The organism is Pseudoclavibacter sp. AY1H1 (genome assembly GCF_002931055.1).
Classification (GTDB): domain Bacteria; phylum Actinomycetota; class Actinomycetes; order Actinomycetales; family Microbacteriaceae; genus Pseudoclavibacter.
The window spans coordinates 219,413-334,755 of sequence record NZ_PSXX01000002.1; the positions used below are offsets into that span (position 1 = coordinate 219,413).

Genomic DNA, 115,343 nt, shown 5'->3' on the forward strand with positions numbered 1-115,343 from the left:
CGCGAACCTGGGCCTCACGCCGGCGAGGCCGCTGCACGACGCGCTGCACAACCACGTGCTCACTGCGCAGGCGATCGCGGACGGCGACCCCCTCGCCGCCGAGAGGCACTCGAAGGGCTACCTCGACACGATCCTGGGCGAGGTGCTCATCATCCACGACGCAGCCATCGGCGAGACCCCAGAGCTCGAGTCGGAGACAGCCGACACGCCCTAGACGCGATGCACGCTGGGCCGTCCGGAGAGCTCCTCGACGAGGTTCTGGATGGCCCCGCTCGCCATTCTGGCGACCGCCTCGGCCGTGTGCGCCCCGCTGTGCGGCGTCGCGACGACCCTCGGGTGGCCGAGCAGCGGCGAGTCCTGCGGCGGCTCCGTCTCGTAGGCGTCGAGGCCGACCCCGAAGAGGTGCCCGGCGTCGAGCGCCTCGCGGGCAGCCGCCTCGTCGATGAGGCCACCGCGCGAGGTGTTGAGCAGGATCGCCCCTGGCTTCATGGCCGCGATGCGTGCGGCGTCGGCGACGTGGCGGGTGCTCTCGAGGAGCGGAACGTGCAGGCTGACGACGTCGGCCGCTCGGAAGAGCTCGTCGAGGCTGGCTGGCGCAGCTCCGGTCTCTGCGATGGCGGCGGCCGGCACGAAGGGGTCGTAGGCGAGCACGTGCATCCCGATGCCGCGGGCTCGTTCGGCGACGATCCGACCGATCGCGCCGAAGCCGACGACCCCGAAGGTGCGCCCGCCGAGCTCGATGCCGCTGCCTCGCGGCCAGCCGCCGTCTGCGACCTCCGCGTGCAGCCTGGGGATCTCTCTGGCGACGGCGAAGGCGAGGCCGATCGCGAGCTCGGCGACCGCGGAGGCGTTGGCCCCGGGCGTCCTGGTGACGTGGATGCCCTTCCCCGCTGCGGCCGCCAGGTCGACGTTGTTGACGCCGACACCGTACCTGGAGATCACCCGGAGGCGGTCGGCTCCCGCGAGCGCTGCCGCGTCGTAGGTGTCGAGGCCGGCGATGACGCCGTCGATCCCGGGCAGGGCCTCAGCGAGCTCCTCGGAGGTGAGCGGGCGCCCGAGCGTGTTGAAGATCAGCTCGTCGGCCATGTCCCGCAGCGGGGCGAGCACTTCGGCGTCCGGAGTTCGGCTCAGCGAGGTGGGGGTGATCAGGATGCGCATCAGGCGTTGCCTCCGGTGAGGGACTCAGCACGCGCATCCGGTGCGGTGCTCGTACGGTCGTAGGCGTCGAGGTACTTTGCGAAGGCGCGGTCGTAGTAGTCCCGCATGGCGGGGTTCGGGATGACGCGCTGCGTCTCCGTGTTCCGGAACGCCGGCTGGTCCTCGCTGAGTCCGGCGGCGCGGAGCCCGAGGCGAACGGCGCCGACCACCGAGCTGTGCTGCAGCGACGACACCTCCATCTCGACCCCGAAGGCGTCTGCCGTCATCTGGGTCCAGAACGGCGAGGAGAGGACTCCGCCGGAGAGGAGGACGCGGGTCGGCATGCCGTTGATCGCGGTGAGCTCGCGGAAGCAGTGGTAGAGCGAGAGCACAACTCCCTGCAGCACGGCCTGGTACATGTCGACGCGCCCGTGCCGGGGCTCGAGGCCGACGAACCCGCCGAGCCGCTGGTCCTGCCAGCCTGGGCACCGTTCGCCGTAGAGGAAGGGCAGGAAGGTCGGCAGCTCGTCCCGTCCCTGAACGAGCTGGGGTTCGATCTCGGAGAACTGGGCGTCCGAGCCGAAGAACCTGTCCTTCGCCCAGTCGACGCAGTTCGTGCATCCGCTCGTGGCGGCGCCGCTGAGCCAGCCGAGCGGGGAGCGGTAGGCCCAGGTGCTGAGCCGCGGGGAGAGGGACGGCTCGAGGGTCGCGAACCGCATGGCGCCGCTGGTTCCCATGGAGAACGTCATGTCGCCGGGGAGCCCGGCGAGGTCGCCGACCTGGCTGAGGCCGCCATCCGGTCCGGGGACGAGGACGGGGATTCCGGGGCGGATGCCGAGGTAGGTCGCGACGTCGGCGAGCAGCGGGGCGGATTCCTCGCTGTCGTGCAGTTCGGGGAAGTCGACGCCGGCGACGCCGAGGGTCTCGAGGATCTCGAGGTCCCAGTCGGAGGTGCGGACGTTGAGCAGGCCGGTTCCCGAGGCGAGAGAGTAGCTCGTCCACGGGAGGCCGGTGAGCCTCAGGAAGTTGAAGCTCCCCTGGTCCATGACCTTGCGCCCGGCGATCTCCACGCCCTGGCGGGCCAGGTAGGCGAGCTTGAAGGCGGGGTAGCTGGCGTTCACCATGCACCCCGTGCGCTCGTAGAACCAGGTGGTGAGCTCGGCATCGCCGCGCAGTTCGGCGCAGAGCCCCTGGGCTCCCGTGAAGGGCCACTCGTAGACGGGCGTGGCCGCTTGGAGGTCCTGGGTCACGAGCCCGAGGCCGTGGTACGTGTTCGACAGCACCAGGGCGTCGACGTCGTGCCCGCGGACGGATTCACGGGCGAGGGCGATGAGCTGGGTGAAGATGCCCTCCGCGTCGCGGACGGCAGGGTCGGGCCCGGCGACTTCGAATCGCCGAGTCCGCACCTGCACCTCCTGGGTGTCGGAGTCGAAGATCAGCGTCTTCGCTGACGTGGTGCTGGACTCGAGGGCGAGGATCTTCATGGTTCTGCTCCACTCGTGGGCGTCGTTGCCGATCGGGGCCGTGCGCGGTGGCGACTCTCGGTAGGATCTCCAATAATATGATCATTGGGTTCCACTTGGAACACAAGGCAGCCAACGGAGGTTCTCTTGCACGAAATCCTTGCTCGTCTCGCCGAGCACTCGATCGTTCCCGTGGTCTCCGCGAAGACCACCGCCGAGGGCCTCGGCATCGCGGAGGCACTCGCCGACGGTGGGCTCCCGGTCGCCGAGGTGACCTTCCGGACGAGCGCCGCCGCCTCGACGATCGCCGCTCTCGCCGCCCGCGGCGGAGTGCTCGTCGGCGCCGGAACGGTGCTCACCCCAGCACAGGTCGACATCGCCGTGGATGCGGGAGCCTCGTTCATCGTCTCCCCCGGCCTGAGCCGTGCCGTCGTCGAGCGGTGCAGGGCCCACGACATCCCGGTCCTCCCTGGCGCAACCTCCGCGACCGAGGTGCAGGCCGCCCTGGAGCTGGGCATCGAGACGGTGAAGTTCTTCCCCGCAGAGACGAATGGGGGCGCCAAGGCGATCGCCGCCCTCTCCGCGCCGTTCGGCGACGTGAGATTCGTGCCCACCGGCGGAGTGAACGCCGCGAACCTCGGCGACTACCTCGCCATCCCGGCGGTGCTCGCCGTGGGCGGCTCGTGGATGCTCCCACCGTCTGCCGTCGACCAGCAGGACTGGGCCGAGGTGACGAGACTCACCGCTGCCGCCGTCGAGCTCGCGCGCGGACTCCGCTCGGGCAACCGCGCAGAACGTCAGGCGGTCACGCTGAGCCGAGAGTCCTAGCCGCGACGAGGCGCCTCGGCCGATCGTTCAGTCGAGCGCGTCGATGCGCCAGAGACCCGCGGAGGCGTGCAGGTCGTCGCCCATCTCCAGGTACCGGATGGCACGTCGCGTCGACTGGCGCGCCCTGGCTGGCACGACGCTCTCCTCGTCCTTCGCGAGGCTCGTCGCCCCCTGCGACATGACGCGGCAGAACGCGGCGGCTCGCTCGAGGGCGATGGCGAAGTCACCGGAGAAGGCGCCATGCAGGATGACGTCGGCGAGGGCGACGACCTCCTCCGGCCCGGTGGGGGTCGCGGCACCGGCGACCACGGAGCTGATGGAGCGGTCGACCTCGTAGCCTCGGCGGAAGAGGTAGCTCGCTTCGGCCGGATTGGCGCGCACGGCCTGCCGCAGCAGGTAGAGGCGCCAGAGCGCGCCTGGCAGGGAACGCGAGGTGGCACCGGCCCAGAGCTCGGCGATCTCGTCGATGCCGTTCTCGTCGGCGTAGGCCACGAGGCGCGCGACGACCGCCTGGTCGCCCTCGCCACGGGCTCGCTGCAGGAGCGCCCGGGCCGTGTCGTGCGCGACGCGGCTCACCGCTGCTGGGTCGTCGGCGCCGACGAGCGCCTCGAACGCCTGCGATGGCACGCGGACGGGCCTGTGGTGTCGTTGCGTCATGCTGCCCCTCTCGCCGACTGCGCCTTGCTGGCCCGTGCGGACCGCATCCAGTCTGCGCGTTCGGAGCCACGATTGCGAACCTGCCTCGTAGGCTGGGGGCATGGCTACTGCGCACGAGGACGATTCGCTGGTCGAGGACACGGCGGCGATGTCGTCGTACCCGGCCTACCGCCCGAAGCAGATCGCCTTCGGCGTACTGGCGGTCCTGCTGGTCGTGACGATGTTCTTCCCATGGTGGAACTCCGAGATCCCCCTCAACCGCATCGCGCCGACCCTGAACGGCTGGCAGCTCCTGGTCGCCGGCACGGGACTGAGCCAGATGGATGAGGCGCTCGGCTACAACTGGTTCGGCACGTTCCTCTTCGGCCTCGTGCCGACGCTGCCGCTGATCGGGCTCGTCGTCGTCCTGATCCTCCGCATCTCCGGGGTCGCGGTCATCTCCGCGAAGATCCTCCAGCTCTACGCCGCCTTCGCGACACTCGGGATCCTGTTCCTCTTCGCCTTCGCGACCCTCCGCGTGGATGCTGCGAACGGCCAGTACCCGATCGCCTACGGCGCGTGGCTTGCGCTCCTGCCGAGCGTCGCGACGCTGGTGCTCGCGACGCTGTGGTGGCGGCGCGAGAAGCTCCACTACCCGACACGCAAGTGGCTCGGATTCGGACCCCAGCGCGAGAAGAAGCACGACCTGGCGGCGAACGCCGCAAGTGCTGCGATGTTCGACGACCTCGTCGACCCGGACGACGACGAAGAGATCTCGCTCGGCTCCGACACCGCCGTCGACGAGAACACGAGCCCAGGCAAGCGGCCGCGCCAGTGAGCGCCGCTGATTTCTTCGCCTCCCTGACCCTCGGGGGCGACACATCGAGCCCTCCAGGACGGCAGCTGCGAGAGGCCATCATCGACGCCGTCGAGCGAGGCGACCTGCTCGCCGGCGAGCGGCTGCCGCCGGTGCGTGCACTGGCGGAGACGCTCGGCGTCGCGCCTGGAACCGTGGCGAAGTGCTACACGGCCCTCGAGGAGCAGGGCGTCGTCGTCGGCCGCGGCCGCGCTGGCACGTTCGTGACCGCGGACGGCAGGAACGGCGATGTGCGACTGACGGCGGCCGCGAGGGCCTTCGCCGTCGAGGCGCGTGAGCTGGGGGTGAGCGACGACGAGGCGGTCGCCGCCGTGTTCGAGGCCCTGTCGATCACCGCGGATCGGCACGCGCAGCCTTGAGCCCCACTCCGCCACAGGCGGCGTCCAAGTTCGCCTGAGAGCATCCCCTCATGGGAATCGACGATCGTATTCAGAACAAGTCAGAAGACCTCGGCGGACGCGCGAAGGAGGCCGCTGGCGCGGTCACCGGAGACGAGTCGCTGAAGGCTGAGGGCCGCTCCGACCAGACGAAGGCGGGCTTCAAGGAGAAGATCGAGGACGTCAAGGACGCCGCCAAGGAGGGCCTCGACAACCTCAAGCGCAAGATCGACTAGCAGTACCCCTCGAGACGCCACGTTCCGGCGTCTCGAGCATGCAGCAAAGGGCCCCGTTCGCGGGGCCCTTTCTGGTAGTTGACGACGGTCAACCATCTGAGTATGGTTGACCGTTGTCAACTACCAGGAGGCCCCGCGTCGATGTCGTCCAGCAAGAACCCCAGATCCAGCTCCAAACCAGCCGCTGAGCTCACCGAATCCGGAATGAGCCACCGTCAGGTGCTGCAGGCCCTCTCCGGCCTCATGCTCGGCATGTTCGTGTCGATGCTCGCGTCGACCGTCGTGAGCACCTCGCTGCCGCTCATCATCAGCGACCTCAAGGGCGACCAGAGCGCGTTCACCTGGGTCGTCACGGCAACCCTGCTCGCGACCACCGTCTCCACCCCGATCTGGGGCAAGCTCGCCGACCTCACGAACCGCAAGCTCCTCCTGCAGATCGCACTCGTCATCTTCGTCGTGAGCTCGGCGATCGCCGGCTTCGCGCAGGATCCCGCGATGCTCATCACCATGCGCGTCTTCCAGGGCCTCGGCGCCGGCGGCCTCGGCGCGCTCAGCCAGATCGTCATGGCGGATATCCTCAGCCCCCGCGAGCGCGGCCGCTACGCCGGCTTCTTCGGCGCCGTCATGGCGCTGGCCACCGTCGGCGGCCCCCTCCTCGGCGGCGTCATCACCGACGCCTTCGGGTGGCGCTGGAACTTCTTCGTCGGCCTCCCCTTCGCAGTGATCGCGCTCATCCTGCTGCAGGTCACCCTGCACCTGCCGAAGCCGAAGAAGCGCAAGGTGAGCATCGACTACTACGGCATCGTGCTCATCTCGAGCGGTGTGTCCCTGCTCCTCATCTGGGTGACCCTCGCGGGCACGCAGTTCGAGTGGAACTCCCTGCCCTCGTACCTCATGGTCGGCGGCGGCGTCCTCCTCCTGGTCATCGCGATCCTCGTCGAGCTCCGCGTCAAGGAGCCGCTCATCCCGCTCACGCTCTTCCGCGACCGCACGTTCACGCTCGCCGTCATCGCGAGCGTCTCCGTCGGCGTCGCCATGTTCGGCACGAGCGTCTTCCTGAGCCAGTACATGCAGCTCGCTCGCGGTGCGACCCCGACCGAGTCCGGCATCCTCACGATCCCGATGATGGCGGGTCTCCTCGTCGCGTCCACCATCGTGGGCAACCTCATCAGCCGCCGCGGCAAGTGGAAGGCGTTCGTCGTCACGGGCAGCGCGCTCATGGTCGTCGGGCTCTTCCTGCTGAGCCGCCTCCACTACGACACGCCATACCTGTACGTGGGCGTCTCGATGTTCGCGCTCGGCGCCGGCGTCGGCATGGTCATGCAGAACCTGGTCCTCGTCGTCCAGAACAAGGCAGAGGTCAAGAACATGGGCGTCGCGACGAGCGCCGTCACCTTCTTCCGCAGCCTGGGCGGCACGATCGGCGTCTCCGTCATGGGCTCGATCCTGGGAACCGTCGTGGCCGACACGATCTCCACGAGCGTCCGCGCTCTGCCGCCGGAGCAGCAGGCCGCGGCCGCGCAGTCGCTCGCGGGTGGCAGCATCCCGCAGCTCGCGACGCTGCCCGACTGGCTGCGGGTCCTCGTCGAGGACGCCTACGGGACCTCGGTCGGCGCGATCTTCCTGGCAGCCCTGCCGCTCGCGATCGTCACGCTCATCGCCGTCTCCTTCCTGCCGAACGCCCAGCTCGGCACGCAGAACGCCGTGCAGCGGGCCAAGGGCGAGGAGACCTCCCCTTCCGGCAGCGAGGCGGACGCGTCGCCGCAGACCCGCGAGAAGGCCGCGGAGTCGACCTCCGAGGATCTCGTCGAGGTCGCTGAGGCGATGGTCGGCATCCCGCGCACCGGCGCCATCCCGATCCTCGGGGACTCGGGACGGCAGGCAGACCGCACCTAGGATGGCCATCATGCCTGAGTCACCCGACGACGCCGACTTCGCCGAGGCGATCGCCTCGGTGGAGTCGGAGCTCGGCACGTTCTACCGGCGCGTTCGCACCACGTGGAGCGAGTCCGCGGTCGCCGTGCATCCTTCGCTGCAGCCCATCGGCTACAAGATCCTCTCGGCGCTCGTGCAGCACGAGACCGCGCACGTCGGCACCCTCGGCGAGCAGCTCGCGATCGACAAGAGCGTCATGAGCCGCCAGGTTCGGATGCTCGAGGAGTTCGAGCTGCTCACCGTCGGGGCGGACCCGAACGACGGGCGCGCGCGCATCCTCACCCCAACCGCCTTCGCGGTCGAGCGGGTCACCGAGGTGCGGGCCCGCAACCGGCACCGGCTGCACGCCGTGCTGCGCGACTGGACGCCGGACGAGCTGCGCGTGTTCTCCGGGCTTCTTGGCCGGTTCGGCGCCGTGGCCGAGGCCGTGAACCCCGAACGCTGATCTGACGCCTCCCGCCTCGAACGACGAAACCGCCGCCCTCGAACGAGGGCGGCGGTTTCGTGTCTCTGCGGAGCGGGAGGCTACTGGGTGTCGAACCGTGCGCCCTCTGGACGCGAGTCGCCGATCAGGAACACGAGCATGATGATCGGACCGGCCAGCGGCACGAGCAGGATCAGCCACCACCAGCCGGAGCGGTTCGTGTCGTGCAGGCGGCGAAAGAGCAGGGCGAGGCCAGGGACGAGGATCGCGAGGCCCCAGATCGACTGGATGACCGTGACAACGGGGTTGCCGAGGGTCGCCGCCGAGAATCCTTCTGTGGTGTCGACCGAGGTCGTGCCGGTGAGCGAGCCGATGAGGAAGAACACGGCGTTGACGATGACGCCGAAGAGCCACCACCACCAGTACTCGCTGCGGCTCGCGCGGCCGGAGAAGACGGCGTACTTCTTGAAGAAGCGCTTCACCGCCTGCCCGAAGCTGGCTCCGTAGAGCGGTGGGTAGAGCGGGGCGTCGAGCTGAGGGGTAGACATCACGGACTCCAATCAGGCACTGCCGATACATAGGAACTTCACTGAGCGTAGCGGCGGAGCGATGAACGCCAGGTTTCGATTTGGCAAAGCCCGGAATCAGCTTCATACAACGAATCAGAATGCAATACTCCGAGCACACCCAAGTGGGGCTGGGAGACTCAGAAAATTACGCACGCCCGCGACCGTCTGGGGGAACGATGGATCAGCTTCACTACGCAGGTGGTGTCTACTTCACGAGCACGAAGATCGCGCGAGAGCTCGTGGGATACGCGGCGGCACTCGCCGAGGTGCACCAGGCCGGCATCGTCGAGATCCCCGTGCGGCACGCGGACGGCACCTCGAACATGCTCTCCGTGCTCGTCGGTCCGTCGAGCCAGATCGCCACCGAGACGGTCGACACCGAGGTCCCGGAGTTCGACGACAGCCAGGCCCTCGCCACCTTCACGAAGCTGCGCGCCGAGCTCGAGAACAAGAGCTACGCGCCAGAGGGGCTCGTCGAGGAAGGCTCCTCGAACGACCCGCGCGTGCCCCATCCGGATTGGCTCGACGAACTCTGATCGGGCGCCCTGGCCACAGGTCGGCGCTCTGCGAGTGATAATGGACGGCGCACACCATGTGCCAGTGACAAGAAAGCAGGATCCAGCGTGGGGAAGTTCATCTACAACTCCGAGGTCACCGTCGACTTCGAGGACCGCCTGCTGGCACACCTCCAGCTCGCGATCGGCACGAAGCTGCGCCGCGGAGAGTCGTTCTTCTTCAGCTGGAAGGACAACAACGCCGGCGGGGACGGTCGAAGCACCGTATGGATGCACCCGGCCGTGCCCATCCGCTTCAAGTTCCTCGGCAGCAGGCAGGTGCACATCAACCGCTCGTGGGTCGAGGCGCTCGTGCAGGGCGCCAACTCGCAGGCGGGCCTAGCCGTCATCGCCGAACCCGCAGAGAGGACCTCATGAACATGAGCACGTCAACCAGGATCGAGCTGCTCTACCAGGGTGAGACGTTCTCGAAGCTCGTCGCCGACGTCGACGCCTTCCGCGAGGATATCCTCGCCCGAGTGGCCGCCGGCGAATGGTTCTGGGTGCGCGGCGACCGCGGCGAGGGACGCCTCGAGCCCGCGAATCTGCTGGTCGGACCCGGGGTCGGCATCGTGGTCGTGGAGCCGTACCCGGGCGACTGACCCGTCAGCGACACGAAGCCGCCGACGCATGCACGGAGGCCGAGGACTGTCAAGAGTCGCACGCTCCTCCGCTTGTCCTGGTTATGTGGATAAGTGGCATCCCTCAGCACTTCAGAACTCCTCGGCGACACGAGCCGAACCATCCGGGTTGCGAGCGTCCCCTCGGGACACGTCTACGTCAGGCACCTCGCTCCCGTCTCCTCCGCGCCCTCCTCACATCGGGTGGTCCGCCTTGCAGACCCGCACCCTGATGGGTCCGGCCGAGCCGCCACGGATCGCTGGTGGCCACCGGTCATGCTCGACTCGAACTGGATCGACGAGCACGCCGCGGAGTTCGACGTGTTCCACGTGCACTTCGGCTTCGACGCCCTCTCCCCCGCCTCCCTCCGGTCGATCGTGGAGACCCTGCTCAGGCACGGCAAGCCGCTCGTCTACACGGTGCACGACCTCACGAACCCGCACCACGACACCCCGGACGCGCACACCGCCCACCTGGACATCCTGATCCCGGCCGCGGATGGGCTCATCACGCTCACGGCAGGCGCCGCCGATGAGATCGAGCGCCGCTGGGGGCGCCGCCCGGTCGTCGTGCCGCACCCGCACATCGTGGAGCCGGACGAAGCGAAGGCCGCAATCGACGGGCGCGCCGCATCCGCCGGACGGTTCCGCGTCGGCGTGCACGCGAAGAGCCTGCGCGCGAGCCTGGATCCGCTGCCCGTCATCGAGGCGCTCGTCGACCTCAGCGCGCGGGAGGAGACCCTCGATGTGCTCGTCAACGGGCACCGCGAGCTCCTCGACCCCACCGGCGCGAAGTTCGAGCCGGAGCTCTCGGCCCGGCTCCGCGAGCTCGCCGACGCTGGGCGCATCGAGCTGCGCATCCACGACTACCTGAGCGACACAGAGCTGTGGCACTACCTGGCGTCGCTCGACGCCTCGGTGCTCCCCTATCGCTTCGGCACGCATTCCGGCTGGATGGAGGCATGCCGAGACCTCGGCACGGCCGTCATCGCGCCCGACGTGGGCTACTTCGCCGACCAGGGGCCCGTCTTCGAGTACCACCGAGACCCCACCGGGGCCCTCGACGTCGGCTCGCTGCAGGCCGCGGTGCTCGCAGCAGCCCGCGCGCAGACTCGACGCCCCGACCCCGAGGCGCGTGCCGCCGAACGCAGCCGGATCGCGGCCGCGCACCACGACGTGTACACGTCCGTCCTGAGCCTGGAGCGTGTGGCGAGTTGAGAATCTGTGTCATCGGCCCCTCCCGCTTCCCCATCAGCGAGCCCTTCGCCGGCGGGCTCGAGTCGCACACCCATGCCCTGATCCTGGCGCTCAAGCGTCGCGGCCACCAGGTGACGCTCTTCGCGGCCCCCGGCTCGGACCCCGCCCTGGGCGTCGAGCACCTCGCCGTCGAGAGCTTCACGATGAGCGAGACGGCACGCCAGGACGTGGGCGCGATGCCCGTGGAGTGGATGCACGAGCACCACGCCTACCTGGCGCTCATGCTCGACCTCGCCCAGACCGCGACGGCGCGCTTCGACGCGGTGCTCAACGTCAGCATCCACCACCTTCCCGTCGCCATGTCCGGACTGCTCGGGGTGCCCTTCTTCACGACGCTGCACACGCCGCCCGTCGGGTGGATCGAGTCGGCCGTCCGCATCAGCGGGTCCACGGGAACCTTCATCGCCGTCAGCTCGCACATGCGGGACGCCTGGGCCGACAGCGTCGAGAGCACCGTGATCCTCAACGGCGTCGACACCGACCGTCTCCTGCCTGGGCCGGGCGGCGGCGCCGCGTTCTGGTCCGGCCGCATCGTGCCGGAGAAGGGACTGGATCTGGCGATCGCGGCCGCCGAGCTCGCGCAGGTCGACCTCGACATCGCCGGGCCGATCTTCGACCCCGAGTACTTCGAGCGCAGCATCCGCCCCCGACTCGGTGGGCGCATCCGGTACCTCGGGCACCTCGAGCAGGCCACCCTCTTCGAGCATCTCGGGCGGGCGAGCGTGACGCTCGTGACGCCGAGGTGGGACGAGCCGTACGGCCTCGTCGCGGCCGAGTCGCTCGCCGCCGGCACGCCCGTCGCCGCCTTCGATCGGGGCGCGCTGCCGCAGATCATCGACGAGCGCAGCGGCAGGCTCGCGGCCCGCGACGACGTGCCGGCTCTCGCCGCCGCGCTGCTCGAGGCCGCGAGGCTGCCCCGCGAGGGTGCGCGGGAGCGCGCGGTCGCCTTCTGCTCCCTCGAGCGGATGGTCGACGAGTACGAGGCGCTGCTCGGCGGCGCACAGAGTGAGAGGCAGGAAGCGGCATGAGCGACACAGGCTCGTCCGAGACGGGAAGCATCGGCTACTACGTGCACCACCGAGGCGGCGGGCACGCGCGACGTGCGCTCGCCATCGCACGCGAGTGCACGACCCCGGTGACGGGGCTCTCGACGCTGCCGAAACCCGAGGCCTGGCTCGGCCCCTGGATCCGGCTCGAGCGCGACGATCTCGCTGTCTCGCCGCTCGAGCCCACGGCGAACGGCGCACTGCACTGGGCCCCCGTCGATGACGAGGGCATGCGGCGGCGCATGGCTCGCATCTCCGCCTGGATCGCCGACGCCGCGCCCACCCTCTTCGTCTCCGACGTGTCGGTGGAGGTCGCGGCACTCGCCCGCCTGCACGGCGTCCCCGTGGTCTCGGTCGCGCTGCCCGGCGTGCGCACCGACGCGCCGCACACCCTCGGATTCGGGCTGTCGGATGCCGTCCTCGCCGCCTGGCCCGCGAGCGCGGAGGGCATGCTGCCCGGCGCATCCGCTCGGGTGCTGGCTCGCCTGCACGCGGTCGGCGCGATCTCCGCAGCCGAGCGCTCGACGGGCCGCGGGCCCGGCCCCATCACGCGAGTCCTGGTGCTCGCGGGAAGCGGCGGCGGCGGCATGAGCTCCGCGCAGATCCGTGAGGCCAAGCGGCAGACGCCCGGCGTCGAATGGGACGAGATCGGCACGACTCCCGGGAACCGGGTCGCCGACCCCGGCCCGCGCATCCGCGAAGCCTCGCTTGTCCTCACGCACGCGGGGCAGGGCGCGATCGCCGACGTCGCCGCCGCCCAGGTTCCCGCCGTCGTCGTCCCGCAGGATCGACCGCACGACGAGCAGGCGGCCGCAGCCAGGGTCCTCGCTGCCACCCCCGGCCTGCCCGTCATCGTCACGAACAGCTTCGAGCGCGACGACTGGGCCGCACTGCTCGACGAGGCGGCACGTCTCGACGGACGCAACTGGGCGAGCTGGAACGACGGGGCCGGCGCGCTGCGCGCCGCGGCCCTGCTCGACCGGATGGCGAGCAGATGAGAACCGCGGTGATCACGATCGCGCACGGGAGGCACTCGCACCTCAGGGCGCTGCGGGCCGGCCTGCTCCGCCAGTCCCACCCCGCGGACGACACGGTCGTGGTGGCCATGGACGATCCCGAGCTGGGACGGCTCGCCGCCGCCGATCGCCTCGCCGGCATCGTCGTGGATGTCGCCGCGGACACGAGCGCCCTCCCGCTCGCCGCCGCCCGCAACGAGGGCGCTCGAGTCGCCCTCGCGCGCGGCGCCGAGCTGCTGATCTTCCTCGACGTCGACTGCATCCCCGGCCGTGGTCTCGTCGCCTCGTATCACGCTGCTGCGGCTGATGCGCGCTGGTCTGGGGCACTGCTGAGCGGGCCGGTCACCTACCTCGAGCAGCCGGGACCTGTCGGCTACGACGGCGAGCGCATCGAGCTGCTCGATGCCCCGCACCCGGCCCGGCCCGCCCCGTCTCCAGGAGCGGTGGTCGGTGGCGAGGACAGGAACCTGTTCTGGTCGCTGTCGTTCGCAACGACCGCAGCGACCTGGCAGCGGATCGGCGGGTTCTTCGAGGGGTACGACGGGTACGGCGGGGAGGACACCGACTTCGCGCGACTCGCGGAAGACGCCGGGGTTGGGCTCGCCTGGGTGGGTGGCGCCCGCGCCTACCACCAGTGGCATCCGACGTCCTCGCCTCCCGTGCAGCACGTCGCCGACATCGCGCGCAACGCGAACGTGTTCCGCGAGCGCTGGGGCGAGTGGCCCATGGTCGGCTGGCTGCAGGCGTTCCGCGAGCGCGGCCTCATCGTGGGCGGCGTCGGCGATGAGGTCTGCGCGGTGGCCGCGGGCTCTTAGGCTGGAAGCCTCGTCCTCTCCCCCGAAACCTCTGGAGCACGCGTGAGCTACTTCGCCTTCCTCGCCATCGGCCTTCTCCTGGGGGTGCTGGCCAAGCGCTTCCTGCCCACCCGCAGGCGCGACGACTGGATCGCGCCGCTCTTCGTGGGCGCGCTCGGCGCGCTCTTCGGCGGCTGGCTCAGCAGCGTCCTGTTCTGGAGCAGCACGAGCGACCCGTTCTCGCTGCCGAACTGGACCTCGGCGATCGTGGGCGCCGTCGTCTCCCTCGCGGTCTACCTCGTGATCGTTCGGATCACGGCGCCCCGCAACGATTGAGCGCGGGCCGCGCATCGGGCCGCGCATCCACCGAGAGCTGAGTTGTGGTCGCCATTCGTCGCCCGAGACGACCACAACTCAGCTCTCGGTGGATGGGCGACGCGGTCGGACGACGAAGCGCACGACGAGGCCCGCGAGCAGTGCCCAGAAGGCGGCGCTGACCCCGCCGATCGCGATGCCGGATGCGGCGGTCGCGAAGGTCACGACGGCTGGCACGAGCTCGCCCGTCTCGGCGAGCGCCGCCTTGAGCGAGCCGGCGAGCGTGCCGATGAGCGCGAGCCCCGCCACTGCGGCGATGACGCCGGCCGGGGCGAGCAGCACCAGCGTTCCGAACGCGGCCGATGCCACGCCGAGGACGATGACGACGACTCCGTTGGTGACGCTCGCCACCCAGCGCCGTGAACGGTCCTCGCCCGCTTCCGGCCCCGCGGCGAGGGCCGCGCTGATCGCGGCGAGGTTGATGGCGTGGCCTCCGGCGGGGGCGCCGACGACGGTGCCGATGCCGGTCGCGATGAGCGACCGCCGCCACGGCACCTCGAAGCCGAGGCCCTTCATGACGGCCACCCCCGGCACGTTCTGAGATGCCATGGTGACGAGGTAGAGGGGCAGTGCGATGCCGATCATGCCGGCGATCGAGAACTCCGGAGCGGTGAACTCCAGGCGCGGGGCGAGGTCGGCGGCCTGGATCGAGGCGCCGGAGGCGACGATGTGCACGCCGATGACGATCGCCGCGACGAGGAACGCGATCGGCGCGGCCCATCGAGGCAGGAAGCGCAGCGCGAGCAGCCAGGCGATGACGACGGGCGCGACGGCGAGCGGGTTCTCCGCCATGCCGGTGATCGGGCCGAGGCAGAGCTGGAAGAGCACGCCCGCGAGCATCGCCTGGGCGACGGAGACGGGAATGCGAGCGACGAGCGCTCCGAGCTGCGGGATGAGCCCCGTGACGATGATGAGGAGTCCCGTGATGAGGAACGCGCCGACCGCGACCGGCCAGCCGCCATCGATGGTGCCCGTCGCCGCGAGCAGGGCCGCGCCCGGTGTCGACCAGGCGACGGTGATGGGCAGGCGAGTCCATCCCGCCAGCAGGATGCACCCGAGGCCCATGGTGACGCTCACGGCGAGGAGGCCGCTCGACGCCTGATCTGCACTCGCCCCCACGGCGGTCAGGCCCGTCAGCACGACGATGAACGAGCTCGTGAACGCCACGAGCGCCGAGACCACGCCCGCCGAGATGGGGCGCAGGATGCCCTCGCGCGGCTCGAGAGTGCTGCTCATCGTCGGGGTCCTCGTCTCGTCCGCTCGCGCATCCCGCGATCTGCAGTTCAGCGTAGAGGCAGGGTACCGGGCAGACGAAACCGCGGGGCGGGATCGTCAGAAGAGCGTCGGCTGCACCATCTCGACCGGAACCAGCCCGGTGAGCGTCACGCTCGCGGACTCGAGCTCCGAGGTGCTCGAGTCGACGAGCAGCTTCTTCGCGACGGGCATCCACACGTCGAAGGACGCGCTCGAGTCGATGCCCTGGTACTTCTCCCTGACCGGGCCGAGCCCGACGGGGCGCAGCTCGAGCTTGATGCCCGTGGCGCTGAGCCCCGCTCGAGTCGCCCGGTGGCAGACGCGCTCGACGCAGCCCTCGACGACCTCCTCCGGCGTGCGGTCGGCCCGCGCGTACCCCGAGGTCGACGATTCCGAGGTGAGGCTCGTGCGGTGCCGGATGGGCGAGATCATCGCATCGTCGGTTCCGGCGCGGATGCGCCACAGCCGCCTGGCCATCCCCGTGCCGCAGACCCGCAGCAGCTCGTCGCGCGGGATGACGTCGACATCGCCGATGCGGGCGACGCCGAGCTTGATGAGCCGCGCCTCGGTGCGTGCCCCGATGCCCCACACCTCGCCGATGGGCAGCTCGGTGCGCAGCTCCAGCTCGCGCGCCTCGTCGATGACGTGCACGCCGTCGGGCTTCGCTGCTCTCGAGGCGAGCTTCGCCATGAGCTTCGTGCGGCCGATGCCGACGCTGACGGGGATGCGCAGCTCGGTCGCCGCGCGGCGACGGAGCTCACGGGCGACACTCTGCGCCTCCTCCGGCGTGCGCGCCCCGACGTCGAGGAACGCCTCCTCGATCGAGCCGGGCTCGATTCCCCGCGCGACCGAGTCGAAGAGCGCGTAGAGCGCATCCCCGACCGCTTCGATCTCCTGGCGGTAGGCCTCGACGAGCAGGATGCGTGGGCACAGCTCACGCGCCTCGGTGACGAGCATGCCGGCGTGGATGCCGAACTCCCGAGCCGGGTAGTTGGCGCTGGCGATGAACAGGTGCGCCACGGCGGCGACGGGCTTGGCTGCGAGCTCCGGCCGGTCACGCAGGGCGACCGATGCGAAGAAGGAGTCGGCGTCGGCATGGAGCAGGTACGAGTTCATGACCCCGCCATCGTACCTATGTTCTAGGCAGGGTTCGAGTGGCGCGCGAGTCGCGTGTCTCACCCCCACCCTGTCGGTCGCGCGCGCCGTGCCCTAGTGTGATTGCAATTGCAATCTCTCTGGAGGCTTCATGCGCGAGCGCTACACGACGATCGACTACCACACGGCCGGCGAGCCGTTCCGCATCGTGCCGGAGCTCGGGATCCCGATCGAGGGCGCAGACGTGGCCAGCAAGCGCGTCTTCGCCATGGCCTCCCCCGCCATCGACCGAGTCCGCCAACTGCTCTGCTTCGAGCCGCGCGGGCACGCCGACATGTACGGCGGCTTCATCGTCGAGCCGAACGACGACGGCGCCCACCTCGGGGTGCTCTTCTGGCACAAGGATGGGTTCTCGACGGCGTGCGGGCACGGCACGATCGCGCTCGGCGTGTGGGCCATCGAGAGCGGCCTCGTCGCCGCCGAGACCAGCGGCACGACGGACGTCATCATCGACGTCCCCTCCGGGCGCGTGACCGCGAGGGTCCACACCGACCCAGATGGCACCGTCACGGGGGCCGACTTCATCAACGTTCCGGGCTACGTGCTCGCGCGGCAGGTCCCCGTCTCGACATCCAGGGGCGCGGTGCTCGCCGACCTCACCTTCGCCGGGGCCATCTACGCGCAGGTCGACGCGAGCGCCGTTGGGCTGTCGATCGAGCCGGAGGACGTGAGCGAGATCATCGCGTTCGGGCGGGAGGTGAAGTGGCTCCTGAACGATTCGCCGCACGCCCAGCATCCGAACGACGGACGACTGAGCGGGGTCTACGGCACGATCCTCTTCTCCGACCACAGCGCCGACGGCGTCGTCCGCCAGCGCAACGCCACGGTGTTCGCCGACGGTGAGCTCGACCGCTCCCCCTGCGGTTCCGGCACGTGCGCCCGGGTCGCGACGCTGACCGAGCAGGGCGCGCTGCCCGTCGGGTCCGAGCTCGTGCACGACTCCATCGTCGGCTCCCGCTTCCTCGCCCGCGTCGTCGCGGAGGGCGTCGAGGCTGGGCGTCGCGCGACGACGGCGCAGGTCTCGGGCATGGCGCACAAGACCGGCGAGCACGTCTTCGAGGTCGACCCTCGTGACGAGATGACGCCCGGGTTCGTGCTGCGATGAGCGCGCGCATCCCCTATCTCGGCGCCGATGACGTCGCGGCGCTCCTCTCCCCGACGGCGGCTGTGGATGCGCTCCGGCGCGCCCTCGCCGACGGGTTCCGTCCCGAGACCGACCACGCGCGCATCTTCGAGTCGCTCGAGCACGGCGAGTTCCTCCTCATGCCGGCCGAGACCGCGGACAGCGCCGGCATCAAACTGCTGACGATCGCACCGGACAACCCGGCGCGGGGACTCGCCCGCATCCAGGGCCTCTACGTGCTGTTCGACGCGGACACGCTCACGCCTCGCGCCCTCATCGACGGGCCGGCCCTCACCGATATTCGTACCTCGGCTGTCTCAGTGGCGGCGGTCAAGGATGCGCTCGAGCGAGACTCCGGCCCGCTGGAGGTCGTCGCCTATGGCGCCGGCCCGCAGGCGAGAGCACACGTGCGCACGGTCAGGGCCGTGCTCGAGGGCACACGGCAGATCGGCCGAGTCACGTCGGTGGTCCGCTCACCCGCGCGCGTCCCCGCGAGCGAGGACTTCGACGCCGTGGTCGCGGCGGGCAGCCAGGAGGCCGAGGCTGCAACCCGCGCGGCTGGGCTCATCCTGTGCACGACGACAGCCTCGGCCCCGCTCTTCCCCGACGAGCTCGTGCGCGACGACGCCGTGGTCGTGGCGGTCGGCTCGCATTCGCCGGATGCACGCGAGCTGCCGGGTGCGCTGCTCGGCCGAGCCGACGTGATCGTCGAGGACGTCGCGGCGGCGCTTCGCGAGTGCGGCGACGTCATCATGGCCATCGACGAGGACGCCCTCGACGCGCGGGACCTGATCCCGATGGCCGATCTCGTGCAGGGCACCCGCCGGCCGCTCCGCGGGCGACCCGTGGTGTTCAAGAGCGCCGGAATGTCGTGGGAGGACCTCGTGCTGGCCCGGGCGATCGCCGACGCAGACGGGCGTCGCCGATGAGCACCCCCGCCGGCGCGCAGCCCAGCCCGGGCCGTCGCGACTCCGTGCGCCAGCGCGTGGCCGCGGAACTGCGAGCCGCACTCATCGGCGGCGAGCTCACCCCTGGGCAGGTCTACTCGGCGCCTGCGCTCGCCGCCCGCTTCGCCTCCTCGGCGACCCCGGTCCGGGAGGCGATGCTCGAGCTGTCGCGTGATGGGATGGTCGAGGTACTGCCGAACACGGGGTTCCGCGTGACGGAGGTCACGCGCGCCGAGCTCGACAACCTCGCCGAAGTGCGCCGGCTGCTCGAGGTACCCGTCATGGGCGACATCGCCGAGCGGCACAGCGACGAGGACGCGGCGCGCATCCGCTCGCTGAGCCCCGTCGTCGAGGCGATGCAGCGAGCTGAGGCGGCGAACGACATGGTCGCCTACCTGACGGCCGACACCGAGTTCCACACCTCGTTCCTGTCTCTCCACGGCAACCCGGAGCTCGTCCAGATCGTGCGGCGTGCCCGCGAGCGTAGCCGCCTCCACAACCTGCTGCCGCTCGCCGAAGCCGGCCAGCTCACCGCGTCCACGCTCGAGCACGGCCAGATGATCGAGGCGGCGCTCGACCGCGACCGAGCGCGGATGCAGGAGCTGGTGACACAGCACATCGGCCACGTGCGCGGCGAGTGGGCCGGTCGCTGACTGCTGCTGGCGCTGAGGCTGTCGACCTCCGACATTCAGGCTCGTGGCGGGGAGGTCGACGGTGGCGCCAACCGCACCATGCCGCGTCACCTCTGTTACCGTCTAATCCGACTAGACAGTAACAACAAAGGGAGACAAATGAGCGATTGGGCGCTTCCCGAGCGGTTCGAGGTCGGCGACGGCACGGTGCGATGGGGTTCGTTCGGCGACGGGCCCCCGCTCGTCCTGCTGCACGGCACGCCATTCTCGTCATTCATCTGGCGCGACGTCGTTCCGGTGCTGGCTCGCGATCACCGGGTCCACGTCTGGGACATGCTCGGATTCGGGCAGTCGACCCGCACCGCACCCGACGTGAGCCTTCGGCAGCAAGCGGTGATCTTCGTCGACCTTCTCGAACACTGGGGCGTCTCCGCACCTCAGGTTGTGGCACTCGATGTCGGCGGCGCGGTCGCACTGCGCGCCGCACTTCTCCACAACGTGACCTTCGAGTCACTCACGCTCATCGATGCCGCCACGGTGAGCGGCTGGGGCTCCGGGGGATTCTTCCAGACCATCCACCAGCACCCCGCGGCCTTCGAGGCGCTTCCAGCCTGGGCCAGCGCTGCCCTCATCGACGCCAAGATCCGGTCCGGCAGCCACACGGGTCTCCGCGCGGAGGCGCTGGCTTCGTACACGGACCAGTGGGCAGGGACAGAAGGTGCACGGGCGTTCTACCAGCAGTACGCGCAGGGTGGCGAGGACAACACCGACGAGCTCCAGGGGCTACTCCACCTGCTGGACATCCCGGTCCACGTGATCTGGGGTGCGGACGACTCGTGGCTCGATGTCGACTACGCCCAGCGACTCATGACGGCACTTCCGGATCACGCGCGGTTCTCTCTCGTCGACGGAGCCGGACACATGGTCCCGGAGGACCAGCCGGGCGAACTCCTCAGACTGTTGAGCACGTGAGCACCGTGCAGTCAGTTGTGCCTGAGGAGCTGCGCGTCGTTGAAGAGTTCTGCAACAGCGCGACGCTGCTGCACGGCACAGATGCCCTGGCGACCCTGCGTGGCGGGCAGGAGTGGATGGTCCAGCACGGATGGAACGGGGACTGCACGCTCGAGCACCTCACCTCATTGCGCGGCGCGCGCGAGGTCATCCGCGCGTTCCTCGCCGACCGGAGCGACGCGTCAGCGCGATCGGCCCTGAACCGGCTCGCTCAGGAGCACTGGGCAAGCCCTCACGTCGACGATGACGGTCGACTTTCGCTGACCCCGTCGAGCGCACGGACGGCGTCGCCAGCAGGCGCGGCGGTCCGAGCACTGCTGCTCTCCGGCTTGACCGGCTCGGGGCTGCGGCTCAGGACTTGCGCGTCGGACACGTGCCGGTGGGTGTTCTTCGACAGTTCTCGATCCAGGACGCGCACCTGGTGCGACATGAACACGTGCGGTGCGCGGAGCAAGATGCGGCAGTACCGCGGTCGCATCGCCTGAACCTCCCGGGCGCCGGCTCGATACTCGTGGACCTGGCGTTCGGGACATGTGAAACAGGTCACTCTTCGCTGTATAGTCACTCCATGCTGACTCTTGCTTCGAGGCTCGACGTGATGAACAGGCTCGGTCGGGCGATGGCGGATCCCACCCGATCGAGGATCCTGCTTGCGCTCCTCTCCGGCCCCGGGTACCCCGCGCGTCTCTCCGAGTCGCTGGGGCTCACTCGCACGAACGTCTCGAACCACCTCGCCTGCCTGCGGGGGTGCGGCATCGTCGTCGCGAGCCCCGAGGGCAGGCAGACGCGGTACGAGATCGCCGACTCGCACATCACCCGCGCGCTCGGCATGCTGATCGAGACCGTCCTGGCCGTCGACGAGGGCGTCCCGTGCGGGTCCGACTGCGACAGCTGCGCGGCGTGCGCCTCGGAAGCGGCTGGTCCCGCGTGAGCGAGGAATGCTGCGGCCCGGCCGAACCCCCGCGAGGAGGCGCCCCGCGTCGGCCGCTGCTGCTCCGCTCGGGGCCGTCACCCGCCTCCGACAACCTTCCTCCGTCGCCGGTCGTCGCTGCGGGATGCGGAGACGACGACGGGGATGCCTGCTGCGGACCTCGGCTGGCGTCGGCGGCCACACTGGCTTCGGCGACCTCACCGGCCTCCGCAGCCGAGCCGACGGGCGGACCGCCCGTCGCCGCGCCCTGGTGGCGGGATCGGGCGCTCCTGCCGTCCGCGGTGTCGGGCGTCGCGCTGATCGTCGGCTACGGGTTCGAATGGGGCGGGACGCCCGCCGCCGCGGTCGCCTTCCATGCCATCGCCCTGCTGGCCGGGGCCTCGACCTTCGTCCCCGACACGCTCCGTCGCCTCGCGCGGGGCCGCCTCGGGGTCGGGCTGCTTATGACGATCGCCGCGATCGGTGCCGTGCTCCTCGGGCACGTGGGCGAGGCCGCAGCACTCGCGTTCCTCTTCTCCCTCGCGGAGACGCTCGAGGGCCGCGCGATGTCGCGGGCCAAGGATGGGCTGCGCGCGCTCCTCGCGCTGCTCCCGGAGACGGCGATCGTGGTCCGCACCGGCGGCACCGCGACCGTTCCGGCCAGCGAGGTGCGTCGCGGAGATGTGCTGCAGCTCGGCGCCGGTGACCGCGCCGCCACGGATGGCATCGTGCGGGAGGGCCGATCGAACGTCGACACGTCGGCGGTCACGGGCGAGTCCATCCCCGTGCAGCTCGAACCGGGAGACGCGATCGCGGCCGGGACCATCGCCATCTCCGGCGCTCTGCGCATCGAGGCCACGGCCGACGGTCGGGACAACTCGCTGACCCAGATCGTCGAGCTGGTCCGGCAAGCCCACGCCAAGAAGGGGAACCGCGCGCGGTTGGCGGACCGCATCGCCCGCCCGCTCGTGCCGACGGTGCTCGTGCTGGCGCTGCTCATCGTGGCGTTCGGGTTCCTCGTCGGAGATCCGGCGCTCTGGACCGAGCGTGCCCTGGTCGTGCTCGTCGCCGCCTCTCCCTGCGCCCTCGCGATCGCCGTCCCGGTGACCGTGATCAGCGCGATCGGCTCCGCCTCGAAGCTCGGTGTGGTCATCACATCCGGTGCTGCGTTCGAGCAGTTCGGAACGATCCGAACCATCGCGTTCGACAAGACGGGCACGCTGACCATGAACGACCCGCGCGTCGTCGAGGTCGTTCCGGGGGCCGCTTGGACCGGGCAGGGTGTCGTCGACCTCGCGGCTGCCCTCGAGGCCGTCAGCGGGCATCCGCTCGCCAGCGCGATCACTGCGGCGGGTGAGGCCCCCTTGACCGCCACCGACGTCGAGGAGCTCGCAGGACTCGGCATAGCCGGCCAGGTGGATGGCGCGGCCGTGCGAGTGGGCAACACGAGGTGGCTCCCGCCGCTCGGCATGGAGGTCGCGGCCGAGACGCTGGCGGGCAATGGCATGACGGTCGTCGTGGTCGAGGTCGATGGCAGCATCGCAGGCCTGATCGGCGTCCGCGACGAGCTGCGCCCGGATGCTGCGGACGCCATCGATCAGCTCTCCCGGCTCGGCATCCGCTCCCTCATGCTGACCGGCGACAACACGCAGACCGCGCAGGCACTCGCATCGCAGGCGGGGATCGCCGAGGTGCACGCCGAGCAGCTTCCGGCGGACAAGGCCCGCGTCATCGAACGGCTGGCGTCCAAGACGCCGACCGCGATGGTCGGCGACGGCATCAACGACGCCCCGGCGCTCGCCACGGCAACCGTCGGGATCGCCATGGGGACCCATGGGTCCGCCGCGGCGATCGAGTCCGCGGACATCGCCTTCACGGGAAGCGACCTCAGGCTGCTTCCGAGCGCGTTCGCGCACGCCAGACGCGGACGTCGCATCATGACCGTCAACATCGCGCTTGCGCTCGCCATCATCGTGGTCCTGTTCCCGCTCGCGCTGTTCGGCGTGCTTGGCCTCGCCGGGGTCGTGCTCGTGCACGAAGCCGCGGAGCTGCTCGTCATCCTGAACGGCGTCCGAGCCGCGCGCCGACGCTGACCGGCGGCGCCCCGGGCCGACGAGACCTAGTCGCGGCGCTTCTTGCCCGACACCTCGAAGTTCGTCTCGCGCGTGGTCTGGAACTCGACGTTCTTCGGTCGGTACGAGCGCACCCGTCCGACGATGGTGAAAGCGACGACCCCGGCCAGCACGACGTAGAGCGCCACGGCGATCGGGCTCGCGAAGAACACCGAGTAGTCACCGCCCGAGCTCAGCAGGGCGTCACGGACGTTGGTCTCCATGAGGGGCCCGAGCACCATGCCGATCATGAGCGGAGCGAGCGGGATCCCGAAACGGCGCATGGCGAACCCGAGCAGGGCGAGGAGCAGCAGCATCCACAGGTCGAAGATCGAGGCGGACGTCGCGAAGATGCCCATCGCGCAGAACACGGCGATGCCCGGGTAGAGGTACTGCTTCGGGATGTCTGCGAGCTTCGCCCAGAGCGGGGCGAGCGGCAGGTTGAGCAGCAGCAGCACGACCATGGCGATGAAGAAGCTCGCGAGCAGGCCCCAGACGAGGTCGGGCGCACGCTCGAAGAGCAGCGGCCCAGGCTGGATGCCGTACTGCTGGAAGGCGGCGAGCATGATCGCGGCAGTCGAGGACACCGGGAGCCCGAGAGCGAGCAGCGATGCCATGGCGGTGCCCGTCGTCGCGTTGCCCGCCGCTTCCGGCGCGGCGAGACCGCGGATGGCGCCCTTGCCGAACTCCGGATCCTTGCGGCGCCCGTCGATCTTCTTCTCCAGGCTGTACGCCATGAACGTCGGCACCTCAGAGCCGCCGACGGGGATGACACCGAAGGGCAGGCCGATGCCCGTGCCTCGGATCCACGCGGGGAGTGCGTTGAAGAACTCGACGCGAGACAGGCGAGGCGTGCGGCTCGACATCATCGAGACGCTCGCCGGCTCGCGGCGGGCCCGGGACGCCACACGGAAGACCTCGCCGAGCGCGAGCACGGCGACGGTCACCGTGACCAGCGAGATGCCGTCGAACAGCTCGGGCACGCCAGCTGTGAAGCGCTCCGTGCCCGTCACCGAGTCGATGCCGATGACCGAGATGCCGAGGCCAAGCGTGAGGCTCGCGAGTCCGGCCACCACCGAGTCGGCGACGATCGACGAGGTCGCGATAAAGGCGAAGAGCGCAAGCGCCACGTACTCGGCGGGCCCGAAGTTCGACGAGAGCTCCGCGAGCGCCGGCGCGAGGAAGACGACCGCGATGGAGGACACGAACCCGCCGATGAACGCGCCGATGGCCGCCGTCGCGAGTGCCTGCGGCGCGCGTCCGGCCTTCGCCATCGCATGCCCCTCGAAAGTCGAGGCGATCGCCGACGACGAGCCCGGCGTGTTCATGAGGATGGCCATCGTCGAGTCGCCGAAGAGGCCGCCGAAGTAGACGCCGGCGAACAGGATGAACGCCCCGGTCGGGTCGAGTGCGAACGTCATCGGCAGCAGCAGCGCGACTGCCATCGACGAGCCGAGACCGGGAAGCACGCCGACAGCGGTGCCGAGAAGGCAGCCGATGAACACCCACATGAGGTTGATCGGGGTCAGTGCCCCTTCGAAGCCGCCGAGAAGGCTGTTGATGATGTCCATGTCAGATCCCTCCGCCGAAGATCGCTCCGGCTGGCAGGTTCACCGAGAGGAGCCCGGCGAACAGCAGGTACAGCACTGATGAGAAGGTGAGCGAGACGAGGATGTCCCGCACGGGGCTGGGCGACGCGAACGCACGCGCCATGGTCCAGAACAGCAGGCCGGCCGCGAGGATCCAGCCGAGCGGCTGGAGCAACAAGATGAAGGCGACGAACCCGCCGACCGCCCACGCGACGCGAGACCAGTCGCTGTACCAGCGCGGACCGCCCTGGCCGAGCACGCTGATCTCGGCCGTGCGCAGATCGCTGTGCACGTCCTCCGGCAGCTGCGGCTTGCGGATGATGCCGATGGCCAGCAGCACCGCGAACAGGTAGAGGAGCGCGATGATCACACCGGGGAAGAACCCTGGTCCGGGGGGATCCGTGTCCGGGGCGACGTCCATCGTGACCTGGCCGTAGAGCAGGTAGCTCGCGAAGGCCACCAGGATGGCGGGGAAGATGAGCCCGGATCGTCCGGTCCACCAGCTCGGCTGGGCTTCCCCGGTGTCGAAGTCGTCGAGATGCGTCTCGGTGTGTGCGGTCACAGTCCCAGCTCCTCAAGTAGTGCCTCGGTGCGGGCCATGTCCTCGACGAGGAACGCGTCGAGCTCCGGTCCCGTCAGCCAGGAGTCCTCCCAGCTCAGACGAGTCAGCACTTCCTGCCACTCGTCGCTCTCCCGGAGCTCGCTGAAGATCTCGAGCTGCTGCTGGAAGGCCTCGTCGCTCACCCCGGGGGCTGCGAGGAGTCCGCGCCAGTTGGCGACCTCGACGTCGTAGCCCTGCGACATGATCGTCGGGATGTCGACGCCTTCCAGCTCTTCAGCCCCGCTCACCGCGAGGGCGCGGACTTTGCCAGCTTCGATCTGGTCGGAGACGTCGTTGTAGCCGGTCGCGACCGCATCCACCGTGCCGTTCAGGAGCGCCTGGATCGCCTCGCCGCCGCCCGACTTCGGGATGTAGGTCAGCTCGGCTGGCGGGATGCCTGCGGCCTGCGCGAGCTCGGCGATGAGCAGGTGGTCGATGGTGCCTGCGGAGCCGCCCGACCATGGGATGGACTTCGGGTCGGCGGCCCACGCATCCACGAGCTCCTGGAGGGTCGTGTGCGGGGAGTCGGCTGGCACGATGATGACGTCGTAGTCCTCCGCGAACTTCGCGACGGGTCGCACGTCGTCGAAGCCGACCGGTGAGTCGTTGAGCGCGATTCCGCCGGTCATGCCCGACCCGGTCACGAGGAGGGTGTCGCTGCGACCCGTCATGGTCGTGAAGGTGCCGAGTCCGATGGTTCCGGCGGCGCCCGGGATGTTGACGACCTGCACGTTGCCGACGAGGCCCGTCGCGCGCAGCGCCTGCTGCTGCTCGCGGGCGAACCCGTCCCAGCCGCCGCCGGGGCCAGCGGGAGCGATGAGCGTGAGGTTCGCGCTCACGTCCTCGGCCGCCGATGAGCGGCTGATGGAAAGCGCCGTCGCCGAGGCGACGATCGCCACTGCGCAGACTCCGACGACGACGTTCACGACGCGTCGGAGCGTTGATCTGGGTGTCTTTGACATGAAACTCCGTTGTTTCCTGTGAGGGAGGTGGCGTGGGCGGTTCAGCCCGTTGGGGTGGCGAGGACGACGACGCCGTCCTCGTCGGCGGCGAGGAACTCGCCCGGACGGAAGACGACCGAGCCGAACTCGACAGCGACATCGCGCTCACCGAGGCCGTCCTTCGTCGACCGCCGCGGGTTGGTGCCGATCGCCTTGACGCCGATGGGCAGCGCGGCGAGCTCCTCGGCGTCTCGGACGACGCCGTTGACGACGAGCCCCGCCCAGCCGTTGGCCGCGGCCCTCGCGACCATGTTCCCGCCGGCCATGGCCGCGTGCAGCGAGCCGCCGGCGTCGACGACCAGGACGCGGCCGTCGCCAGGCTCCTCGACGATGGCCTTGAGCTGGAGATTGTCGACGGGAGAGCGGAAGGTCGCGATGCGCCCGGAGAATCGGAGGAACCCGCCGAGGTCGCGGAGCTGGAGGTCGCACGACTGGATGCTGTCCTCGTACTGGTCGACGAGATCGGTTGTGCTCACGTGGGTGCTGCCTGCCATCTTCATTCGCCTTTCTCGGAGGTTGTCGGCTTCTGCTGGTGTCTCGCAGCGGCGCGGTCGAGCGCGTACGGCAGCACGCCGCCCGAACGGAGGTAGCGCTGCTCGAGCGAGGTGTCGACGCGTGCGCGCACGACGAACGAAGTGGTGCTGCCGGTCTCGGGATGCACCGCGACCACCTCGAGGCGGTCGGGCACGTCGGTGTCGGCCGCGAGGCCGCGGATGCTGAAGCTCTCGGTGCCGTCGAGCCCGAGCGTGTCGGCGTTCGCCCCGTCCTCGAACTGCAGCGGGAGCACGCCCATGCCGACCAGGTTGGAGCGGTGGATGCGCTCGAAGGACTGCGCGATCACGGCCCGGACTCCCAGCAGGCGGGTGACCTTCGCGGCCCAGTCCCGGGACGACCCGGTTCCGTACTCACGCCCTGCGAGCACGATGAGCGGTACCCCCGCGTCGGCCGCGGCGTCTGCGACGGCGTGGATCTCGCGGATGGGCGCCATCACCGCGGGCTCCCCCGCGAGGAAGTCGCGGGTGCTCCCGCCGTTGCCCGCTGGCACCAGGCGGTTGACGAGGCGGGTGTTCGTGAACCCGCCGAGCTTCATGACCCGCCAGTTGCCGCGCCGCGAGGCGTAGCTGCTCAGGTCGCGGGCACCGACCCCGAGCTCGGTCAGGTGCCTGCCCGCCGCGCTGGCGGCCGGGATGCGGCCGGCGGGGCAGATGTGGTCGGTCGTCACCGAGTCCTCGAGGAACATGAGCACTCTCGCGCCCTCGACGTCGGCACTGCCTGCCGCGGCGTCGAGCTCGAGGAAGGGCGGCCGCTGCAGGTAGGTCGAGGCCGCCTCCCAGGCGAAGCCGTCGCCGCCGGGAGCATCCAGCCCCTGCCAGTTCTCGTCGCCGTCGAAGATGGTCGAGTAGGCGTCGGTGTACATCTCGGGGTCGATGGAACTCGAGACGGCCTGCTGGATCTCCTGGTCGCTCGGCCAGATGTCGGCGAGGTGGACCGGGGCACCCGCCGCGTCGTGCCCGACTGGGTCGCGGGTCAGGTCGACGTGCATCGTGCCGGCGAGCGCATAGGCGACGACGAGCGGGGGCGAGGTCAGGAAGTTCATGCCGACGTCGTTGTTGATGCGGCCGTCGAAGTTGCGGTTGCCCGACAGCACGGAGGCGACGACGATGCCATCCTGCTCGATGCCGGCGAGCACCTCGGGGAGGAGGTCGCCCGAGTTGCCGATGCAGGTCATGCACCCGAACCCGACGAGCCCGAAGCCGAGCTCCTCGAGCGGCGACATGAGCCCGGCCTTCGCGAGGTAGTCGGTGACGACTCGAGACCCGGGGGCGAGGCTCGTCTTCACCCACGACTTGGACCGCAGGCCGCGCGCCCTGGCGTTTCGCGCGAGCAGCCCGGCCGCCATCATGACCGCGGGGTTCGACGTGTTGGTGCAGGAGGTGATGGACGCGATCGCGACGGCGCCATCGGGAACGGCACGCTCCCCCTCGCCGGAGGCGAGCGGCGCGACCTGGTGCGCCTCCGCGAGGGCTCGCGCGCTCGCGGCGGGCGCATCCGCCAGTTCGATGCGGTCCTGTGGCCGCCGCGGGCCGGCCAGGCTCGGCGTGATGCCGTCGAGGTCGACGACGACCCGACGGTCGTACTCGGCCGGGTTGCCTGGGTCGCTCCAGAGCCCCTGGGCTCGCGCGTAGGTCTCCACGAGGCTCGCCTGCTGCTCGCTTCGCCCCGTCATGAGCAGGAACTCGATCGTCGCCTCGTCGATCGGGAAGATCGCGGATGTCGAGCCGAACTCGGGGCTCATGTTGGCGATCGTGCATCGTGTCGCGAGCGAGACCTCGGCGACTCCTGGACCGTGGAACTCGACGATGTTGCCGACGACACCGAGGGCCCGCATCCGCTCGGTGAGTGTCAGCACCAGGTCCGTCGCCGTCACGCCTGGTCGGAGGCGTCCGATGAGCTCGACACCCACGACGGGCGGAATCAGCATCGTGACGGGTTCGCCGAGCATGGCGGCCTCCGCCTCGATGCCGCCCACGCCCCATGCCAGGACGGAGAGGCCGTTGACCATCGTGGTGTGCGAGTCGGTGCCGGCGACGGTGTCGGGGAACGCGCAGCCGTCGCGCACCGTCACGACGTCGGCGAGGTACTCGACGTTGACCTGGTGCATGATCCCGGCACCGGGCGGCACGACCTCAAGCCCGGAGAACGCTTCACGCCCCCACTTGATGAACCGGTACCGCTCGGCGTTGCGCTCGTACTCGCGGCGGACGTTGAGGGCGGGGGCGTCCGGCCTCGCGAAGAAGTCCGTGACCACCGAGTGGTCGACGGTGAGCTGAGCGGGAACTTCAGTATCGAGGAGCGCTGGATCGATGCCGCGTGCAGCGAAGGCATCGCGCATGGCCGCGAGATCGGTGAGCACGGGCACGCCGTTCGTGTCGTGCAGGAAGACGCGAGCGGGATGGAACGCGATGTCGTGTGTGCCAGCACCCCCGGAGACGAGCGCGTCGATGTCTCTCCGGGTGACGACCTCACCGTCGTGATGTCTCAACAGGTTCTCGAGGATGATGCGGTGCGCGAACGGCAGCCGTTCCGCCCCGGGGACGGCTCCGATGGGCCAGATCTCGAGGTCGCCGTAGGCGGTGGCGAGAACCCTCGTCGTCGCTCCGGTGTCCGTCAGCATGCTTCCTCCGTCTCCTACTGCTCTGTAGGTTATAGGCTCGATGCTACACGATGCCGGGACGCTTGCTACGATCAGTGCATGCCAGCCCCTGCCTCCCCAGCGCGGCCGCTCTTCAGAAGCAAGAGCGAGCTCGCCTACGAGGAACTCCGCCGCCGCATCCTGACCGGCATCTACGCACCAGGTGACGTCATCGGCCAGACGAAGCTCGCCGCAGAGCTCGGCCTGAGCACCACACCACTTCGAGAAGCACTCAAGCGCCTCTCGACCGAGGGGCTCGTCGACCTCGGCGCGCACCGGGACGCTCGAGTCATCCCGCTCTCCCAGGCGGAGGCCCAGAACCTCTACGAGGTCCGCGCCGCCGCCGACCCCCTCGCCTGCGCCCTGGCGGCCGAACGTCGCGACGACTCCGACCTCACCCGCATCGAGGCAGCGCTCGGCGAGCTGGAGCCGCTCACCGGCGTTGCCTCCGCAGAAGCGCTCGACGCCCATCGTCGCTTCCACCGCTCGATCTACCGGGCAGCAGCGAACCCCACGCTCCTCGGCATCCTCGATGGACTCTGGGACAAGACCGACCTCTACCGCCAACGGGCCCTTCGAGCTTGGACTCCCACACCTGAGGACCGCGCCAGGGTGCACCGCCAGCACAGCGCACTCCGAGATGCGATCGTGGCGGGCGACGCCGAGCGAGCCCGCGAGCTCTCCCACGCCCACATCACGCACAGCCTCGCGCGCCGCGCGATCGGTGCCCTCGAGACGAGCACAGCGCCACGCAGCGGAACCGCGGAGTGACCCACCTGGCGGGGCTCGGCTGAATGGCCGGCGCGAACGGTTCGAAGTGGCCGTGGATCATCATCCACGCCGTGCTCATCCAGGTCCTGACGTACGCAGTCCGGCCCGGGCTCTCGTTCGCGGTCCTCGAAGCGGGCGGGCAGGAAGCGGTCATCGGCCTGCTCGCGACCTCGTTCGCGCTCCCGGCGCTCTTCCTCGCCCTCCCCGCAGGCAGGCTCACCGACGGACGCGGCGAGCGAACCATCGCACTGCTGGGCAGTGTCCTCCTGATCGCCGCGATCGGCATCGCCCTTGTCTCCGTGCAGAGTGTCAGCGGGCTCATGATCGCGGCGCTCGTGCTCGGCGTCGGCCACCTGCTGAGCATCATCAGCGAGCAGACCGCAGTCGCGAATCGCTCGAAGAGCGGCTCAAGAGAGTCGGCGTTCGGCCTCTACACGCTCTCCGCGTCCATCGGCCAGACCCTCGGCCCGCTGCTCCTCGCCGTCCCGAGCCCCTCTGGTCCTGGCCCGAACCTCCCCCTCGTCTTCGGGTCGGCGATGGTGGCGGCCGTCCTGCTCGGCATCGCCAGCGTCTTCCTGGGGAGCAGCTCACGCGGAGAGACGACGTCCAAGCGGCCGGGATCGCTCGACTCGAGCCGACGCATCCTGCAGGAGCCCGGTGCCTTCCGCGCCGTCGTCGCGGGTGGCATCGCCATCGCATCCGTCGATGTGACGCTCGCCTTCTGGCCTGCGCTGAGCACGCAGCCAGGCGTCTCGGCCGCCCTCGTGAGTCTCATGCTGACGAGCCGCGCGCTCGCCACGCTTGCATCGCGAGCGGCCCTCCCCGCACTCAGCCGACGGCTGTCGCGACGGTTGCTCCTCCTCATCTCGCTGGGGGTCGCCGCCGTCACGCTCGCGCTCACCGGGCTCCCTATCGGTCCCGTCTGGCTCGTGATCTCGGCCGTGCTGTACGGCTTCGCCATCGGCGTCACCCAGCCCATCACGATGGCCTGGCTCACGGATGTCGCGCCGGTCGACCAGCGCGGCCTCGCTCTCTCACTCCGGCTCGTCGGCAACAGGCTCGCACAGTCCGTCATTCCCGCCGGGGCCGGGCTCCTCACTCCGATCACAGGAGGCGGCGGTGTGCTCGTCGCTATCGGCGGCTCCCTCGCTGCCGCAGCCGCCGTCGCCTACTCGCAACGGAAGCGAGAATAGGCGCCTCGAGACGCTGGCAGGCTCGTGCTTCGAGGATTCCGGATGTCGCTGGCAGTCCGATCACGAGGGCCATCGGCCTAGGCCGACGGCGTCGGAGTTCTTCCCCGCCGCACGATTCGGGCCACCGCCTTCGAGAAGGAAGTGACCCGGGACCGCACACCGCTCAGGCGCCTAGTGAGCCGCCGTGTCGTCGCCTTCGTCGCCCGTCTTGGGCAGCAGCCATCCGCGTTCCGGGGCGATGCCAACGCGAACGCAGTCCATGGGGCGCAGGATGTCCTCGACGGATGGGTCCGAGACCTGCGCCACGATCGTCCCGGTGTCGGTCTCGATCTCGTACTCGACGCTGTCGCCGTGGAAGATGGTCGTGAGGACCCGTCCGACGTCCCCGTGGACCTCCGCGGCCTCCACTCGACCGGAGAGTCGCACCGACTCCGGCCTGATCATGAGGAGCACCTCCGTGTCGATCGTGACGCCGTCCTGGCAGTCCGTCTCGAACTCCCGGCCGAGCGCCACGACCCGGGCCCGCCCATTCGCCGGCTCGGCGAGGAGGGTGGCGTCGAGGAACGTCGCGCGGCCGATGAAGTCGGCGACGAACACCGACTCCGGGCGCCGGTACACGGTGTCCGGGACATCGACCTGCTCGATCCGGCCGCGGTTCATGACGACGATGCGGTCGGAGAGCGTCATCGCCTCGTCCTGGTCGTGGGTGACGAAGATGCTCGTGATGCCGAGTCGACGCTGCAGGCGGCGGATCTCGTTGCGCATCAGGACGCGCAGCTTCGCGTCGAGGTTCGAGAGGGGCTCGTCGAAGAGCAGCACCTTCGGTCGCATGACCAGCGCACGGGCGAGGGCGACGCGCTGCTGCTGACCTCCGGACAGCTGGTGGGGCGCCCGGTCGGCGAAGTTCATGAGGTTCATGATCGTCAGGACCGTGTCGACCTCCTCGCGCATCCGCGCCGCCGGCATTTTCTTGAGCTTCAACCCGTACGAGACGTTCTCGCGCACCGACAGGTGCGGGAAGAGCGCGTATGACTGAAAGACCATCGACATGGGCCGCTGGTTCGGGGCGACGCGGATCATGTCGGCCCCGTCGAGTTCGAGCTCCCCCGAGGTCGGCTCCTCGAACCCGGCGATCATCCGCAGCGTCGAGGTCTTGCCGCAGCCGGAGGGGCCGAGGAGGGTGATGAACTCGCCAGGTTCGATCTCGAGATCGACGGAGTCGACGGCCAGCGGGTCGTCGGCCTTGCCTCCGTATCGCTTCGTCAGCTTGCGGAGGGTGATGCGGCCGAGTGCGGCCTCAGGGTCGATGCCGACAGCCTCGGCGAGGCCATCGACGGAGTCAACGACGGTGTGTGCGACCACGGAAGATCACCTTTCGGACGAGGAAGTTGATGATGAGGATGAGCGTCAGCACGATGAGGATGAGCACCGTGCAGTACGCGAACGCGTTCCCGAAGCGCCCCGAGTCGACCTCGGCGAGGATCTGCGAGGTCATGATCTTGATGCCTGGGGTGGTGAGGAACACGATGGGCGACAGCGTCGTCATGGACCTGGCGAACGCGAAGGTCAGGCCGGTGAGGAGGGCCGACTGGATGAGCGGCAGCGTCACCTTGCGGAACGTCGTCCCCGACCCGGCGCCGAGCGACGTGGAGGCTTCCTCGATGGCGGGATGGATCTGGTTGAGCGCCGCGATGCCCGAGCGCTGGCCGGATGGCAGCGAGCGGGTGATGTAGACCATCACGATCGCGATGCCGCCGGAGAACGCCGCGCTTCCACCGGCGAGGGCCGGCAGGATCTGCACGCCGAAGATCGTGGTCGGCGTGATGTAGCTGAGCGCGTAGCCGATGCCGAGGACGGTGCCGGGTACGGCCAGCCCCAGCATGCCGACGAAGTCGAGCAGCCCGGAGGTGCGACGCAGCTTCCGAACGACGAGCCAGGCGATGAGCATCCCGAGCACGCCGGCGATCGGGGCCGCGATGAGGGCCAGGGTGGCCGTGTCGATCATGGCCTTCGAGCCGATGCCCGTGAGGACGAAGGTGAAGTGGTCGAGCGTGAACTCGTTGTTGACCCCTGGCACCTTCATGAAGCCACCGGTCAGGACGGTCACGTAGATCGTGACGATGAGCGCGCTGATCGAGCCGACGAGCAGGAGGATGGGCACCCTGATGCTCGGTGCGGTGATCTGCTCGGATCGTCCCGTCGGCTTGCCCGTCACGGTCACGACGCTGCGCTTCGAGACCCAGTAGCGCTGCACGAGGAACACGAGGAGGGCGGGCACGAGGATTGTGAGCGAGTAGGCAGCGCCCGCGCTCGTGTTGTAGTCGCCGGTGACGGCGAGGTAGGCCCGGCTCGCGAGGACCGTGTAGTCGCCACCGAGGACCAGCGGGTTCGCGAGGTCGGCGATGGACTCCACGAACAGCAGGAGGAAGGACCCGGCGAAGCCGGGGACGAGCATGGGGATGGTGACGGAGAAGAACACCTTGAGCTTGCTCGCCCCGAGGCCAGCTGCGGCCTCGTCGAGGCTCGGGTCGAGCGACTCGAGCATGCCCTTGAAGTTCATGTAGGCGACGGGGAAGAAGGACAGGGCGAGGACGAGCACCAGGCCGGAGAGCCCGTAGATGTCGCCCTTGATGCCGAAGATGCCGTTGCTGATGGCGCCGTTGCGGCCGAAGAGCGTGATGACGGCGGTGGCGACCGCGAACGGGGGCGCCACGATCGGGACCATCGCGAGCAGGTGCAGCGCTCGTTTGCCGCGGAACGCGATGCGGACCTGGGCGAAGGCGAACAGGAAGCCGATGATGGTGCCCAGGACCCCGACGATGAGCCCGAGGACCAGTGTGTTGAGCACGATCCGATGATTGACGGGGTCGGTCACGATGCTCGCGAGCACCGCGAGCCCATCCGGGGCGAACGCTGCGGAGAGGAGGCTCATCACCGGGTAGCCGATGAGGAGCAGGAGGATGACGGCGACGGCCGTGCCGAGGATCACGACGCTGCGGTCGGCGCGGGCTCGTGACCGCGGCGCCGAGCGCGAACCGCGTCCTCGTACGGGGGCGGGGGCCGCTGGCGGCGTGGCGCCGCCAGCGACTGCTTCGAGTGTTGAGGTCATTGTTCGTCCGCGCTTCTACTCCTTGGGAGCAGGCGCCACCTCCGAGTCGAACCGTCCGGTGAGCTCGTTGCGCGCCTGCCCCGCGGCGTCGATGTCGGCGTGCACGAGCTTCACGGTGTCGAAGTCGACCATGTCCTCCGTGACGACCGCGTCCGGGTTCGTCGGCACGCTGTAGCTGCCGACGGTCGCGGCGAGATCCTGCGCCTCTGCCGTGAGGGTCCAGTCGATGAACGCCTTGGCGCCCTCTGGGTTCTTCGCGTTCTTGATGAGCGAGACGGCCCCGACCTCGTAGCCGGTTCCCTCGGAGGGGAAGGTCGTCTCGAGGTTCGTGAAGCCCTCGTTCACGAACTTCTGGCAGTCCTGGGCGAAGATCACGCCGGTGGCGACCTCACCGCGGCCTGCCATCTGGCCCGGCGCGCTGCCGCTCTTCGAGTACTGGAGGATGTTCGAGTGCAGCTTGCCGAAGAAGCCGATGGCCGCATCCTGGTCGCCGTCGTTGAGCTCGACCTCGGTCCAGAGCGCCTGGTACGCCGTGCCGGAGGTGCCGGGGTGCGCCATGGCGATGTTCCCCTTGAACTTCGGGTCGAGCAGGTCCGCCCAGGAGGTCGGCGCCTCGGCACCGATCTCCTCGAGCACGTCGGTGTTCGAGCAGAAGCTCAGCGCGCCGACGTAGACACCGGTCCAGCGCCCATCCGCGTCCTTGTACTCCGACGGGATCTGCTCGGCGTTCGGTGAGGTGTACGGCTCGAGGAAGCCGGACTCGTCGGCCGCGAGATGCCCCTCGGCGCCGCCGCCGAACCAGGCGTCGAACTCCGGGGTGTCTCCTGTCGCGCTGAGGCGTGCGACGGCCTCGCCGCCGCTCAGCCGCACGTAGTTCGCCGGGATGCCGGAGGCCGCCGTGAACTCGGCGGCGATGACCTGGCACCAGTCCTCCTGCGGGGTGCAGATGAACGTGACCGGTTCGCTCGAGGCGCCCGCCTCGGTGCCCGCACCCGCCGAGCAGCCGGCGAGGAGAGCGGTGGCGGCTGTTGCCGCGACCGCGAAGGGAAGCAGTGTGCGTTGCATGCGGGAGAACTCCTTTGTCCTGGTCTTCGAACTGCCGAGCATCAGCGAGCTGTGCGCGACGTTGCCAACGCTACGAGCGGGATGCGGGCGCGCCCGTGACAGCTCGGTGATGCTCGGTGACAGCTCTGTCACCGAGTTGGGCGGGAACCCTGGTGACGGACGAGGCTCAGGTGCGGTCGGCGCGGAGCAGGTAGCCGGTGCCCCGCACGCTCTCGATCGCCGCCGCGCTTCCCGTGACGGCCGCCTCGAGCTTGTGCCGCATCCGATAGACCGCGGCCTTGATCATCTCCCGGTCCCCGTGGCGGTCGTACTCGCCCCAGCACATGAGGAGGAGCTGCGAGAAGTCGAGCGGTGAGTTCGGATGCGCCATGAGGGCGGCGAGGAGCTTGTACTCGGTGTTGGTGAGCGAGACCCGCTCCGCGGCGACGATGACATCGTGGCTCGCGGGGTCGAGCTCGAGGCGGACCCCCGAGGTCACGACGGCACGCGACGACTCCGGCCGCCGCACGAGCCGCTGCGCCCTGAGTGCCAGCTCGCGCGGGTGGAACGGCTTCGCGACGTAGTCGTCGGCCTCCGCCTCCAGCCCCGCGATCCGGTCGGAGACCTCGCCCTTCGCGGTCACGAGGATCACCGGCAGGTCCCAGCGGGACTTGATGCGCTGGCACAGCGAGATGCCCGAGATGCCCGGCAGCATGATGTCGAGCACCACGAGGTCCGGGCGTGAGCGTTCGAGGGCCGTCCACGCGGTCTCTGCCGAGCGGAACGACTCCGTCGTGAACCCCTGCGTCTCCAGCGCGAACGTGACGATGTCGAGCATCGCCGGTTCGTCGTCGACGACGAACGCGAGACTGTGGGGCGCCGTCATCGTCGACGCCTCGCGACGGCTGGGTCGGCAAGCGGCAGCGTGAACATCATCGTCGTCCCTTTTCCCGAGATCGTGTCGACGTGGATGCGGCCACCCTGCAGCTCCACGAACTGCTGCGAGATGAAGAGCCCGATGCCGGTGCCGTTGCCGAGCGGGCGGCCGCTCGAGAACCGGCTGAACAGGCGTTCCCGCTGCGTCTCCGTCATCCCCGTCCCTCCGTCGCTGACCGAGATCATGACCTCGTCGTCCCCAGGAACGATACGCACTTCCACGCGACCGCCCGCCGACTCGCTCCTCGCCGCGTTGTTCACGAGGTTCGTGATGACCTGCCTCGTGAGCTGCGGGTCGACGAATGCGCTGACCGGGGCGCCAGGGGCATCCAGCACGACCGTGACATCGGAGATCTCCGACAGCTCCTCGACGACGCCCCTGAACAGCACTCTGAGATCGACCCGAGAGCGCTCGATCGACACGAGGCCGGCCTCGAGGCGGGCCCTCGTGAGCAGTTGCTCCGAGAAGTTGTGCATCCGAACGGCGTTGTCGACGATGCGATGCACGAACACGGCCTGCTTCTCCGTGAGCGGGCCAGCCTTCTCCTCCGCGAGGAGCTCCCCGGCCCCCTGGATGACTGCGAGCGGCGTGCGGAGCTCGTGGCTCAGCACCGATGCCTGGTCAGCCCGCCTCGTGCTGAGCTCGGTGACCTCCTCGAGCCGCGCACGGTCGCGCGCATGCTCGCGCAGCACCAGCCAGATCGAGGCCCATGCGGCCGCGAGCGCGACGAGCGCTGCGAGCCCAGTCGCCCAGTCGGACCGCATGGCGGCGAACACTGCCGCGAGGATCCCCGCGAGAACCGACACGAGGAGCACACTCGCTGCCCACCTCGACATCATCATCATCCGGATAAACCTAGACGATCAGGCGAGAGGGACACGTCGATCCTGTCTCACCAGGGCAGCGAGCCCTGCCGTCATCCGACGGCAGGGCTCGCTCTGCTCACCGCACCAGCGTGGTGTCGACGGGGTCCATGTCGTTGTAGGTGGTGTTCTCGCCCGCGGTCGCCCACACGAACGTGTACGGGCCGGTACCCGCACCGAAGTGCACCGACCAGCTCGGCGAGACCACGAGCTGACGGTTCGACACGACGAGGTGCCTGGTCTCCTGCGGCTCCCCCATGACGTGGAAGACCCGGTGCTCCGGCGCGAGATCGAAGTACAGGTAGCACTCCGTTCGTCGGTCGTGCGTGTGCGCTGGGAGGGTGTTCCAGGCGCTGCCCGAGTGAACCTGCGTGAACCCGAACGCGATCTGCGAGCTGCGGGTCCCGCCCTCGTAGATGCACTGGTTCAGTGTGCGGCGGTTGGCGTTCTCGGGGTCGCCGAGCTCGACGACGTTGGTCATGTCCGGCGTGATCTTGGTCGTCGGGAGGTCCTGGTGCGAGGTCGCGGTGAACACGTAGAACGCGGCCGGGTTCGCTGGGTCGGCCGAGGAGAACCGCACTTCGCGTTCCCCGCGTCCGAGATACATCGTGCCGACGTGCGCGAGCTCGTGGGCCTCGCCGCCGACGTGCACGGTGCCCGGTCCGCCGACGTTGATGACACCGGCCTCGCGGCGCTGCAGGACGAACTCGGCACGCACCTGGTCGGGCGTGGGCAGCTCGAGTGGTTCGTCGAGCGGCACGACGCCGAACGCGAGGATCCGATCGTGGTGCAGGTAGACGCTTCGCGCCTCACCCGCGGCGAACAGCTCCTCCATGAGGAACGAGGAACGCAGCTCGTCGGTCTTCATCGCTGCGACGGCGTTGGGGCTGTGGGCGTACTTGGTGATGGTCATGAGTGCTCCTCTGGTTCGGGGGCTGATGATGATGGTGCTGTCGTCTCGTTCCAGGCGGCGATCGCTTCCAGGGCGAGGCCCTGTCCCCACGGCTGGACGCGGTCGTCTCGGATCACGGAGTAGCCGAAGGGGATGAGCTGGAGCACGGTTCCAGCGCTCACTCGGGTGAGTCGACCGTCGTCGACGTAGGCCAGCGAACCGAGGACAGCGCGCTCGCCGGCTCGCCGCAGGGGCCGGTCGGCGACTGGCAGCTGTTGCTCGAGGAGCGCGCTTCCACGGAGCAGCGCGGCCCCGATCCCGGCCGCCGCGGACGTCTCGAGGATTCCTCTGGTCTCGATGGGGCCGTCCACGAGGACGTCCCAGACGCCATGGTCCGGTTGGAGCGCAGCGAGGGTCTGGAGCTGCACGGCGAGTCGTTCCCGGACCTCGCCGATGGCCGGATCGTCGCCTGCGAGGTGCAGCAGGTCCGCACCCGCGAGCGCGATCCACGCGTTGGCGCGCCCCCAGAAGCAGTCGATCCGTGTTCCCTGGTTGGTGCCGTGGGCGAAGAGGCCCGTGCTCGTGTCCTGCAGCTGCTCGGCATGGGCGAGCCACTGCTGAACCGCCTCCCGCGTGAGCTCGGGGCGTTCGAGCGCGCGCCCGGCTCGCAGGAGGAACTCGCCAGCCATGTACACGGTGTCAGCCCAGACTCCGCCCGGCCAGTGCTCGAGCGCGCCGTTCGAGGCCCTGGTCGCTTCCGGTGCGTCCTGGTACCAGGCCAGGCAGGCATCGACGAGGCGTCGAGCACCTGGATCACCGGATGCGCGCAGCAGTTCGGCTGCCGTGGCGGCCGGTGCCATGTTGTTGACGTGCTCGAGCACGGGGAGACGCGTCGCGTGGCGTCCCATGTAGTCGAGCACGAGCTGCGGGGGTGTCGACCCGCGAGCTTCGGCGGCGCGCCACGTCGCGAGGAGGCAGACCCCCTCGCCCCAGAACCATCTGTCGACGCCCATGGCGAGGGTGCCGCGCAGGAGATCGCCCTCGAGCTCGGCGAATCCGGTTCCGACCGCGGCCTTCGCCAATGGCGGCAGCGGCGGCGGAGCGAGGTCCGCCGAGGAGGTGTCCTCACCGGCCATGTGCGTCACCGCCGATCTGCGCGAGCCCCTGACGGACGCGCTCGACGGGCAGCTGGAGCCGCTCGCCGTCCCATTCCGCGATGATCTCGGCGTCACCGAACGCGCTGCGCGTCGCCGGGTTCTGGAGGTGCTCTTCCTCGACGATGGTGCCGTCGCTGAAGCCCTCTGGCACGTCGTCGACGAGCAGCGCGCTCGAGAAGGTCACGTCCAGCTTCGGTCCGGATCCCAGCTGGAACCGGACGCCGGGGTCATCGGCGCCGCTCGGGTTCCAGTCGAGGGTCGCGGATCGCAGGCCGGCGGCCCACGTCTGGAAGTCGCCGTCCGACTCCTTCCGTCCGGCGACGGCGACCCAGACCGCGCCGTGTTCGGCCGGTATCCACTCCTGCTGAGCGGTTTCACCGGTCGCGATGGGGCGCACGCCGCCGGGAGTCGCGATGGCGACGTATCCGTCCCCGCGCCGGACGGCGATCCACTCGCCGCCGACGACGAGCTCGTCCGCCTGCTCGGACGGCAGCCAGAGGTGCGTTCTCGTGATGGGGTCGCTGCTCGTGAATCGCTGGAGATGGACGACCACGTTCCGGTGCTGATGCACGCGCGGGAGGACTCGGTGGCCGGCCCACGCGTTGGGCCTCGCCGACGACCCCGTATCCGCGTTCGCGGGATGCGTGACGAAGATCTGGAACTCGCGGGCGAGCGTGGCTCCCCAGATGTGCTCCTGGAGGCCGGGCAGCCCGGCTCGGTAGTCCTGCACGCTCGAGAGCATCACGTCCGGGGTCTTCCAGACGCGGAGGTCTGAGCGGTACGGCCTGGTGAGGAGGTCCCGTTCGAACGCCAGCTTCCCGCGGTAGACCTGGGTGCCCCACCATTCGCGGGGCGGCTCCCCGGCGAGCTTGCGGATGATGGCCGGCACGGCGTACTTCCGCGAGATCGCGAGCGTGGTCACCGGCAGCACGGCGTCGTTGAGGCTGCCGACTCCGGCGAGCAGGCGCAGGATGGGCGAGGTCTCCTCGAAGCGCGAGCTGCGCAGCGTGTGCACGTAGGAGCGCCCGTGCGCCGCTCCGTGCGTGCCGCGCCACGAGTTGCAGGCGAGTGTGAAGAGCACCTTGTCGAGGAGCACACGCGAGGCCTCGGTGAGGCGGTCGTCGATCCCGAGCTCGATCAGCATGCAGAGGGCGTAGCTGTCGATGGCGAGGTACGCGTTCGAGTCGAACTCGCTGAACCCGCCGGACAGCTTGCGGTCGAGCCACCCGGCGGCGCGGATGCGCGCCTCGTCCGCATGCTCGGCGCCCGTTCGCCCGTCGACGGAGAAGACCTCGTCTGGGAAGGTCTCCCCGGCGAGCAGCTCTGCGACGTGCCAGACGAACTGGTGGTTCTCCGTGAAGTAGCACATGGCGTCGAGGCCGGGTTGGGTGATCCAGTACTTCATGCCTGTCACGGCGCCCCGCACTCGGTCGCGCAGCCCGACGGACCAGGCATCGCTCGGCACCCGGTGCCAGGCGAGCAGCATCGAGAGCACCTCGAAGTCGGCGCAGTCGCCGCGCGTCTCGACCCGGTGCAGCGCAGACGCGAGGTCAGAAGGCTCGACGCGCACGTCGCCGAGCAGCTCGTGGCGAGCGAGGAGGCCGGCGAGCCCGGCCTCGGTGGGGGTGTCGTCCTCGAGGCCAGCTACGAAGCGGAGCACCTCGTCACGCCACAGCGCAGGATCGCCGTGGGGTTGTTCCCTGCTGTCCGGCGGAACGACGGCGACTCGGATGCGACGAAGCTGCGGGCACCTGGGGTCATCGAGCCCGATCTGCACGATGCTCTCCCCCGTGCTCAGCATGGAGGCGCCTGCTGAGGCTGCGTCGCCTTCCGCGAAGGCGTCTTCCTCGGCGACCCCGCCGACGCGGAAGCGGACCTTGCCCTGCTCGTCCGCTTCCACGAGCTGCCAGTCCTCGTGGTCGCTCGTTCGGACACGGAACCGCACACCGCGCGGTGCGGAGAAGGCGGCGACCGGCCCCTCCAGTGCCCAGCTCGTGGACGCGACCCGATTCAGCACCTGCTCTGCGAGACGGCCGGCGTGCTCGTCGGCACCGGGCGAGGGGATGACCACGCGAACCGGCAGCCCCTCGACCCGGACGCGCACGATGTGCCTGCACTCCCGGAATGCGACCTGCCAGGTCGCCAGGTGCAGCGGCGTGACCCCCGATGGCAGACGCACCCGTACCGAGGAGGTGAGCGGCTCCATGTAGGAGACCTGATCGCCCCGCAGGACGACTTCGCCTCCCACCCAGAGGACGAACGGGCCCGTCGTGTGCACCTCGATCGTCCGCCACTCGCTCTGGTCGACCTCCACCGCCGTGGCCGCGAGGGACGCCCGGTACTCCGGGGTGAAGCAGAACGCCGACCAGTCGACGAAGCCGTCGGCCGGGGTGTGCACGCGCGCCCACTCGGCGCTCGAGCTCTGCCCGTTGGCGGCCCAGCTGACCGGGCCGCCCTCGATGACCTCCGGGAGGTCCTGTGCTTCGTCGAGCTGGTGCGCGGCGTACAGCCGCTGCTTCAGCTCGCCGACGTCTGGCCCGTTCGTCAGCACCCATCTGCCATCTCCCCACGGTTCCCCGTCTTCGGAGAGAAACGCGTCGAGGTCGTCGCAGCTGCTTGCCCAGGCCGGTGAGACCAGCCAATCCCTGATCGTGCCGTCTGCGTCGGCGAGGTGAACGGTCCGGTTGGTGACTGTGAGTGAAGAACTCATGCTCCGTGTGTTTCCTTGTCCAAGATCGATGGTGAGTGACGGGCTACTTGAGGCCCGTGTTCGCGATACCCGTCGTGACCTGCTTCTGGAAGAACAGGAAGAGGATGATGACGGGGACGATGCTGACCACGCTCATCGCGATGATGAGGTTGAACGGGACCGTCTCCTCTGCCGTGAATCGGGCGAGTGCCACCGGCAGCGTGTAGACCGATTCGCTCTGCGCCACGACGAGCGGCCACAGGAAGTCGTTCCACCTCCACATGACCGACAGGATCGCGACGACCGCGAGCGCGGGCCGGCACATCGGCAGCACGATGGTGGCGAAGATGCGGAACTCGCCCGCGCCGTCCATCCGCGCCGCCTCGATGAGCTCGTCGGGGATCGACAGCATGTACTGGCGGAGGATGAACACCCCCGTCGGCGTCGCTGCTGCAGGGATGATGAGGCCCCAGAGCGTGTTCACGAGTCCCATGGATGCGACGACCTGGTAGACGGGGATCAGGATCACCTGCAGCGGGATCATGATGGTCGCCAGGGTGAGGATGAACAGGAAGTTCTTCCCCCGGAAGTTGTACTTCGCGAGTGCGTACGCCGCCATCGAGTTGACGGAAAGCGTGAGCACGGTCGCCCCGATCGTGACCACGACGCTGTTCAGGAAGTACCCGGCGAAGTTGAACCGCGAGAGGGCTTCCGTGTAGTTGCCGAACCCCCAGGTCTCTGGCAGCAGCGCGGGTGGCCGCATCGCCAGTTCGGCGGGCGACTTGAACGAGCCGAGGACGAGCCAGACGATCGGGATGAGCGCCACGAGCGTCGCCGTGACCAGGATGACGACGCGCAGTGCGTCCGTCGAGGTGACTTTCTTCGACCCAGTGGAGGTCCAGCTCCGGCGCGGTTCCTGCGTGGCGATGAAATTGCTTGCCGTCTCGGTGGTCATACCGCGTCCCGCTTTCGTCCGATCAGGTAATTCACGATGGTGATCGTGAAGATGACGATGAAGAGCAGCACGCTCCCCGCAGAGGCGAGCCCGTAGCGGATCGGCGACACGAAGCCGTTCTCGTAGATGTACTGGACGATGAGGGTGGTCGCGCCGACCGGTCCACCGCCCGTGAGGGTGTAGATGAAGTCGAACGCCTGGAAGCCGTGGATCGTGGCGAGCACGACGACGACCAGGATGCTCGGCTGCAGCAGGGGCAGCGTGACGTTCGTGAACTGCTTCCATCTGGAGGCGCCATCGAGCTGCGCCGCCTCGTACAGCGACGGGTCGATGCTCTGGAGGCCTGCGAGCAGGATGAGCATGTAGAAGCCCACCTGCATCCAGGTCCCCACGACGATCACCGAGAGCATGGCAAGCGGGCCCTCGACGAGCCACGGGACCGGGGCGACGCCGAAGAGGCCGAGGAACGCGTTGACGATTCCCCCCTGACGCTCCAGCATCCAGTTCCACACGAGGCCCGCGACCACAGGTGAGATGAGGACCGGGATGAAGAAGACCGCCCGGAAGAAGGAGCGCCCCCTCCGCTGCTGCTCGACGAGGACGGCGAGCAGCGTGCCGAGGACCACGGAGAGGAGCACGAAGGCCACCGCGTAGACCACGGTCTGCCAGACGATCCCCCAGAACTCCGTGTCGGAGAGGATCGTCTGGTAGTTGCCGAGCCCCTCCCACGCGAAGGTGCGTCCGTTCGACGACGAGTACATCGAGATGTTGAAGCCGTTGATGGCGGGCCAGATCGTGAACAGCCCGAAGATCGCCATGTTGGGCAGGAGGAACAGGTACGGCGCCGAGCGTAGGCTGAAGGGCTTCCGAGACTTGCCCCCGATCACCTTCCGCCGAGCGACCGTGCGCTCTGACGTCATTTGTGCAGCTCCTCCACGAGCGACTGCGCGTTGGACTTGACGTCTGCGACCGCGGTCTTGAGGTCCTTCTCGCCGGCGACGACTCGGGAGAGCTGGTCGACGAGCTCGAGGGCGCTGCCGTTGAAGGCGACGTCGCCGTTCGCGGCGTAGCCGAGGTCCGGAGTGCGGGCGAGGTCAGCCTGGAACGTGTCCATGTCGGCCTGACGGTCCGGGTAGGTGACGCCCTGCTCCGTGAGGTCCGCGCGGGTGGGGAGGAACCCGCCTGCTGCGACGAACTTCTCCTGCGACTCCGCGGTGTTCATGTACTGGACGAAGAACGCGGCGAGCGCCGGGTTGGGGCCTTCCTTCAGCGCAGCCATGTACTTGCCGCCAGGGAATCCGCCGCACTCTTCAGCGCAGGGATTGGGGGCTGCTGCCCAGTTGAAGTCCGCGTTGGCGGCGAACTGGCCGACCTGCCAGTTGCCGGACAGGTAGACGGGGGTGTCCTGCGCGAGGAAGATCTCGTTCGCACCCTCGTATCGAGTGCCTGAGCCGAGCCAGAAGTCGCGGGGCATGCGGCCGTCGGCCATCATGTCGACGAGCGGCTGCAAGGCGGCTTCGGCCTTCGCCTCGTCGAGGACGACCTCGCCGTCGCCGACGAGTGCGGTGCCGTACTGGCTGAGCACAGTGGAGAGTCGGTGCCCCGACTTGTCCATGGCGAACGCGTACTCGGTGCCTGTCGCCGTCTGGACCTTCGTGGCCGCGTCGATCATCTCGTCCCAGGTCCATGGATCGTTCGAATCGGGGAGCGGGACGCCGGCCTGCTCGAAGAGGTCGGTGTTGATGAACGGACCGTTGAGGGTGAGGTCGGATGGGACCGCGATGAGCTGCCCGTCGTCGGTCGTGGCACCGGAGACCGGGCCGTCGACGAACTCGGACGCGTAGTCCTCGCCGAGATACGTGCGCAGATCGAGGAGGTCGTTCTGGAAGTCGCCGAGGCCCGTGAGGCGCACGACGTCGGGCGCGTTGCCTCCCGAGAGCCGCGCCTGCACGGACGTGACGAGGTCCGCGTACGGGAGGATCTCGAGGTTCACGGTGACGTCGTACTCTTCCTCGAACGATGCGATGAGGTCGCGTGTTGCCGCCTCGTCGGGACCGTCGGTGAAGTAGACGTAGCTCAGCGACTCGCCGGCGAAGTCTGCCGGGTTGATCTCCTGGACTTCCAACGGCCCGCTTGCACCGCCGTCGCCGCTGACGACCTCTCCGGGGGCGCACCCCGTGAGGCCAACGGTGACGCCGACGGCCAGCGCGAGCGCCACCTTTGCGTTGTGCCTTCTCGTAGTCATTACATCCTCCTTGATGTCAATCCCCCGACCCGGGGAGCCGACGCCTCTCTGCGTCGATGGTGGCGATACTACAAGTTTTCGGCTCTATGGAAAGCACTTTCTGTAGAGCGGAAACTAGGCTAGGGTGCGAACTACTGACCTGACTCAAGGAAGAGTCGAATCGACAGCGCGTCCCGGCCGCCGTCGCCCACTCGATGGAGTGCGGAATCTCAAGCGGCCGCGATTGGATGAGGACATGACACCATCGCCCGAGAACTCGGAGCCCCCGCTCTCTGCCCTGATGAAGGGCCTCACGCTCATGGAGGCCGTCTCCGAGCACCATCGCATCTCCGACCTCGCGACCGCGACAGGTCTCTCCGTCAGCACCGTGCACCGAGTGCTCAGCGACCTCGTCGAGCATGACTGGATCGAGCACGGCGCAGACCGCACCTACCGCCCGGGAGCCCGCACGCACCTCTTCGCTGCGAGCGTGCAGCGCGACGAACGCGCGACGCAGAAAGCCCTCCCGCTGCTCCAGCGACTTCGCGACGAGGTGGGCTGCACGGTGCACATGGCGCGGTTCCGGCAGACGACGCTCATGTACGTCGCCAAGATCGACGGACCGGCTGCTTACCAGATGCGCTCACGCGTCGGAGACACCATCCCGCTGTGGTCCACAGCCATCGGCAAATCGATCCTCGCCGCCCTCTCCCCCGAGCTGAGTTCCGAACTGCTGATGTCAGCTGAGCTCACGAGACGGACGGTCCACTCCATCGTGTCGAAGCGGGAGCTCCAGGCGCAGCTTCGCGTCGTCTCCGAGCGCGGATGGGCGATCGACGACCAGGAGAACGAGCTCGGGATCCGATGCGTCGGCGCAGCCCTCCGATCCGCGGATGGCTCCGTCATCGGAGGCGTCAGCACCTCGGGCCTCGAGCACGAGATGACGCCGGAGAAGATCCAGGACATCGTGCCGCATCTGCTGCGGACGGTCACCGAGATCAGGAAGCTGGTCTGAGCAACCGACGTCGGGCCTTTGGCCCGTCGTCCGCCTTTCTGGAATCAGGCGTCACCAGACGAGCGCTCCGCATCTTCCTCTCTCAGGAGTCGACGCATGGTTCGCACGGATCGGAATCCACTTTCCTGTGCGATTCCGAGAAGTTCGGATTTCGAGTTCGCACTCATACCGAGAAGAGTGCGGGCCCGATGCACCCGCCTGGCTCGAAGAGTTGCCCCTGCCGTTTTCCCCTCGGCCGCGAATATGCGGTGCAACTGCGAGATGGAGATATTCAGAGCGCGCGCGAGCTCTTGGGTCGAGAAGCCCGCATCCCGGTAGTTTTCCTCGATCAGCAGGTGAGCACGCGCGAGATGCTGGTCTCGCGGTGAACTGACTTTCACATCCTCATGAACTCTGGTCTCCGTGAGCGCAGCGAGCAGCAGCTCTTCGACTCCACGCCTCCAGTAGCTGAAGCCATGCTGCCGCTCTTGAATCTTCGCGTCCAGCGAAGCGTTTGCCGCCGCGATGAAGACTCTCCGGAAAGCATTTTCCGTCACGAACGGGCCTGGCGCCTGACTCTCGACCCATGGAAGTTCCGCGAGGCGCTCCCTGGGAATCGCGATGAACAGGCACGAATGAGGCTCCGTCGACGAGACGCTCGCCGGCCGACGTGCTGAATGCGTGTAGAAGTGCGGTGCAGCGACCTTCCTCATCGGCCCGCCAGCGCTCTGAACCATGAGATGACCCGTCAGGACGAAATTCACATAAACAAGATCCGGATTGTAGGAGCCAGATCCCGGGTCAACTCCCGTCGCGGTTTGCCAGATGCGTCCCAGAGTGAAGGCTGGGGTCCCGATGATGTCCGCGTGGACACGGACCTTCGTGCCGACAACTCGAACTTCCCACCCCTGCTCTTGCAGCCACTGCAGTGCCTCATCGTTCTCGAGACCCACAACATGTGCGGAATCCAATGCTGCTCCGATCGTTCGAGTCGGGCCAATCGGCCGAATCCGCTAAGAGAAATCAGACGCCAGTGAGCACCGTGGGCTGCCGCTCCTCCGATGGAATGGGCGCGTGACCGGGATACGGAGCGTCGCGAAAACTACTCGTGACGCGCAGTCATCTCGACCGCGGGTTTGACGCGCGCACCTCGGTGGCAGATATCCCCGGGGGCTCAATGGGGCTAAAGACGGGCAAGTGTACCCACACTCCGCGACGGATGACGAGTTGATCTTGGTGGTGACCATCATGACCGACTGGACCAAGCGGCCCGACGAGGATCCGTGGAGTCTCCGGCACCCCAGTACCTTCACGTCTCGAAATGCGACAGTTTCGCTCTAGATTCCGTCAGGGCCTTCGGTCGGCGAATTGTGCTCTTACAGTGAGCGATGTGGGTGCTGATGACTGAGCTATCGGGGGATGGCGTGCACGGCACCCCACCGTGCGGCGCGGTGATCTGGGGTCACCGCGCCGCACATTTCCGAAGCGGGCTCTCATTCCTGCTGGCGTCCCTCGCGCTCCATCCCTCGGTCGGCTCAGTTGCGATGCTCTTCCATCTCGGAACGCGCTCTGCTGCTCCGAAAAAATGATCGATGTCCGACCTTGAGCCATATCACGACAATGCTGTTCCATGTGGCGACAGCCAGGGCGTGATTACTGGGCAGGACCTAGCTTGATGTCGACATGCGACGACTGGTGACCCCTTTTCAGCAGACGACGCATGACGCCGAAACCACGCGTTCCGGAACCGCGCGACGTGAACTCGCGCTCTTTGACCCCGACAAACCAGATGACCCCCGAAAAGCCAGAAGTTTCTGGTCACGACCTTGTGATCGCCCTCGAGTGATTCGTCACGGAATCTAACGATCATCAGCGCACCCCTGGAGGATTGAAGAAATGGACAACGAGAAGGATGCGGAGAAAGCGGGGCTTGATCGCCGCGGGCTCCTGGCAGGGGCCGCATGGTCGGCACCCGTGATCCTGGGCGCAGTCGCTGCCCCAATCAGCGCAGCGTCCGGAAACCCTGGAACGGCGACTGTCAACGCAACGGCAGCGTCTGCAGGCCGCCTCACGGTCAACATTCCTGCGGGTGCCCGCAACGTCACGTACACCATTCGAGGCGGCGCCGGCGGGCCTACCTCGAAGTCCGGCGGTGGAGGCGCAGTCATCACCGGGACACTGAACCTCGGTGGTGTCGCCACAACGCTCACCCTTGTCGCCGGAGGCGGGGGCGCAGGGCGGGGCACCCTCAGGGGCAACCGGACTGACGGCTGGAGCGTCGGATCCTACGGCGGAGCCCGCACAGGAGACCCGAACAACGATGGCGGAAACGGTGGCGGGAGCTCGGCGATCGTGCTGAGTGGGCGCCCCGTGGTCGTCGCCGGCGGTGGTGGTGGAGCCGGCTCCGAAATAGCCTCGGGTGCGCAGACGGCAGTTGCTGGCGCTGGCGGCAGTGGCGGAAATCCACCTGCAGCCGGCACACGCGGAACGCGTGGAGGCGGGGCCGCGGCGGAAGGCGGCGGTGCGGGCACTGCCACCGCCGGTGGCGCGGGAGGGACACCCTCTGGCGGAAGCCCCACCCGATTCGGCACAGGGAACCCCGGCAACGGCTCCGCTGGCGGCGACGCCTACGGCACCGGAGACGGGGCCTCCGGCGGAGGGGGTGGTGGCGGTTACTTCGGCGGCGGCGGCGGCGGAGCCATCTATTACGGCTCCAGTTCCCCGCAGGGGCCGGCCGGAACCGGCGGCGGCGGCGGCGCAGGCTCGAACTACGTTGGCGGCACCACTGGCGCGGCCGTGCTCACCTCGACCATCAGTTCCGGATCAGCAACCGCAAGCGGCGGTTACGGCCTCCCGGGTGTCGTCACGGTCAGCTGGGAGTAGCCTCTTCCGCCGGCTCCCTGCTCCGTCACCACGCGGAGCAGGGAGCCGGCGGCCTCACGCCGCCCCGCGGTCAGAGCACGAAGTCAGCAGGCGGGTCCGAAGGCGGATCAGCTGAAGGTGCGCTGACATCAGGCGCTCGCACATCCTTCGGAGTCATCCCGTGGGTGCTGAGCAGGGCACGACGCATCGATCCGACGGAGTTGAACCCGCTCATCTTGCTGACCACATCGAGGTTGAGTTGCGGTCGAGTGAGGAGCAGATGCCGAGCCCGGTCTGCTCGCGCTGACCTCAGCATCTTGGCGACGCTCGCTCCGTGCCTTTCCGCGGCTCGCTGAAGCGACCTCGTCGAGACGCCAAGCTCCCTCGCGATTTCCGGGGGTCCGAAGTCGAGGTTGGAGGACCGAGAGCTGACCAGCTCCTTGACGCGCTCGAAGAGATCATCCGGTTCCTCGATGTTCTCTCGGGTCGACTCCACAACAAGTGCGCGGGCGAAGGAGCGAAGCAGCTCGCGAATGGAGTTCGCTGTCATCTGGTCGGCGTCGGGAGACTGGCTGAGGAGCCTGCTCAGGAAGTGATAGGTCGCCGTGAAGAGTGGTGAACTGGAAACGTCCGTCACATTGGGAACCCGATTCGCCTGCAACGGCGAGATCTCGTCCTGGTCGAACGTGAAGAGGATCATCTCCGTGACGCCGACCACCTCAATGGTGAGTGGCTCGTGCCCCGGGAGCGCCATGCCAACACCTGTGGCGCTTGGGGTGCCCTTCAGGCTGTCACCAGCGAACGCGACTTCGCCTTGGTTGACGAGGACGAATGCGAATCGCCGTCTTGCGGGCAGACGTGTGCGAGGCCATTCCAGAACGACGGGACGCGTTCGGAGCCTCGTCACGAGGAAATTGTTGAACCGGAGAAGCTGCACCTCCGAGTGGGCCGGTTCGTAGTATTCGCGGACAAAAACTCCGGAAGATTCAAATGCATCTTCGGGCAGTGTTCCCACGAACGTATTCTCGTACCCACGTAGCCCTGGCAAGGCTTGCCAGCCGTGAATCTCTGAAAAATATGAGCGCTCACTCATATCAGCGTCACCCCTATCGCTTCTCCTGCAGATCACGTTCAGCGACGAGAACTGCGGTCATGCCTGAGGGAGCACAGAACCAGCTACCGGGTTCGGTACTCTGACTGCGGCACGACGTGAAATGGCCCGCCCCGCTCATCGACGTGCGAGAGTCGAGCCCTTGTCGTGTGGTTATCCGACCGAGTTGTGCGGCCACGTGAGCATGACGATGAGCCTGCTCAGATCGCTGGGGACCAGTCACGTGCGTGAGCGTTCCGCGCGGGCCGCTCCGAACAACCGTGGGGCACACGAGCGAGAGCTCGACACCACGCTGGTCGCGGCGAGTGGCTTGGCGAGGTGCGGGCCTCAGCCAAGAAGTCTCGAGACGCACACCCCTCGTCGCCCGCTGGAACAGAGGCGATCATCGCGTCGGTCCGCCAGCTTCTGCAGTCTTCCTATGCGGCGCCCGGGATGTCGAAGGTGAGTCCCGTTGCGATGCCGCTCGCGGGACTCGCGTGGTCGTCCGCGAGGGCACATGTTCGTCCCGACTCAGCCGAATTGGTCTCATCAGGCGCTCCGAGTGGCCCGTTGCTGGACGCAGACGCACCGTCGACGACTCTCATCGACGCGGCTGAGAGCGGTTCGGCGACGGGTCTGGCAAAGACGGGCGACGTCCTCGCGGCTCCCGTCTGCAAAGTCCTGCGTTCGACTGGCGACATCGGTTTCATGTTCCTTTGGTTCACGTTGCACTTCCCGGGGAAGTTACTGATAGCTCACAAACGTAATGACGGCGCACGGCCCGGACTCAGGGTTGCGACTTTTTGGCCACAGCCTGCTTCGTTCACGTCGCGGTGGGGGTGTGCGAGGCCGGAGAACGAGACAAAGGCGAGCGAGCCTCGAGGAGCATCGGCAATGCTCCTCGAGGCTCGCTCGCCTTCGCAGGTCGTGGTCAGACTGATCTCAACACGAAGACAAGATCACACGATGCCCTCGAGTCGACGGCAACAAACTCCACGGCACTCCGCGGTGCTCAGGCATGCGGGTAGAAGACCCCCCACTTGTCCGAGAGCACTTCCTCGCTGGAGACGTTCACAGGGCTCGACGACCCATCTCGGCAGGTGAAGTAGCTCCCGCCCGCGCCGAAGACCTGACCGTAGTTTGCGCCGATCGCTGGGGGCGAATCCGTCCAGTTGGAGCCGTAATCCTCGCGCTTGGGCCGCGGCGAAGACGGGATCGCCCAGGCTTGGATGCCCGAGGTCGTAGCGCCGGGGGCCAGGGGCTTCTTGTATCGGTACTGCTTGACGTCGAATCGACTGAGGTATCCCCCCATCTCCGATGGGCCGTCACTGATCGTGGTGTCCATGTACTCCCAGTCGTCGCTCACGAAGGGGGAACTCTCGAATCCTGAGAAGGGCGTAGCATCCGCATTCCGAGTCCCCGGGTTTGAGGTAAGCCCCACGAAGACGACAAGTCCACCCGCTGGAACGGCATCGACGCCAGTATTCGAGAAGTTAACCGATGTATACACGGTGCCGTACGTCTGGGAATCGTTGGTCCGCGTGCCCCACGGTGCTCCTGAGAGCGTTTCCGTGAAGAATGGCACCTCGGGCTGCAGCTGCGCCCACGTCGCGGTGAGCGTTGCATCGATCGGATCGCAGGGTGAAGCCACCGCCTGTGGGGCAGTGACCGCGAAGGCCACGACTGGCGCCGCCCACGCCGCCCCCTGCACGACGTTTCGACGGCCGATGAGCCTGTCACCGGTTTTTTGAGACGAGTTCTGCATGTGTATTCTTCCTAACCCCTCCAGCGAAATCTCTACCCCCGTGTCTCGGGAAACCCGCTGTCTTCTCGAGCGAACCTAACGGCGGTGCCAGCGATCGCGGCCAACTGAGATCCCGGATTCGACCTGCGTGACCGAAACGTGCGCAAATGGTCCGAAAACGCAAGAAGTGATCCGAGATTACCGAGTTGAGCAAGCACGAACTGGCGGCCTGAGGTTGGTCGTCGACGTCGATCCGCGCGACCAGGGATTCTCGGGAAACCGATGTTGCGAGCTCTGACGCCGCCTCTCCCCGCTGCCAGGCGCGCTCAGTCGCTTCACCTGTACTGCCGCCGCCAGACAGGCGCACGGCTTTCGGGGCGCAGATCGCTGCGTCCAGGTGCAGCACTCATGACCCGCGGACTCAGCAGGCGCGCCTAGGCTGTAGGGGCGAGCAACGGTTCAGCCGCCCAGCTGTGCCACGGCGATTCCCCGCGGTGAGCACGGAAATCGAACGGCGTTCAAGCCAGCCGCAGAGCTATCTTCGCCAGCAACGAAGCGGCCGGAGTGCCAATGTCCTCCTCCTGGTCGAACGTGCCTGGTGTTGGTCGTAGCTCGCGGCTCGCCGGCAACCGACTTCGCTCGACCCACACCTTGCGTGCGGCCCCACACCGGGTCACCGCCCGCCCAGACTCTGTAGAAAGTACCCATGAAGAACACTTCGAAGCACAACCTCGAACTCTCAGCACCGAAGCGCCTCCCCGGTGATGCGATGCGTATCACTCCACTCGGAGGCCTCGGGGAGATCGGCCGGAACATGACGGTCTTCGAATACCGCGGCAAGCTCCTCATCATCGACTGCGGTGTGCTGTTCCCCGAGGAGAATCAGCCGGGCATCGACGTCATCCTCCCTGACTTCGCCGCGATCCGAGATCGCCTGAGCGATGTTGTGGCGATCGTGCTCACGCACGGCCACGAGGACCACATCGGCGGTGTCCCGTATCTGCTGAAGGAGCGCGCGGACATCCCGATCGTGGGATCGCAGCTCACGTTGGCGCTCATCACCGCAAAGCTGGCCGAGCACGGCATCAAGCCCCCGACGTCCCAGGTCGAGGCCAACGACCGGGTCAAGATGGGGCCATTCGATCTGGAGTTCTTCGCCGTGAACCACTCCATTCCGGATGGTCTCGCCGTCGCGGTCCGCACGGAAGCGGGCCTCGTCCTCCACACTGGTGACTTCAAGATGGACCAGTTCCCGCTCGACAACCGGCTCACTGACCTCGGTGGATTCGCCCGCCTCGCTGATGAGGGGGTCGACCTGTTCCTCGTCGACTCCACGAACGCTGACGTTCCGGGCTTCACGACGTCCGAGAGGGACCTCGCGCCCGCCATCGACGAGGTGTTCCGGAACGCGCCGAAGCGCATCGTCGTCTCGAGTTTCGCGAGCCACATCCATCGCATTCAGCAGATTCTGGATGCCGCGGAACGGCACGGCCGCAAGGTCGCGTTCGTTGGGCGTTCCATGGTGCGCAACATGGAGATCGCGGGGCGTCTCGGGTACCTCAAGGTGCCGGCGGGCATCATCGTGGACCTCAAGCGCCTGGAGAAGCTACCCGCCCAGCAAGCCGTCCTCGTGTGCACTGGTTCGCAGGGTGAGCCCATGGCGGCGCTCTCGCGCATGGCGCGCCGCGAGCACATCATCACGGTCGGTGAAGGCGACACGATCCTGCTCGCGAGCTCGCTGATCCCGGGCAACGAGAACGCCATCTACGGCGTCATCAACGCGCTCATCCGGTGGGGCGCGACGGTCGTGCACAAAGGCAATGCGAAGGTGCACGTCTCCGGACACGCCAGCGCCGGCGAGCTCGCCTACTGCTACAACATCCTCTCGCCAACCGCGGTCCTGCCCGTGCACGGCGAGTGGCGTCACCTCACGGCCAACGCTGAGATCGCCGTTCGGACCGGGATCCCGCGGGACCGCGTCCACATCATCGAGGATGGGGTTTCCGTCGATCTCCGACGCGGCGTGACGAGCGTCAGCGGCCGGATCCCGGCACCCCACATCTTCGTCGACGGCACCACTATGGGCGTCGCGACCGACGCCGCTCTCGATGATCGACGGGTACTCGCGGAAGAAGGCGCGCTCACGATTCTCGCGATCTACGACGAGCGCACGCAGGAACTCGTCGAAGAGCTCGAGTTCTTCGCCAAGGGCTTCGTGGAAGAGCCCGGCTGGCAGAGCAACGCCCGGAACACTATCTCTGCAGCGATCACGAAGGCCCGCTCCAACGGTGCTCGCTTGACCCCGGAAGGGCTCGAGAAGCTGATCACGCGGGCGGTCTCCCAGTGGCTCCTGCGCCGCCATCGCCGCGAGCCGATCGTCACGGCCATCGTCGTCGACGCCTGATCCGTTCCCTGGCGGCTGCACCCGACCGCCCCCGAGAAGGGTCGAATCGAGCTTCCCTGCCCCCTGGCCGATGAGATGGGGGTTCCCCATCTCATCGGTCTCTTTTCAGAGCCCTGCTCGCGTGGGGCAATGGCTCTCTCGCCTCGTAGGGTCAGACCATGGCCGCACCGACATGGACCTCCCAGCTTCGCCCACTCGCGCGGGAAGACTGGCCTGCGTTCCTTGAGGAGAACTCCGGGCTTCCGGGGCCTCGGGCCAACCTCTCACTCGCCTCTGCGGTCGCCAGCACGGCTGACGCCCTCACCATCGAGCTCCTGTTGAGGGATAGGAGTGAATACACGGCGATGTGTGCGGCGGCCGCCCTCTCCTACGGCTCCAGCGAACCGGAATTCGAAGCTCGCGCCCGGACACTGGCGACGGACGAACGGTGGAGGGTGAGAGAAGGCGTGGCGATCGGACTCCAACTACTTGGAGACGAGCATCCGGAAGCCCTCGTGCGCATCGTGCAGGACTGGGCCGACGACCCCCACCCACTCAGGCAGCGAGCCGCCATCGCCGCTATCTGCGAGCCCCGCCTCCTCAAGAATCCGCAGGTCGCCGATGCGGCGCTCACGGCCTGCGAACACGTCACCGAGCAGTACGCGGCGTTGTCAGGGGCTCGGAGGAGGAACGCAGACGCGCGAACCTTGCGTCAGGCACTCGGATACTGCTGGAGCATCGCCGTCGCAGCGAGCCCCACCACGGGATTGACGGCGTTCCTCGCACTCGACCCCGCGGATCGAGATATCGCTTGGATCGTCAGTCAGAACCGCCGCAAGAAGCGCCTCTCCGCGCTCCTCTGACCGAGCAGTGGACCGGACCCGAACGGCGCGAACGGGGAGCAAGAGCACTGCTACCGGCCAGCAACGGCATTCTCGTGTGCGTACATACGCCTCGCGTACTGGAGCATGCGCAGGCTTCTGAAGCCAGCCTGAAGTGCGATCGCCTTCAGATCCTGAGGGGTTGCTTGAGCAGTCATGAGGTCGCGAGCAAGGCTGAGGCGCCTTTCGCGGAGGGCCGTCGCCGGAGTCGTGTCGATGGTGCGAAAGACGCGGTGCAGGTGCGAAGTGGAGATTCCCACCCGGCTGGCGAGCTCGGCGACCGAGAAATCGGGTTCGCTCGCGTGGTCCAGAATGAGCTGCTGTGCACGCTGCAGGAGCGCCCCCGATGGGCCGGCAGCTTGCATCGTCGACCGAAGAGCGGCGATAACCAGCGTCTCGATCGCGTTTCTCCAGGCCAGGAAGGGAAGCGTGTCTTCCTCGAGCTGGCCATCGAAGGAAGCTGCAGCGGCGGCGAGAGCAACGCGTCGCAGGCTCGCGTCCGGGATACGCGGGCGGCCGTCGGAGATATCCGCCCCCAGAACAGCCTCGATCTTTGATCGCCGGATACCGAAGACGAACCTGCTCGATTCCTCTTCGGTGCGGATCCCGGCGGGAAGCGCCGTGTCGTGGACGAAGATCGGAGGTGTTCCAGTCTGCGGCGACTCTGCTGCTTCTTCTTCGATGACGCTGAGGGTTCCGCGCATCATGAAGCTCAGATAGACGCGATCAAGGCCGGTCTCGTGCGTCGGGCGGACCCGGACTTCCATGGGCGTGTGCCAGATCCGGGTGACGCTGATGCTGGGACTGGAGATGAGATCCGCGTAGAGCCGAAAGTCCTCGCCGAGTGCTATCGGCTGCACGCCATGAGCTTCCAGCCACTCGCCCGCATGATCGCCAGACAGAGCAATGTCGAGTTCCGCATTCATTCTGAGAAGCCTCCGTGCCCACGACGCCGTGAAGATCCCGCGCCGGTAGTCGGGACTTGCTGGGCCAAACCATATATTTCCGCGGCATGGAAACAGCTCGACGTCCGCACTCACCCCGAATGTGGCCGGTGTGTCATCGCGAAGAACGGCTGTGTCGTCACGGTCTCGGGCGAGCGCCGCCTCGCGTTTGTGGGTGGTTCCTGAGCACTCTTGTTTCGAGCTGCTGCTGGATGTCAGAAGAATGCAGCGATAGCAACGGCGATACCGATGCTCATGGTGATGCCTACTGCACCGAGAGCCAAGAGCTCACGCGGCATCACGCGGCGCTCGTACGACGCCCAGTAGTCCTCAGAAGCAGGAGGGGTCGGTGCCACCGCTGCCGTGCGATCGATTGTCTCCGAAGTCATATAGCTAGTTTAGCTAGCTATATATATCCACCCAACCCCTTGACAACCACGCGAAACGCAGTCTGCGAGGGCCATGTTCGTGAGGCTGAGGATCAGCCCGAGCGTCCTGAAGGTGGCGGCAACAGTTCCCTACTTCAGGAAGGTCCATTCGATGGGTGAGGTCTCCAGTGCAGCGGTGTCGATCGACTCGTCATTCCGAGTCCTCACGACTCGTCGAATGGCTCTGCAGGTGCGCCATGCCTCTTGCTCCGACGCCTGCCTACCGAGATGCCTCCGCTTGTCCCGCCGATCCACATCGGGACGTCGCTCGCCCAGCCGGCGACGAAATACAGCGTGCCGCCGACGACCAACCCGCCGATCCCCGTCGCCTGCCATGCCAGCTCCCGATAGATCAGCGGCCCAACAGCCTGACCGTCGGAGAGCAGATGGAACGAATCGTTCGTGATGTGGATCAGCAGCGCCAGCCACCCGACGCCGAAGATCGTGCCAGGGACCCAACCCCAGGGCGAAATCGCCAGACCCCCGAAAATCGCTGCGGCGGCAACGGGGAGACCGAACGCCGCCACGAGTGCGACCACGCCCCACATCTCGCCGGTGCTCGACCCGGACCCGTCACTTGCCAGGAGGCTCGCGACCGCGGCCAGGAGCAGAAGGACCATCAGCGCCACCAAGGAGCCGGTGATGCCCACCATGCGCCGGGCGCTCATGCGGTAGGTCGGCTGGTCGGCCGGAGCCTGGACCGTGCGCCTCTTGGGCCTGCGCTTGCGCTTCGTCGACATTCACCCATTGTGGTGCGTGACAGCCAGACCCGCTTCCAACGGCGACGTATCGCCGATGCGACATCGGATGTGATCCGGCCCCGCGCTGCAGTCGCCTCCACGCCACAATGGCCACGCACCTGCGACACGCGACAGCGTTGCGGTGACCTCTCGGGCGCTTTGGGGAGTAGGCCCGAGTTCGAGCAGCATCACGTTGGGGCGAGATGATGCTCGACGCTGGTTCGTTCCCGTCCGTTCGCGGGGACGAACCAGCCGCCCCGCGCACCTGCGCCGACCCGAACCCCGCCGTCTTCAGATCACGCGACGACGCTGGCGATCTCCGCATCCTCGAGGGCACCATCGACCGACGCAGGAGCCACCTCGGCCTGCGAGAGACGCGTCTGTCGCGTCTCGGAGTAGGGCGCCGTGGCGAGCACGTCACCGTTGCCGCCAACCTGGCGACGGAAGGACTGCGCAGTGCCATCGATGGTGACGAACCGGTCGATGTAGGGACGGGCTCCACTCCAGGCCACGTTCCTGGTGGATCGGAAGGAGAAGTCGTTGGGGATGAGCGTTCGGCCGGGCGAGAGCGGGAGCTTCGCGGTGTAGTCGGAGCGGTAGCTGTTGTATCGGACGCCGTCGATGGCAATCGTCCCGACCTTCACGAGCGGCGACCAGGCTGAGGTTCCTTCCTCCGCGAACGACAGGTCGCCGGCGGCGCTCGGGAAGTGGAAGGCAAGGTGCATGTCCGTGACCTTCGTCGCCGCGGTGGTGTCGTTGATCCAGAGGCCGCGCTCCGGGTACCGACCTCGGGCGTCCAGCGTGACCCGCGCGGTCCCCCTGCTCGAGGTGGGGTAGCCGAACTGGATCCATCCGTTGATGCCCGGGACGGGAGCGAGCGTCGACGCTGCACGAGCTGGGGCGGCGACTGCGAGGGCGATGACGGGAACGCTCCACGCGGCGGCACTGAGGACGGTGCGGCGGCTGGTCGAAGCGGAAGACGTGGGCTCGGGGGTGCGGGATGACATGGGTGCTCCGGATTCAGGCTGCGGTGACGGCCACAGGGCGCTGCAGCAGGGTTCTGGAGTGGGTGCTCTACGACGTGGCAGAGACAGAATCCGCACTCACCCGCGCTGCGCAGGGTGGGGGTCTATGACATGTTGAAGCTACAACCGCGTTGAATGCGTATGCATGCACTTCACATCGCAGGTCGCATGGCCGGTCGGCGACGCTGCACGGCGATCGACCGCGTCAGCTCGAACCAGGATGCACTTCGAGAGCTTCTTTCCCATCCTCGCGGTGCTGGCCGGTGCCGCTGATGAGCCGTCGCCCCTCTTCGTTGGCCTGCAGCGCTCTTCTCAGTGATCGGCTCGTTCCGAAGCCCACACCCGGCGCGACCATACGCAGCATCGACTCGGTAATCGGGGAGCCCTGTCTGGTGAGCACATCGACAGCAAGCCCTGTCCGAACGTTTCGAAGATACACACCTGGGCTCATCTCAACGTTCTTGAAGGCCCGGTGCAGACTGGTGGACGAGACGTGCAGGTCCTCGCAGAGGGCGGCAACGCCGAAGGCAGGATCGTGCGCTCGGTCGTCGATGGCTCGCAAGGCGCGCTCGAGGATGCTCGTGGTGGGTTGATCGAGGGGGTTGCTGCGCTCATCGAGCGTGGAGTCGATGACAGCGGTGAGCATGTACTCGAGGCTGCGTCGCCAGGGTGCGAATGCGTTGCTTTCTGTCTCCTGGGGCGCTTTGAGCGTGGCGTTCACGGCAGAGACCAGGACGGACACGAGGCCAGAATCTGCCGTCAGCGTGGTGTCCATGAGCGCGTCGATGCCCCTGAGCCCCGGCAGACGCGCAGCATCCGTGGCCAGCGTGATCATCGAGGAGGGCGCGCTGGTCTCCAACGAGAGCATCTGCCTCCGCCGACTGAGCACGACTTGGCCGGGCGCTATCTCGAAGCGGCCCTTCTGCGTCGTCAGCACTCGCACTCCGCTTACCGGGACGATCACGGTCAATCGGTCATCAGGCACCGGGTCCGCGACCAGGTCGAGACGGACCGGTGTGTGCCAGATACGAGTGATCAGGAACCCGTGCACATGCGAGTAGTCGGCGTGCAGGCGCAGCGGCAGAGTTTGTGGGAAGGCGTCGCACTGCCCGCGAGCGAACCAGGCCAGGGCTGCATCGCCAGCCAGGCTGACACCTCGGGCGCCGCGCTGATCATAGGTATCCATGCCTCAGGTGCTCCCCTGCTCCCCGCGTGGGTTGACTGTCGTGCCGTGAAGCCCCGGCGCGGAGATGATCATGCTATGCCCGGACTCACGCGGTCGCCGTCCTCGGCAAGAGCTGGGCCACAGCGGGCACCGAGTCGCTCGACTGATCCGGGCCTGGTCAAATCAGCCCGATGTGCGCCAGAACATTCCGTCCGGAGTGCGTTCCGACAACCTGATGCCTACCGTCGTGGTGCCGGTCGAAAATGCGCAGCAACTCTCCCCCAGAACCCGGCGGAAACCAGTGCATATGTTTCATCCGGCAGGCCTCCGACCCACGCGTCCCCTCGCTCGAGACGGCACGCGGCAAGCCGGGCCGACCCGAGCTGGACTCGCCCGCGTCCGCCCGAGGGCGGCCTGCGTGCATCAGCCGCGGCGTCGGAGACCGAAGACCTGGTCAGCAGCCGAGGCTGAGGAGATCCCAGTCGAGTGTCGCGGAGTTGTCCGTGGTGATGAGACCCCCAGAACCAGGGTTGGCGGTGAGTACGTTCCGGACAGACGCTCCTGGAAGCGTGACGCCGGCGCTGATCAGGTAGCCGATACCTGCAGATCCACCTGCACCCAGATTCGTGACGGTGATGGTGCGGCTCCGGGTCATCGTGAAGTCCACTCGGGTTCCGCCGAGACCATTCGAACCTCGACCGGTCTCCTGGTAGGTGGAGCTCGCCAAGCTTCCGCTGAAAGCGGTCGCGGTTGCATTGCTGCTAAGAGAACTCACGATTCCGGCGACGAAGTACAGGCCGAGGTTTGTCGTCCCGATCGCTTGCGCTGCAGTGCGTTGGACACCCTCGCCGGCCGAAAAGACGAAGTTGTAAGAACCGGAGTAGACAATTGACTGCGTGAACGTCAGGGTTGCGGGCGGCAGTGTATTGGTGGTCTCCGTAATGCGGAATCCAGGAAGCAAATCGAGGCCGACGATTCCGATGAGGCACCCTTGACCGACCGCCACATTCCAGCGCTCAGACGCGGCCGCCAATGGTGCGGCCACGGCAGTCGCGATGATTGGTGCCGACCACGCCACACCTTGAATCACCTTTCGCCGAGATGGTGATGTTGGACCCTGATTCTCAGACATGGGCTTCCTTCGCTAGGTGAACCTTCTCACCTGAAGAAAACCACCTGCACCTACGTCAGATCGCGCATTACCCCACTCCTACTAGTAGACCTAGGGTAATGGTCGATCAAGCCAGCATCGATAAGTGCGAAACGAAGTGATGTGAGATTGCTTGTCGGGGTGCCAGTGAGCTTCCCTCGTATGTTCGTCAAGTGATTGCGCACGGTTTGCACGCTGAGACCCAGCGTGAGCGCAGTAGACGCGGTCGTTGCGCCAGGGGTGAAGAGCGTGTCGACGACGCGCTGCTCAGCGACGGTGAGTGCAAGGCTCCGCGCCGGGACCGAGCCACCCCACGTGGAGCCGATCGGCTCCGGACTCGGGCGGGGATTCGCCAACGTGGACCTGACTGCATCGAGGAACTCACCTACTCCCCCGTTGCTGTCATAGATGGCGGCGGCACCTGCGAGAGCCGCGGCATCTGCGGCACTTGAAGTGCTGTTTTTCGTAGAGAGAAGAACCCTGGTCCCGCGGGACGAGAGTTCACGGATGAATCGAGGGAGAGCATTCTGGGTCGTGAAACTCGAACTCACAACTGCAAAGTGGACAGGAGGCCCTTCAAGGGCGACAGCTGGCATGGTTGCGACCAGTGGATCACGCAAGAAAGGCATGCGCCGTTTCAGCACCTGCCCGAGGCACTCACCTTCGAGTCGCTGGTCAGTGCAGACAAGCCAGCGCGGAGTGACCTCGATTTCCACTCGACCCTCTCGCCGCATCTTCGCAAACCCCCGGGTATCTCAATGGATGAATGAACCGATGCTGAAGTGTATTGCGAATGACCCTGATTGAGGTCATTGATGAGACTATTTTTATTTGGGATGCGTTGCGCCACTCGCCTGAGGCATCCGACAGCAGCTGGGAGGTGGGTGTCCGAACAAAGACATGGGTGAATTTCTCGGCGGCTCGCGCCGAGGTCGCGGATCTGGTCGTGCTCTCCGCCGAGTTAGTCGATCACGTTCCTGCCGTTCTGAAAGTTCGAGCGATTACCCGCCTGGGAACCCGAGTAGGAGTGTTGGTGAACTCCGAAGACACCACTATCGAGTCGCGGCTGCGTCTCGAGGGCGCATCCTTCGTGGCTCGACGAACGACCACGACTTGGGAGCAATTCCTGGGGACACTCCGGGCCGCACTCGCAAGCCCGCCGAGTTCTTCCAACGACTTCCCTCGCCCAGGGCTCACAGATCGCGAGCTGCAGATCGCCGCGCTCTTCGCAAGCCGTGCGGCACCAACAACACAACAGATCGCTGAGCTCCTCGCCTTGGGGCCCGGCACTGTTCGAACCCATCTCAAGCGAGCACGCCACCGCCTCGGTGCCGACGGGCTGGTGGTTTCCAGCAGAGAGGAGCTGCGCTCTGGACTCCTCGCCGCGGGCTACCTGGTGGAAGAGGTCTGACTTGGGGCATCCGGAACTGCTCCAGGAGCTTGCGCCCGGTGTCCACACGCAGCGCGGCCGAAGATGTGACCCCCGGACGGTGCGGTCCAGGGTCACGTTTCCAGAGGCTCGTCACCTCAAACGGCATCCAGGTGAAGAACGATCGGGTCCGCACCAACACACCAATCTCCACCGCTTCCCCGCCCAGCCTGCCTCGGTGAGGTTGAAGATGAAGTCGCCAACCGGATTCAGAACGTCATCGTCGCCGATAGTCGTTCGCCACTCGAGGCGATCACTGACGTGAGGGTTCGCGGAGAGCCTTGTGTCATGGGGACGAACTTCGTTGTTGAGTCCGAGATTTTTGCAGCGGACCCCGTGTAGACAGTTGTCCCCGCAGTCCATTGCGTCCCCTTCACCGGACCGAACACCGCCGTTGAAGTTGCGTTGGAGGCGCCCCCGAGACCCGCAGCTCATCCAGCTGCCGCTTGGAACCATCTTGTAGGTGCACGACAAGGAATGACCCCCGCTGGGCAATCCAGCATCGTATCCGCTGATCCACATGTGGCCCGGGTTCCCTGTGGTGTACGCCTTCTCATAGCCGTAGTTTGCGGCTCAGACCGGGAACCCATCGATTACCGGGAGCGCACGACCAATTTGTCTTATTATCGCACGAAGTTGTGAAGCGCTGTTAGCATCGTCCCGTGACTCCGACACTGCGCGATGCGCTCTCCACGCGCGAGAACGCGCTCAACTTCGTTCGCCTCGTTCTCGCGGCCGTGGTGATTTTCGAGCACACCTGGATCATCGGCGGGTACGAAAACGCGCCCGATATTCCCCTCGCCTCCTGGGCAGTGAATGGCTTCTTCGCTATCTCCGGGTATCTCATCGCGGGGTCGAAGATGCGTCTTGGCTTCCGCGAGTACATGGTGCACCGAGCCTTCCGCATCTTCCCCGCGTACTGGGCCGTACTCATCCTCACCGCATTCGTTGTCGCGCCACTCGCGTCCTTCGTAGGTGGCGGGCAGTGGCAGCTCGGGAGCGCGCTCAGTTACGTCGGCAACAACTTCCTGCTCTCGGTGTCGCAGTTCGGAGTCGGTGAGACGCTCGCGACCGCGCCGTATCCGGATGTGTGGAACGGATCGATCTGGACCCTCTTCTTCGAGTTCGTGGCATACATCGCAGCCGGGGTGCTCCTCACGTTCGCGTGGGTGCGACGACACGCGCTCCCCATCGTCGCGATCGGCTTCGTCGGCATCGTTGCCGCGCAGATCCTCGCGCACGGACCCCTTGAGGTCACAACCAACCTCTTCCTGAACCTGCTGCGGTTCGGTGCGTTCTTCGCAGCCGGCATGCTGCTCTACTTCCTCGGGCCGAAGCTGCGACTGCGCAATTCCTTCGCCGCAATCGCCGCCGTCCTCATGGTGCTGCTGTTCGCATCCGATCTCGCCATCTGGGTCGGACAGCTCCCCTTCGCGTTCCTCATGCTCTGGGCGGGTGGACGCCTCCCGGTCAGGATCGGTGTCAAGAACGACGTCTCCTACGGCCTCTACATCTGGGCGTTCCCCGTCCAACAGTTCGTCATCCTGCTCGGACTCGGAGGCCTGGGACCGTGGGGCACCGCCGTGCTTTCACTGCTGATAACACTGGCCCTGGCATGGGGATCGTGGAAACTCATCGAAGAACCCACGAATGAGCTGCGCCGCAAGATTCCGAAATCCTGGCTGGGACCGCGGCCAAACAATCAGGATCTCGCTTTGCCCCGCTCCCGAGGGATCACGCCGCAATCTTGAGCCGAACCAAGGCGCTTGGGCGTTACCCGTCCTGGCCGCAAGTCACGGAATCCCACTCAGTAAACCTCCCGCGAATGTCGTTCACATCTGACGCGCCGCATCTCTTCCAGATATCACTGGCTACCCACCCAGATATTGCCCCGCGAGTGTGTGTCTCATCGACTGGCGGTTCGACCTTGAAGCGTCAACCAGTTCTTGGCCGGCCCATGAACCGGCGGCACAGAACAAGCGCACTGGACGCGACGCAGTCGAACATCAGTGGCAAATTGCGAACGTCGGCGCTGCTAGAACAACCGGGCAGTCCAGGTCGCACGAGTCGTGGAGCTACCTGTGGCGTACCTCGACGGCGAGGTCGACGACGACGACGCGCCACTGCATCTGACTGCTGACCAGCAGGGAGAAGGGTGGGCCCGGTGGGGCTCGAACCCACGACCCGCGGGTTATGTCATTTCGGATTCCCCAACACCCGCGTGCGGCAGAGGAGTCCCCGTCTTGCCGTTGCTCACCGTGATGCTAGTCCTCGCGGCCGTCTCTCAGCGTGCGGATTTTGGCCGTTGAAATAACGAATCATGTTCATTTTCCGCTACGGGCGGCGGGCTCTACCGGTTCGTGGTCGGTTGCACGGTAGGAAACCCCAGTGAAAGATAAGTTTACGAGCTATCGGCAGTACCTTTTTGCGGGCCAGAAGGCCCCCGGAACGATCGCGCAGCGGGTGGGGGACCTGGAGCGGTTCCAACGATCCACAGGCATCCAGATCGAGGACGCGACACAGGCCAGCCTGCTCGAGTACATGGCCGATCACTACGCCATCTGGGCACCTCAGTACTGCAAGCGCATCCGCTCTAGCTTCCGGTCCTACTTCCAGTGGCGAGCGATGACGGTGCCGGGCCAGGCTGACGTCAGCCGAGACCTACCCAGCGTCAAGATCCCCAAGAAGAGACACCGTCGCCCTGCCCCTGACGAACTTGTCCTCGATGCCTTTGACAAGGCCACGTTGCGAGAGCGCGCGATCCTCGCGCTCGCCGCCACAATGGGCCTGAGAAGGATCGAAATCGCCACATTGCAACTCACTGCACGGAGTGATCAAGAACTAACAGTAGTTGGCAAGGGCCAACGTGAACGAGTGCTCATTTTGGACGACATCACTCTGCATCTCCTGCGCTCGATCGAGGCAGAAACTGCCCCGGGAGTTCGCTACTACTTCCCCGGACGGTGGGCAGGCTCCCATATCCACCCTCAAACCATCTACGTCTATGTGAAGCGCATGATGCCACACGAGTGCCTGCACACGTTGCGTCACCGAGCTGGTACTACTGGCTACACACGCACGCTGGACATCCGCGCGACTCAGGAGTTCTTGGGGCATTCGTCTCTAGCCACGACTGAGATCTACGTAGAGCTCGACCGCCGCAGCACCGCCGCTATCACCCAAGCGACGAGCTTCGCCAACGCCCGCGACGCTGCTATTAGTGAACCGCTTGACCAACTCCTCAGCCAGGCGACTCACCTCGCGGGCAAGCTCGCCCAGCATGGCTGGAACATCGACATCATCAAGTCCGCCATCCCGGTACGCGAAGACGTAGCCGGCTAGGCCTCGACCCCCCCCTAGGAGAAAGACATGACAACTACAGCACCAGCGTTCCGTGCGGGGGTCCACACCCTGACCGGGACCGTTCTGGATCCAGCGGGCGTGGACGAGCACGGCCACCTTCACCTGTTCCACTCACCAGATGAGGTGGAGTGCGCGGTTCTCAACGTCGCGGGGCGTCTCAACGCGATCACGGAACATCTCGGCCTGCAGCTCGACAGACTCCAGTCCGCCCCTGCAGATGGCGACCGGCCTGGTCTGGCGCTGGCCGCGGCCGCGACGTTGCGGGAGTCCCTTGAAGCGGTGCGAGCCCCGATGGAAGCGCTGGCGCGCGCGGAAGTGTTCGCCTCGCTCAGCGCCGAGATGCAAGGGTGGGCGCAGCTGCTGCCTGCGGAGCGCGAAGAGCTCCTCGCGACTGCCGCTCCCCCGGTCCTCGCGTCCGGGGTGTGGGTCAATGAGCGCGCCGCACAAACACCTACTCCGCTCGTGCAGGTGTACACCAACTTGACGAAGGATGGTCGCGAGGTGCGCGACGTGTACTGGCCGACCGGCGTGAACGCGACCACGTCGTGGATCCGCGAGGAAGCTCCGGTCGCGCGCCGCTGGCGCAAGCCCCCTACAACCTGATCTGTCCCGTACGAAAAGAGCGCCCCTCCTCAGGAGGGGCGCTCTTTTCGTTGCCGGATGCTGGTGTTAGACGATCGGTGCTCCGGATGTTGCGATCGCAGTCCCGTCGGGCCCAGTCGCGGTGACGGTCACGACCTCGTCACCAACGCTGCGGGCTCGCGCGTTCGATGCGCGGAGTGTCTGCTCGGAGACGCTGTAGTCCGCCACGTCTGGAATTGCCACCTGTTGCCCGGTCGCCGCGCCTGCGATCGCGAGTCGAGCTCCGCGGAGTTCGGGCAGGCTGGTGACGCGCATGGAGACGTCGCCGTTGGCGTGGCGGTGGGCCTCGACTTGAATGGTGACGGCCGCGTCGTCAGCGAGGAAGACGGTGTTGACGTCGATCTGTTTCTGGAAGACGATGCCGATGCGATGGATGACGCCTCCAGCGATCTCCTGGCCGGTGCGCTTGATAAACACTCGGACTGGCTTGGTACCCAGGCTGAACAGGACTCGGTGGCCGTCGCGGGTGAGGACGAGACTTGACGTCTGGACCTCTCGGTCAGTGTCGCCCGGGGCGAATGTCGATCCGTCCGCGAAGGCCAGCGTGTCTCCGGCTTTGAGGAGCAGCGGCAGCCGGTGTGTGCAATCGCCCGCCTGCTGAGTGATGAACGTGTAGCGAAGGCCGTGGTCCCAGTACCCCCAACCGGTCGCGTACTGCGCCGTGCCAGCTGTCGCTTCGGTCCGCTGCGCAAAGAGCGTTGACCGGGCGGGGAGCTGGTCGTCCTTCATCTGTTGCGCACCTGTAGACGCGCGGCTGTCGTAGAAGAGGCTCGTGGAGCTGGACTGACGAGTCGAGAACGAGCCCCGCGGCCCGACCGTCTCCCACCCCTCAGGCGCATCAGGGTTGTTGGTCCCGACCAAGATGGTGCCCATGGTTGGGCTCCACAACGTGCCGAGCTGGCGCGTTGACCGGTAGGACTTGAGCCAGTCCCCGAACACAGACACGGCGTAATAGGACGGGCGCCGCACGAAAAGGTACTGATCCTTTTTGGAGCCGCTCGCGTACTTCGTGAAGCGCTCGTTGGTGAGGCTCGGGAGAGCAGCCTCGAACGAGTCGCGTTCGGCGCTTGTGGGACCGATCGGCGCGAGAACCCCGTACATCCAGGTCCGCGGCGACGTGTCAGGCTTGCCGAGCGCGCTGATTCCCTTCGTCGACGAGGAGAACGCCGCTCGTGCTTGCGCTTTTTCCTCTGCCGTGGCGAAGAAGAGCGCGAGGTCCGGGACGTGTGGCAGGAAGTCTTTGGCGAGGGCCGCGCGATCGGATAGGTCCTCGGCGGGCCGGGACATCGCCGCGGTGACGTTGCGGACGTGGAGGGCGGGCACATGGTTGAGCTCCCCCGTAGCTGGTTCGCGGATGATCGCGTAGCGCATGAACTCGACGTAGCGCTGCACCGCGGGCACGAGATCCGGATGTTGCGTGTGCCGGTACAGCCACGCCAGATCCGGAAGTGTGACGGTGAAGTTGTAGCCGAAGTCCACGCCGTAGGGCTCGTGGAAGAACCCCGCGGGAGCCTGTCCCTTGGCGATGAGGTACGTGATGCGCTCGTTGACCGCCGCTTGCGTCGTGGTGGGCTTGTCGAGCACCTGCAGGGACCGTTGCGCGCCGACGAGCCCCGCCGAGGCCTGGTTGAAGGCAGAGACGGGTGGGGTCCAGTGGGCGGCTTTGGGGTTCATGAACCAGGCGACCGCGCGTTCCATGCTCTGTCGCAGCTGCAGGCGCGCGTCGTAGGAGACCCCGAACGTGCGCAGTGCCTCGTAGGTGTCAGCCTGGGCGACGATCCCGAAGGTGGTCGCAGCGAGGCTGGACTCGCCCCGGTACTCGGGGTAGCTGCCGTCCTTCATCTGCAATGACGTGTAGTACCTGATCGCGGCTTCGAGCCGCTTGAGGAGGTCTCCGTTCCGGTAGTACGGGTTCCACGGGCGCTCGTTCGCGTAGAACCAGGCCAGGGTCGCGACGTGCTCCATGATTCGGGAGTTCGTGGTGGTCTGGGTGTTGGCGGGTCGCCACCAGCCGCCGCCCATGAAGCCGTAGGTGGCGTCGTCGTTGTCGACGATGTCGTTGGCCATGCCCGTGACGCTCATGAGGTAGCGGGCGAGCACTTGCTCGTTCTCCGCGAAGAGCGTCCGTGCGGGGGATGTGATCGCGGGCAGTTTCGTGAGCGCGGTCGCGGCTGCTGCCGGTGTCGGGAGCGCGATGTGGGTTGCGGTGGCGAGTGCCCCGATGCTGAGCGCGCCGACGAGCATGGATCGTCGAGAGAGGCCGGCGGGGTGGTCGTTCATGGTGTGTGTCTCCTTGGGGAATGGTGGCGTTGGCCGTGTCGCGGCCGCGCGGATCTGTGGAGCGGTTAGCGGTCGGTGGCGGGCTCGAGCGCGACGAAGCGCATGATGGGTTCGCCCCAGTGGCAGGTCTGCAGCAGTAGCGCCCCGGTCATGCCCACGACGTCCTCGGTCGTGGCGGTGTGCTTGTCGACATCGCGCAGCTCCGTGACCTGGTAGGTGCTGGCGTTCCCCGCCTGGTCGACGACGGACACGCGCTGCCCGACCTGCAGGGGCAGGATCACGTCTCCCCCGCAGTTGTTGTGGGCCGCGAACACCGGCTGGAGGCCGGCCTGGGTTCGGTAGCTCTCGAGCTCCGGGAACACCCCGGTTGCACATACGTCGAGGAGCGCTTCGGATCCGAGCTCTCCCAGTGAGAGCGTGGGCAGCTTCTCCGCGCCGGGAGTCGCGGGTTGGGAGAGTTCGACGTTGACGGCGTTGGCGACCTCCCGGACCTGGCCGACGCCTTTCTCTGCGAGCTGTTCGGTGAGGTCGGGGGCGGCGATCGAGCCGATCACGGTGGCGCTGCCTGCGGCCATGAGGGTGACGACGAGCGCGGATCCCCAGCGGCTGCGGGTGCGCCGTCGACGTGCGCGCTCGTTCACCAGGTGCTGGCGGGTCTCGGGGTGGCCAGTGAGCAGAGTGTCCATCGGGGGTCCGTTCCGTTAAATGGGCGACGGCCCACGCCCGCGTGGGGTGTGGGCCGTCGCTATCAGGTGGAGCGAGGACTACTCGCTGGGGGTCGATTCAGCAGCAGCTACCGTCGCGCGGTTGCGGCGCACCAGGGCGATCGCGCCCGCGCCGACCACGGTGATGCCGCCGAGGATCCCGGCCCAGAGACCGAACTGGTCGGCACCGGTCTTGGCGAGATCCACCGTCTTGGCAGGAACCGGCGTCGACGTGGGCGTTGCCGTCGGCGTCGATGTGGGGACCGGGGCGGGAGTCACAGGCGTCTCGACCGCGTCGCCAACGGGGGTGCCGTCCGGGACGCTGACGGTGGCCTCGTTGAGGACCGATTCGGCCTTCTCGTCCTCGACGGTGATCGTGTAGAGGTACTCGCCCGGGAGCATGATCGACGCCTTCGGCTCCAGCGGAACGTCGAGGATGATGTCCACGCCGTCAATGCCGAGCAGCTTGTCCGTCAGCGTGATCGTGCCTTCCGGCGCGTTACCGGTGTTTGTGACATTGAAGCCGTACGTGATCTGGTCGCCAGCGTTGCCGGTGGTGCCGTCGCCGTTGGTGTCCTTGACGCCGAGTTCCTGCTTGTCGAGCTCGAGGCCGACGCGGGTGAGCGTGTCGGAGACGCTGGCCTCGCATACGCTGCCGGTGTCGTCCCCCTCGAAGCAGGTGTTGACGCCCGTGTTCTTCACCTTGTTGGTGATGAGGTCAGCGGCGGTGTCGAGCACCTTGACGCGAACGCGGACGTTTTTCTCCTGCCCGGGGGCGTAGTCGGAGGCAGCCCAGGAGACCTTGCCGTCCTTGAATGTGCCGCCCTGGGAAGCCGAGACGAACTCGACCCCTGCGGGCAGCGTGTCGACGGTCGTGATGCCGTACGCGGTGCGCAGCTCTTCGAGGTTCTTGGTCGTGATCGTGTAGACCATTTCCTGGCCCACGAGGAGACGGTCAGGGGCATCCGACGTCTTGGCGATGGTGGTCTGTGCGGGACGAACGACGCCGTCGGCGGCGCCGGCGAGCGAGGGCGTGGTGCCCTTGCCGGTCTTGGCGACCGTCTGGCCCTCAGCGGTGATGTCGCCGTTGAGCGTGTACTGCTTGGCGGGGGTGTCTGCGACCCACTCGGTGTTGAGGTTGTAGCCCTCGGTGCCCTCAGGGATGACGACCCCGTCCGGGAAGCCGACGACGACGGTTCCGGTTTCGAGGTCGCAGCTGATGACCTTCGTCTTGTAGCCGCTGCTGGTGGACGTGGCTCCGTTGTCGGTGATCCAGCTGATGCCGGTATTCATGTCGCAGTTCGGGAGCAGACCGGGCTCGTTGGCCTTGAGCGTTGCCGTCGCGCCGGAGATGTCGGTGAGGAAGCCGGACTGCTTGATGTACTGTCCGCCGACGAGCAGGCCGACCTCGTTGCCGTTGACGATGCGCGGGGACACGATGACGCCCGTGCTCGCTGGCTGGAGCTTCTCGATCTTGTAGGACGTGCCCGGGCCGAGGTTCGCCCCGTCCGCGCCCATGATGGTCAGCGTCGAGGTCACGTCCTCAGCCTTGTCCGCGATCGGCTTGACCGTGACCGTCGTGGATCCCGTGATGTTCTGTGACACAGCGACCGCATCGGTGAGGGTGATGTAGATGGAAGACCGGTCACCGTCAGCGGTCTTCGCCGTGGCGATGACCGTCCCGTCGGCGCTCTTGATCTCCAGATCCGAGAACGCCTGGAACAAGAAGCGGTCCTTCTCCGCGATCTTGAGCGTGAACGTGTCACCGGGGATCGCGTCGTTCGGGATCTTCATATCGAAGCTCATGGCCATGGCCGTCTTCCACAGCAGCGTGCCGTCTTCCCGGATCGGGTCAGCGGAGGCGATCTTGACGTTAGAGAACACGTCCGCGTAGTTCGCGGTCGATGCCGCCATGGGTGCCATGCCGCCTCCGATGAGCCCTGGGGCTGCGTTCGCTGCCCCGGCGGTCGTGAGGACGCCTCCGGCGAGGAACGCGAGCGCGGCAGCGCTGGTGAGGCCGATGCGGGCGGTCTGCTTGGCGCGGAATGCTGCGCCGCGGGTCTGGGTGGTGTTCATGCGTGTGGTCGTTCCTTCCGTTGTGGTGGAGACGCGCGCAGGAGCGCCGCCGACTCGGGTGACGCGGTTGCGCGTCATGCGCGGCGGAAGCGTCGGCGGATCCCGAGCGCGCCCGTGCCAGCGGCGAGGGCCGCGAGTCCGAGCGCCGTGACGGTGGCACCGGAGGACTCAGAGCCGGTAGCCGCGAGCTTGGTCGGGGCCGATTCCTCGGACGTGTCCTCTGCCTCGTCGGAGTAGTAGGAGCTCGTCGCGACAGAGTCGGTGTCGTACTCGGCGTCGGACTGCGAAACGTCAGGTGTGACCGTGTCCGGCGCTGCCGGGACGACCGGGGCCACGGGCATCTCCGGGTGCGGGAGCTCCGGCTCCGGCTCTTCGGTGGGTTCCGGATCGACGGTGGGTTCTGGTTCTTCCGTGGGCTCCGTGCCCTCGTCGGTGTTGGGCGGCTCGGTGTCATCGATCGCCATCACGTGTGTCGACGACGAGGCTGTCGAGTCAGGTGAGGGGAGTTCCGTGGCGTGAGCGACGGGAGCGGTCAGCAGCATGAAGCCGATCCCGCAGGCTAGGGCCGTGGAGGTGGCCAGTACTCGTGTGGACTGCAAGGGTGCCCCTTCAGGTAATGAACGAACATGTTCACTACCCATTGCCGGAACACCGACCGGTCGCGCACCACATGCGCACGAATTCAGGAACCTCACTTCACGAATGTCGGTGGTCGCCGCTACCGTTCGAACATGCCCTGGATTCGATACCCGTTCTCCGCCGCCGTGATCTTCATGCCATTCCTCTGGCCCGTCGTGATCATCGTCAGTCTGCTCTGGCTGAGCTCGTACTGGCTCGGGCTCAGCATCATCGCGACCTTCGTCGTCTGGTGGCGGGTGCTAGGCGAAGGCACATGGACCTACCGGGAGGGGCTGAGCTTCGATGTCCAACCGACGACGTGGATCGCAATCCTCGTGTTGGTGATCAACTGGGTGCTTCTCGTTCTCTGGTGCACCCGGCACAGCCGAAAGGAACGCAGGGAACAGCGCAACTGGAGCTACGCCGCACCAGACGGTCACTACTACGAACAGGATCAGCCGCAAGGTGAGCTCGAGCAGCGCGCGGCCTACGAGGCACAGTTCGAGCAGGACGTGGCGTATTGGCAGCGGGTACAGGAAGAGGCAGCGCGGCGGTCACAGCTCGAGCGGGCGCGCCAGCCCCGGTTCGAATAGCCAGCCTGCGGCTGGGGCTGCCGCGTGAGACCTCTCCGCTGCGCTCCGCGCTCTCCCTTGCCCTCGAGTTCTCGTTGCGCGATTCCCGGAGGTGGTCGGTTTGCCCGGAGTTGTAGTCACCGAGGCTCGAGGTTCGAAGTGGTGGGGACGCCGAGGTCAAGCTCGAAAGAAGAAGACATGGATACGCCTGTGAAGAGAAAAGCAAGCGGTCCATGAGTGCGCAACTCAACAAGTCAGGACGGGTGGAGATCGGGGTCGAGAACACCCCGAAGAGCCTCGCGCGACATCGCATAGGCCGATCGTCGGTTTCGACACAGACCGTGGATTCAACGATCAGGACCGAGGCGCGATCACCTCGAAGGTCTTCGACAGCGTGGAAGAGCTCACCCCGGATCTCTCACGGACGCCGATCGCTCGGGATCCGCAAAAGGGCCGTGCATTCGGCGCTGCGATCCTTGAGTCACACGCGCCACGCGAGCTGTTCGACCTGCCGCCGGAGGCGTGGCTCATTGCTCGCACGCACTGTGCGTTCTAGGCGCTCTGGGTACGTGACGACGCGCGTAACCGCAGCATCGGATTGTTGCTCTTGGACGCAGCAACCCGACTGAGATCGATGGCAGTTCGAGACACATCGCGATCAGCACAAGGGATTGCAGAAGCAGAGGTTGCGGCATGCAGAGAACGAGAACGCGCGACGCCAGTGGCCAGCGATAGCGGACGAGCAGTTCGACAGAACGAAGAACGATAACCTAAGCTGAGCAGCCGCCCACCAACCAAGAATCCCACCTGGGCTCGACCCGGCACACAACACGAGCACTAAGGCGTAAGATGGTTAGCATGGAACTTATTGGCGAAAACAATGACTCGAGCGGCGCGTACCAGCTCTTCATGGAAAGCAGTTACTTGATCACGATGACCAAGAATGGCGAATCCGACTTCTTTGAGCTAGCACGACAGAGACTGACCGAAATCTCGACACCACCGTCGCCTCCATCAGAATGGTATCAGTACGGTACAAATGGACATCAGTGCGATATTCACTTCTCCGAGCCTCACGCCTTGATCGATGGAACGTCGTACTCAATCGGAGATGACGAACTTGCCCCAGATGTGGACCATCTCGCCTAGAATTTCGCGGCAGGAACATACCAAACTCCGCACACAGAGATAGTTCTACTCCTGGACCGACTTGGTACCGACCTTGGCATTGGCCCTACGTAGAGCCTCTCGAGCCTTTAGGGCACGACTATCTTCACATGGAAGAAGCGATGATTCGTTAGTTCCGCTCAGAAAGTTCAGAATGGCACGGCCGTGCAACTCGGTGAACCTGGGTGGAACTGCCTCTCCAATCATCTCACGCAAATTGCTATGTCCATGCTTCTTGAGCGCATCACCCCACTCGAAGTCCGTCGGCAGAGTTTGCAAATGCGCGCATTCGAGCGGACTGAGAAGACGGTTCTCCCACGGGTGGATTGTGATGTCGCTTCCGACACGACCACTCGCAGTGGTAATAGTGGATGCAGGAGAGTCCGATTTCATGCGCGTGTAACTGGTTGTACGAAATCCCTTGACGAGACGCCATGATTTATCACCTTTGACGACAGGACGCAGCAAAGGTTCTCCGCAACTTCTGCACACAGCTTCATCAGGATCGACAGATTTCACAGCACAGACAGAACACCCGTCGTTGCTCCACGCTCCCTTTCCCGAGTTTGCAGGGATAGCCTGAACCATCTTGTACTGGCGCTCCCCCCAGACTGGAACAAAATGCATCGGTTTCGTCGGGTCGGCAGCCCGGGCAGCAGTCGACGCGTCCAGCGAGCCCGCGGCGAGTTCCGTCAGAGACTCTTTGATGGAGACATGTTTCCCACCCCAGTCCGATGCGTGGCTTGGCCTCGGGAACGGAGCGAATCCAGAGCTAGTCTCCAGACCCTTCTCATCATTACGAATAAGCGTGAGGAAGGACCGCTTCCGCGTCTGCGGGACACCCCAGTCAGCGAGGTCCGCCGAGATCGCGAAGACCTTATAATCCGCACGCAGCAGTTCCACCAGAAGAAGTGCTGCACTCACTGGCCCGCCCGTCTCCGGATGCGGAACTGAGCGCGTCAAGAACGCGGGGACATTCTCAACAACAATAGCCCGGGGCTTGAGCTGGCGAGCTACCGCCTCAATCACAGTAACGAGCAAGTTTCGAGAGTCTCGCCCCCCAGCTTCGTGATCGTCGTGGCTACCAAGTCCACTCCGAGCTGTGCTCATCCCTTGACAAGGCGGGCAAGCTGCGAGTAGGTCAGGTCGCCTATCCGGCTCGGCGAGGTGCCATTGTTCAACGACCTTCGACCAGGTGCTGCGCAAATCCCCAGGTACTCCGACCGCCAAGGGATGGTTGGCGAGAGCAACCGCCAGGCGATTCGGATCGAGTTCAGCCATTACTCGAAAATCGAAGCCCGCATTTCTATAACCGACGTCACCGGCACCGCAGTTTGAGAAGAGACTCACAGCCTTCATGATCTGTTCCTGACGCCGATTCCTCGCGCTGCGCCAGCAGCGTCATCCCGCGCTTGCAGGAAAGCCTCGTTGGTGCGCCGCGCGCGGTTACGGAAGTCATCCCAAGAAAGCTGAAAAACCTCATTGGTTGCCAACACCGTGGCGTATGCTTGCTCTTTCATTGGGTCCTTTAATGCAACTGAGTCGACCACTAGATCTATGCGCCATTTACGAGGAAACTCCGCCGCCATGTCTGTATTCTTTTCGAAGAACTTGCGGAGCGCGTCAACATAACGAAAGAGACGCTCGAAATCGCTGTCGTCTAGCGCATGGCCGGACGCCTTGATCTCGACTACATGCAGCATGCCGCCCACAGCAACCAGCGTGAAGTCGGGCCGCTTGCTCTCGTACTCAATAGCGAGCGTGGTGTCCAGCTTGTGTTCACGCTTCAGATAGTTCTCGAAAGCGACTTTAAAAGTCTTGAGACTCTGGTTAGCGGTAATAACAGTCCAATCTGGCTGGATCAACCAGGGGGCCTCCGTGATGATGCGCTGAAGGGCAGCCTCGTCCCGGGCGGTGTCAAATACGATGCTGTCCAACTGATCGAGGACTTGAACTCGCTCGCTTGCAATCTGGGCATAGGACGCTGCCTCTGCGACTCGCGTCTTACCAAAGAGATCGAGCAACTCCTCAAGCGACGGTTCGGCGCCACCTGTCCGAGTACGCTCGAAGTCCTGGAAAGCCGTGACCAGCGCCTGATGAGGTGCCACTGTCAGGATTACCTGGGCCAGACCCTCAACGTAATCGGCATCGAGCAGCTCGTCTTCCGCCGCGAACCCACCGATACTGTCACCGAGACTTAAGGCTACTTTCACCACGGATTCGTCCTTGAATCGCGCACGGGCTCGCCTTTCCAGATCAGCGACTTGCCTGAATAGTTTCTTGACTTTTTCTCGTCGAGGCTCTCGCCCTAGACGCCCAATCTCGCGGACGATTTCCGCGCCCCAATTGCGGAGCGCTGTTCCCTTGTCCGACTCCCAGAGAATCGACTGGCGATCAGTGCGGACCAAATCGTCGTCGTCGTCATCATCAAGCCAGTCAGCGTGAACTTCACCAACCATGTATGACCGCGTCGCAAACTCCCCTGTGAAGCCGGCACGTTGCTCGAAGTCACGCGTCGTAGCGACAATCTTACCGCGGGCATATATGCGCACTCCTGCCATCTCTTCGTTCCGGTACGATTCAGTGGCCATAGCCACCCACCCGGTCACCGACAAATTGGACCCGTTCTCCAACGACACGGGCCGCTGGGTGAGATCAATGCGAGTTGATTCAACAACATCAATCTGGAATGTCTTCATCGACAGGGGATCGTCACCTGGCTGTCGAATGTCCTCCACAGTGACAGCGAATTCCGGGTCGGCCAACGCAAAGCGACGCTCGAGCTGACGCATAAAGACATCACCATCAGGCACTCTCTTCGGAAGGAATCCACTTAGGATAACCTGGGTTCCAGACGTCGGCAGATATGTATTGTCAAGGTGTCCCGGTGGCAGCGGGACGGGCTGATCATTGTCTTCCTCCACGATCGAATCAAAGTCCATGAGGAAATGGCTGGTCAAGTACCCATCTGCAGTCTCTGGCCCACCGGCGGAGATAACTTCAATGCGCTTGCAAATACCGAAAGGAGCCAGCTTACCAATACCCTTGCGACCCATGACTGGACGCTTGAATTTGCGACTCAGGGCACCGGCTCCGGTCTTACGGCGATCAGCCCCCACGAGCAAGTAGTAGGCCCGAGCCTCGGCCGGAGTGAGCCCGTGGCCGTCGTCGCCAACCGAGACTATCCAGTCTGGCAACTCCTGGTCCTGGACGCTCAGCAATGTCTTGAGCGGAAGCTTGACCCGCACGTTGGTGGCATCCGCGTCGTAGCTGTTCGCAACGAGCTCCGCGACGACAGCACTGACTCTGTCGTAGAGCTTGACTCCGAGTTTATCGATCGTAAGGCGGGAGATTCGTAGCTCGTACCCCTCGCTATCGGTACCTGCCGACGCGCCAACGATTTCCAACTCGGTCATGGATCCACACTAGCCGCGCTTGGACGGAAGCGCTGTTGCAAGCGACGTTCGGCATCGAGGCACTGCGCCTCGCTCTTCACAGCTTCGTGCCAGAAACATGCGCCGTGGCGCGTCCGACAGAACGCCTGGTTCTGGTCCTTCAACCCAAAGCGCGGTGGCGTTTTCCTCGTGCGCAGCCACACCGGCTACGGACCGCACAACAGCAACCTGCATGTCATGTGCTTCGGCTCAGGCACGACCTGTCACGGGGTCGTGGGCAGCATCCCGACCGCCGCGCGGCGGGCCGCGCGCAAGGCCGTGAGTCGCGACTGGTGCCAGGAGACTCAGCAGCGTGGCTGGCTGGGACTTGTGGGAGCGGATATCGACGAGCTCCCAGGCGTCTGGAACGGGGGCTGCGACGTTCGCCTTCGCTTCTTCGTGGGACTCGCCCTCGGCGCCAACGTCTGCGTGCTGCTGGGACGGGTAACGCCGATGATCTATATGCGACCCGCAGCCTAGGAGGCCGTCCACCCGCCCGATGGTAGCTTCTCGACGTTCGGCGCGCGGAGGTAGTTGAAGCGCTGGGCGCGGTACACCTGTTCGTCGACCGCAACCGATACCGCAGCCAAGCCGCGCACAGGCAGCAGTTCTGAAGTGTCGGGGTAGACCGGTGGCACGTGCTCCCAGAGCAGCCACGACAGGTCGTCACACGGCCGCACGGCCATCGGCACCCAGTAGACGTCTCTCTGGCGCACGTATCCGTTGGAGCTGGTGTACTCGATCTGAGCGCATCGCAACGTGAGCGCTGCGACCGCTCGGGCGGTCGTCACGAGTTCCGCAGCCGGAACCTCGGAGCCTGGATCGAACGCGCGGACCATGGGTGGAGTCTCGCACCGGCCACCGACAGCGCCACTTGGGCCCTTTGGGCTGGGCGGGCTTCCCTGGGCGTGGAACCGTCCGTCTCGCCAGCGACCCCGGGCACGGCCCCAGCGGCCGCTGTCCGTTGAGGCCCTTGACCGTTGGGAACAGTGGCATGACCGCTTGTCCGGCCACGGGAGCGTGACCGTGACCGGACAAGTCATGACTGCGCCCGGGTGGCCACGTGGCCGGCCAGGAATGTCCGCCTGGCCAGTGGCCGGTCAGTGCTCTCCCCGCGTTGCGGTCACTCCTCGATTCGGTGCGCGCGTCCGATCTCGTTCCCGGACAGGTCGCGTGTCCGTTTGACCGGCTTGCGGTCACCGCCGTCCAGTGGTGGTCCGACCCAGCGGTCGAGAGCGGCCTGGTACCCCTCGACTGCGGCGCGATCGAGGCGACCGGTCACTGGGTCGAGGGTGACCGCGTCCGCGAGGCGGATCGTGGTGTCCGTGACGAGCACAGCCATGCCGAGTAGTGCCCTCACTGGAGGGCGACCGGACTCGCTGGCGGTGGTCACGAGTTCCTCGAGCTCGGGAAGTTCTCGTGCGGCCATATCTGGATGGCGCGTGAACCAGGCGACGAGCGCCTGGTGGTCTTCTGCTGCCCACTGCTGGTCGAGCTTGCGGAGCTGGTTTGTTGCGGTGCGGTTCGTGCGTGTCATGACTGACCTCACCTCGCCGGGCTGCGTTGCCCCGCCCGACGGTGTTCGCGGGTAGGCGTTGGGCGTTCCCGGAGGGCAAGCCGTGCGCGCGCCCCATCTTCCTATGCGTGAGCTCGGCCGGAACGCGTCAACGACAACTGAACCGCGTCGTTCCGGGCCGGGAGATGAACGGTCGAAGTCACGCGAGAAGGGCACCGGGGGGGGGGGGCAAGAACAGCGAGCGAATGAAGATGACGAGAGAGAACGAAGAACGACGGAATCAGGGAGAGATGAGTGAAGAGGACGAGGGAAACAGAGGGAGGGAAGGTGACGGACACGAGGAGAGAAAGGGTGTAAGGCACGCAGGCACTTTCAGTGTGAGCTACGCTCATTCCGTGCGCGGCGGAGTAGCGAGATGGAAGCGGGGTGTCGCAGGCCATGGCCTGCGAGCCGCGGTCCACTACGCCTTCGATGGCGTCTGCGACGGCGCTCGAGCCGATCGGCTCGCGTCGGTCGACGCCGCGATCGGGTACGCGCACGCGGGATCGACCGTGACCCGCTTCACCGCCACCGAAGCGGGCATCGCCGCCGATGAACTCGGCGTGGAGCAGCTGAAAGCCTGGGTCGCGGGCAGCGACCCCGCCACGGGCGTGCATCGCGGCTACCAAATGCAGGGGCCCGATGCAGACCTCCTGTTCGATGCGACCGTGAACGCCCCCAAAACACTGTCGCTCGCCGCGATGCTGGACCCGGAGATCGCGGCCGCGTTCGACGCGCTGCAGGAGCGGATCCGCGATCGCACGATCGACATGTGGCGCACCGAGCTGAACGCGCGGCGCGGCGCGCAAGGCCGCATCAGCATGGACCTCGCGCAGATCGAGGTGGTCGAGCTGAAGCACGCCCGCTCCCGCTCCCTCGATCCGCACACCCACACCCACATGTGGCTCAACGCTCGAGCCCTCGGACAGGATGGCCGCTGGTCAAACCTCGACTCCCGGACGATGCTGCGCTTCCAGACCCTCGTCAACGCGGAAGGCCAGCTGGCCGCGGTCACGGACACCGAATGGGTGGCCACGCTCGCGGCCAAGGGGTTCACCATCGACCCGGCCACGGGCGAGGTCGAGCAGCTGCAGCATCTGGTCCGGGCGTTCTCGAAGCGGTCAAACCAGATCGAATCGGCCAAGGCCCGCTTCCTGGCCGAGTGGCAGGCTGGCCACCCTGGACAGGAGCCGACGGTCAATGACCAGATGGCCATTGACCGGCGCGCGTGGGCGGTCGGACGTCCTGAGAAGCCGGACATGGTGTCCGAGGAGGACTGGGTGGACGGTGTCCGCCGCGAGCTCACTGACCTCGACCCGGCCCTGCTCAAGCAGCGGAAGCCGGTCACTCCCCCGGTCACTGACCGGGTTGTCCGCGTGTCCGGCGCGGACATTGACCGGGTGGCCAGGCTGGCCATCGCGGACGCCGACTCCCGATCGACCTCGTCCAGCGGCCGGTTCTCGGACTACACGCTGCGCGCGGGCGCGGTCCGCGCGGTCGCTCGCGTGGTGGCCAGCGGCGACCGCGACGTCCTCGCATCCGCCGTGGACGCTGCTCTCGACCGGGCGCGCGGCCACTACCTGATCGACTTGGCCGCGGACAGCATCGACGTGCCGGGTGAGGTTGGCCGGTACATGCTGGCGGAAACGGCCACCCTGAAGCGGGACGTTGACGAGGGCATGCGGGCGCAGGCCAAGCGCGGGAAGAACGTGGCCACGGGCGTCATCGAGAAGCTGGCCAGCAACCCGAAGATCGGCGGCGAGCACGGCCTGGACGAGCAGCAGACCGCGGCAGCGTGCGCGATCGCTGGTTCGTCGCGTCTGGTCACGGTCATCGGGCCAGCGGGTGCGGGCAAGACGACCATGCTGAAAGTGGCCAGGGCCTCCCTGTCCGGCCAGGGCCGGAAGGTGCTCATCGTCGCGCCGACGAAGAAGGCGTCGTCCGTGGCCGGACGCGAGACGGGAGCTGACGCGACCAGCCTGCACGCGCTGCTGTTCCAGTACGGGTTCCGGTGGACCGCGGACGAGGACACCGGACGGCCAGCATGGCAGCGCCTGGCCATCGGCCAGAAAGACCCCATGTCCAAAGACGGCCACGTCTACCGGGGTCCGAAGGACAGCGCCGTCGTTGACCGGAAGACCCGCATTGTGGTGGACGAGGCGGGCATGGTTGACCTCCACACCATGCACGCGCTCCTCCAGGTGACCGCCGAAACGGGCGCCGGGATCGCGCTCGTCGGGGATCCCGCCCAGGTGAACCCCGTCGGGCACACGGGCGCGATGGCGCTCGGCCAGCGCTACGCGGACACGCACATCGATCTCGAGTCCGTGCACCGCTTCCGCACCAGCAACGGGGAGACGGACACGGCCTACGCGAACCTCACCCTGCGCATGCGGTCAGGCGACGGGCCGGACGAAGTGGCGCACGAACTCGTGACCACCGGTCACGTCCGGACAGCGGCCACCATGACCGAGCTGCAGGCGGCCATGCGTGACCGCTACCTCGAACTCGCCGGACACAAAGACCGCGCCGCACTCTGCGTGGCCACGAACGAGGAAGCGGTCACCCTCAACGATCTCATCCAAGAAGAACGCATTGTCCGCGGACACGTGACCGGCAAGGTACTGGCCAGCACGACGGACGGGGCGGTCATCTACGCGGGCGATGTCGTGCAAACCAGGCAGAACGACAGCGACCAGAACGTGGAGAACCGCCAAGTGTGGACCGTCCGCAAGAAGACACTGACCGGGAAGCTGCTCCTCGAGTCCGTCGACCAGAAGGGGCTCACGACCACGGTCGACGCGGACTACGCGGCCGACAGGCTCGCGCTCGCCTACGCGTCAACGATCCACGGCATCCAGGGCGAAACCGTGCACGGCTCCATCGTCGGCCCCGGCGTCGACGCCGCCGGCCTCTACGTCGGCCTCACCCGCGGCAAGCGCGTCAACGAAGCGTTCCTCGTCGCGAGCGACGATGCCACCGCGGAACGGCAGCTCGTGGAGTCGCTGCGGCGCGGTGACCTCGAAGCCAGCCTGCAGGACAACTACCGGGCGCTGCATCGCGAGCTCGGGATCTCCGCACGCGAAGGCGTGTTCGCGCCCGCGCCTTGGCAGCAACGCCCCGCAGGGCACCTCCTTGACCTCGACGCCACCGAAGCGCAGATCTCCCCCGCTCACACGCACGACGAGCTGCAGACCATCAAGGACGACGCCGACCGACTCGAAGACGAACTGCGGAAACTCCGCCTGGCGCGCAACGACGCCAACGCGGACCCACGCCGAGGCGATGGGCCAGCGGTCGAGGAAATTGACGCCCTCCAGATCCAGGCGAATGCCGCGCGCGTGCTCGAGCGTGAAGCAACGAAGGCGTCCATGCCAGAGCTCCGCAACCTCGACGCGATCCAGGCGGAGCGTGTCACACGGACACAGCTACTTGCACCCGATGTCGCGAATCGAGAGCACGAGGAGCGCGTGAGTCACGCGCGTCGCGATCGAACGCGACGCCCCATCGATGTGCACGCTGTTCAGCCGGGAGGCAGAGCGCGCGAGCCTCGCGAGCGCAGCGCCGCGGGCTTGTCGCTCTGATCGCTCAAGCGAGCTGAGGGCCGTCCGGGCCCCGGCGTTGCATGTCCGGAGACGCCGCTCCGCTGGCGTGAATGTCCCGCGGGCGCGAGGCGAGCGTTGTCGCCCAGGCCACGAGCCGCGCTTGCGTGGCCCGGAACTCGTCAACGTCGACGAGGTAGCGGTCCCGCATCCGCTCGGGCGCGATGCGGGTGATGCTGGCCAGGCGCTTCGCGAACCAGTCGACAGTGAAGCCGCCGTCTCTGGCCGCAGCGAGCTCCAAGAGCTGGCCGTCCGTGAACTGGCCTGTGCGGCGTATGGCGTCGACGTCCAGGAAGTCGCGTGGCTCGCCCCGGCTGAACAGCGCCGCGACCTTGTTCCCAACCGCATCCTCAAGCGCAAGGACTGGCCCAACTTCAAGCGTGACCGGTGCAAGCACTCGGTAGTCGCAGCCCAGGTCAACGTCCACGACGTCGCCGTCCGCCCCCGTCACGCGAAGACGCAGAAAACCCGGGACGTCGGTCACTCGTTCCGACGAGAACCGGGCATCTTGGAGCGCGTCTTCCACGCGAGCGGTCGCGGCCGCGAAGTCAGCGTCGCTCTTTTGCTCACAGAACAAGTCGACGTCCTCGGTCGGGCGCTCGAGGATGCCGTGCTCGCGCAGTGCTCCGGCCCCGCTCAGCGCGAACCCATGCGGTCCGAGCGTGCTCAGGAGGGCTGTCGTGATGCGCCGCTGCCGTGCGACTTGCTCGTTCACGCCCAGTCCTGGTGGAGCACGCGGTGCCGGGACTCCCAGTCGCGGAGCACTTGCCATGGCAGTGTCAGCGTTGGCCACACGCGCTCGAGTCGCTGCGCGTTGATCAGCTCGACCACATCCGCGTGCGTGCCCTCGTTCAAGATTGCCGTGTAGGCGTCGGCGGCTTGGTTGTCGTCAGCGATTTCGAAGTCGCGGTTCGGCCCCCAGTAGAGGGCGTGCGAGAGCGTCAGGACTCCTGACGCTGGCCCGCGGAGCTCGCGCAGGTCATCGACCACCGCGTATGGGCGGAACTCCCTGACGTGTACCTGCTGATCGACCTTCACGCGCTGATCGTATCCAACCGACACGGATAGGCCCAGGACGCCGCCACGACTCATGAGCTGACTGACCCCGCTCTGTTCTCACGCACCTCCAAGGGCGGTGAGTCCTGGAGTGCCGCTTCGAGCGTCGGATAGAACTGCACGGCAGGCCAAGGCCTGGTTTCATCGTGCTCGGTCGGGGCGAACTCCACTCGCGGTGCGTCCCTCTCCAGCAATTCCGCACCCGGTGCGGGTGCTTTCCCTGGCTTCCAGGCGCGCGCTGCGCCGCAGCGCTCCCCAGACCCAGGACAGGAGGCGCGTGAGGACTTCGTTCACGTAGAGCACGTTGGAGTCTCCCCAGTGGTGTCCGCGACCGTACTCGCCTCGCACCAGGAGCACGTCTCCCCGCGTGGGCCATGCCTCCGCAAACCAAGATGACGAGTCGTCCCCGTGCATGTCCTTCACGGAGTAGCGCGAGCCGGTGGGGTACGCCCTTTCGAGGCGTCCCACCCGCACAAGCCTGGCGTCCGAGGGGCAGAGACGCGTGACGGACTCGAGGTAGTCGAGTTTGGCTTCGTCGCTCGCGAAGTACCCCCACCGGGATCTGCCGCGCATCCACCAGATGGCGACCTCGCTGACGACCGCGCACACGAGCGCGGCCGCGCCGAATCCCGCGAGCCACCATCCAAGTGTGTCTCGCAGCACGTCGACCACGGTCCCGCCGACCAGCCAAGCCAGCAGGGCCAGGGCAGCGAGCAGCGTGCCTGCCACGACGATGCCACGTCCGCTCGCCCATCGCAGCGAAGACCATGTGATCAACGATTCCCCCTGAGTGTCCATGACGACACTGTAGGAGTCCGCACCGACATTCGCAGCCAACCGACAACGCGGCCCCAAACCGGGGTGGTTCGGGGCCGCGTGTGGTTTTGCGACTGCACCAGCGATCACGCAGCCGGCGCGTGCGCGCGCACAACCTCTACATGGACGCTCCCGTCTGCTCAGCGACCGGCGCGACGGCCTGGGTCCGCACGTCGTTCGTGAAGCGGATTCCCTTCGACGCCTGGGCCAGCTTGTCGAGGTCGAGGAGTCGCGTCGCTCGGTACAGATCCTCGGCGCGCGCAAACGGTGCACGGAGCACCTCGCGGAGGCGGTCTGATTCGGCCTCGTCCTGACGTAGCAGCTTGTTTCCCATGGCGATGCCACGCGCGGGCATGTTCAGCTCGAACTGGAGGATCCCGTACCCGCGCGCGTTGCGCAGCGTTTCCTGCTGAGATGCTTCTCGCCGCTCGATGCGAGCGTTGTTGTGGACCAGCGCGAGCCGCGAAATGCTGGTCTTGTGCGCGTACGCGCGGAACTCCTGCGACAGGGACCTCATGGTGGCGGTCACAGGTGCAACTTCCGGCACCCGAGAGACAAGGTAGGCCGCGAGTCCACCTCGAGCGCGTTCCTCCTGCATCACGTGCGCGTAGGTCGACCAGGGTGTTCCCTCGGGGTGGTCGCGTCCGCTCGAGAAACGGACGAGCCCGTCGAGGTCCGAGCACTGATACGTGTCGAGTTGGTGCAGGAACCGCACGCTCTGCAGCTCCGCCTGGTACTCAAAGTCGAGGTCAGTGAGCATGAGTGCCTGCGTCTCGCGCTTGCCGATCGCGTATGCCCCGGGGCGGGGCCGTGCGGGGTTGGTGGGTGGCAGGGTGTGCAGGGTCCGTTCGCCGTGCGTGAATTGCTCGATGCGGAGCTCGTGGCGCAGATGCAGCAGACGCTCTGTGGGCATGCCGCCTTCCCGCACCGACTGCCGAAGCTGCACAGGGAGCGCTTTTCGTGACGGGTCGTGCCTCGGGTAGCGGGACTCGAGCCAGATCGGAACTGCGAGGCGCAATGCGCGGCGTCCCGCGCTGCGCTTCACGTCCTTGAGATCTCCCGTCTGACCTCTGCGCGCAACGTACTCGACGGCGTGCGCGCGCATCTCCCGGGTCGCGCTCCACGCGACATGGTGCAGGAACCGGTCTGGGTCCTCGACCTGGTCGAACCCCTCAACGGCGGGGCCATCGGTGAAATAGCTACGCACCGTTCGTTCGACGGCAGCGTTGGCTTTCGTGATCATGAGTGTTCCTCTCAGATGGACACGCCAGCAGGGCCAGAGCCGCTGACGGGTCGCGTGTGGGTGTGGTCGGCGTGGACGTCGACCGGGCGAGCGGGACGCTCTTCTGGGGTCCTGGGGCGGGCTGCTTCGCGGGCGAGTTCCTTGTTGAGGGCTTGGAACTCGGCCCACTTGTCGCGCAGCTCGTCAGCTCGCCGGAAGGGCAGGCCGATGCGTTCCTCGGCTTCGGTTGCGACTCGGTGCTTCTCGTCACGGTCGAGGCGGCGTTCAGCAATGCCTGCTGGGATCGCGGCGATTCGGTTCGCGAGGCGGGTGACCGCGCCTTCGGGGCTCTGCAGGAAGCGTTCTGCGTCGGCGGTGATCTCGCTGCCGGGGACGTCTTGCAGTTCTAGGTACAGGAGCTGCTTGCCGAATTCGCGCCCGCGCGAGGCGAGCACGGTCATGCCGCTGAGCTCGCCCACGGCAGCGCGAGCTGATGACGTGGTGTAGCCGCCGCGCCCCTGCGGGATCCCGCCGCGGTGGAAGAGCCGCACAAGTTGCTGCCCTGCCTCGGTGCGCTTGGCGAACGTGCCTCGCCCGACGGTCATGGAGAAGCGATCGCCGTCGAGCTCGCGCACGTGCGGCAGTGCTGCCTCGAGTTGCTCGATCTCACGCTCGAGCCGCGAGACGCGTGCTCGCGCGTTGTCGACGGTCATGCGCAGCGTCGCCTGAGACTGGGCGTGTGCTCGCTCGAGGCGGCGCAGCTTCGTGACGTCGGTGCGCAGCTGCGCGTGCTGCACGAGCTTCGGGTTCCCGGTCGCCAGCGCCTTGGCTTCGCCTGCTTCGAGTTCGGCGGTGCCGATGTCTTCGAGGTCGCGCACGCGAGCGTCGCCACGCATGGCTTGCGCGATGAAACGGCCCTTCTGCTCCTGCTTCTGCCACATGAACGCGTCGAAAGAGTGCGACGTCGCGTACCGGTAGTGCTGCACGACGTCGTTCTGGTTGCCCTGGCGCATGATGCGTCCGGCCCGCTGCTGCAAGTCGGATGGGCGCCATGGGCAGTCAATGTCATGGAGCGCGATCGCGCGGCGCTGCACGTTCGTGCCGACGCCCATCGTCTCCGTCGACCCGAACAACACCGACACCTGCCCGTCCCGGGCGGCCTTGAACAGCGCCGCCTTCTTGGCGCTGCCCTTCGCGTCCTGCACGAACGCGATCTCCGACCGGGGCACCCCCGCGGCCGCGAGACGATCGCGCATCTTCTCGTACACGGACCAGCCGCGGTCCTTGTTCGGCGTCCCGAGATCCAGGAACACGATCTGCAGCGCACCCTGGTGCGCTGCCTCGTTCCCCGTGTCGGGATCCACGTACGAGTTCGCCGCGTTCTCCCGGTAGATGCGGGCGATGTTCTCCACCGCCCGGCCGATCTTCGTCTCCACCCCGCCGTCGGAGAGGCCCACGAGTTCTGCATCCAGCGCGGCCTTGCGTCCGTCGGAGCTGATGCGCAGCATGTTGTCGCTCTTGTCGGCCCGAGTGAGCTTGTCGATGCGACCGCGCAGCTCCCCGATGTACTCCCGCACCGCGGGAGAGGCCGGAACGATCACCATCTCCGGGCGCGCCTGCCCTTTGCTGTTGAGCGCGAGCTCGGGAGTGGGGAGGTCGAGATCCGCGGCGGTCTTCACGTCGCCGGCTACTCGCCAGAGGCGCAGCATCTCGGGCAGGTTCTTGAACCGGCTCAGCCGTGTCTGGGTCTTCATGCCGCCCGCGACGTCGACTTCCATCTCCGTGTGCAGCTCCCCGAAGGTCGCCGCCCACGCCTCGAAGTCGTGCACACCCGCCTCCTCCAAGAGGTCGGGGCGCAGATAGCGCTGCATCGTGTACGCCTCGACCAGCGAGTTCGAAAGCGGCGTGGCCGTGGCCACGGTCGCGATACGGCCCGTCTCGCTGGTGGCGCGCAACAACTCCATCTTCATGTGCAAGTCGGTGGCGCGACCCGACACGGTGGGGATGTTCGCGCCCTTGAGCTTGCTGCCGATCGCGAGCCCCTTGAAGTCGTGCATTTCATCGACGACGAGGTAGTCGATGCCCATCTGCTCGAACGTCGCGACGCCGAGATCCCGGACGAGCGGATTCTGGTTGGCGATCGTCTGTTCGAGCTTGCTGCGGGCGTCCTCAGCTTCCTTGATGGTCATGGCCCCGGACTCGACGGCACGGTCGAGGTAGGAGGACTGCACCGCGAGTTCGCGGCGACTGTAGGTGTCTTCCCATTCGGGCGAGACGGGGATGCCCTTGAACGCGGTGCGGGTCATGATGATCGCGTCCCACGGGTTCGTGACCGCGCGAGCGACGAACTTGCGCCGGTGCTCCTTCGTTACATCTCCCGAGTCCGCGGCGAGGACGCGGGCGGAGGGGTAGAGCTGGAGCCATTCGCGGGAGAACTGCTCGAGCATGTGGTTGGGCACCACGACGACGGGCTTGGTCACGAACCCGAGGCGGCGCAGCTCCATGGTGCCGATCACCATCTCGGCGGTTTTGCCCGCCCCGACCTCATGGAAGAGTCCGACCGTGGGCTCCGCGATCATGCGAGCGACCGCCGCCCGCTGATGCGGATGCGGCGTGAACGTCTCCGCCAGCCCGGGGAGCTGCAGCGCTTGACCTTCTGTGGAGTAGTCCCGGAGTGCGATCGCGTTGAACCGCTCGTTGTAGATCGCCAGGAGCCGGGACGCTCGCGCGGGGTCATTGAACACCCAGTCCTGGAACTTCTCGCGGATCTCCTCGGCTTTCTCCAAAGCGGCCGCGGTCTCTTCGGGGTTCGGGATCTCGCGCCCGTCTGGGTCTCGATCCGTGACCTTGATTTCGGTCATGTTCAGCAGCGACGCGTAGAGCATGCCGAATGGGCGACGCACGGTGCCGTATTCGTCCGTGCTGGCAACTCCCGAACGTCCTCCCGTCACCAGCCAGTCGGAAGCACCCAGGCGCTTCACTCGGGCGTTGCGATCGCCCGACATCGCCTGGAGGAACACCTGGAAGGTCTCGGAGTCGATCCAGGACGCGCCGACCTGCGGGTAGACGTCCTCCACTCCCAGCGGTGCTGGCTGCGCGTTCTCGAGCGCGGCCACGTTCGCGTGGAAGCGGGGATCCTCGAGCGCCGCCGCGCGAGCTTCGCGCAACTTGATGCGAACGTTCCCGGACAGGTACTCCGCTCTCGGCTGCAGAACGTTGTCCGCGGGATCCTCGAACGCGAGTCCGTCGAGCTGCGAGCGTGCCGATTCCTTCTCGACGCCAAGAAGGCCGGCGATTGTCTCGACGTCGATGCGGCCATGCCGGTCGAGGCTGACCGCGACCGCGTCCGCTGGCGTGTCCACGCTCGTGACCACCGGTCGCGGGGCGCGGACACGGCCAAGCAACAGGCCCGCTGGGGTGGCGCGTTGTTCTTGCTCGTCGTAGTTCTCGAGCGCGAACACGAGCGCCGCTCCCGGGTCTTGCCGGAACGCGCGCGTTGCTGGGGGTGTCCGGCGCTGCACGCGCGGCTCGCCGGTGTCCGGGTCGACGCTCTTGAGCTCGATGAGCTTGATGCGGTTGACCGGACCGTACGCGGCCAGGTGCGTCTCGTACGTGGTGCGCAGCTCGGTCCGGAGCTCGGCCAGCTCCGCCGTGTCCTCCAACGTCTCCGCCTCGAGGGTGACCAGATCGCGGGACAAGTCCCGCATAGCCACGAGGCTGCGCACCTCGGTCAGTGCGGTCTTGGCCACCTTGACCGGGGCCAGGTGGCCACCGGTCACCTCGAAGAGGCCGCCATCCTGCTCAACGAGGGTGCCCTCCCACGTTCCTTCCGGGGCTGCGGTCAGATCGTCGGTCATGGCCGTGTCCGCGCTCATGTCCGCGTCTCGTGTCCGGGCGGTCATGCCGTGACCGGCCATGACCGCTGACCGGGCGATGCCGGTCAGCGCCTCGCGAAGCGGGGCCGCGTCGCTGGCGTTCTCGGCCACGACCCGCAGCTCTGGCCCGAAGCGGCCGGTGTCCGCGGACACGTGACCGAGGACGTGCTCGGGGTGCGCGTGGAAGTACCCGTTCATCGCCACGGGCTGGTCGGAGTCGACGTCGGCCACGGTCAGCCAGCGCGCGTCGCCGCGTTCGGCGCCCTCCTCGCGGCGGCGGAACACCAGTACGTCGGTGATGACGTCCGTGCCGGCCAGCTCCTTGTGTGCTCGCTCGGGCAGGCGGACCGCGCCCACCAGATCTCCGAGCTCATAGAGACGACGCCTGGCGGAATCATCGGCGGCGTCGAGCGTGTGGCGGCTCGTGAGCGCCACGACCATGCCGCCCGGACGGGTCAGGTGCAAGGACTTCGCGAGGAAGTGATTGTGCAGGGACAGTGCGCGGCCGGGGTTGTGGAGCGCGTCGCGCAGTTTCACCTGGCCGAAGGGGACGTTGCCGATCGTCGCGTCGAAGTACCCGTCCGGGAAGCGCACGTCCGTGAAGCTGCCCGTGCGGATCTCGGCCTGCGGCTGCAGGAGACGACTGATGAGCGCGGTTGTGGCGTCAAGCTCGACGCCCGTCATGCGCGCCCCGTCGGGAGCGGTGCCGATGAACGTGCCGAGCCCGGATCCGGGCTCGAGCACGCGCCCACCGTCGAAGCCGAGCTCGCGCAGGCCGTCCCACATAGCGGTGGTGAACTCCGGCGAGGTGTAGTGCGCGTTCAGCACGGTGCGGCGTGCTTGCGTCCAGGCGTCGTCGTCCAGGAGCTCGCGCAGCTCCGCGTACTCGTTCGCCCACACCTGGTCGACGGGGTTAAACACTCCTGGCACGGCACCCCAGCTGGAGTACCGTGCCAGAACCTGCTGCTCGTCTGCGGTCGCGGCCCGCTCCGCGTCCCGTAGCTGGAACGCGAGGCGGATCGCCGCGACGTTCGCCGCGTATCGCGCCTTCGGGCCGGACGGGGCGAGCTGCGCCGATGACTCGGCACGGAATGCTACTGCGGGAGCGCTGCTTGCAGCGTCCCCCGATGAAGCTCCTGCCGCACCGCGCTGAACAGTTCGCTCCAGTCGAGTTGATCCGGATCCGAGTCCGTCGCCCGAAAGAGCACCGGCTCGATCGCTGCCCACTGCTCCCAGGTCAGCGATCGAACGAACGCCGCGATCGGGGCCTGCTCCGCGAAGTACGCCTCCACTTCCGCCCAGGTCTCCGCGGGCCGGCTCGAGTCGATCAGCGTCGGCGGCATCGGCACGCGCTCCAGATCCATCGGCGGAACGATCACCGCCTGCTCGGTCCCCCAGAACTTCCGCTCCGTCTCCAACAACCGCGCCAACAGCTCCGGCGTCGGCACCTGGCCCAGCGACCGCGGGAGCTGCCGGTAGTCCTCCCACAGCGGCCGCAGCGGCGGCTCCTCCGGTGGCTCGTCCCCGTCGTCCTCCGGGTCCACTTCCGCGGGGTACGCCTCGTACAGCACCTGGTTCAGCGCGATCTCCTCCGCGGTCCGCTTGGCCTGGTTCCGCCGCCCCACTTCCTGCAAGTAGTCCGGGTTCGAAAACGTCTGCCCAAGCAGCTCGTCCTCCGTCTGCTCGACCATCTCGCGGATCTGCGACGCGAGCTCCACGACCGTCTGCTCCCGGTCCTCCATGACTGCCCACTCCTGTGGCGTCGCCCGTTGCAGGTAGTCCCGCACGTTCGACTCGTACCTGTGGCTCATCGTCCATCCCTCCGTCTTGTGCTGCGGCTACCTTCGCATCAGCCACCGACTCCGGCAGACCAAAGATGTCGAACGACATCTGGTTCCAGTCCGAACTGCGCTGCTTTCCCTTGCGGGCCATGAATCCTTCGTTTCTCGTGAAGAAGACACCGCAGCACTAGAATCACCGTAGTGTATAATGCCCGGCTTCTGTTAGTCGGGTGTCGTGAGCCGAAACGGCTCCGGAGCCGCGTCAGATCGACCGGGACGCCCCCGCGACGGACGCCGCTGTGTGATGGCGGTCGAGCGCTGCGCGCGCTTCGTCCGCGTGCACGTCGACGGGCCGCACAGGCTCGACGCCGCGTGGCTTCTGGGAGGCGGCGAGGACGCTCACGTTGTCCGGCCGGAACCCGCCCCAGTGGGTCATGAGCTTGCCGTCGATCTTCACGAGCACAACCGGTGCGCGGAAGTAGCCGAGCGCCTTGACCTCGGCGGCTGCTTCGGGATCCACGCTCGCGTCGCGTTTCTCGTACTCGACGCCCGCCTTCTCGACGGCTCGTTCCGTGGCTTTGCACTGCTGGCAGTCCGGGGTGGACACCAGCTCAATCGTTCGCACCATGAGGGCCACCTACTCCAGGCCCGAGCCGGGCGTCTTCGTCGCCCAGGTCGTCGTGGCATCCACGACCGGGCCGGTCTCGGGCGCGGTGCGGCGTTCACGGTCGATGTGCACCGCCGTGAACCGCGGCGACGGGCCGACGAGCTTGACCGTCAACTGGTTGCTGGGCTTCCCGTTGCGAGTGCCCATCACGTACCGGCCCGCGGCAACGACCAGGTCGCCGCTCTGGAACGTGCGGCAGATCATCTCCGCCTCCTGTCCATACGCGACGCAGGGGACCGACGTGCGCTCCCCGTTGACCCAGGCCCCGTCGACCTTGTTGCGATCGTTCTTCGCGAGCAGGAACCGCGTGTAAATCTGCTCGCCCTTGGTCTTCAACTCGGGGGTGGTGGTGATGTTCCCCTCGATGGCCATGTCTGTCTCGAACGCGGGCATGAGCTGCCTCTTCCTACTGGCGGGGCACGCTTCCCGTGTCACCCTCTAGTAGCTATTGCCCGCAACCACGCCGGAACCGCGCGGAGAACGCACGAATCAGGAACCCCGCAGGCGATGCCCACGATGAGGGAAAGTCGGCTCCTAGGCTGTGCGAGTGCGCAGCAACATCAGGAGAGCACGGCGCGTTCGCCCCCTCCGCGAAGCCGTCCCTCCCGTGACTGTGCACATCGCCGTCCAGGCGGACGCCACGGGGAGCATCCCCTGCACCGTCCGAGCTACGGCTCCGCGCGCTGACAGCTCGTACACCGGGCTCGGCAAGCTCGGGATCCGCCTGGGCGAGAGAGAGCACTTGGTGCCGGTCGATACCCAGGCCGCCCTCAACCTCCACGCTGCCCTCCGCAGACGCAGCCCCGCACCAGGCGAGCTGACATGGCTCGACACCAACATGGCGAAGCTCTGCATGCGAGTGCTCCCTCGACCGCACCTCGCGTAGTACAGCTCAAGGCCACCGAGACTCTGTGACCTGACCGGTGAATTCAACCTGCCGCTGAGCACTGCACACTCATCCGGGACGGTCGTTGGCAGTGGTTGCACCCGCAGGTCATGAGTTCTTCGGCGCCCAGTTCTCGTGCGGCGGCTGCGTGTCCGGATCCTCCGAGCACAAGGACATCGTCAAGAATATAGTTGACGCCGACGCTCCCATCTCGACGGGAGCGCACAGCGCCGACGAGCGGTCGGACTCTCGCCGCTCTGCCTCGTCCGCTCTCGGGAGCCAAACAACCACATCGGTGAGCGGTCGTTGTTGCGGTTCGGGAAAGTCGGTCTAGAGGTAGAGATTCGTCGGATCGGTAATGACCTTCCATCGAGAATTCGCACAGTGCACATCGACGCCCCTTGGGTCCGCCCCGGGACGCACCCGGAGTGCACCCGCTGAATGAAGCCGGCCTTGCCAGAGTCAAGCGACCGAGAATAGACGTAGGGACGGAACGAACACTCTTCTTGCTCGCGGAGCTCAACGATAGCGCCATAGTTGCGGGCGTGCCCGACATGTGGGTGGCTCGCTGCTTCGACCCACTCACGCGCCTGGTCAGCAGTCGTCGAGGTCGTCGAGATTGTTCGGCGAGTAGCCGTCCGCGCTAGGTCGTGTTGCTAAACGTCGAAGTCGTGAGTGATCAGGTGCGACAGTAGGCTTTGCGGCATGGAGTACGACAACGCACCCGGTGGGTCGAAGAAACACGCCTACGCGGCCACCGTGTTGGGTGTTGCCGACGCTGGTGAGATCATGACGCTTCAGCGTGCGGCTTACGTCACCGAGGCTCAGGCGCACCACGATTTCAACTTGCCGCCGCTTACCCAGAGTTTTGAAGCGCTGCGTGGCGAGTTGGCCGACCCGGATGGGACCGCGCTCGGTGTCCGTGAACTCGGTCGCCTCGTTGGGGCGGTGCGTCTCCGTCGCCTCGGCGCTGTCGTGGAGCTGGGTCGGCTCACGGTGGTGCCCGATCGCCAGGGCGAGGGCATCGGCAGCTTTCTGCTCAGTGAAGCTGAAGCACTGTTCCCAAATGCCGAACAGATGCGCCTCTTCACCGGCGAAAACTCTGCGGCCAACCTTCGGCTGTACGAGCGCAACGGCTACGCCGAGACGGAGCGCACACCGGCGGGCAGCTACTCGCTAGTCCACCTCGCTAAGACGCTTTCCTAGGGTCCGTCTCTGACCCATTGGAAGACTGCTGCGAGGCACAGGGCCGCGTGGTAGTTCAGGGCGAGCTTGTCTGAGCGCGTCGCGATCCCGCGCCACTGCTTGAGCTTATTGAAGCAGCGTTCCACAACATTGCGGCCGCGGTAGCGCTGTTTCTGTTGAACGCCGAAGTCGATGGGGCGGCCAGGCTTCTTGCGGCGGCGGGTGATCTGGTCGTCGCGTTCGGGGATCGTCGCTGCTATGCCTCGCTCGCGCAGCCAAGCTCGGTTCGCCTTTGACGGGTAACCCTTGTCGGCGAGGATCCGCTCCGGTCGCGACCGCGGCCTGCCGGTGCGTCCGTAGACGCGGATCTCGGAGAGCGTGTCGATCAGCATTCTTGTGTCGGATGCCTGGCCAGGGGTTAGCACGAATGCGAGGGCACGGCCTCTGCCGTCGCAGACCAGGTGGTTCTTGGTCGTCAACCCGCCGCGGGAGCGGCCGATCGCGTGGTCCGGCGGCTCGTCACCGAACTTCTTGTAGTTCGATGGATCCCCCTGTGGCGCGCGGAAGCGTGGCACCGTGCTGGTGCACGCGCACGATTGTCGAGTCGATCGACGCCACCCAATCCAGCTCGCCGCGTTGGTGAGCGATCGACTGCACCTTCTCCAGTACCCGCGCCCAAACGCCCCGCTCTGCCCACCGGCTGAAGTTCTTGTAGATCGTGTTCCAGTTCCCGAAACGATCGGGCACATCCCGCCAGGGGGCTCCGGTACGGTATCGCCACGCAGTCGCTTCCACCACAACCCGCCGATCTACGGGCGGACGCCCCGTCGCCTTCGCGGGAGGGAACAGCGGGCCGATGACAGCCCAGACATCATCAGAGATCTCAGTACGGGACACACGTCAAACATCACCCGCGAGCCGCGAATCAGCCTTGAGCAACACGCCCTAGAACGCGGCTGAGGCCGCGCCTCTTGCAAGAGGCTCTGCATTTACGACGCGCCCGCGTCAGATGCGTTGACATGCGGACGACTCGCACTTGTAGAGAATTCCGCAACGGACCGATAATGACCGGTTGGGGCGGTCCGTGGGTCCGAACTTAGAGCGAGCTGCCGAAAACGACCGCGACAATCGCGTTTCGGTTGGGAGTTTCGGTGCACGAAGAGTCGCCATCGGTCAGAGCTGCGGAGCGGGCAGGAAAAATGCTAAACACGACACCATGACGACCTACCCAACGATGCATGAGCTCGGCCGTATTGATGTTGTCACGTCGGAGGATAGATCTGCACTGAGTCGAGATGTCAGCCTCGAACTCGACGAGGTGCAAGCAGCGTGGCCAGAGTTTGAAGGTGTCTTTGACTCGCTTCGGGGGCGAAGAATGATGGGCCTGGTCTTTGAAGGGAGCGCCACGTACCGTCTCGCCACCGCTCGGCTCGATCGAGACGCGGACAACGCCTTGGGTCTAGACGAATCAATCATTCCGGGAGGGGACTACCTCCGACTGCGCCTCCGTGGGGAGGTCCCGGGAGTCTATGGCCAGATCGAAGCCGCCTTCTCCGCGCTCTTTGAGGTTGCGGATCACGACCCGGAGCGACCGCACATCGAGTCCTACCGGCGCGAAGGTGAGATCGATTGCCTCGTGCCGATCCGACCTTCGACGAAGGTGGACGACGTCAAAGGACGCCAGTGGTGATCGAGATCCGAGCGGATCTCACCAGTGACCGCCGCAAAGGATCGCTTACAGGGGACCAGCTACGTTTGTCTTGTAGATGTAGGTTCTCGTGGTCACCTGCGCGGCGGAGCACGCAATGACGGTGTCCGCGCGGAGAAGCATGAGAATCTAACTGTGGGTAGCCATGACGCTGCTGACACGTGATGGTGCCACGGATGCGGGTGGCTGTCCGACGACCACGCCGCGTGGTCGGTGGCAGTTGTAGTACTGGTTCCAGATCTTGAGTGCGGCGGCACGTTCGGCTTCTGAACGCCAGGTGCGGTCGTAGAGGAACTCCTCTGCAAGGATCAGGTACAGCGCTCGAATTCGCCCTTCTGCCTCGGAGTGCGGGGCCCAATTCGCTGATGACGGTTTGAGCCGACCACTCCGCGAAAAGTGGTGGCCCGGCAGGATGAGCCGTCATGTGTCACGACTCGCTCGATCCGGGTGATGCCATGGGATGCGAACCAAGCTTTCGCGCGGCCGAGGAACGCGACGGTTGTGACGGCTTTCCCATCTGACAGAGCTTCGGTGTGCGCGAGTCGGGAGTATCCGTCGGTGGCCGAGTGCAAGTAGCCACATCCGGTCACTACTCCGTGGGCCCTCGTGCGGGCAGCGGCTCTGGCGTCGCCGCTGCCGTTGCCGTGTACACGCTGCCCACCCCCGTCGGGAGAGCGTTCGACCTTCTGCACGTCGAGATGCACCATGCGACCCGGGCGCCCCGCGGAGGCGCGTTGCGGTCGCCGGCTCGTCTCGCCGTTCGGGGTGATGGACTTTCGTGTGTTCAGCCCCAGCTGAGCGAGTGGCCGACTTGTAGTACATCTGGTGACCGGCGTCTCGACGTGGTTGAACTCGAAGGTGATTCGGGAAGCTGGCCATTTGTGCTCGCACCGCATCGACTCGATGTGCTTCACGAGCTGGCCAGGCGTCGCGGATCGCAGCCGAATCGGAGAAGACGAGCGGTCCAGCAGACCCAGTTCTCCGAACCGCCAGTATCGGTTGGCCCACTTCGAGGCGGTCGCGCGAGAGATGCCCATTCCTTCGGCCACGTGCGCGATCGGCCCGGTCTCGCAGCGTTCGACCGGTAGGCGGCGTCCTTCGGGTGCGAGCAGCGCATTGAAGTGCAGACGTGACGCCATGTCGATCTCAGATCAGTTCCAGCACCGGCCCCGCATGGACGGCCCGATATAGGACATTGCGTATCGCGTTGGTCTGAATCGAGGTGAGTGTGCGGTAGAAGGGGCGCAGCACAATCCGCACCAGGAGGTTGGCCAGGCCGTCCCGCGTGCCGAGCCGTGAGCGCGCCGCCTCGGGCAGATCGGCGTGTGTGGTGCGGCTGAGCACCTCCAAGGACTCGATGACGTCGGCGTCTCCACCGAGGGCGATACGGATGCGGTCACCCAGGGTCTCCGAAACCTCTTCTTCCGCCACGACCACCGAAATGTCGCGCCGGGAAGCTGGCAGCAGTGAGACGTGCTGCCACGGGTCCAGATTAAGCATCTGCGCAGCGATACTCGGGTTCTGTGCCCGTAGGTAGCGAATGTCGGGGATGCCCTTGCGCAGCATCAAGGCGCGCTCCAGTCCCGTGCGGAGAGCGAGGCCGGACCACTGCTCCAGATAGAGCCCTGAACCGTGCAGCACCTCGGGATGGATGCGACCGCACTCAGCAAGCTCAAGCCACTCACACCCTCGTGGAGGACATCGATCTGCCTGCCGCCCACCGTGTAGGGGTGCGAGATATCAGTCGCCTTCCACTCGGCCCCACGGAGCACCGCCTCAACCACGCGGACGATCATCGCAACCATGTCGCAGTCGCCCATGCCTGGAGTACTGCGGATGCGCCAGAGATCAACCTGGTGCGGCTCGCCCACGTGACTACGATCGACGACGTCGCGACGGTAGACGAGGCCAGGGGCAACGATCAGCTCATCGATGCCGCGTCGTCCCGCGTAGTCCTCGAGGGCAGTGGGGAGCTCGGCGCTGGTGTGACTGCGGAGCATCACGGTGGGGCTGACGTACCGGGTAAACCGACGGGCGCGGGTGACATCGTCAGGGCCGCACCCCAAGCGGTCGTAGTTCTCACGCACGGGCACGACTGGCGAGTGACGAACGTAGCGGAGGGAGGACCCGCACTCGGGCTGCAGTGCACCCACGGCGGAAGAAAGAAGAGCCTGGATGGCGTGCCCGCCCTGAACGGGATCGGTGAGGTCGCGCAGGTTCAGCGCGCTGCCGAGCTGGCCAGAAGTCAGATAGTCGGCGTTCGACAATAGGAGGTCTACAAAAGGGTGGCAGGTTGACTAGGGAGAAGAACTTCCCCCCGGCCGTGCCTGCAGAGACCTGATGCGGCACGACTGCGCGTCGATGACCCCGCGGCCATAACCCAGCCGGTGTTCCCGAAATCGCTGCCGCCTCTGCACAGCTTCAGAATACCTGCCCACCTACATCCTGACAACGAGCCAACATTCTCGTGCCCAACAACTGCCAGATTGCTCGACCGGGTTGGCAATGTCCGCGGAATCGACCAACGGTTGCGGTAAGTGCGGCCTCACGGTGTGGAGCCACAACTAAACCAACGCCCCCGTTGCGCTGGGCACTACGACGGAACGGGTGTTCAACTCTCCTGACCCACCTGGTAGAATCGAGCGTCCCGTTCTACGTCAGTCGCACCAATTTATGAGTCCGCGACGCACCCACGATTGGTAAAGGCCCATGCGAGGCAGCAAGCGTCGGAACGAGATTATCGAGGCTGCGCACCGAATTCTCAAGGCAGAAGATTCGACTGGCCTCAGTGCCAGAAAAGTCGCTCAAGAAGCTGGAGTAAGTCCGGCTTCGGTCATCTACCATTTCGGTGACATTGACTCTTTAATGCGCGCCACGATGGAGTCAGTCCTGGAGAACCTCGTCGCGAGCAACGTCAGCATCAACAAAACTTCCAGAGACCCAGCCGGACAGTTGCGAGCGACCATCGACCGGAGCATTCCAGACGAGATTGACGGCAGGCTGCGAATACTCTTCGAACAGTTGAGTCACATACGCCGCTCTCCCGAGGCAGTTAGGGAGCATCAGGCCGCCGTGGACTGGCAGGTAGACCTGTACGAAGAGATCATTCTGACCGGGGTCAACGCTGGCCTGTGGCAACCGTCCGTCCCACCGCGTCAGCTGGGTGAAACTCTCGTTGCCCTAGCGTCTGTGGCCAATCTCTACATGCTCGTGGGATTTGCCGGTGACGCCGCTTCACACAGGAGTAGAATGGCTGATTTAGCTTCTGCCCTACTCGGGACCAGTATCTAGTTCCAACCGTCCGGGCATTGCAGACGCATGATGATGGCGAGAACTTGGCCCTGACCCCCATGCGCGCGGTGCCCAGCCGGCAGCCGTGGTAATCCATCCAGAAAACAGCGCAACCATGCGCTCGACACTTGACTTGGCGCCGCTAGCATGGCGGAATCATCGGACGCCCCTTGTTCTTACCAAGCGCTAAGGCTCAGGGGAGACTGGCAAGCACTCCTGCCTCGGAACGTTGCGTAGCGAGCGTGGCAATGTCGTCGCGCGAGAGCGACGAGGGAAAGATCGGGACGTTTGCTTGCACGCACCCCCGATGGTGCGGAGACCGCGACACCAGGTCCCAAAGCGCCGCGAAGGCAGACCGGAACTACAACCCTCATGGTGTCATGTTCGAGCGGGTGGAGGCGCTCGCCCCTGCTAAGGACCCAAGCGCCTGGCAACAGGCGCACCCCGTCTTAAGACGCTGGACCATCAGCTGACCTTAGGGCTCTCCGCGACCTGGATACGACGCGCTGTGACCCCAGTACCCACTGTCTCGCTCCTTGTTCTCTACGTTCTCAGACTTGAACCCGCAGCCCAGCCACGCTACGTTTAACTTGAACGATCGTTCAGGTCTGCCACGCATGTGAGCCAGGTCGCCCGCTGGCAAGCCAGCGCTGCCCCAGGCAGCAGCAACCGAACCCCACTCGTCAGCGATGAAGCAATAGCCAGAGCACTCAAGCTTTTGAACGCCAGAAGAATTCTGACGCACCCACGAAATCGACAGGTGAACCATACTCCCCACAGTGCGGCCCACTCCAAGAATCACGATAAATGGTGCTCCCGTGCGGGCAGTTATGGACGATGCTGAATTGAAGTGGATTCCACTCCACTTAGTGCGACGCATCCTACACTTCGCCGCACGCAGACACTCGCGCAGACTCAGCACACACGCTAAGACGCAACATGCCACTCGAACCAACAAACACCTAGCAAGTATCGAATTCCCCGGGTGGCACTACTCACTCGAACAGGCACTCCTACTCTCAGTGGAGCGCTTGGCACTCTTCAGTGGCAGTGGCCCATAGTATGAAAATCAAGACGAGTAAGACACTGCGAACTCGAGGCGGAATCCCTTCGTCACCATTGGAGCAACCTCTGCACGCACAGCTACTCGCAACCGATGGGTCAGAAACACCCTCGCGGTAATTAAACAGGATCTAGCTTTCCAGACGGAAAATACGCTTCCCCAACAACCTCGGAGAATTCGGGGGAATTCCCCGAGGTTGAGCACCAGCACTAGCGGGCTGGTGCTCAAGCTGACCCGCCTGTGAATACGGCCAGGCGGGTCAGTCTAATCTTCACTTTCCGACATCGTTGAAGAAACAGAGAAAAAGAATGGCCCTACAACTGCGTAATTCAACCGACGCATCTTCACACAGCTGGACCTTAGCACTGCTGACTACGGCTCCACAGAACCACACACACGGAACCCGCTCGCTCCGAAGCCAACACGGATGATCGGCAAATGACAAGAGAGTCCCGCGCTGGGCGTGAAGCAATGCAAAATGGCCCTACTCTAGAGCAAGAGATAGTCCGTCGCGCTAGGCTTTCGACAGGGGTCAGAGTCTATGGGGACAGGGGCACGGGAAGGCACCGCATAGCAGTTAAAATTGCTTCAGCGATATCTGGAGAAAGCAGTACCGTCAAAAAGCCCACGTATCTGCATATTCAGCCAGATACGAGAGGAGCGTTGCACATCCAAGGCTTCCAAACGCTGAGCAGGGTGTCGGTGCAAGTTGAGCCCCCGTACAAGGGCCTGCTCGAAGGCATTCGCGGCACAGTTGCCGCAATTAGTAACGACGCACGAATACCCATTCTTTTTGAGAACATCGATGTTCTCGATCATGGCACTCGCGTGAAGCTGGAAGCTTTTAGAGAAGCAGGCGTCTATCCGATCCACATTTGCCGACAAAAGAATGGCATTTTAGGCACATTCGAGGATTTACTCTCCATCAACCTCGGCAGAATATCCATGCGGGACATGGAGGCGCATCTTTCGGAAAAACACAACCTCGTGTTGGCACCGACCTCCCTAGAACATGTTCACCTCAATACTCAAGGGCGTCTGCAGTACGTAGACGACCTGGTCACGTCCCTCGTGGATCAGGGTCTACTAGTTTTGGGGTCTACAGCTTCGCACATAATTGAAATGAGCGGTTTCCATCCTGCAAGCCAGACGGTCCAGTGGGCACTAGACAGCCTAAATGAGCAGGCGCGTCACGCTTTGAGCCTGATTGCGTATCTCCGGGAGGCTCCAGTGGTGACCGCGATTGAAGCCCACGGCGCTGCTGCTGTCGAGCAGCTACTCACTACAGGATGGGTTCGGGCCGACGAACACGGAATATTGCGGTTCCCCTGCGAGTTCGAGCGAAGGACAGTGGCAGGGCTCAGCAATGTCGTTCGTCAAGTCGGCGCAGTCCGTACTGGTCTCGAGAGTTCCATAGTGACAGCGACCATGGCTGCCCAGCTTGTTCAACTCTCTTTGAAAGTCGGACTGAGGCTCCCGAACACTGTTCTAGAGGATGGGGTCCGCGAGATGTACATCCAAGGGGAATTCTCAATTCTCGCCAGTCTATGCGAAAGAATCGTGTCCGTCTACGGTCAGGGCGATGATTCGAAAGAAGCACTAAGTCAACAAATTTCTTATTGCATCGCTGCATCATGTCGAGCCGTGGGGATGAAAACAACCGCCAGTCGACTGGCCAAAGGGTTAAATCCAGAGAACATAGACGTTCATTCTGAGCTTCTGTCAAACTGGTTGGATTCGAGCAATTTCGAAGCACCTCGAGTGTCGGCCGTGAAAAGCACCCTCGACTCGGAACCAAACGATGAGGTCGTGGCGGATGGATATACGATTTATCGCCAGGCAAAGGAGTATTTCTTTACTGGCAGGTTCGATGAATCCTTCAATAGTGCGCAGCGCGCGCTTAAATTAACCAAATATACATCGACTCATGCGCTTCAACCCGATCTCGAGTATCTAATGGCATCGATCGAGGTCTTGCGCGGACGTTCACACAGTGCACTCAGGAGAGTCGGCTCCCTGGTCCTGCGTTCTCGACTCTCCGGAACGCACACGGGACTCCGATTCCGGTCCTTGCAGATTCTTATCCTGCTCGCAAAGTTGCGCGTGTCCGAGGCACGCACAGTGCTCGAGTGCTCGCGTCGGGAATGCGAAGCTCAAGTGTGCAGGCCAGAGCCCCCTGATCTGTATCAAATCTGCGAAATATTCATCGAGACAGTCGATGGTGAAATGACTAACGAGGAGGCGCTTACAGCCCTGTCATCGGTGAGCACCGATTCAACATTCTCAGGTCTCATCTCATCGTTTGTCCAGCACCTACTCTCCGACGGTGGTGCTGTGGATGCCCTGAAGCACGCCGTTGAAATTTGTCGCGAAATCCCATGGGTCCGTGATTCCTTGCCTGAATCTGTAAGAGATACCGTGTACATCAGTGAAGCAGGCAAGCTGCTGACCGAACAGGCTCGGGAATCGTCGAGAGCGAGGATATTTCCCCAGACCCTGCTGGAGACGATGGCTCTTTGTGGCTATTGCTCGCTGGCAGGCGGTGTCGCCAAAACAGCCAATTTCGACCTAATGCGCAACAGAATCGCAGAAATTGATTCGCGCACCTTAGGTAGTGCTGAAGATCCCGAGATGGATTCACTTAATCTATTGCGACAAAGGCTCCCACCGCGGCAGGTGGAAATCGCTCATCTGGCTTCCGCAGGCCTGACGAATCGTGAGATTTCTGATCGACTCGGACTCACAGTTCGGACTGTTGAGAACAACCTGTACCGCGCCTTCAGAGCTCTAGGTATCCGTTCTCGTGTCGAGATCAAAACGCTTCTCACATACGCGGAGCGCCCAGCTCCCCAAATCGACGAGTACCACAATCCTTAAAGGTTGCAGGCAGAATCGATTAAGCAGAGCATCGCTAGCCCCGATAGGACAACTAATCACGGTGGAGAGGGCTTGAGTGGTTTAGGCCCAAGGCCCTCATCCTTCGATGAGGACTGCAACACAGTGTGACAGGGGTATTCGTAGATCGCACAGCTCTGCACAAGAAGCCCCCCAGCGTACCTATTTGAGTCTTCACCGTAGGACTTAGGAGGACCCCCAGAGTCTCGAAGCCCCGCCGCACGCAAGGCCCTACGAGCGAGAAGAACCGGGGTTTGAGACATGCGTTTAAGTCCTTGCTCGACGCCGCTTGCCCCAGCCGAGCTCGTGACACATCCGCGTGGACTACTCATCCGGCAGCCGTTCATTACTCTGCGGCCAATAACAGGCACTCAAATGACGTATTCAAGCACTTCTAGCAGTTCCAGCGCACCTAGTGTTTAATCACACAGCGAATGCAAGAGGCAGTCGTTGTGCACTATCGAAAGAGGAGTACTTATGTCTAAGACAAGTAAGGTTGTTGGCGGATTCGTTACTGGCCTCATGGCTCTGTCCGTTGTTTTTGCGGGTGCTACGGCAGCTCAGGCTGCCACCCCACGCCCTGAGATTGCAGTTTCCACGTCTACAGGCGTCGGTGACCGCGGGTTCGTCGTGCAGAACGATGGCAACACGACCATTCCTGCGGGAACACAGTTCAAGTTCCACTCCAACAAGGCGCTAAGCGTGGGTCTGTTCGGTGACCAGCAGTTGAATGAAGATTGGAACATCGCTCTCGCCGGCTCTGGCTACGACGCGACTGTCATCCTCTATGAGCCTCTCCTGCCGGGTCAGTCCAAGAAGTTCCTGCTTTCAACCGTTGAGGTCTCGGCGTTCTCGCAGTACTCGCTTGAGCTGAGCGACCCCGACACGGCACTCATCGACACCAACTACTACAACAACAAGGCAGGCATGCGCTGCACCGTTGTCGTGTTCGGCCTTCCGGCCTGCAGCGCAACTCGCTAACTATAGAAAGAGCACCCATTGGGATCTCATGAAGCAGAGCCATTAGGACCGAATCGCCCGAAGCGGCGCCAAGTTCTCACTGGAATTGCATGGTCGATTCCGGTTATATCCGTAGTGGCGGTAGCACCCTTAGCTTCTGCCTCACAGGAAGAACCGGAAAACCCTTTCGTTCTTGAGGGCGGACCATGGATCGATGAGCGTGCCAGCGATGGTTGGATCGCGCAGGGTATCGTGTTCAATATGCGGGACTCTTCGGGAAATCCAGTCGTAAATGAGCCAGTACGTTTCTACTTGGAGTCAGACAACGGTCCATTCTTCCTGGTGGATGACGAGTCCTACGATGAGAACACGGCAGTGGCGAACCAGGACGGTCAACGTCGCGACCGAGAACTCTCGACGGACTCAAACGGTCAAATCCGCTTCAATGGTGAGGGCGTGAACTCGTTCCAAACCGGCTGGATCAGAAAAGGCCAATCGTCTGCGAATGAGACCAGTTCAACGCTCTACGCTGTCGACCCGAACTCAGGTAGGGTGTTGGCGAGCGTTGTATTGCGTCTCGGTGGCCAAGACCGAGGCATCAAGCCGGGGCGTTAAACGTCATCTTCTCTCATCAGGTTCTCCTATTGGAACGTTTCTTCTTCGGGGAGCATGGTGCCCGAGCATGGAATGTGACCATAAGAGTCGGCCATTCCGTGTAAGCTAGAGGCGTTACTGGGGGAACTTCGAGTGCTTCTCAGTAGCTTTCGTAGGGTTATTGAGAACAGGTGTCAGTTCTGGGGAGTCTGACACCGCCGTGGGATCTGACTGGTTTTTGACGAGTTAGATTCCACGGTTTCTCTGTTTCATGGAGCATGGGGCGGATCTGTTCGTTAGTGCGGCACTTTGCGGAAGAGTGGTCTGTCGGGCACGCGTCAGGCACCGTAGCCTGGCCCTCATTTGCAACAGTCGTTGTCGTACACGATGAGAAAGGAAGGCACATGACCTATCCATATCCCGTTATGCCGGACCCAGCGCTTCGAGCAGCCAACATAATCCTTGACACTGTCGTTGGTCAGACACCTGCAGCATCTGATGAAACAAACCGACGAGCATACGAGATTGCCACGGAACTACTCGGAGGACCGCATGCTGTCTCGTCGGCCAATATCGAAGTTCTCGACTTTTTCGGGGCCGCTGTAGTATGCAATGCATGGCTCGCTCACCAGCTAGCCGGGTATCAGCATGAGGATCTACCCGGCGTGATCAGCCAGCTTCGGGACTTCCTGCGCTCCGTGAGCGCCGCCGACTAAAATGTTGCTGACTCGATCCACCCCGGCACTGTTGGGTTCTTAGCCCGTACTAGGATTCAAAAGGAGTTAGAAATATGCTCCCGCACTTGCCCTTCACACCTGTTCTGCACCATTGAGATGACGTCGTCACGTGGCAATCAGCGGCCGCCGCAGACCAAGCTGGTTTATGCCACGTCTAAACAGGCGCAATCTCCGCGTTAACGCTGCCCTTCGTGGGCCCCTTGCAGCGACGCACAATTTGCCTATCGGCGATTGCGGCCGACCATACTTGGGTAGTAGGTCTGAAATTCGAACATCGCTCCGTCATCTTGAAGATCGCCTGCAAAGTTGACTTTCTCCCCAAAGACAGCAACACCCTCCCTGTGGATAGATGGAAAATTACATGATGAACTCAAGACACAAATTGACAATCGCTGCAACAATCCTGAGCTTGACCTTTCTGGTTTCGTGCTCGTCATCAAACTCTGACGCAGAGCTGACCAGTACTGACGGCAACGAGCGGATCAATGAGATAGCCCTGTTCGGTGACAGTCCGGCGACGTTGAGTCCGTCGATTGATGCTCCCGTAACGCTCGTGGAATTCGCTGATTACCAGTGTCCTCCTTGTGAAATGGTCTCCGAAGAGATGCTGGAGATGGCGCAGACTTACCCGGATGATCTGAGCGTGGTTATCAGGAACTTCCCCCTAAGTGAGATTCACCCAAACGCTCTGAGCGCGGCTAAAGCCGCCGAAGCCGCGCGGGCACAAGGTGAGTTCCGAGACATGTACAAGTCCCTATTTGAAGGGCAGGAGGTCTGGTCCGATCTGACCGCCGACCAGGCGGAGGAGATCTTCGAGGGATACGCCCTGGATCTGGGCTTGGACGTCGATAGGTTCCGTTCGGACTTTGCGAGCGCGAGCACGTCTGCCCTGATCGAAAGCGATATGGCCGACGGTTCGGAACTGGGAGTTGGTGGAACACCCACCCTATTCCTTGACGGCGAAAGGGTGAATCTTACGAGTATCGATGAGTTGGCTGTCATTGTTGATGCTGCCGTTCAGCGGTCTCGCAACGGCACTAAGTAGGGAGCAATATGACCGGCGCTCTCTCTACGCCCGGTCTCGAAGCGAGTCTTTGAGTATGGTGGCCACGCTGCACTGGGCGTGATTCCCAACTCTTCCGTTGGTACTCTGCGCCCGCGTTGACCGAGCCTGGTATGCACATCAGCAATACAGCACAGTACGATTAGTGACAGCCTAGCGATAGCTCCGGGTCTTCGGCGAGGATTCTCTCTATGTACGCAGCGGGTGTCAGAAACCGGTCGAATAGCGGCACTTGAAAGCCGCTACAGACGCCCGAACTTCCATGGGTAGTTCGACACAAACACCGGATGGTTATCTACATCCGCGAGGCCATCGTGCATCAGTAGCATCTTGCGTACTAGGACTAGTGTTGCCTCGTGAAAATCTCGTTCAAACAAATTTGGCGTTGAGGATGAAAGGGACAGGATGCACTAGCACGCGCTCGTCGATCCGGGTCGCACTTGCTCGCCGTTACCTGCGATGGCAGAAACGACGGTGGATTGATCTGCGACTGAGGTGGTGATGGCAGGTGCGTCCTCCGAGAAACGTCGAGGTGTCCTTCCTGCCAAAAACCGCGATCTCGATTCTGCATGCACACTTTTCGAGGCCCGCGCCGCTCCGTTGGTCTCGACTGCCGACGAGATGGTTTGCGTCTTGATACTCGGGCGCTTAGAGAAGACTCACCGTGCAGAGCCGGTTGACGCTCCCAGCGCTTTCAAGGCCCGGCCGTCCGAATGCACCGGACTTGCCGGGGGGTGAATTTACGCCCATAGCCGTGTCGACCGACCACAGCGACACTCCGCAAGCCGATTGATACTAGCGGCGTGGTGCGTGCCTGGTTTGCGACTTGTCCTGTTCCCGCCGCGAGGCGGCAACCGATCGGATATGTCTCAGGCCACTCACGCCGCCTACGTGGTCGAGCGGCCGAGAACACTCTGTAGATCAGCCTCTGACAACTCACGCTCAAGCGCCTTCATCAGGCCGGAACGTGTGAGATAGCCGCTCCCGCGCGCTACCTGGGCCAGCGGCTCACTGCCCCGGAGGCGTGCGATCGCTATGTTCAGCCGCGCCAACGAACGCCAGCGCTGGAAAGATAGACCCGTCTCCTCGAGAAAAACCCGTTGAATCTGGCGCACACTGATTTGCTCCGCCGTGGCCAGCTCGGCGAGTGTGCGCCCGGACGCAGCGGCCGCGCGGGCGATCCGCGCCGCCGTTGGGTGTCGCGGCAGCACGAGGACGAAGTGCGAGGCGACGAGTCCCTGCAGTGTGCGCCCGAGTGCCTCTCGCAACGGAATCACCTGGTCGCGCGTCTGGGGCGCCACGCCCAGGATCGTCATCATGAGTGTGCTGACCGCGGGTACAACCCCAAGCTTCAACACGGGCACAGGCGGTCCGTGTTCCGCATCGAGGAAGGGGCCGAGCACTAGGCTTCCCTCTCCGTATCTCGCAGCGTGGGGAACTCCAGCGGCTAGCCAGACTGACTCCTGCGCCCGGAGCGTCATGGAGACTTCGTCCACGGTGAGGTGCGCAATACCCACGGCGACGTAAATCAGATGCGGAACGTCGTGCGCATGGGTCGGATGGCCGAGAAATCGGATCACATGCTTCGGTTCGAGGTGCTGCAACCGCACGGTCGAGTCGTTCACGTTGCGCACCTGTCCTGACGTCGCCTGTCACCGATGTCGCACCGGTCACAGATCCATGTCGCCTCCGGATCACAGACGCCCATAACTAAGCCTACCCTTACCAGGGTTCATATTCCTAGCGGCGCCAAACGTCGCCCGACCTTAGGTGGCATACATGCTCTCGCGCTTTGCTTCATTCACGGCGTTTTCCGCTTTCGCCCTGGCGGCCAGCCTGTTCCTCACCGGCTGCGCAGCGCCGTCATCCACCCCGGCCGATACCGGGACGAGTGAGAGCGCCTCCTCCACCACGCGCGCCCTTACAACCGATCAGGGCGAGCTCACGATTCCGACCGACCCTCAGCGCGTGGTGCTGTTGAACTATGCCCTCGCGGGCTATCTCTACGACCTTGACGTACCGGTGACAGCGCTGACCGCGGAGGCTACCAACACCGAGGCGACCTTCTCCGAGTTCTGGGCGGACGAGGCTGAGTCCGCGGGCACCGAGTTCGTGTCCTGGAGCCCCGAGGGCTTCGACCTCGAAGCCATCCTGGCGCTGAAACCCGACCTAATCGTGGCGGGAGGCTTGGGGTATCCGCTCATGCTTGCTACCAAGGCGTACGACCAGCTGTCCGCCATCGCACCCACCGTCATCGTCCCAGGCGCCTTGACGGAATGGCAGCAACAGTACGAGTTCCTTGCCGAAGACGTCTTCGGCAAACCGCAGGTGTACGCAGACGCCTTGGCCACCTACGACGCGAAGATGGCGGAGGTGCGCGATTCGATAAGCCCACCAGCTGGCGAATCCGTTTTCCTGAGCTTCACAGCCGATCAGCGCCCCTTCGTTCTCATCGAGGATCGTGGCCTGCCGAAGATGTTCACCGACCTCGGCTTCCGTCCTGCGGGTCTGTTCGCCACCGGACACTTCGATCCCTACACTCCTGGCGGGGACTCCTTCGAGATCTCGACCGAGCAGGCCGGCCAGCTACTCACCCAGGAATCCCTCTTCGTCTTTGGTTTCAACGCGGAGACCGTCGACCTCGACACCCTTCGCCAGAACCCGGTGTACGCGGCACTGCCTGCCTTCCAGAACGATCAGTCGTATCAGTTCCCGTACTGGTCCCAGCGTGCGGATTTCGATGAGTCGATGTCGCTGCTGGACCTCATCCAGCAGCAGTTCCAAAAGTGAAAGGCCCAGAGGCACGCATGAGGAGCTATCGGTGAGCCCGCGATCTTTCGTCGCCCACCCTCTGGTGCTGCGCCGGCTAAGCGTGGTGCGGACCAGCGAGGTGACGCCTCGGATGTGCCGCATCACGCTCGGCGGTGAGCAGCTGGGTGCTTTCGAACGTGAAGGCATGTGCCATCCCCGGTTCGCGAGCCCGATGTTCGACGACCATGTGAAGCTGCTTTTTGCAACAGAGGGTCCGGTCGATGACGTGCTGCCCCACCAGCTCCCCCACGGGATCGAGTGGACCGTATCGGAGACGCGCGCGGGCCGGGACTACACGCTCCGGCATGTGCGCGAGGACGAACTCGACCTTGACTTCGTCCTGCATGCCGACAACCACGATGCCGGCCCCGCCGAAGCCTGGGCGCGCGCGGCACGCCCCGGGGACGAGGTGTGGTTCGTCGGCCCGAAGTCATCGAGCGTGATCCCGGACAACACGGACCGCGTCGTGCTGATCGGTGACGAGACAGCGCTGCCCGCCATCGGACGATTCTTCGAGGAGCGCCCGGTTGCAGTCCCAGTCCATGCCGTTGTCTTGGTGGGCGACGACGCGGCACGACAGGAGCTCGCGCTCCGGGCAGGCGATCGCCTCGAATGGGTGCTCGCTGAACCCGGCGATGCCGACGCGGTGGGCAGAGCGGTCACTTTGCTCGACGACGAAGCCTTTGCCGGTTCTCCGTATGTTTGGGCTGCGGCAGAATCGCGCGCACTGCTCCCGTTGCGCCGGGCGCTGAGCCGAGTACATCGAATTCCCAAGTCGCACCAGGACATCACCGGTTACTGGCATGCACGCACCAATGCACCTTCAACGATTCAAAACGTCGCCCGCGACGAAGCGACGCGGTGCGAGCCGGTGCCCTCCCCCACCGTCTGGTTCACCATCCGCGCCGCCCTGCGCCTGGGTGTGATCGATGCACTCGACAAGCGCGAATGCACCACGCACGAGCTGGCGAAACAACTACAGGTGCGTGCTGGCTCGCTGGACACGATCATCGCGGTGCTCGCTGCGCACGGACTGGTAAGGCAGCAAGCCGCGTCGGAAGGAAAGGACCTCACCCAGCCCCTCCACCTGACCGAGCTGGGGGCAGACTTGTGCGCGAACGAGCACGATCGTGAGCGGTTCGACGGACCGGAAGCCGATCAGCTAATTTCGCTCCGGAACCTCGACGCCGCGATCCGCGCGGACGACTCGGCCTGGCGACGCGAGTACGGCAGTTCGATGGCCCAACTCGCCGCCACCGATGAGCTGATGCGTGACGAGCTGTCCGAGCATGCGGAGGGTCTGACCTACCTGATGCCGGCGCTGCTTGAAGCAGCGCCTTGGTCACGCGATAGCACCTTGTCCGTCCACGGACCGGGGGCCGAGGTGGTGCGAAGAGCATTGCACGGTGCCGACCGCGCCATGTCGGTCCGCGTCATCGACACCGATGCGGACTCGCAGATTCACGCGCGCGCCCTCACTCACCGAACGGACGAGGAAGCGCTGGACTACCTCGCGGCGCTGTCCATGCCCGAACTCCTCCTGATCGAGCCGACGAAGGCGGATCTGCTGGATCCGCACGCGGCAGAGCATCAGCTGCTGCAGATGGCGATCACCGGCACCCCACCCCGCACCGCGACGCGCCTGATCGATCTGGCGGCACGCGCAGGATGGACAGCCACGAGTACGCATGAACTGGGCTGGGGCGTCACCTGCGTGGTGCTGCATGCCGGCGGCGAACACGCCACAACAGTTACAGCATGACCACGCAGACTCAGCTCAGCCCTCCCACCGTCCGATCGGCGACTGTTCGCGGTGTGGGGCTGTTCATCTCGACCTTCCTCCTTATCCTCGCTGCACTATTGAGCGTCGCGGTCGGCTCCGCCCTGCTCTCTCCCAACACCGTGTTGTCCGCACTGTTCACACCGGACGGGTCGGTGTCCCAGATCACGGTGACCGGCGTGCGCGTTCCACGCACCCTGCTCGGTATCGCCGTCGGAGTCGCCCTCGGTATCGCCGGCGCACTGATGCAGGCGCTCACGCGCAATCCGCTCGCCGATCCTGGACTGCTCGGCGTGAACGGTGGTGCCGCGCTCTCCGTGGCCATCGGCGTCACAGCATTCGGGTTGGTGCGGATCGCCGACTACGTCTGGTGGGCGTTCGGAGGAGCGGCAGTCGCCGCGATCCTCGTCTACGCGATCGCGGCCCGCTCGCGCGGTGGCATCACCCCGGTCCGGCTCACCCTGGTCGGCATGGCACTGAGCGCAGTCTTCCTCGGTTCCGCCACGCTCCTTACGCTCGTCGACCCGAGGACCTTCGATCGCATGCGGTTCTGGGGTGTCGGATCCATCACAGACCGCCCTGACGGCACCCTGCGGACGGTGCTGCCGTTCATAGTTGCGGGCGTGATCCTATCCATGCTCTGCGCGCGTGCGCTCAACGCGCTGGCACTCGGAGACGACGTCGCCAAATCGGTGGGCGTCCGCGTCGGGGTGATCAGATCCTTCGGCTTCATCGCAGTTGTCCTGCTGTGCGGCGCATCCACCGCGGCCGCTGGACCGATCGCATTCGTCGGCCTCATGATCCCGCACGCAGTGCGGAGGATCACCGGCCCAGACCAACGATGGATCCTCCCCTACGCCCTGCTGCTCGCCCCCACACTCGTCCTGCTATCCGACGTGGCGGGCCGGATCCTCGTCTGGCCGGCGGAGCTCCAGCTCGGCATCATGACGGCCCTCATCGGCGGACCAGTCCTCATCCTGCTCGTGCGCACATCGTCGCGGATCACGTGGTGAGGACTGAACCCGTGACTCCCTCTTCACCGATCGAGCCAACCTCCCGCAGTCACCTCTCCGAGCCGGTCGTGGTTCGCTGGGGCCGATTCAGCCGACGCCTGCAACGGCGAACGCTCATCGTCGCATTCATCATGATGCTGCTTGTGACCGCGCTGCTTGTCTTCGCCCTCACCGCCGGGAGTGGAGGAATCGAGCCGACATCGCTGCTGCACGCTCTCGCCCCGGACGCGACGGTATCCGAGCGGCTGGTGTTCGAATGGCGCGCGTCACGAGCACTCGCTGCGGCGCTCTTCGGCGCCTGTCTGGCCATCGGCGGCACAGTCTTCCAAACGCTCACACGCAATCCGCTGGGCAGCCCAGACATCATCGGGCTCAGCGCAGGTTCCTACGCCGGCGTGATCATCGTCATCATTCTCGGCGGCAGCGGTTTCCTGCCGTTCGCCGCTGGAGCGGTCAGCGGCGGTATCGTCGCGGCGGCATTCGTTTACCTCCTCGCGTTTCAGCGAGGCATACACGGATTCCGCCTGATCGTGGTCGGCCTTGCGCTCGGAGCCATCCTGCGCGCGCTCACCTCGTGGTTCAGCATCAAGGCCGACCTGGACGCCGCGCTCCAGGCAGCGATCTGGGACGCCGGTTCATTGAGTGGTATGACCTGGCCACTGCTCGCTCTGTCGACCGTCGTCGCCATGACACTCATGTTCACGTTGCCCGCAGCTTTCCGGCTCCTCCCACTGATCGAACTCGGAGATGAGGCGGCCTCCTCACTCGGCGTGCGCGTGGAACGCAGCAAACTACTGCTCATCTTCATCGGCGTGGGCTTCACCGCAGTAGTCACCGCAGCGACCGGGCCGATCTCCTTCATCGCGCTCGCTTCACCGCAGATCGCCCGACGCCTCTGCGGTGGGACGGCTCCGGCAAACATGCTCGCATCAGGCCTGGTCGGAGCGGTGCTTCTCAGCAGCGCGGATCTCATCGCGCAGCATCTCGTCCCAGGCGTCCACCTCCCGGTCGGCGGCGTGACCGTGGTGATCGGAGGACTGTACCTGGTATGGCTCATCACTCGAGAGGGAAAACGCACATGACCGAATCGACCCCGTGCGGAATCACCGCAAACAGCCTCACCGTCGGGTACGGACACCGACCGGTGATCGACCAGCTCGATGTGCACATCCCGCCGGCGACATTCACCGCGATCATTGGCCCGAACGCATGCGGCAAGTCGACACTGCTCCGAGCGCTCGCCCGCTTGCTTCCCGCGCGTTCCGGTCAGGTATTGCTTGACGGTGCAGACATCCGCGATCTGTCCGGCATGCAGCTGGCCCGTCGCCTCGCATTGCTCCCGCAATCACCCGTAACACCGGACGGCATCACCGTTGTCGACCTCGTCTCTAGGGGACGGTATGCGCACCAGAGCGTGCTTAGCCAATGGTCGCGCAACGACGCCCGAGCCGTACAAGCCGCTCTATCAGCCGCCGGCGTCGCAGAGCTCGCCCACCGGCATGTCGACGAACTCTCCGGGGGGCAACGCCAACGGGCGTGGATCGCCCTCGCGCTCGCGCAAGAGACCGACGTACTACTGCTCGACGAGCCGACAACCTTCCTCGACATCGCGCACCAGGTGGAGGTACTCGAACTCGCTGTGCGCCTGTGCGACGAAGGACGAACCGTCGTCGCCGTCCTCCACGAACTCGCGATGGCTGCGCGGTACGCCACGCACGTCATCGCCATGCGCGACGGACGAATCGTCGCCGAGGGGCCGCCACAGGACGTGGTGACCGCGGAGGTCATCCGAGAGGTTTTCGATCTGGATGCACAGGTGATCGAAGACCCCGAGACGGGCGCACCGGTAGTACTCCCGCGCGGGGTACATCGTGATTTGGCGAGCCCCTCGCGGAGACGGAGAGCCGTGCACTAGAACTCTGGTACCGAATACCCCTCAGCCAGGAGAGTGGCGCGGAGCAGGGACCTGCTCGAGACTTCGAACCCGAGCCCCTGCAATCGGCGACGCGCCAGTTTCAGGTGGGTCCGGACTGTCGCTGGGCTCAACCCCAAGAGCTCAGCGATCTGTTGTGTTGTTGGCGACGCTCTGCTCGCGAAGAGAGCGGCAATTTGCAGCTCACGATCCGTGAGAAGAGAAGCCGCCGAGGACGCGGAACCCCACGCGCTAGCAGGCGTGTCATCGATAAGGACGTCGAGCAGACTCGTGATGGTAGAGGCCTCCCGCGCCAAAACATGTGCAGCCCCTTCCTGCCGCAGGTTGTGGATCAGTCGAGACCGCGGGAAGTTAGCAACGACTACCACCTGAGTACCCAAGCGAGCGACCGCCCGAGTCTTGAGCAGGATCGGCACATGATCCCTGAACTCAGCACTCACGATCACGACGTCCGCAGCCAATGCTCGCTCCGCGGAGAATTCCATCCAGGAACGGCTATGTCGCCCCACAGCGAATTCGCGTCCCGATCTCTCGGACGCAATGGACAGCGCACCCCAGAGCAGGGGCGACTCGTCGACGACTTCAATGATCTTCACATGCGCTATTCTCACCCAACAAGTCCCCCACAGTTTACTTCAGGTGTTCCAATGAAGAGATACCCCATAAGCCAGACAGCAACAACCAGCCCGAACAAAACCCACTGGGCGATTCTCATGCAGAGCCGGATCGATGCGTCAGCCTTGGCGGCGATACTCCAGGACAAGTTCCCTCTCCTTGAGGATCCTCGACTCGTCACGACCCCCAATGAGGCAGACGAGAGAACTGTCGAATCGTTCGTGGTCGTCAGTGCCACTTTCGGCCTGAGTCAGCAGCTGCCACGCATAGTCCACAGCCTTAGTAGTCAAGGCAGCCGCGTGCTCCTACTCACAGACGGGCGCTCAACACACGACAACGCCGCAGCGAGTCTTGCGGGAGCGCGAGCCTCGTTCGACACCCGGCAGCCCCTTGGGTACCTACTCATGGCAGCCCACATGGCACTCAACGGGCACCACGAGACGCCTACCCAATCGAGCACACTGTGGACCTCTCCCAAGCCCATCCACCACATCCGACTCACAGTGACCGAACAGCGAGTGGTCGATGCGATCTTTCAACCAAATGCGACGCACGCGACCGTAGCCCACTTACTCGGGGTCAGCGTCCACACCGTCAACAACCACTTGGCGAATATCCGGGGAAAATTGGGTCAATTCCCCGTTCGAAACCTGCCTTCGCTCCGCTTCGCACTCGAGGAAGTTGGGCTCCTCGAGCCTTACCCCACATCTACTAGTAGATCCGCAACGCTGAGCCGCGACATGTGAAGACACGTGCTTACATTCCTTAAGCCAATTAACTTAAGGATTGTTTCAATGAATGATTCACGACCTTCAGAACCAATTTCGCGTCGGAAGATAGTTCAAGGTGCAGCCTGGTCAATCCCAGTAATCGCGACCGCCGTCGCAACTCCATACGCTGCAGCATCCGAGCGCTGGAATGTTGCGGTGACGCAAGGTTGCTTGATCGGTATCGCCGGACTCGATTTGCTTCCTGGTTTCCGAATTTCTGAGACGACGAACACCACTCCCCCCACAACCCTGACATTTACGCAGTCGAT

At 65.7% G+C, this 115,343-nt stretch carries 100 protein-coding genes and 4 pseudogenes (2 of these 104 running past the window's edge); 52 read left to right on the forward strand and 52 right to left on the reverse strand.

From position 1 onward, the window contains the following. Positions 1 to 214, forward strand: partial view of a FadR/GntR family transcriptional regulator gene (locus C5E05_RS05445; RefSeq protein WP_104341342.1) — the 3' portion only. Its footprint begins 536 nt before the window's first position; 214 of the gene's 750 nt are visible here — the last part of the coding sequence; its start codon lies beyond the left edge, outside the window; the stop codon is at positions 212 to 214. Here the strand turns inward: C5E05_RS05445 and C5E05_RS05450 are convergent. Next, positions 211 to 1,158, reverse strand: a complete 948-nt coding sequence (locus C5E05_RS05450) for a phosphoglycerate dehydrogenase (protein ID WP_104341343.1) — start codon at positions 1,156 to 1,158, stop codon at positions 211 to 213. The two genes, C5E05_RS05445 and C5E05_RS05450, sit on opposite strands and share 4 nt — an antisense overlap. Next, a complete protein-coding gene (locus C5E05_RS05455; protein WP_104341344.1) occupies positions 1,158 to 2,621 on the reverse strand; it encodes a gluconokinase in 1,464 nt (487 codons plus the stop codon). The genes C5E05_RS05450 and C5E05_RS05455 overlap by 1 nt, the downstream gene beginning before the upstream one ends. 126 nt (positions 2,622 to 2,747) lie before the next feature. On the opposite strand from C5E05_RS05455, the gene eda reads away from it, so the two are divergent. After that, the gene (gene eda / locus C5E05_RS05460) at positions 2,748 to 3,428 is read left to right on the forward strand and encodes a bifunctional 4-hydroxy-2-oxoglutarate aldolase/2-dehydro-3-deoxy-phosphogluconate aldolase (protein ID WP_104242330.1); all 681 of its coding nucleotides are present in this window, start codon (positions 2,748 to 2,750) and stop codon (positions 3,426 to 3,428) included. 27 nt (positions 3,429 to 3,455) lie between these two features. On the opposite strand, the gene C5E05_RS05465 is transcribed toward eda, so the two are convergent. Further along, on the reverse strand, positions 3,456 to 4,085 hold the full coding sequence (locus C5E05_RS05465) for a DNA-directed RNA polymerase subunit beta (protein ID WP_068495464.1): 630 nt from the start codon (positions 4,083 to 4,085) through the stop codon (positions 3,456 to 3,458). 100 nt (positions 4,086 to 4,185) lie between these two features. Here C5E05_RS05465 and C5E05_RS05470 point away from each other — a divergent pair, with 100 nt between their 5' ends. From C5E05_RS05470 to C5E05_RS05490, 5 genes are all read left to right on the forward strand, one after another. Further along, entirely contained in the window at positions 4,186 to 4,902 is a 717-nt protein-coding gene (locus C5E05_RS05470; protein ID WP_104242332.1) for a hypothetical protein, read from the forward strand. Beyond that, on the forward strand, positions 4,899 to 5,300 hold the full coding sequence (locus C5E05_RS05475) for a GntR family transcriptional regulator (protein WP_181059389.1): 402 nt from the start codon (positions 4,899 to 4,901) through the stop codon (positions 5,298 to 5,300). The genes C5E05_RS05470 and C5E05_RS05475 overlap by 4 nt, the downstream gene beginning before the upstream one ends. 50 nt (positions 5,301 to 5,350) lie before the next feature. Continuing rightward, complete coding sequence (locus C5E05_RS05480; RefSeq protein WP_104242336.1) at positions 5,351 to 5,554, forward strand: CsbD family protein; 204 nt, start codon at positions 5,351 to 5,353, stop codon at positions 5,552 to 5,554. Between the two features lie 204 nt (positions 5,555 to 5,758). After that, the gene (locus tag C5E05_RS05485) at positions 5,759 to 7,450 is read left to right on the forward strand and encodes an MDR family MFS transporter (RefSeq protein ID WP_104242782.1); all 1,692 of its coding nucleotides are present in this window, start codon (positions 5,759 to 5,761) and stop codon (positions 7,448 to 7,450) included. Positions 7,451 to 7,460: 10 nt separating this feature from the next. After that, positions 7,461 to 7,934: a MarR family winged helix-turn-helix transcriptional regulator gene (locus C5E05_RS05490; RefSeq protein WP_181057920.1), complete on the forward strand. Its 474-nt coding sequence runs from the start codon at positions 7,461 to 7,463 to the stop codon at positions 7,932 to 7,934. A gap of 80 nt (positions 7,935 to 8,014) precedes the next feature. Here C5E05_RS05490 and C5E05_RS05495 read toward each other — a convergent pair whose 3' ends face one another. After that, positions 8,015 to 8,461, reverse strand: a complete 447-nt coding sequence (locus tag C5E05_RS05495) for a DUF805 domain-containing protein (RefSeq protein WP_104331746.1) — start codon at positions 8,459 to 8,461, stop codon at positions 8,015 to 8,017. 197 nt (positions 8,462 to 8,658) lie between these two features. Here C5E05_RS05495 and C5E05_RS05500 point away from each other — a divergent pair, with 197 nt between their 5' ends. The 8 genes from C5E05_RS05500 (at position 8,659) to C5E05_RS05535 (ending at position 14,105) form a co-directional block, all read left to right on the forward strand. Continuing rightward, positions 8,659 to 9,018 (forward strand): hypothetical protein, encoded by a 360-nt coding sequence (locus tag C5E05_RS05500; protein ID WP_104242342.1) that lies wholly within the window; start codon positions 8,659 to 8,661, stop codon positions 9,016 to 9,018. A gap of 87 nt (positions 9,019 to 9,105) precedes the next feature. After that, positions 9,106 to 9,414 carry an ATP-dependent DNA ligase gene (locus tag C5E05_RS05505; protein WP_104242344.1) on the forward strand — a complete coding sequence of 103 codons (309 nt, stop codon included), beginning with the start codon at positions 9,106 to 9,108 and terminating at the stop codon, positions 9,412 to 9,414. 2 nt (positions 9,415 to 9,416) lie between these two features. Continuing rightward, the gene (locus C5E05_RS05510; protein ID WP_104242346.1) at positions 9,417 to 9,638 is read left to right on the forward strand and encodes a hypothetical protein; all 222 of its coding nucleotides are present in this window, start codon (positions 9,417 to 9,419) and stop codon (positions 9,636 to 9,638) included. 93 nt (positions 9,639 to 9,731) lie between these two features. Next, positions 9,732 to 10,874 (forward strand): glycosyltransferase, encoded by a 1,143-nt coding sequence (locus C5E05_RS05515; RefSeq protein WP_104341345.1) that lies wholly within the window; start codon positions 9,732 to 9,734, stop codon positions 10,872 to 10,874. Beyond that, a complete protein-coding gene (locus C5E05_RS05520) occupies positions 10,871 to 11,941 on the forward strand; it encodes a glycosyltransferase (protein WP_104341346.1) in 1,071 nt (356 codons plus the stop codon). Before C5E05_RS05515 ends, C5E05_RS05520 begins: the two co-directional genes overlap by 4 nt. After that, the gene (locus C5E05_RS05525; protein ID WP_104242352.1) at positions 11,938 to 12,957 is read left to right on the forward strand and encodes a glycosyltransferase; all 1,020 of its coding nucleotides are present in this window, start codon (positions 11,938 to 11,940) and stop codon (positions 12,955 to 12,957) included. Before C5E05_RS05520 ends, C5E05_RS05525 begins: the two co-directional genes overlap by 4 nt. After that, entirely contained in the window at positions 12,954 to 13,790 is an 837-nt protein-coding gene (locus tag C5E05_RS05530; RefSeq protein WP_104242354.1) for a glycosyltransferase family 2 protein, read from the forward strand. Before C5E05_RS05525 ends, C5E05_RS05530 begins: the two co-directional genes overlap by 4 nt. A 42-nt stretch (positions 13,791 to 13,832) precedes the next feature. Then, positions 13,833 to 14,105 (forward strand): GlsB/YeaQ/YmgE family stress response membrane protein, encoded by a 273-nt coding sequence (locus C5E05_RS05535; RefSeq protein WP_104242356.1) that lies wholly within the window; start codon positions 13,833 to 13,835, stop codon positions 14,103 to 14,105. Positions 14,106 to 14,183: 78 nt separating this feature from the next. On the opposite strand, the gene C5E05_RS05540 is transcribed toward C5E05_RS05535, so the two are convergent. Both C5E05_RS05540 and C5E05_RS05545 read right to left on the reverse strand, forming a co-directional pair. Then, positions 14,184 to 15,380 carry a benzoate/H(+) symporter BenE family transporter gene (locus tag C5E05_RS05540; protein ID WP_104341347.1) on the reverse strand — a complete coding sequence of 399 codons (1,197 nt, stop codon included), beginning with the start codon at positions 15,378 to 15,380 and terminating at the stop codon, positions 14,184 to 14,186. Between the two features lie 96 nt (positions 15,381 to 15,476). After that, positions 15,477 to 16,514, reverse strand: a complete 1,038-nt coding sequence (locus tag C5E05_RS05545; protein ID WP_104307100.1) for a DNA polymerase IV — start codon at positions 16,512 to 16,514, stop codon at positions 15,477 to 15,479. A gap of 130 nt (positions 16,515 to 16,644) precedes the next feature. Between C5E05_RS05545 and C5E05_RS05550 the strand changes: the two genes are divergently transcribed. The 7 genes from C5E05_RS05550 to C5E05_RS05580 all read left to right on the forward strand — a co-directional run bounded on the left by C5E05_RS05550 (position 16,645) and on the right by C5E05_RS05580 (position 23,269). Beyond that, on the forward strand, positions 16,645 to 17,658 hold the full coding sequence (locus tag C5E05_RS05550) for a proline racemase family protein (RefSeq protein ID WP_104341348.1): 1,014 nt from the start codon (positions 16,645 to 16,647) through the stop codon (positions 17,656 to 17,658). After that, entirely contained in the window at positions 17,655 to 18,605 is a 951-nt protein-coding gene (locus C5E05_RS05555; RefSeq protein ID WP_104341349.1) for an ornithine cyclodeaminase family protein, read from the forward strand. The genes C5E05_RS05550 and C5E05_RS05555 overlap by 4 nt, the downstream gene beginning before the upstream one ends. After that, entirely contained in the window at positions 18,602 to 19,276 is a 675-nt protein-coding gene (locus C5E05_RS05560) for a GntR family transcriptional regulator (RefSeq protein WP_104341350.1), read from the forward strand. Before C5E05_RS05555 ends, C5E05_RS05560 begins: the two co-directional genes overlap by 4 nt. 138 nt (positions 19,277 to 19,414) lie before the next feature. Further along, the gene (locus C5E05_RS05565; protein WP_181059391.1) at positions 19,415 to 20,227 is read left to right on the forward strand and encodes an alpha/beta fold hydrolase; all 813 of its coding nucleotides are present in this window, start codon (positions 19,415 to 19,417) and stop codon (positions 20,225 to 20,227) included. Further along, positions 20,224 to 20,751 carry a CGNR zinc finger domain-containing protein gene (locus C5E05_RS05570; RefSeq protein ID WP_104341352.1) on the forward strand — a complete coding sequence of 176 codons (528 nt, stop codon included), beginning with the start codon at positions 20,224 to 20,226 and terminating at the stop codon, positions 20,749 to 20,751. The genes C5E05_RS05565 and C5E05_RS05570 overlap by 4 nt, the downstream gene beginning before the upstream one ends. 83 nt (positions 20,752 to 20,834) lie before the next feature. Then, positions 20,835 to 21,197: a helix-turn-helix transcriptional regulator gene (locus C5E05_RS05575; RefSeq protein ID WP_104242373.1), complete on the forward strand. Its 363-nt coding sequence runs from the start codon at positions 20,835 to 20,837 to the stop codon at positions 21,195 to 21,197. Beyond that, positions 21,194 to 23,269, forward strand: coding sequence for a heavy metal translocating P-type ATPase (locus tag C5E05_RS05580; RefSeq protein ID WP_374953445.1), 2,076 nt, complete (start codon positions 21,194 to 21,196; stop codon positions 23,267 to 23,269). The genes C5E05_RS05575 and C5E05_RS05580 overlap by 4 nt, the downstream gene beginning before the upstream one ends. Positions 23,270 to 23,295: 26 nt before the next feature. Here C5E05_RS05580 and C5E05_RS05585 read toward each other — a convergent pair whose 3' ends face one another. Genes C5E05_RS05585 through acnA form a run of 5 tightly spaced genes read right to left on the reverse strand, consistent with a single transcriptional unit; the run spans position 23,296 to position 29,653 of the window. After that, positions 23,296 to 24,858 carry a tripartite tricarboxylate transporter permease gene (locus C5E05_RS05585; protein ID WP_104242375.1) on the reverse strand — a complete coding sequence of 521 codons (1,563 nt, stop codon included), beginning with the start codon at positions 24,856 to 24,858 and terminating at the stop codon, positions 23,296 to 23,298. A 1-nt stretch (position 24,859) separates the two neighbouring features. Beyond that, positions 24,860 to 25,438 (reverse strand): tripartite tricarboxylate transporter TctB family protein, encoded by a 579-nt coding sequence (locus C5E05_RS05590; RefSeq protein ID WP_104307106.1) that lies wholly within the window; start codon positions 25,436 to 25,438, stop codon positions 24,860 to 24,862. Next, complete coding sequence (locus tag C5E05_RS05595; protein WP_104341353.1) at positions 25,435 to 26,439, reverse strand: tripartite tricarboxylate transporter substrate binding protein; 1,005 nt, start codon at positions 26,437 to 26,439, stop codon at positions 25,435 to 25,437. The genes C5E05_RS05590 and C5E05_RS05595 overlap by 4 nt, the downstream gene beginning before the upstream one ends. A gap of 41 nt (positions 26,440 to 26,480) precedes the next feature. Further along, positions 26,481 to 26,972: a ribonuclease E activity regulator RraA gene (gene rraA / locus C5E05_RS05600; RefSeq protein WP_104341354.1), complete on the reverse strand. Its 492-nt coding sequence runs from the start codon at positions 26,970 to 26,972 to the stop codon at positions 26,481 to 26,483. Positions 26,973 to 26,974: 2 nt separating this feature from the next. After that, positions 26,975 to 29,653: an aconitate hydratase AcnA gene (acnA, locus tag C5E05_RS05605; RefSeq protein ID WP_104242383.1), complete on the reverse strand. Its 2,679-nt coding sequence runs from the start codon at positions 29,651 to 29,653 to the stop codon at positions 26,975 to 26,977. 78 nt (positions 29,654 to 29,731) lie between these two features. On the opposite strand from acnA, the gene C5E05_RS05610 reads away from it, so the two are divergent. Further along, a complete protein-coding gene (locus tag C5E05_RS05610; protein WP_104307109.1) occupies positions 29,732 to 30,442 on the forward strand; it encodes a GntR family transcriptional regulator in 711 nt (236 codons plus the stop codon). 23 nt (positions 30,443 to 30,465) lie between these two features. Beyond that, complete coding sequence (locus C5E05_RS05615) at positions 30,466 to 31,635, forward strand: MFS transporter (protein ID WP_104242387.1); 1,170 nt, start codon at positions 30,466 to 30,468, stop codon at positions 31,633 to 31,635. 171 nt (positions 31,636 to 31,806) lie between these two features. On the opposite strand, the gene C5E05_RS05620 is transcribed toward C5E05_RS05615, so the two are convergent. The 11 genes from C5E05_RS05620 to C5E05_RS05670 form a co-directional block, all read right to left on the reverse strand. Next, positions 31,807 to 32,997 (reverse strand): ABC transporter ATP-binding protein, encoded by a 1,191-nt coding sequence (locus tag C5E05_RS05620; protein WP_258064774.1) that lies wholly within the window; start codon positions 32,995 to 32,997, stop codon positions 31,807 to 31,809. Next, on the reverse strand, positions 32,975 to 34,744 hold the full coding sequence (locus C5E05_RS05625; protein ID WP_104242389.1) for an iron ABC transporter permease: 1,770 nt from the start codon (positions 34,742 to 34,744) through the stop codon (positions 32,975 to 32,977). The genes C5E05_RS05620 and C5E05_RS05625 overlap by 23 nt, the downstream gene beginning before the upstream one ends. 15 nt (positions 34,745 to 34,759) lie before the next feature. Beyond that, positions 34,760 to 35,809 (reverse strand): ABC transporter substrate-binding protein, encoded by a 1,050-nt coding sequence (locus C5E05_RS05630; RefSeq protein WP_104242391.1) that lies wholly within the window; start codon positions 35,807 to 35,809, stop codon positions 34,760 to 34,762. A 166-nt stretch (positions 35,810 to 35,975) separates the two neighbouring features. Further along, a complete protein-coding gene (locus C5E05_RS05635) occupies positions 35,976 to 36,674 on the reverse strand; it encodes a response regulator transcription factor (RefSeq protein ID WP_104242393.1) in 699 nt (232 codons plus the stop codon). Further along, on the reverse strand, positions 36,671 to 37,531 hold the full coding sequence (locus C5E05_RS05640; protein ID WP_181059393.1) for a sensor histidine kinase KdpD: 861 nt from the start codon (positions 37,529 to 37,531) through the stop codon (positions 36,671 to 36,673). The genes C5E05_RS05635 and C5E05_RS05640 overlap by 4 nt, the downstream gene beginning before the upstream one ends. A gap of 136 nt (positions 37,532 to 37,667) precedes the next feature. Beyond that, on the reverse strand, positions 37,668 to 38,501 hold the full coding sequence (kduI, locus tag C5E05_RS05645; protein ID WP_104242397.1) for a 5-dehydro-4-deoxy-D-glucuronate isomerase: 834 nt from the start codon (positions 38,499 to 38,501) through the stop codon (positions 37,668 to 37,670). Further along, complete coding sequence (locus tag C5E05_RS05650; protein ID WP_146081038.1) at positions 38,498 to 39,616, reverse strand: glycoside hydrolase family 88 protein; 1,119 nt, start codon at positions 39,614 to 39,616, stop codon at positions 38,498 to 38,500. Before C5E05_RS05650 ends, kduI begins: the two co-directional genes overlap by 4 nt. Continuing rightward, positions 39,606 to 42,347, reverse strand: a complete 2,742-nt coding sequence (locus C5E05_RS05655; protein ID WP_181059394.1) for a hypothetical protein — start codon at positions 42,345 to 42,347, stop codon at positions 39,606 to 39,608. Before C5E05_RS05655 ends, C5E05_RS05650 begins: the two co-directional genes overlap by 11 nt. A 43-nt stretch (positions 42,348 to 42,390) precedes the next feature. Then, a complete protein-coding gene (locus C5E05_RS05660; RefSeq protein ID WP_104242401.1) occupies positions 42,391 to 43,281 on the reverse strand; it encodes a carbohydrate ABC transporter permease in 891 nt (296 codons plus the stop codon). Then, positions 43,278 to 44,201: a carbohydrate ABC transporter permease gene (locus C5E05_RS05665; RefSeq protein ID WP_104242403.1), complete on the reverse strand. Its 924-nt coding sequence runs from the start codon at positions 44,199 to 44,201 to the stop codon at positions 43,278 to 43,280. The genes C5E05_RS05660 and C5E05_RS05665 overlap by 4 nt, the downstream gene beginning before the upstream one ends. Beyond that, positions 44,198 to 45,526 carry an ABC transporter substrate-binding protein gene (locus C5E05_RS05670; protein ID WP_104242405.1) on the reverse strand — a complete coding sequence of 443 codons (1,329 nt, stop codon included), beginning with the start codon at positions 45,524 to 45,526 and terminating at the stop codon, positions 44,198 to 44,200. Before C5E05_RS05670 ends, C5E05_RS05665 begins: the two co-directional genes overlap by 4 nt. A gap of 235 nt (positions 45,527 to 45,761) precedes the next feature. Between C5E05_RS05670 and C5E05_RS05675 the strand changes: the two genes are divergently transcribed. Continuing rightward, positions 45,762 to 46,520 (forward strand): IclR family transcriptional regulator, encoded by a 759-nt coding sequence (locus tag C5E05_RS05675; protein WP_104307113.1) that lies wholly within the window; start codon positions 45,762 to 45,764, stop codon positions 46,518 to 46,520. A gap of 44 nt (positions 46,521 to 46,564) precedes the next feature. Here C5E05_RS05675 and C5E05_RS05680 read toward each other — a convergent pair whose 3' ends face one another. Then, entirely contained in the window at positions 46,565 to 47,470 is a 906-nt protein-coding gene (locus C5E05_RS05680) for a helix-turn-helix domain-containing protein (RefSeq protein WP_146081039.1), read from the reverse strand. Positions 47,471 to 48,395: 925 nt separating this feature from the next. Between C5E05_RS05680 and C5E05_RS20630 the strand changes: the two genes are divergently transcribed. After that, entirely contained in the window at positions 48,396 to 49,382 is a 987-nt protein-coding gene (locus C5E05_RS20630; RefSeq protein WP_104341358.1) for a hypothetical protein, read from the forward strand. Between the two features lie 70 nt (positions 49,383 to 49,452). Here the strand turns inward: C5E05_RS20630 and C5E05_RS05690 are convergent, their stop codons facing one another. Further along, complete coding sequence (locus C5E05_RS05690) at positions 49,453 to 50,454, reverse strand: helix-turn-helix domain-containing protein (protein ID WP_104242412.1); 1,002 nt, start codon at positions 50,452 to 50,454, stop codon at positions 49,453 to 49,455. Between the two features lie 1,009 nt (positions 50,455 to 51,463). Next, positions 51,464 to 52,216: a hypothetical protein gene (locus tag C5E05_RS05695; protein ID WP_104242414.1), complete on the reverse strand. Its 753-nt coding sequence runs from the start codon at positions 52,214 to 52,216 to the stop codon at positions 51,464 to 51,466. 685 nt (positions 52,217 to 52,901) lie between these two features. On the opposite strand from C5E05_RS05695, the gene C5E05_RS05700 reads away from it, so the two are divergent. Both C5E05_RS05700 and C5E05_RS20690 read left to right on the forward strand, forming a co-directional pair. Continuing rightward, positions 52,902 to 54,599, forward strand: coding sequence for a ribonuclease J (locus tag C5E05_RS05700; RefSeq protein WP_104299384.1), 1,698 nt, complete (start codon positions 52,902 to 52,904; stop codon positions 54,597 to 54,599). 158 nt (positions 54,600 to 54,757) lie between these two features. Further along, a complete protein-coding gene (locus tag C5E05_RS20690; RefSeq protein ID WP_104341359.1) occupies positions 54,758 to 55,441 on the forward strand; it encodes a HEAT repeat domain-containing protein in 684 nt (227 codons plus the stop codon). A gap of 50 nt (positions 55,442 to 55,491) precedes the next feature. On the opposite strand, the gene C5E05_RS05710 is transcribed toward C5E05_RS20690, so the two are convergent. The 6 genes from C5E05_RS05710 to C5E05_RS05730 all read right to left on the reverse strand — a co-directional run bounded on the left by C5E05_RS05710 (position 55,492) and on the right by C5E05_RS05730 (position 60,893). Next, positions 55,492 to 56,385, reverse strand: coding sequence for an AraC family transcriptional regulator (locus C5E05_RS05710; RefSeq protein ID WP_104307119.1), 894 nt, complete (start codon positions 56,383 to 56,385; stop codon positions 55,492 to 55,494). 233 nt (positions 56,386 to 56,618) lie between these two features. Further along, positions 56,619 to 56,792, reverse strand: coding sequence for a hypothetical protein (locus C5E05_RS20065; protein ID WP_181059396.1), 174 nt, complete (start codon positions 56,790 to 56,792; stop codon positions 56,619 to 56,621). Positions 56,793 to 56,995: 203 nt separating this feature from the next. Beyond that, positions 56,996 to 57,571, reverse strand: coding sequence for a hypothetical protein (locus tag C5E05_RS05715; RefSeq protein WP_104341360.1), 576 nt, complete (start codon positions 57,569 to 57,571; stop codon positions 56,996 to 56,998). Positions 57,572 to 57,867: 296 nt separating this feature from the next. Further along, entirely contained in the window at positions 57,868 to 58,578 is a 711-nt protein-coding gene (locus C5E05_RS05720; RefSeq protein ID WP_104341361.1) for a hypothetical protein, read from the reverse strand. A gap of 223 nt (positions 58,579 to 58,801) precedes the next feature. Beyond that, on the reverse strand, positions 58,802 to 59,782 hold the full coding sequence (locus tag C5E05_RS05725) for an AraC family transcriptional regulator (RefSeq protein ID WP_104299389.1): 981 nt from the start codon (positions 59,780 to 59,782) through the stop codon (positions 58,802 to 58,804). Between the two features lie 433 nt (positions 59,783 to 60,215). Beyond that, the gene (locus tag C5E05_RS05730; protein WP_104341362.1) at positions 60,216 to 60,893 is read right to left on the reverse strand and encodes a hypothetical protein; all 678 of its coding nucleotides are present in this window, start codon (positions 60,891 to 60,893) and stop codon (positions 60,216 to 60,218) included. An 811-nt stretch (positions 60,894 to 61,704) separates the two neighbouring features. Between C5E05_RS05730 and C5E05_RS05735 the strand changes: the two genes are divergently transcribed. The 4 genes from C5E05_RS05735 (at position 61,705) to C5E05_RS05750 (ending at position 66,306) form a co-directional block, all read left to right on the forward strand. Next, a complete protein-coding gene (locus C5E05_RS05735; protein WP_104341363.1) occupies positions 61,705 to 62,322 on the forward strand; it encodes a LuxR C-terminal-related transcriptional regulator in 618 nt (205 codons plus the stop codon). 680 nt (positions 62,323 to 63,002) lie between these two features. Further along, positions 63,003 to 64,091, forward strand: coding sequence for an acyltransferase (locus C5E05_RS05740; protein ID WP_104341364.1), 1,089 nt, complete (start codon positions 63,003 to 63,005; stop codon positions 64,089 to 64,091). Between the two features lie 637 nt (positions 64,092 to 64,728). Further along, the gene (locus tag C5E05_RS05745; RefSeq protein ID WP_104341365.1) at positions 64,729 to 65,682 is read left to right on the forward strand and encodes a tyrosine-type recombinase/integrase; all 954 of its coding nucleotides are present in this window, start codon (positions 64,729 to 64,731) and stop codon (positions 65,680 to 65,682) included. 27 nt (positions 65,683 to 65,709) lie between these two features. Continuing rightward, positions 65,710 to 66,306: a hypothetical protein gene (locus C5E05_RS05750; protein WP_104341366.1), complete on the forward strand. Its 597-nt coding sequence runs from the start codon at positions 65,710 to 65,712 to the stop codon at positions 66,304 to 66,306. A 66-nt stretch (positions 66,307 to 66,372) separates the two neighbouring features. Here the strand turns inward: C5E05_RS05750 and C5E05_RS05755 are convergent, their stop codons facing one another. From C5E05_RS05755 to C5E05_RS05770, 4 genes are all read right to left on the reverse strand, one after another. Beyond that, positions 66,373 to 68,625 carry a hypothetical protein gene (locus tag C5E05_RS05755; RefSeq protein WP_104341367.1) on the reverse strand — a complete coding sequence of 751 codons (2,253 nt, stop codon included), beginning with the start codon at positions 68,623 to 68,625 and terminating at the stop codon, positions 66,373 to 66,375. A gap of 65 nt (positions 68,626 to 68,690) precedes the next feature. Continuing rightward, positions 68,691 to 69,311 (reverse strand): hypothetical protein, encoded by a 621-nt coding sequence (locus tag C5E05_RS05760; protein ID WP_104341368.1) that lies wholly within the window; start codon positions 69,309 to 69,311, stop codon positions 68,691 to 68,693. Positions 69,312 to 69,389: 78 nt separating this feature from the next. Continuing rightward, complete coding sequence (locus C5E05_RS05765; protein ID WP_181059398.1) at positions 69,390 to 71,405, reverse strand: Ig-like domain-containing protein; 2,016 nt, start codon at positions 71,403 to 71,405, stop codon at positions 69,390 to 69,392. A 74-nt stretch (positions 71,406 to 71,479) separates the two neighbouring features. Further along, positions 71,480 to 72,004 (reverse strand): LPXTG cell wall anchor domain-containing protein, encoded by a 525-nt coding sequence (locus C5E05_RS05770; protein ID WP_146081040.1) that lies wholly within the window; start codon positions 72,002 to 72,004, stop codon positions 71,480 to 71,482. Between the two features lie 27 nt (positions 72,005 to 72,031). Between C5E05_RS05770 and C5E05_RS05775 the strand changes: the two genes are divergently transcribed. Both C5E05_RS05775 and C5E05_RS19770 read left to right on the forward strand, forming a co-directional pair. After that, positions 72,032 to 72,616 carry a DUF4199 domain-containing protein gene (locus tag C5E05_RS05775; protein WP_146081041.1) on the forward strand — a complete coding sequence of 195 codons (585 nt, stop codon included), beginning with the start codon at positions 72,032 to 72,034 and terminating at the stop codon, positions 72,614 to 72,616. Between the two features lie 837 nt (positions 72,617 to 73,453). Further along, on the forward strand, positions 73,454 to 73,744 hold the full coding sequence (locus C5E05_RS19770) for a hypothetical protein (RefSeq protein ID WP_146081042.1): 291 nt from the start codon (positions 73,454 to 73,456) through the stop codon (positions 73,742 to 73,744). A 45-nt stretch (positions 73,745 to 73,789) separates the two neighbouring features. Here the strand turns inward: C5E05_RS19770 and C5E05_RS05780 are convergent, their stop codons facing one another. Together C5E05_RS05780 and C5E05_RS05785 are read right to left on the reverse strand one after the other, a co-directional pair. Then, positions 73,790 to 75,121, reverse strand: a complete 1,332-nt coding sequence (locus C5E05_RS05780) for a DNA cytosine methyltransferase (RefSeq protein ID WP_104341372.1) — start codon at positions 75,119 to 75,121, stop codon at positions 73,790 to 73,792. Then, entirely contained in the window at positions 75,118 to 77,178 is a 2,061-nt protein-coding gene (locus C5E05_RS05785; protein WP_104341373.1) for an ATP-binding protein, read from the reverse strand. Before C5E05_RS05785 ends, C5E05_RS05780 begins: the two co-directional genes overlap by 4 nt. A 168-nt stretch (positions 77,179 to 77,346) precedes the next feature. On the opposite strand from C5E05_RS05785, the gene C5E05_RS05790 reads away from it, so the two are divergent. After that, entirely contained in the window at positions 77,347 to 77,676 is a 330-nt protein-coding gene (locus C5E05_RS05790) for a hypothetical protein (protein WP_104341374.1), read from the forward strand. On the opposite strand, the gene C5E05_RS05795 is transcribed toward C5E05_RS05790, so the two are convergent. Next, positions 77,673 to 78,035, reverse strand: a complete 363-nt coding sequence (locus tag C5E05_RS05795) for a hypothetical protein (RefSeq protein ID WP_104341375.1) — start codon at positions 78,033 to 78,035, stop codon at positions 77,673 to 77,675. The genes C5E05_RS05790 and C5E05_RS05795 overlap by 4 nt on opposite strands. A 284-nt stretch (positions 78,036 to 78,319) precedes the next feature. Beyond that, positions 78,320 to 78,733: a hypothetical protein gene (locus C5E05_RS05800; RefSeq protein ID WP_104341376.1), complete on the reverse strand. Its 414-nt coding sequence runs from the start codon at positions 78,731 to 78,733 to the stop codon at positions 78,320 to 78,322. 374 nt (positions 78,734 to 79,107) lie between these two features. On the opposite strand from C5E05_RS05800, the gene C5E05_RS05805 reads away from it, so the two are divergent. After that, a complete protein-coding gene (locus tag C5E05_RS05805) occupies positions 79,108 to 82,335 on the forward strand; it encodes an AAA family ATPase (RefSeq protein WP_181059400.1) in 3,228 nt (1,075 codons plus the stop codon). A 4-nt stretch (positions 82,336 to 82,339) separates the two neighbouring features. Here the strand turns inward: C5E05_RS05805 and C5E05_RS05810 are convergent, their stop codons facing one another. The 8 genes from C5E05_RS05810 to C5E05_RS05845 all read right to left on the reverse strand — a co-directional run bounded on the left by C5E05_RS05810 (position 82,340) and on the right by C5E05_RS05845 (position 92,163). Continuing rightward, complete coding sequence (locus C5E05_RS05810) at positions 82,340 to 83,068, reverse strand: nucleotidyl transferase AbiEii/AbiGii toxin family protein (RefSeq protein WP_181059402.1); 729 nt, start codon at positions 83,066 to 83,068, stop codon at positions 82,340 to 82,342. After that, the gene (locus C5E05_RS05815; RefSeq protein WP_104341379.1) at positions 83,065 to 83,391 is read right to left on the reverse strand and encodes a hypothetical protein; all 327 of its coding nucleotides are present in this window, start codon (positions 83,389 to 83,391) and stop codon (positions 83,065 to 83,067) included. The genes C5E05_RS05810 and C5E05_RS05815 overlap by 4 nt, the downstream gene beginning before the upstream one ends. Positions 83,392 to 83,550: 159 nt before the next feature. Continuing rightward, positions 83,551 to 84,207 carry a hypothetical protein gene (locus C5E05_RS05820; RefSeq protein WP_146081043.1) on the reverse strand — a complete coding sequence of 219 codons (657 nt, stop codon included), beginning with the start codon at positions 84,205 to 84,207 and terminating at the stop codon, positions 83,551 to 83,553. A 136-nt stretch (positions 84,208 to 84,343) separates the two neighbouring features. Next, entirely contained in the window at positions 84,344 to 85,468 is a 1,125-nt protein-coding gene (locus tag C5E05_RS05825) for a hypothetical protein (protein WP_104341381.1), read from the reverse strand. Between the two features lie 11 nt (positions 85,469 to 85,479). Further along, complete coding sequence (locus tag C5E05_RS05830; protein ID WP_181059404.1) at positions 85,480 to 90,243, reverse strand: helicase; 4,764 nt, start codon at positions 90,241 to 90,243, stop codon at positions 85,480 to 85,482. 173 nt (positions 90,244 to 90,416) lie between these two features. After that, positions 90,417 to 91,109 (reverse strand): hypothetical protein, encoded by a 693-nt coding sequence (locus C5E05_RS05835; protein ID WP_146081045.1) that lies wholly within the window; start codon positions 91,107 to 91,109, stop codon positions 90,417 to 90,419. A 256-nt stretch (positions 91,110 to 91,365) separates the two neighbouring features. Further along, complete coding sequence (locus C5E05_RS05840; protein ID WP_104341471.1) at positions 91,366 to 91,731, reverse strand: glutaredoxin domain-containing protein; 366 nt, start codon at positions 91,729 to 91,731, stop codon at positions 91,366 to 91,368. Between the two features lie 9 nt (positions 91,732 to 91,740). After that, positions 91,741 to 92,163: a single-stranded DNA-binding protein gene (locus tag C5E05_RS05845; RefSeq protein WP_104341384.1), complete on the reverse strand. Its 423-nt coding sequence runs from the start codon at positions 92,161 to 92,163 to the stop codon at positions 91,741 to 91,743. Positions 92,164 to 92,377: 214 nt separating this feature from the next. Between C5E05_RS05845 and C5E05_RS05850 the strand changes: the two genes are divergently transcribed. After that, a complete protein-coding gene (locus C5E05_RS05850; protein WP_104341385.1) occupies positions 92,378 to 92,656 on the forward strand; it encodes a hypothetical protein in 279 nt (92 codons plus the stop codon). 705 nt (positions 92,657 to 93,361) lie between these two features. Then, on the forward strand, positions 93,362 to 93,862 hold the full coding sequence (locus C5E05_RS05855) for a GNAT family N-acetyltransferase (RefSeq protein WP_104341472.1): 501 nt from the start codon (positions 93,362 to 93,364) through the stop codon (positions 93,860 to 93,862). Here the strand turns inward: C5E05_RS05855 and C5E05_RS05860 are convergent. Next, positions 93,859 to 94,738, reverse strand: a pseudogene (locus C5E05_RS05860) (IS5 family transposase). The gene C5E05_RS05855 and the pseudogene C5E05_RS05860 sit on opposite strands and share 4 nt — an antisense overlap. 319 nt (positions 94,739 to 95,057) lie before the next feature. Between C5E05_RS05860 and C5E05_RS05865 the strand changes: the two are divergent. Then, the gene (locus C5E05_RS05865) at positions 95,058 to 95,531 is read left to right on the forward strand and encodes a GyrI-like domain-containing protein (RefSeq protein WP_104341386.1); all 474 of its coding nucleotides are present in this window, start codon (positions 95,058 to 95,060) and stop codon (positions 95,529 to 95,531) included. A gap of 147 nt (positions 95,532 to 95,678) precedes the next feature. Here C5E05_RS05865 and C5E05_RS05870 read toward each other — a convergent pair. After that, a pseudogene (locus C5E05_RS05870) lies at positions 95,679 to 96,688 on the reverse strand (integrase core domain-containing protein). Between the two features lie 7 nt (positions 96,689 to 96,695). Beyond that, positions 96,696 to 97,549, reverse strand: a pseudogene (locus tag C5E05_RS05875) (hypothetical protein). A 709-nt stretch (positions 97,550 to 98,258) separates the two neighbouring features. On the opposite strand from C5E05_RS05875, the pseudogene C5E05_RS20695 reads away from it, so the two are divergent. The 6 genes and pseudogenes from C5E05_RS20695 to C5E05_RS05895 form a co-directional block, all read left to right on the forward strand. Continuing rightward, positions 98,259 to 98,411 (forward strand): annotated as a pseudogene (locus C5E05_RS20695) (TetR family transcriptional regulator); the annotation flags it as partial. Positions 98,412 to 98,414: 3 nt separating this feature from the next. After that, positions 98,415 to 98,840: a hypothetical protein gene (locus tag C5E05_RS05880; RefSeq protein WP_258064777.1), complete on the forward strand. Its 426-nt coding sequence runs from the start codon at positions 98,415 to 98,417 to the stop codon at positions 98,838 to 98,840. 1,759 nt (positions 98,841 to 100,599) lie between these two features. Continuing rightward, positions 100,600 to 102,780, forward strand: a complete 2,181-nt coding sequence (locus C5E05_RS05885) for a helix-turn-helix transcriptional regulator (RefSeq protein ID WP_258064778.1) — start codon at positions 100,600 to 100,602, stop codon at positions 102,778 to 102,780. 495 nt (positions 102,781 to 103,275) lie between these two features. After that, positions 103,276 to 103,779, forward strand: a complete 504-nt coding sequence (locus C5E05_RS05890; RefSeq protein WP_146081046.1) for a hypothetical protein — start codon at positions 103,276 to 103,278, stop codon at positions 103,777 to 103,779. Between the two features lie 977 nt (positions 103,780 to 104,756). Further along, the gene (locus C5E05_RS19775) at positions 104,757 to 105,068 is read left to right on the forward strand and encodes a hypothetical protein (protein WP_146081047.1); all 312 of its coding nucleotides are present in this window, start codon (positions 104,757 to 104,759) and stop codon (positions 105,066 to 105,068) included. Between the two features lie 382 nt (positions 105,069 to 105,450). Further along, a complete protein-coding gene (locus C5E05_RS05895; protein WP_181059407.1) occupies positions 105,451 to 106,134 on the forward strand; it encodes a DsbA family protein in 684 nt (227 codons plus the stop codon). A gap of 905 nt (positions 106,135 to 107,039) precedes the next feature. On the opposite strand, the gene C5E05_RS05900 is transcribed toward C5E05_RS05895, so the two are convergent. Next, the gene (locus C5E05_RS05900) at positions 107,040 to 107,777 is read right to left on the reverse strand and encodes an AraC family transcriptional regulator (RefSeq protein ID WP_219819491.1); all 738 of its coding nucleotides are present in this window, start codon (positions 107,775 to 107,777) and stop codon (positions 107,040 to 107,042) included. 154 nt (positions 107,778 to 107,931) lie between these two features. Here C5E05_RS05900 and C5E05_RS05905 point away from each other — a divergent pair, with 154 nt between their 5' ends. The 5 genes from C5E05_RS05905 (at position 107,932) to C5E05_RS05925 (ending at position 113,671) form a co-directional block, all read left to right on the forward strand. Further along, a complete protein-coding gene (locus C5E05_RS05905) occupies positions 107,932 to 108,942 on the forward strand; it encodes an ABC transporter substrate-binding protein (protein ID WP_104341391.1) in 1,011 nt (336 codons plus the stop codon). A gap of 31 nt (positions 108,943 to 108,973) precedes the next feature. Then, complete coding sequence (locus tag C5E05_RS05910; protein WP_181059409.1) at positions 108,974 to 110,725, forward strand: siderophore-interacting protein; 1,752 nt, start codon at positions 108,974 to 108,976, stop codon at positions 110,723 to 110,725. Further along, the gene (locus tag C5E05_RS05915; RefSeq protein ID WP_104341393.1) at positions 110,722 to 111,756 is read left to right on the forward strand and encodes an iron ABC transporter permease; all 1,035 of its coding nucleotides are present in this window, start codon (positions 110,722 to 110,724) and stop codon (positions 111,754 to 111,756) included. The genes C5E05_RS05910 and C5E05_RS05915 overlap by 4 nt, the downstream gene beginning before the upstream one ends. Before the next feature lie 131 nt (positions 111,757 to 111,887). After that, positions 111,888 to 112,838: an iron chelate uptake ABC transporter family permease subunit gene (locus tag C5E05_RS05920; RefSeq protein ID WP_104341474.1), complete on the forward strand. Its 951-nt coding sequence runs from the start codon at positions 111,888 to 111,890 to the stop codon at positions 112,836 to 112,838. Next, complete coding sequence (locus C5E05_RS05925) at positions 112,835 to 113,671, forward strand: ABC transporter ATP-binding protein (protein WP_219819492.1); 837 nt, start codon at positions 112,835 to 112,837, stop codon at positions 113,669 to 113,671. The genes C5E05_RS05920 and C5E05_RS05925 overlap by 4 nt, the downstream gene beginning before the upstream one ends. On the opposite strand, the gene C5E05_RS05930 is transcribed toward C5E05_RS05925, so the two are convergent. Next, a complete protein-coding gene (locus tag C5E05_RS05930) occupies positions 113,668 to 114,285 on the reverse strand; it encodes a sigma factor-like helix-turn-helix DNA-binding protein (protein WP_146081048.1) in 618 nt (205 codons plus the stop codon). The two genes, C5E05_RS05925 and C5E05_RS05930, sit on opposite strands and share 4 nt — an antisense overlap. A 51-nt stretch (positions 114,286 to 114,336) precedes the next feature. On the opposite strand from C5E05_RS05930, the gene C5E05_RS19780 reads away from it, so the two are divergent. Continuing rightward, the gene (locus C5E05_RS19780) at positions 114,337 to 115,050 is read left to right on the forward strand and encodes a hypothetical protein (RefSeq protein WP_146081049.1); all 714 of its coding nucleotides are present in this window, start codon (positions 114,337 to 114,339) and stop codon (positions 115,048 to 115,050) included. 48 nt (positions 115,051 to 115,098) lie between these two features. After that, positions 115,099 to 115,343, forward strand: partial view of a hypothetical protein gene (locus C5E05_RS19785; RefSeq protein ID WP_146081050.1) — the start only. 427 nt of this gene lie beyond the right edge of the window; 245 of the gene's 672 nt are visible here — the first part of the coding sequence; the start codon lies at positions 115,099 to 115,101; the stop codon falls past the right edge of the window.

Excerpts from the sequence above, each read along its gene's own strand:
- C5E05_RS05595 (WP_104341353.1), bottom strand. The coding sequence starts at position 26,439 with ATGTCAAAGACACCCAGATCAACGCTCCGACGCGTCGTGAACGTCGTC.
- C5E05_RS05485 (WP_104242782.1), top strand. The coding sequence starts at position 5,759 with ATGAGCCACCGTCAGGTGCTGCAGGCCCTCTCCGGCCTCATGCTCGGC.
- C5E05_RS05710 (WP_104307119.1), bottom strand. The coding sequence starts at position 56,385 with ATGAATGCGGAACTCGACATTGCTCTGTCTGGCGATCATGCGGGCGAG.
- C5E05_RS05455 (WP_104341344.1), bottom strand. The coding sequence starts at position 2,621 with ATGAAGATCCTCGCCCTCGAGTCCAGCACCACGTCAGCGAAGACGCTG.
- C5E05_RS05480 (WP_104242336.1), top strand. The coding sequence starts at position 5,351 with ATGGGAATCGACGATCGTATTCAGAACAAGTCAGAAGACCTCGGCGGA.
- C5E05_RS05865 (WP_104341386.1), top strand. The coding sequence starts at position 95,058 with ATGACGACCTACCCAACGATGCATGAGCTCGGCCGTATTGATGTTGTC.
- C5E05_RS19780 (WP_146081049.1), top strand. The coding sequence starts at position 114,337 with ATGAAGAGATACCCCATAAGCCAGACAGCAACAACCAGCCCGAACAAA.
- C5E05_RS05555 (WP_104341349.1), top strand. The coding sequence starts at position 17,655 with ATGAGCGCGCGCATCCCCTATCTCGGCGCCGATGACGTCGCGGCGCTC.
- C5E05_RS05820 (WP_146081043.1), bottom strand. The coding sequence starts at position 84,207 with ATGGACACTCAGGGGGAATCGTTGATCACATGGTCTTCGCTGCGATGG.
- C5E05_RS20065 (WP_181059396.1), bottom strand. The coding sequence starts at position 56,792 with ATGACTTCGGAGACAATCGATCGCACGGCAGCGGTGGCACCGACCCCT.
- C5E05_RS05715 (WP_104341360.1), bottom strand. The coding sequence starts at position 57,571 with ATGTCGACGAAGCGCAAGCGCAGGCCCAAGAGGCGCACGGTCCAGGCT.
- C5E05_RS05550 (WP_104341348.1), top strand. The coding sequence starts at position 16,645 with ATGCGCGAGCGCTACACGACGATCGACTACCACACGGCCGGCGAGCCG.
- C5E05_RS05760 (WP_104341368.1), bottom strand. The coding sequence starts at position 69,311 with ATGGACACTCTGCTCACTGGCCACCCCGAGACCCGCCAGCACCTGGTG.
- C5E05_RS05730 (WP_104341362.1), bottom strand. The coding sequence starts at position 60,893 with ATGTCTGAGAATCAGGGTCCAACATCACCATCTCGGCGAAAGGTGATT.
- C5E05_RS05465 (WP_068495464.1), bottom strand. The coding sequence starts at position 4,085 with ATGACGCAACGACACCACAGGCCCGTCCGCGTGCCATCGCAGGCGTTC.
- C5E05_RS05765 (WP_181059398.1), bottom strand. The coding sequence starts at position 71,405 with ATGAACACCACCCAGACCCGCGGCGCAGCATTCCGCGCCAAGCAGACC.
- acnA (WP_104242383.1), bottom strand. The coding sequence starts at position 29,653 with ATGCTGACGGACACCGGAGCGACGACGAGGGTTCTCGCCACCGCCTAC.
- C5E05_RS05785 (WP_104341373.1), bottom strand. The coding sequence starts at position 77,178 with ATGACCGAGTTGGAAATCGTTGGCGCGTCGGCAGGTACCGATAGCGAG.
- C5E05_RS05610 (WP_104307109.1), top strand. The coding sequence starts at position 29,732 with ATGCCAGCCCCTGCCTCCCCAGCGCGGCCGCTCTTCAGAAGCAAGAGC.
- C5E05_RS05855 (WP_104341472.1), top strand. The coding sequence starts at position 93,362 with ATGGAGTACGACAACGCACCCGGTGGGTCGAAGAAACACGCCTACGCG.
- C5E05_RS05755 (WP_104341367.1), bottom strand. The coding sequence starts at position 68,625 with ATGAACGACCACCCCGCCGGCCTCTCTCGACGATCCATGCTCGTCGGC.
- rraA (WP_104341354.1), bottom strand. The coding sequence starts at position 26,972 with ATGGCAGGCAGCACCCACGTGAGCACAACCGATCTCGTCGACCAGTAC.
- C5E05_RS05895 (WP_181059407.1), top strand. The coding sequence starts at position 105,451 with ATGATGAACTCAAGACACAAATTGACAATCGCTGCAACAATCCTGAGC.
- C5E05_RS05880 (WP_258064777.1), top strand. The coding sequence starts at position 98,415 with ATGCGCGCCACGATGGAGTCAGTCCTGGAGAACCTCGTCGCGAGCAAC.
- C5E05_RS05585 (WP_104242375.1), bottom strand. The coding sequence starts at position 24,858 with ATGGACATCATCAACAGCCTTCTCGGCGGCTTCGAAGGGGCACTGACC.
- C5E05_RS05845 (WP_104341384.1), bottom strand. The coding sequence starts at position 92,163 with ATGCCCGCGTTCGAGACAGACATGGCCATCGAGGGGAACATCACCACC.
- C5E05_RS05525 (WP_104242352.1), top strand. The coding sequence starts at position 11,938 with ATGAGCGACACAGGCTCGTCCGAGACGGGAAGCATCGGCTACTACGTG.
- C5E05_RS05905 (WP_104341391.1), top strand. The coding sequence starts at position 107,932 with ATGCTCTCGCGCTTTGCTTCATTCACGGCGTTTTCCGCTTTCGCCCTG.
- C5E05_RS05490 (WP_181057920.1), top strand. The coding sequence starts at position 7,461 with ATGCCTGAGTCACCCGACGACGCCGACTTCGCCGAGGCGATCGCCTCG.
- kduI (WP_104242397.1), bottom strand. The coding sequence starts at position 38,501 with ATGACCATCACCAAGTACGCCCACAGCCCCAACGCCGTCGCAGCGATG.
- C5E05_RS05630 (WP_104242391.1), bottom strand. The coding sequence starts at position 35,809 with ATGCAACGCACACTGCTTCCCTTCGCGGTCGCGGCAACAGCCGCCACC.
- C5E05_RS05665 (WP_104242403.1), bottom strand. The coding sequence starts at position 44,201 with ATGACGTCAGAGCGCACGGTCGCTCGGCGGAAGGTGATCGGGGGCAAG.
- C5E05_RS05700 (WP_104299384.1), top strand. The coding sequence starts at position 52,902 with ATGAAGAACACTTCGAAGCACAACCTCGAACTCTCAGCACCGAAGCGC.
- C5E05_RS05470 (WP_104242332.1), top strand. The coding sequence starts at position 4,186 with ATGGCTACTGCGCACGAGGACGATTCGCTGGTCGAGGACACGGCGGCG.
- C5E05_RS05450 (WP_104341343.1), bottom strand. The coding sequence starts at position 1,158 with ATGCGCATCCTGATCACCCCCACCTCGCTGAGCCGAACTCCGGACGCC.
- C5E05_RS05635 (WP_104242393.1), bottom strand. The coding sequence starts at position 36,674 with ATGACGGCGCCCCACAGTCTCGCGTTCGTCGTCGACGACGAACCGGCG.
- C5E05_RS19775 (WP_146081047.1), top strand. The coding sequence starts at position 104,757 with ATGACCTATCCATATCCCGTTATGCCGGACCCAGCGCTTCGAGCAGCC.
- C5E05_RS05660 (WP_104242401.1), bottom strand. The coding sequence starts at position 43,281 with ATGACCACCGAGACGGCAAGCAATTTCATCGCCACGCAGGAACCGCGC.
- C5E05_RS05655 (WP_181059394.1), bottom strand. The coding sequence starts at position 42,347 with ATGAGTTCTTCACTCACAGTCACCAACCGGACCGTTCACCTCGCCGAC.
- C5E05_RS05615 (WP_104242387.1), top strand. The coding sequence starts at position 30,466 with ATGGCCGGCGCGAACGGTTCGAAGTGGCCGTGGATCATCATCCACGCC.
- C5E05_RS20630 (WP_104341358.1), top strand. The coding sequence starts at position 48,396 with ATGGACAACGAGAAGGATGCGGAGAAAGCGGGGCTTGATCGCCGCGGG.
- C5E05_RS05920 (WP_104341474.1), top strand. The coding sequence starts at position 111,888 with ATGATGCTGCTTGTGACCGCGCTGCTTGTCTTCGCCCTCACCGCCGGG.
- C5E05_RS20690 (WP_104341359.1), top strand. The coding sequence starts at position 54,758 with ATGGCCGCACCGACATGGACCTCCCAGCTTCGCCCACTCGCGCGGGAA.
- C5E05_RS05840 (WP_104341471.1), bottom strand. The coding sequence starts at position 91,731 with ATGGTGCGAACGATTGAGCTGGTGTCCACCCCGGACTGCCAGCAGTGC.
- C5E05_RS05925 (WP_219819492.1), top strand. The coding sequence starts at position 112,835 with ATGACCGAATCGACCCCGTGCGGAATCACCGCAAACAGCCTCACCGTC.
- C5E05_RS05575 (WP_104242373.1), top strand. The coding sequence starts at position 20,835 with ATGCTGACTCTTGCTTCGAGGCTCGACGTGATGAACAGGCTCGGTCGG.
- C5E05_RS05775 (WP_146081041.1), top strand. The coding sequence starts at position 72,032 with ATGTTCACTACCCATTGCCGGAACACCGACCGGTCGCGCACCACATGC.
- C5E05_RS05675 (WP_104307113.1), top strand. The coding sequence starts at position 45,762 with ATGACACCATCGCCCGAGAACTCGGAGCCCCCGCTCTCTGCCCTGATG.
- C5E05_RS05825 (WP_104341381.1), bottom strand. The coding sequence starts at position 85,468 with ATGATCACGAAAGCCAACGCTGCCGTCGAACGAACGGTGCGTAGCTAT.
- C5E05_RS05670 (WP_104242405.1), bottom strand. The coding sequence starts at position 45,526 with ATGACTACGAGAAGGCACAACGCAAAGGTGGCGCTCGCGCTGGCCGTC.
- C5E05_RS05495 (WP_104331746.1), bottom strand. The coding sequence starts at position 8,461 with ATGTCTACCCCTCAGCTCGACGCCCCGCTCTACCCACCGCTCTACGGA.
- C5E05_RS05560 (WP_104341350.1), top strand. The coding sequence starts at position 18,602 with ATGAGCACCCCCGCCGGCGCGCAGCCCAGCCCGGGCCGTCGCGACTCC.
- C5E05_RS05720 (WP_104341361.1), bottom strand. The coding sequence starts at position 58,578 with ATGTCATCCCGCACCCCCGAGCCCACGTCTTCCGCTTCGACCAGCCGC.
- C5E05_RS05735 (WP_104341363.1), top strand. The coding sequence starts at position 61,705 with ATGACCCTGATTGAGGTCATTGATGAGACTATTTTTATTTGGGATGCG.
- C5E05_RS05725 (WP_104299389.1), bottom strand. The coding sequence starts at position 59,782 with ATGGATACCTATGATCAGCGCGGCGCCCGAGGTGTCAGCCTGGCTGGC.
- C5E05_RS05650 (WP_146081038.1), bottom strand. The coding sequence starts at position 39,616 with ATGGCCGGTGAGGACACCTCCTCGGCGGACCTCGCTCCGCCGCCGCTG.
- C5E05_RS05500 (WP_104242342.1), top strand. The coding sequence starts at position 8,659 with ATGGATCAGCTTCACTACGCAGGTGGTGTCTACTTCACGAGCACGAAG.
- C5E05_RS05540 (WP_104341347.1), bottom strand. The coding sequence starts at position 15,380 with ATGAGCAGCACTCTCGAGCCGCGCGAGGGCATCCTGCGCCCCATCTCG.
- C5E05_RS05625 (WP_104242389.1), bottom strand. The coding sequence starts at position 34,744 with ATGACCTCAACACTCGAAGCAGTCGCTGGCGGCGCCACGCCGCCAGCG.
- C5E05_RS05530 (WP_104242354.1), top strand. The coding sequence starts at position 12,954 with ATGAGAACCGCGGTGATCACGATCGCGCACGGGAGGCACTCGCACCTC.
- C5E05_RS05690 (WP_104242412.1), bottom strand. The coding sequence starts at position 50,454 with ATGAGTGAGCGCTCATATTTTTCAGAGATTCACGGCTGGCAAGCCTTG.
- C5E05_RS05795 (WP_104341375.1), bottom strand. The coding sequence starts at position 78,035 with ATGGTCCGCGCGTTCGATCCAGGCTCCGAGGTTCCGGCTGCGGAACTC.
- C5E05_RS05800 (WP_104341376.1), bottom strand. The coding sequence starts at position 78,733 with ATGACACGCACGAACCGCACCGCAACAAACCAGCTCCGCAAGCTCGAC.
- C5E05_RS05915 (WP_104341393.1), top strand. The coding sequence starts at position 110,722 with ATGACCACGCAGACTCAGCTCAGCCCTCCCACCGTCCGATCGGCGACT.
- C5E05_RS19770 (WP_146081042.1), top strand. The coding sequence starts at position 73,454 with ATGGAACTTATTGGCGAAAACAATGACTCGAGCGGCGCGTACCAGCTC.
- C5E05_RS05510 (WP_104242346.1), top strand. The coding sequence starts at position 9,417 with ATGAGCACGTCAACCAGGATCGAGCTGCTCTACCAGGGTGAGACGTTC.
- C5E05_RS05545 (WP_104307100.1), bottom strand. The coding sequence starts at position 16,514 with ATGAACTCGTACCTGCTCCATGCCGACGCCGACTCCTTCTTCGCATCG.
- C5E05_RS05750 (WP_104341366.1), top strand. The coding sequence starts at position 65,710 with ATGACAACTACAGCACCAGCGTTCCGTGCGGGGGTCCACACCCTGACC.
- C5E05_RS05695 (WP_104242414.1), bottom strand. The coding sequence starts at position 52,216 with ATGCAGAACTCGTCTCAAAAAACCGGTGACAGGCTCATCGGCCGTCGA.
- C5E05_RS05780 (WP_104341372.1), bottom strand. The coding sequence starts at position 75,121 with ATGAAGGCTGTGAGTCTCTTCTCAAACTGCGGTGCCGGTGACGTCGGT.
- C5E05_RS05565 (WP_181059391.1), top strand. The coding sequence starts at position 19,415 with ATGAGCGATTGGGCGCTTCCCGAGCGGTTCGAGGTCGGCGACGGCACG.
- C5E05_RS05890 (WP_146081046.1), top strand. The coding sequence starts at position 103,276 with ATGTCTAAGACAAGTAAGGTTGTTGGCGGATTCGTTACTGGCCTCATG.